The sequence below is a fragment of the Pseudocitrobacter sp. 2023LY-00077 genome (genome assembly GCF_055796175.1).
The window spans coordinates 1-94225 of record NZ_JBSPEI010000019.1 but is presented as its reverse complement, the minus strand read 5'-3'; the positions used below and the strand labels follow the sequence as shown (position 1 = coordinate 94225).

Below are 94225 nucleotides of genomic sequence, written 5' to 3'. Positions count from 1 at the left end.
AACATATTTGTAATCGTGTCTGAATAAGGTGCTGTTGGCAGCGTGGAACCTAGCCCAAAATCCCCCACCGATAGGATATAGCCGGAAGCGCTTAAGACATCTCTTGTAGCACTACTTCCTAAACCGACGTTTTATAGGTTGCCGATTTGGAGCATGATCGATACCGTCGCAAGATTTTTGGAAGAAAAAAAGCGGTGAAAAAACATGCAAATTGGCTATGTCAGGGTGTCAACAAATGACCAAAACACAGACCTTCAAAGAAATGCTTTAGAACGAGCAGGATGTGAGCAGATATTTGAAGAAAAAATGAGCGGAACGGTCGCTAACCGACCTGCACTGAAAAAGCTACTCCGAACCCTCAGTGAGGGTGATACCCTGGTGGTGTGGAAACTTGACCGCCTGGGGCGGAGCATGCGGAACCTGGTACTGCTGGTAGACGAGCTACGCAAGCGCGGGATTCACTTTAAGAGCCTAACAGACAGCATTGATACTTCTAGCCCGATGGGGAGGTTTATCTTCCACATAATGTCTGCGCTGGCTGAAATGGAACGTGAATTAATTGTCGAGCGTACCCGGGCAGGCTTAGCTGCTGCGAGAGCGAAAGGGCGTATTGGTGGGCGGCGTCCAAAGTTAACCCCAGAACAATGGGCCCAAGCCGGACGTTTGATTGAAAATGGTGTTGACCGTAAACAGGTAGCGATTATCTATGACGTTGCTGTTTGTACACTTTATAAAAAGTTTCCAGTGGGGAACCCGATGAACTTTACAAATGAAGGGGTGTCTTCATAGGTCTACCTTTTGTTAAACGTTGGATCGCTTGCTGACGACTGAAGCACTACAGTGTAATATGCACGCCAATGCACGGACAGGTAGGTTTTCCAATGTGTCCACCGATGTGTCCATTAAATAAATAACGAGACGCAATAGGGTTAAAAAATCCTTTAATATGAAGAATATACGTAACTTTTCGATCATTGCACATATCGACCACGGTAAGTCGACGCTGTCTGACCGTATCATCCAGATTTGCGGTGGCCTTTCTGATCGTGAAATGGAAGCCCAGGTTCTCGACTCGATGGATCTGGAACGCGAACGCGGCATTACCATTAAAGCGCAGAGCGTCACCCTGGACTTTAAATCAGCTGATGGCGAAACCTATCAACTGAACTTTATCGACACCCCTGGTCACGTCGACTTCTCCTACGAAGTTTCCCGTTCTCTGGCGGCCTGTGAAGGCGCACTGCTGGTGGTTGACGCCGGGCAGGGCGTAGAGGCGCAAACCCTGGCGAACTGCTACACCGCCATGGAAATGGACCTGGAAGTGGTTCCGGTTCTGAACAAAATCGACCTCCCGGCAGCCGATCCTGAGCGCGTGGCGGAAGAAATTGAAGATATCGTCGGTATCGACGCGGCGGACGCTGTACGTTGCTCAGCGAAAACCGGCGTGGGCGTAACCGAAGTTCTGGAACGTCTGGTGCGCGATATTCCGCCGCCGGAAGGCGATCCGGAAGGACCGTTGCAGGCGCTGATCATCGACTCCTGGTTCGATAACTACCTGGGCGTGGTCTCGCTGGTGCGTATTAAAAACGGCACCATGCGTAAAGGCGATAAAATCAAAGTGATGAGCACCGGCCAGGTCTATAACGCCGACCGTCTGGGCATCTTCACCCCGAAACAGGTTGACCGTACCGAGCTGAAATGCGGCGAGGTGGGTTGGCTGGTGTGCGCCATTAAAGACATTCTGGGCGCTCCGGTTGGCGATACGCTGACCCAGGCGCGTAACCCGGCTGACAAAGCGCTGCCAGGCTTTAAAAAAGTCAAACCGCAGGTTTATGCGGGCCTGTTCCCGGTAAGCTCTGACGATTACGAAAACTTCCGCGATGCGCTGGGCAAACTGAGCCTGAACGACGCCTCCCTGTTCTACGAGCCGGAAAGCTCTACCGCGCTGGGCTTCGGCTTCCGCTGTGGCTTCCTCGGTCTGCTGCACATGGAGATCATTCAGGAACGTCTGGAACGTGAATACGATCTGGATCTCATCACCACCGCGCCGACCGTAGTCTACGAAGTCGAGACCACTAACAAAGAGGTCATCTACGTCGACAGCCCGTCCAAGCTGCCGCCGCTGAATAACATCGCGGAGCTGCGTGAGCCGATTGCCGAGTGTCATATGCTGCTGCCGCAAGAGTTTCTGGGCAACGTTATCACCCTGTGTATCGAAAAACGCGGTGTGCAGACCAACATGGTTTACCACGGTAAACAGGTTGCGCTGACCTACGAAATCCCGATGGCGGAAGTGGTGCTCGACTTCTTCGACCGGCTGAAGTCAACATCTCGCGGCTATGCGTCGCTGGATTACAACTTCAAACGCTTCCAGGCGTCTAACATGGTGCGTGTTGATGTTCTTATCAACAGCGATCGCGTCGATGCGCTGGCGCTGATCACCCACAACGACAATGCGCCGTACCGTGGTCGTGAGCTGGTTGAGAAGATGAAAGAGCTGATCCCGCGTCAGCAGTTTGATATCGCGATTCAGGCGGCCATTGGCAACCACATTATCGCGCGTTCTACGGTGAAACAGTTGCGTAAAAACGTGCTGGCGAAATGCTACGGCGGTGACGTCAGCCGTAAGAAAAAACTGCTGCAAAAACAGAAAGACGGTAAAAAACGCATGAAGCAGGTCGGTAACGTTGAACTGCCGCAGGAAGCGTTCCTCGCCATTCTGCACGTCGGTAAAGACGGTAAATAATTCTTAAGGAGTTGGCATGGCGAATATGTTTGCCCTGATTCTGGTGATTGCCACACTGGTTACGGGCCTTTTGTGGTGCGTTGATAAATTTATCTTCGCGCCCAAACGTCGGGAACGTCAGGCTGCGGCGCAGGTCGCAACCGGAGATGCGCTGGACAAAAAAACGCTGAAAAAAGTGGGCCCGAAACCGGGCTGGCTGGAAACTGGCGCGTCCGTATTTCCGGTGCTGGCGATTGTGCTCATCGTGCGTTCTTTTATTTATGAGCCGTTCCAGATCCCATCCGGTTCAATGATGCCGACGCTGTTAATTGGTGATTTTATCCTCGTGGAAAAATTCGCCTATGGCATCAAAGATCCTATTTACCAGAAAACGATTATCGAAACAGGTCACCCGAAACGTGGCGACATCGTGGTCTTTAAATATCCGGAAGATCCGCGCCTTGATTACATCAAACGCGCGGTAGGTCTGCCGGGTGATAAAGTGAGCTACGATCCGATCAGCAAAGAAGTCACTATTCAACCAAACTGCAGTTCAGGTCAGGCTTGCGGTAACGCGCTGCCGGTCACCTACTCGAACGTTGAACCGAGCGATTTCGTGCAGACCTTTGCCCGTCGTAACGGCGGTGAAGCGACCAGCGGTTTCTTTGAATTGCCGAAAGGCGAAACCAAAGAAAATGGCATTCGCCTGACCGAACGTCAGGAGACGCTGGGCGAGGTAAATCACCGTATTCTGACCGTGCCAATCGCACAGGATCAGGTCGGCATGTACTATCGCCAGTCTGGTTTACAGCCGGCTACGTGGATTGTGCCGCCGGGTCATTACTTCATGATGGGTGATAACCGCGACAACAGCGCCGACAGCCGTTACTGGGGCTTCGTGCCGGAAGCGAACCTGGTCGGGAAGGCGACGGCCATCTGGATGAGCTTCGAAAAACAGGAAGGTGAATGGCCGACCGGCGTACGTTTAAGCCGTATTGGTGGTATCCACTAATCCTTGTCAGACCTATGCGGGGGCATTAGTGCCTCCGCATAAATTATTTAGCAGTTAAATCTCTCCAAACTAACGACATCCCTTGTCGTTGCGTATAGAATATCCCCCCGAAGTTACACATGTCTTTCTTAATAGACACGGCACACGAAACCGTATTGGTGCTTTCAGATCTGTTTCGTGTGCTGAATTTTTGACGCATTCATTTATTGGTATCGCATGAACCCCATCGTAATTAATCGGCTTCAACGGAAGCTGGGCTACACTTTTGTTCATCAGGAGTTGTTGCAACAGGCATTAACCCATCGCAGTGCCAGCAGCAAACATAACGAGCGCTTAGAATTTCTGGGCGATTCCATTTTAAGCTACGTGATCGCTAACGCCCTTTATCACCGTTTCCCGCGTGTGGATGAAGGCGATATGAGCCGTATGCGTGCGACGCTGGTTCGTGGAAATACACTGGCAGAAATTGCCCGTGAATTTGAACTGGGCGAATGCTTGCGTTTAGGGCCGGGCGAGCTGAAAAGTGGCGGCTTCCGTCGCGAATCTATCCTCGCGGATACGGTTGAAGCGTTGATTGGCGGGGTGTTCCTCGACAGCGATATTCAGAATGTCGAGAAGTTAATCCTCTCCTGGTATCAAACGCGTCTGGACGAAATCAGCCCAGGCGATAAACAGAAAGATCCAAAAACACGCTTGCAGGAGTATCTGCAAGGCCGCCATCTGCCGCTGCCATCTTATCTGGTAGTGCAGGTGCGTGGGGAAGCACACGATCAGGAATTTACTATCCACTGCCAGGTTAGCGGCCTGAGTGAACCGGTGGTTGGCACAGGTTCCAGCCGTCGCAAGGCGGAGCAGGCTGCCGCCGAACAGGCGTTGAAAAAACTGGAGCTGGAATGAACGAAGACAAAACTTACTGCGGATTTATCGCCATCGTCGGTCGCCCGAACGTAGGCAAATCTACCCTGCTGAACAATCTGCTTGGGCAGAAAATTTCCATTACCTCGCGCAAAGCGCAGACCACCCGTCACCGCATCGTCGGTATTCATACGGAAGGCGCGTATCAGGCAATCTATGTTGATACCCCGGGCCTGCATATGGAAGAAAAACGCGCCATCAACCGCCTGATGAACAAAGCGGCGAGCAGCTCCATCGGTGACGTTGAGCTGGTTATTTTTGTTGTCGAAGGCACCCGCTGGACGCCGGACGACGAAATGGTGCTTAACAAACTGCGCGAAGGCAAAGCGCCGGTGATTCTGGCCGTAAACAAAGTCGATAACGTGCAGGAAAAAGCAGATCTTCTGCCGCACCTGCAGTTCCTCGGCAGCCAGATGAACTTCCTCGACATCGTACCGATGTCTGCGGAAACCGGGCTGAACGTCGACACCATCGCCGGGATCGTACGTAAACATCTGCCGGAAGCGATTCATCACTTCCCGGAAGATTACATCACCGACCGTTCTCAGCGTTTTATGGCGTCTGAAATCATCCGTGAAAAGCTGATGCGTTTCCTGGGCGAAGAACTGCCGTATTCTGTTACCGTGGAAATCGAACGGTTCGTGACTAACGAGCGCGGCGGTTACGACATCAACGGCCTGATCCTCGTTGAGCGTGACGGGCAGAAGAAGATGGTGATTGGTAACAAAGGTTCCAAAATCAAAACCATCGGTATCGAAGCCCGTAAAGACATGCAGGAAATGTTCGAAGCCCCGGTTCACCTGGAACTGTGGGTGAAAGTGAAATCCGGCTGGGCTGATGACGAGCGCGCGCTGCGTAGTCTTGGTTACGGCGACGATCTCTAAGAGCACACTCGGTGGAAGGCTGGCAGCGCGCATTCGTCCTGCATAGTCGCCCCTGGAGCGAAACCAGCCTGATGCTGGACGTCTTCACGGAAGAGTCGGGTCGCGTGCGCCTTGTTGCCAAAGGCGCACGTTCCAAACGTTCCAATCTGAAAGGCGCACTTCAGCCTTTTACCCCCCTGTTAGTTCGCTTTGGCGGGCGCGGTGAAGTCAAAACCCTGCGCAGCGCGGAAGCCGTGTCGCTGGCGCTCCCCCTGAGCGGCATTACGCTTTACAGCGGCCTTTACGTTAACGAACTCATTTCCCGCGTGCTGGAGCACGAAACTCGTTTCTCTGAACTCTTCTTCGATTACCTGCACTGCATTCAGGCGTTGGCGGGCACCTCCGGTTCGCCCGAACCCGCGCTACGTCGTTTTGAGCTGGCGCTGCTGGGGCATCTGGGATACGGCGTCGATTTCCTGCACTGCGCGGGAAGCGGCGAGGAAGTGGATGACACGATGACCTATCGCTATCGTGAAGAAAAAGGCTTTATTGCCAGCGTGGTGATTGATAACTACACCTTTACCGGCCATCACCTTAAAGCGCTGGCCAGCCGCGAGTTTCCGGATGTGGATTCGCTGCGTGCCGCAAAACGCTTTACCCGTATGGCGCTGAAGCCGTATCTTGGTGGCAAACCGCTAAAAAGCCGGGAATTATTCAGGCAGTTTTTGCCGAAAAAATAAACGTTCACTTTCACGATGAGAGTGAAAAAACGAGCATCGATTTAAAACCGAGGATTGTCATGGCTGAATTACTGTTAGGCGTCAATATTGACCACATTGCCACCCTGCGTAACGCGCGCGGCACAGCGTATCCGGACCCGGTTCAGGCGGCATTCATCGCCGAACAGGCGGGCGCGGACGGCATCACCGTTCATCTGCGTGAAGACCGTCGTCACATCACCGACCGCGACGTGCGTATTCTGCGTCAGACGCTCGACACGCGCATGAATCTGGAGATGGCGGTTACCGAAGAGATGCTGAACATTGCCGTCGACACCAAACCACATTTCTGCTGCCTGGTGCCGGAAAAGCGTCAGGAAGTGACCACCGAAGGCGGTCTCGACGTTGCTGGTCAGCGTGACAAAATGCGCGATGCCTGCAAACGCCTCGCCGACGCAGGTATTCTGGTATCCCTGTTTATCGATGCTGATAACGAGCAGATTAAAGCCGCGGCAGAAGTGGGCGCGCCTTATATCGAAATTCACACGGGTTGCTATGCCGATGCTCAAACCGACGCAGAGCAGGCTAAAGAACTGGAGCGTATCGCTCACGCCGCAACTTATGCCGCAAGCCTGGGGCTGAAAGTCAATGCCGGGCATGGCCTGACTTATCACAACGTGAAAGCTATCGCGGCGCTGCCAGAAATGCACGAACTGAATATCGGCCACGCCATTATTGGCCGCGCGGTGATGACCGGTCTGAAAGATGCCGTTGCCGAAATGAAACGCCTGATGCTGGAAGCGCGCAAATAATGGCGATTCTTGGGCTCGGAACAGACATTGTCGAAATTACGCGTATCGAAGAGGTGATAGCCCGCAGCGGCGATCGCCTCGCCCGACGCGTACTCACTGACAATGAGTGGGCTATCTGGGAAACGCATCAGCAGCCGGTGCGTTTTCTGGCCAAGCGTTTCGCGGTGAAGGAAGCAGCGGCAAAAGCCTTCGGCACCGGCATCCGTAATGGCCTGGCGTTTAACCAGTTTGAAGTGTACAACGACGAAATGGGTAAACCGAAACTGCGTCTGTGGGGCGAAGCGCAGAAGCTGGCGGAAAAACTGGGCGTGGCGCACATGCACGTCACCCTGGCGGATGAACGTCGCTACGCCTGCGCGACGGTCATTCTGGAAAGCTAGATTTTGTCGGCGTGATGCATCGTCACGAATTTATCCCACAGCTGTTCTTCGCTCTCAACGTGTGCCGGATCTTTTAGAATCGTATTCGGGATCGGGCACACTTTCTGACAGGTTGGCGTCTCGTAATGGCCGATGCACTCGGTGCAGCGATCGCTATTGATCTCATAGATGCTATCACCCATCGAAATGGCTTCGTTCGGACACTCCGGTTCGCACATATCGCAGTTGATGCATTTTTTGGTGATTAACAACGCCATCAGGAAACTCTCAGAAACAACCTATTCGGGCCGCGCATTATACGCGCATTTTCTGCGCAGACCATACTTTTTCCGGGGTAATCCGCTACACCAGCTTCTTCACCAGCGCTTCACTATGACGAATGCGATCCGGCGCGTTTTCCAGATCCTGCTGCACCAGCCCCATAAACAGCACATCCGCCAGCATCATCTGTGCGCTGGTTGAGGAAATCGCTGCGCTGCGCGTGGCCTGTTCTTCCGCAATGGTATAAAGGCAGTGCGTGGCGCGCTGCTGGAGCGCATTGGGTGAAAATCCGGTGATGGCGAGAATTTTGCCACCCGCGCGCAGGGTTTCATCCGCCGCCAGGTTTATCTCGCGGCGCTCGCCGGAGTAGGAGATAGCTAACAGCAGGTCGCCTTCGCTTAGCGCCTGAACGCTGGCGAGCAGGGCGTGCATATCCAGCTCCGCGACGGCGTTAAGGCCAATCTTCATCAGTTTCCAGCTAAAGTTGCGCGCCACCAGGCCCGAGGCACCAATCCCGGTCAGCACGATGCGCCGTGCGCCGCGCAGCATATTCACCGCCTCCAGCAGTTTCTCTTCGTCGTTAACGTCGAGTGAGGCATGCATCGCGGCAACGTTGTCTTTGATGAGCTTTTCACCCACCAGACGCAGCGGATCGTCACCGCGAATCTGGTTGTGTACCGGAATAGAGTGCGGATTCGGATTGCTGGCCAGCGCTTCGCTTAGCGCCAGTTTCAGGGCCGGAAAACCTTTAAAGCCCAGCTTTTGCGCGAACTTCACCACGCTGGACTGGCTGACACCCGACTGGCTCGCCAGCTGCTGTGAGCTGAGATGACGCGCCAGGTCAGGCTGCGCCAGGATAAAATCGGCCAGTTTTTTATCACTTTGCGCCAGATGCGGATATCGCTGGCGAATACGGATTAAACAATTCATACGCTCCTCAAGGGCAAAATTACGCTACCTCTCCCGACAACAATTCTGCTCGCCTGAAAGAATTATTATTCGATTATAACGGAATAACCTGAATTAAATATTCCACCTGGCGCAAAATATTGAACACTTTTTGCATCTCGCCGTTGAGGTGATGTTTCCAGAAATCACCCGCGCTATCTGTTACGCTTGTAATGAGTTAACGGAAATTCATCGCTTAAAGGAGTCTGGTTTGGCAAACGACCCCCGTCGAGTTATTTTTTTCGACCTGGATGGCACGCTGCATCAGCAGGATATGTTCGGCACGTTTCTGCGCTATCTGCTGCGGAGACTGCCGCTTAATGCGTTGCTGGTGCTGCCTCTGCTGCCGATTATTGGTATCGCGCTGCTGGTAAAAGGGCGCGCTGCGCGCTGGCCAATGAGTTTGCTGCTGTGGGGTTGTACCTTTGGACACAGCGAAGCCAAACTGCGCGCGCTGGAAGCGGATTTTGCCACGTGGTTTCGCGCAAATGTGGTGACTTTCCCGGTGGTGCACAAGCGCCTGACCGAATACCTCATCAGCACCGATGCGGATGTATGGCTGATTACCGGCTCGCCGCAGTCGCTGGTGGAGAAAGTCTATTTTGATACGCCCTGGCTGCCGCGCGTGAATCTCATCGCCAGTCAGATAACGCGGGCTCATGGCGGCTGGGTGCTGTCGCTGCGCTGCCTGGGGCATGAAAAAGTGGTGCAACTGGAACGCAAAATCGGTACGCCGCTGCGTCTGTTTAGCGGTTACAGCGACAGCAAACAGGATAACCCGCTGCTCTATTTTTGCCAGCATCGCTGGCGGGTAACGCCGCGCGGTGAACTTCAGCGGCTGGAATAGTGGGTAATCTTATTCTCTCTATGTATAATGCGCCCCGATTTATCATCTGGAGTGCCCACTTTGTCCGACAATGAATTCAACCATGAATACTGGATGCGCCATGCGCTTACGCTTGCGCAGCGCGCCTGGGATGAAGGAGAAGTGCCGGTTGGCGCGGTGCTGGTGCTCGATAATCAGGTGATTGGCGAAGGCTGGAATCGCCCGATTGGTCGTCACGATCCGACGGCTCACGCCGAAATTATGGCGCTGCGTCAGGGCGGCATGGTGCTGCAAAACTACCGCCTGATTAACGCCACGCTGTACGTTACGCTGGAACCGTGTGTGATGTGTGCAGGCGCAATGGTGCATAGCCGCATTGGACACGTCGTGTTTGGCGCGCGCGACGCCAAAACTGGCGCTGCCGGGTCGTTAATGGATGTCCTGCATCATCCGGGAATGAATCACCGTGTCGAGGTCACCGAAGGTGTATTGCGCGAACAATGCGCCGGTATGCTGAGTGATTTTTTCCGCGAACGCCGCGAACAAATCAAGGCACTGCGCAAAGCGCAGAAAGCTGAAAATCAATGATGAGTATGTGCGGCGTCGACCAGTTCGCTTGACGTCGATCCCTGCACGCTGTGCAGATAATCGCGTGGCGACAGGGAAATAAACGGTAAGAAGTCAGCATTGTTGCGGTTCAGTTCGTCCATCGTTACCGCCGGATAATCGGCGGCAATCGCCATCTCCTGGGCCACTTTCTTCTCTTTCTCCGCCAGATACCCCACCAGGCTAATTTGATACTTACGGATGTTTTCGACATAGGCGTAGGCCTCATGTCCACGCGCATATCCGTAAGTGAGCTTGCTGTAATAAGGTTTCTGGCTCAGCAGCGGCAGACGCTGTTTTACATCCGTCCAGCTGTCCGGGTTGCCTTTCTGCTTCACCGTTAATGCACGGGCATCAAGCATATGCGCGTAACCCATATTATAAGCGGCGAGGGCAAACCAGATTTTCTCATCCTGTGGCACCGTATCCGGCACTTTCTCCATCATATCCAGCAGATATCGCATGCCGCCGCCAATGCTTTGTTCCGCATCGGTACGATCCGTCAGACCCAGACTTTGGGCCGTATTCTTGGTGAGCATCATCAGGCCGCGCACGCCGGTGGGGGAGGTTGCCAGCGCGTCCCAGTGCGACTCCTGATACGAGATAGCCGCCAGCAGTCGCCAGTCTATCTCTTTTGCGTGTTTCTCAAACAGCGGCTGAAGGTCAGGCAACACGCTATCGACGGCGCGCAGGAAGGAGCGCGTATCGACATAATCGAAATCGCCACCGTGCCCCAGATATTTCTCTTCCAGGCGGGCGAGGGTGCCGTCTTCATTTATGCTGTTGAAATAGTCGAGCATCGCGGCGGAAAGCGTGTCGTCTTCGTCGTTAACGCTAAACCAGGTTACCGGCTGCTCGTCGGTGATATCAAGCGCCACGGCCAGTTCAGGATGCACGCGCTGGAACAGACTGATCGCCACCGAGTCTGCGATGGTGTAACTCAGGCGGCCCGCCAGCACTTCTTCCATTAAGGCTTCGCTGCTGCGCTTTTCATCCACTTGCCAGCTGATATCGGGATACTTCGTCTCTTTCAGTGACTGAAGGTCGTTGATCACCGCATGTCCTGGCGCAATGGAAAGATTCTCGGCGTTCAGTTCTCCCAATGAGCGCGGGCGATAGCTGCCGACGCGATACACCACCTGCTGAGAAACGGAATAGTAGGCCGGGCCTGCGTGGTAGTTTTTGACGCGCTCGCTGTTATAAACCAGGCCCGCGGCCAGCAGGTCTGCTTTGCCGTTGTCGAGATCGTCAAACAGTTCGCTGATGTTCTGCCGCACGGTCACCTTCAGTTTTACGCCAAGGTAATCGGCAAACTGTTCAGCAAGGGCGTAGTCGAGCCCGTACTCTTTATTATCAACGCGAGAGTAGGTTAAAGGTGACACGATGGTACTGACGCGAAGTTCCCCCCGCGCCTGAATGGCGGCAATGCGATTGGCCGGTTGGTTGATCCATGTAATGGAGGGCCAAAGGGCTGCTGCTAACAGCAGTGCGACGATGCCGATCAGCAGATAATTAATCTTTAATTTTTTCAAATAGTTAATTCTCTGCGCTAACAAAATCACTGTGTGCAGTGACCATAAGAAGACTATGGTTTGGAACAGAATGAGCGGCATTTTGCTTAAGATTGCGCCAGTTGGCAACTAATTCGAGAGATACGTCACATCTATTGGTAAAAGCAGGAAGTGATTTTATTTCTACGCAAACGGTTTCGTCAGGGCGCAGGATTATCTATAATAGCGCCCGTTTTCCCCCCTTGCGCACACTGAAAGCTTAGAAGACGAGAGACTTATGATGGAAATTCTGCGTGGTTCGCCTGCACTGTCTGCATTTCGTATTAACAAACTGCTGACGCGTTTTCAGGCAGCCAACCTCCCGGTAAGCAATATTTACGCTGAGTATGTCCATTTTGCCGATCTGGATGCTCCGCTTCACGACGAAGAGCGCGCCAGACTTGAACGTCTGTTAAAGTATGGCCCGAGTCTCAGCAGCCATACGCCATCCGGTAAATTACTGCTCGTGACTCCCCGCCCTGGCACCATCTCCCCCTGGTCTTCAAAAGCAACCGACATCGCCCACAACTGCGGCCTGACTCAGGTTCTGCGCCTGGAACGCGGTGTGGCCTGGTATGTGGAAGCCTCTACGCTTACGGCGGAGCAGTGGCGTGAAGTGGCGGCGACGCTGCACGATCGCATGATGGAAAGCGTATTTGACTCGCTGCAGGATGCGGAAAAACTATTTGCTCATCATCAACCTGCACCGGTATCCAGCGTGGATCTGTTGGGCGAGGGGCGTCAGGCGCTCATTGACGCTAACCTGCGTCTGGGGCTGGCGCTGGCGGATGATGAAATCGACTATCTGCAGGATGCCTTCACTAAGCTTGGGCGTAACCCGAACGATATCGAACTCTATATGTTTGCGCAGGCTAACTCTGAGCACTGCCGACACAAAATTTTCAACGCCGACTGGATTATCGACGGTGAGCAGCAGCCGAAATCGCTGTTCAGGATGATCAAAAACACCTTTGAAACCACGCCGGATCACGTGCTGTCTGCTTATAAAGATAACGCAGCCGTCATGGAAGGGTCTGAAGTGGGGCGCTATTTTGCCGACCACGAAACAGGTCGCTATGATTTCCACCAGGAGCCTGCGCACATCCTGATGAAAGTCGAAACCCACAACCACCCAACGGCGATTTCTCCGTGGCCGGGCGCGGCAACCGGTTCCGGCGGTGAAATTCGTGATGAAGGCGCCACCGGGCGCGGCGCAAAACCGAAGGCGGGTCTGGTCGGTTTTTCCGTTTCTAACCTGCGTATTCCGGGCTTTGAACAGCCGTGGGAAGAAGATTTCGGCAAGCCGGAGCGCATTGTCACCGCGCTGGATATCATGACCGATGGCCCACTGGGCGGCGCGGCGTTTAACAACGAATTTGGTCGCCCGGCCCTGAACGGCTACTTCCGTACCTATGAAGAGAAAGTAAACAGCCACAACGGTGAAGAGCTGCGCGGTTATCACAAACCGATCATGCTGGCAGGCGGGATCGGCAACATCCGCGCCGATCACGTGCAGAAAGGCGAGATCACCGTGGGCGCGAAGCTGGTCGTCCTCGGTGGCCCGGCGATGAATATCGGCCTTGGCGGCGGCGCAGCCTCTTCCATGGCATCCGGCCAGTCTGACGCGGATCTCGATTTCGCCTCCGTCCAGCGCGATAACCCGGAAATGGAACGTCGTTGCCAGGAAGTGATCGACCGCTGCTGGCAGCTTGGCGACGCGAACCCGATCCTGTTTATCCACGACGTCGGCGCGGGCGGCCTTTCTAACGCGATGCCAGAGCTGGTGAGCGACGGTGGGCGCGGTGGTAAATTCGAACTGCGTGACATCCTGAGCGACGAGCCGGGTATGAGCCCGCTGGAAATCTGGTGTAACGAATCGCAGGAACGTTACGTGCTGGCAGTTGCGCCTGAGCAGATGCCGCTGTTCGATGAACTTTGCAAGCGTGAACGCGCGCCGTATGCGGTCATTGGCGAAGCGACTGAAGAACTGCACCTCAGCCTGAATGACAAACACTTCGACAATCAGCCTATCGACCTGCCGCTGGACGTGTTGCTGGGCAAAACGCCGAAGATGACCCGCGACGTCACCACCCTGAAAGCGAAGGGCGACGCGCTGGTTCGCGAAGGCATTACGATTGCCGATGCGGTTAACCGCATTCTGCACCTGCCGTCCGTGGCGGAAAAAACTTTCCTCGTCACCATCGGCGACCGTACCGTCACCGGCATGGTGGCTCGCGATCAGATGGTTGGCCCGTGGCAGATCCCGGTGGCTAACTGTGCGGTGACTACCGCCAGCCTCGACAGCTACTACGGTGAAGCGATGGCGATTGGTGAACGTTCTCCGGTTGCGTTGCTCGACTTCGCGGCGTCTGCCCGTCTGGCAGTCGGTGAAGCGCTGACCAACATTGCGGCAACGCAAATTGGCAATATCAAACACATCAAACTGTCGGCGAACTGGATGTCTGCTGCCGGTCATCCTGGCGAAGACGCTGGTCTGTACGAAGCGGTGAAAGCGGTTGGTGAAGAACTTTGCCCGGCGCTGGGCCTGACGATTCCGGTCGGTAAAGACTCCATGTCGATGAAAACCCGCTGGCAGGAAGGCAACGAACAGCGTGAAATGACCTCGCCGTTGTCGCTGGTGATTTCCGCGTTTGCTCGCGTGGAAGATGTGCGTCATACCATTACGCCGCAGCTTTCTACGGAAGATAACGCCCTGCTGCTGATTGACCTTGGGAAAGGCCATAACGCGCTGGGCGCCACCGCGCTGGCGCAGGTTTACCGTCAACTGGGCGACAAACCTGCCGATGTGCGTGACGTCGCGCAGTTGAAAGGCTTCTATGACGCCATTCAGGCGCTGGTGGCAGAACGTAAACTGCTGGCTTATCACGACCGTTCTGATGGCGGTCTGCTGGTGACGCTGGCGGAAATGGCCTTTGCCGGTCATTGCGGCGTTGAGGCGGATATCGCCGCGCTGGGCGATGACCGTCTGGCTGCACTGTTCAACGAAGAGCTGGGGGCGGTGATTCAGGTTCGCGCGGCTGACCGTGAGGCGGTTGAAGCGCTGCTGGCGAAACACGGCCTCGGTGATTGCGTGAACTATCTGGGCAATGCCGTAGCGGGTGACCGCTTCGTGCTGACCGCTAACGGCCAGCCGGTCTTTAGCGAAAGCCGCACCACGTTGCGTATGTGGTGGGCAGAAACTACCTGGCAGATGCAGCGTCTGCGCGATAACCCGGAAAGCGCCGATCAGGAGCATCACGCGAAAGCCAACGATAACGATCCTGGCCTGAACGTGAAGCTGACCTTTGATATCAACGACGATATCGCCGCGCCGTACATTGCGAAAGGCGCGCGTCCTCAGGTAGCGGTACTGCGTGAGCAGGGCGTCAACTCGCATGTTGAAATGGCGGCGGCGTTCCAGCGTGCGGGCTTCGATGCTATCGACGTACACATGAGCGACCTGCTGGCCGGTCGCACCGGGCTGGCGCGTTTTGATGCGCTGGTCGCCTGTGGCGGTTTCTCTTACGGGGACGTGCTGGGCGCGGGTGAGGGCTGGGCGAAGTCCATCCTGTTCAACAATCGCGTGCGCGATGAGTTCGAAACCTTCTTCCATCGTCCGCAAACGCTGGCGCTGGGCGTGTGCAACGGTTGCCAGATGATGTCTAATCTGCGCGAACTGATCCCGGGCAGCGACCTGTGGCCGCGCTTTGTGCGTAACAACTCTGACCGTTTTGAAGCGCGTTTCAGCCTGGTCGAAGTGACGCAAAGCCCATCGCTGCTGCTGCAGGGCATGGTCGGTTCGCAGATGCCGATTGCCGTTTCCCACGGTGAAGGGCGCGTGGAAGTTCGCGATGCGGCGCATCTGGCCGCGCTTGAGAGCAAGGGGCTGGTGGCGCTGCGCTACGTTGATAACTTCGGCAAGGTGACGGAAACCTATCCGGCGAACCCGAACGGTTCTCCGAACGGGATCACCGCAGTGACCAACGAAAGTGGTCGCGTCACCATTATGATGCCGCACCCGGAACGCGTCTTCCGTACCGTGGCAAACTCCTGGCACCCGGAAAACTGGGGCGAGGACGGGCCGTGGATGCGCATCTTCCGCAATGCGCGTAAGCAGTTAGGTTAAGAGACAGGGCCGCGAAAGCGGCCCTTTTTGTTGGATGACTGCAATCATTCGCATCGACGTGTAGGCCGGATAAGGCGCAGCCGCCATCCGGCGTTTGCAAGTGTCGTGAATGACAGACAATCCTTATTATAGGTGTCTCTAAATGGCGACATCTAACTCATTGATTAAAATCTATTTTATTTAACGATGCATAAAGTGTTGCTAATCAGCGACGCAAAGAACAAAAAGTAATCATTTTCTCAAAGATTGATAAAATCAATATTATCTTTAATTATCATTAAGTTAACATTTTATTTTCCATGTTGGCACACATCCTGCATTAATATACTCAGTGGCTCATTCACCCTCTTATGTCAGCCCCTTCGGGACGTGCTACATAAACTTCGAATGACGCACAACAAGGTGCCTGCCGTCCAGCTTCTGATATCTTTGCATATCAACCATCGGGCGAAACGTTGAGTTAGGCACCGCCTTATTCCAGAACAAAGCCGGGTTTCGACCCGGCTTTGTTATTTCTGCCTTTCCCCGCGTCACTTCCTCAGTTAGCATCCCTACAGGCTGATTTTTTGGGAATTCCTTGTGAAACGCGTCTCTCTTTCTCCCCGTTCGCTGCGACAGCTGGTTATGCTGGCGTTTCTGTTGATCCTCTTGCCGTTGTTGGTGCTGGCCTGGCAGGCATGGCAGAGCCTGAATGCGCTTAGCGCACAGGCGGAAAAAACTAACCGAACCACCCTGATTGACGCGCGCCGCAGCGAAGCAATGACCAACATTGCGCTGGAAATGGAGCGTAGTTATCGCCAGTACTGCGTGCTCGATGACCCGACGCTGGCGCGTGTTTACCAGAGCCAGCGTAAGCGCTACAGCGATATGCTCGACGCGCATGCGGGCGTGCTGCCCGATGAAAAACTGTATCAGGCGCTCAGGCAGGATCTTAACGATCTGGCCAAGCTACAGTGTCTCAATAGTGGCCCGGAAAAGCTGGCGGCGGCCAGGCTGGAAGCCTTTGCCAATGCCAATACCGAAATGGTTCAGGCGACGCGTACGGTAGTCTTCTCGCGCGGCCAGCAGTTGCAGCAGGAAATCGCCGAGCGCGGCCAGTTCTTTGGCTGGCAGGCGCTGGTGCTGTTCCTGGTGAGCCTGGCGATGGTGTTGCTGTTTACCCGCATGATTATCGGCCCGGTCAAAGGCATTGAGAGTATGATTAATCGCCTGGGCGAGGGGGAAACCCTCAAAGAGGGCGTCACGTTCCGTGGCCCGCGCGAACTGCGATCCGTCGGCCAACGTATCGTCTGGTTGAGCGAGCGGCTCTCCTGGCTGGAATCGCAGCGCCACCAGTTTCTGCGCCATCTCTCCCACGAACTCAAAACGCCGCTCGCCAGCATGCGTGAAGGGACTGAATTGCTGGCGGACCAGGTTGTCGGCCCACTCACGCCGGAGCAAAAAGAAGTGGTGGATATCCTTGATGATAGCAGCCGCAATTTGCAAAAGCTGATTGAACAACTGCTGGATTACAACCGCAAACTGAGCGATGGCGCGGTGCCCATGAGCCGCGTCGAGCTGGCCCCAATGGTGGAAGCCGTTGTTTCTGCGCACAGTTTGCCGGCGCGAGCTAAAATGATGCATACCCGGGTTTCTCTGGAAGCCCCGGCATGCCTGGCCGAATCGACGTTATTGATGAGTGCGCTGGATAATCTCTACTCCAATGCGGTGCACTATGGTACTGAATCCGGTAACATTTATATTCGTAGCCACGTCTCCAGCGAGCGAATCGCTATTGATGTGGCCAATACAGGGACGCCGATCCCGGATGCCGAAAAAGCAATGATTTTTGAGCCCTTTTTCCAGGGCAGTCGCCAGCGAAAAGGGGCCGTGAAGGGCAGTGGTCTGGGGTTGAGTATTGCCCGCGATTGCGTGCGCAAGATGCACGGCGAGCTTCATCTTATTGACGATAGCGCGGGCGATATCTGTTTTCGCATTGAACTCCCTGTCCCCGGGCCGGATAAAACAAACACATGACTACATATCGGGTGCATATGTCCCACTTTTTAAGTACGCGCGTCGTACAGGGCGCCCGCCGCTTCTGGCTGTCGGGCTTATCCTGTCTGGCGCTCGTTGGCTGTAGCTCTGGCCTGACGCCACATATTGGCGTCAGCGAAGAGAAAGTTCCCCACGAACAGGTGGCGGATTACCTTTCAACCACCTGTGACGAACTCTGGACGCTTGACGGAACCGTGGCGGAGAACAATCCGCTGTACTGGCTGCGCGGCATGGATTGCGCCGAACGTCTCACTCCCACGCAGGCGCGGGCGCAGGCTAACCAATTAGGCGATGAAAGCTGGTCAGATGCTTTCAAGCGTGGTGTGCTGCTGGCTAATGCGAAAATCACGCCATCCGAACGTCAACTGATCGTTTCACGCCTTGATGCCAAAAGCGCACAAATTCCAACGCGCATCCGTCCACTGTACCAGGTGTGGCGAGATAATCAGATGCTGCAACTGAAGCTGTCTGACCAGCGCACGCGTTACAGCAAGCTTCAGGAAACGAGCGATGCCGCGCTGGATGAACTGCGTCAGCAGCAGCAGGCGCTGAAGGGCGAACTTGATCTGACGACCCGTAAGCTGCAAAACCTGACCGACATTGAACGCCAGCTCTCCAGCCGTAAACCCTCGTCCGGCTTTAACCCGGACAGTACACACGGCACGGATACACCCGCTGACACAGAGGATAAGCAATGACACCACGGAAAACGGCTCGTCTGCTGCTGGTGGATGATGACCCAGGGCTGCTGAAGCTGCTGGGTATGCGTTTGACCAGCGAAGGTTATCAGGTGGATACCGCAGAAAGCGGGCAGCAGGGGCTGCGCGTGCTGGCAAAAGAGCGTATCGACCTTGTGATCAGCGATCTGCGAATGGATGAAATGGACGGTTTGCAGCTGTTCAGCGAAATTCAGAAAGTGCAGCCGGGTATGCCGGTAATTATCCTCACCGCCCACGGCTCGATTCCTGACGCGGTCGCCGCGACACAACAGGGCGTCTTTAGTTTCCTGACCAAACCGGTCGACAAAGACGCGCTGTATAAAGCTATCGATGAAGCGCTGGCGCGGACCGCTCCGGCGGTAGATGAGCGCTGGCGGGAATCGATTGTGACCCGTAGCCCAATTATGTTGCGGCTGCTGGAGCAGGCGCAGATGGTGGCGCAGTCTGACGTTAGCGTGCTGATTAATGGCCAGAGCGGCACCGGGAAAGAGATTCTGGCGCAGGCGATTCACAACGCCAGCCCGCGCAACAGCAAGCCATTTGTGGCGATAAACTGTGGCGCGCTGCCGGAACAGTTGCTGGAATCCGAACTCTTCGGCCACGCGCGCGGGGCGTTTACCGGCGCGGTAAGCAATCGGGAAGGGCTGTTTCAGGCGGCGGAAGGCGGCACGCTGTTCCTCGATGAAATTGGCGATATGCCCGCGCCGCTGCAGGTCAAACTGCTGCGTGTGTTACAGGAGCGCAAAGTCCGCCCGCTGGGCAGCAACCGCGACCTCGACATTAACGTACGGATTATCTCCGCGACTCACCGCGACCTGCCAAAAGCGATGGCGCGCGGTGAGTTTCGTGAAGATCTCTTCTATCGCCTTAACGTGGTCAACCTGAAAATTCCTACGCTTGCCGAGCGTACGGAAGACATTCCGCTGCTGGCAAACCACTTGCTGCGCCAGTCCGCCGATCGACACAAGCCGTTCGTGCGCGCGTTTTCTACCGATGCCATGAAGCGCCTGATGGCAGCCAACTGGCCAGGCAACGTGCGCCAACTGGTGAACGTGATTGAACAGTGCGTGGCGCTGACGTCGTCGCCTGTAATCAGCGATGCGCTGGTCGAACAGGCGCTGGAAGGTGAAAACACCGCGCTGCCAACCTTTGTCGAAGCGCGTAATCAGTTTGAACTCAACTACCTGCGCAAGCTGCTGCAAATCACCAAAGGGAATGTGACCCACGCCGCGAGAATGGCGGGGCGTAACCGTACGGAGTTTTACAAGCTGCTCTCGCGCCACGAACTGGACGCAAATGATTTTAAAGAGTAGCACCGTACTTTTGCGTGATTTATGATACGGTGAGCAACCGGTTACGCGACTGAAAAACAGGAACACCATGAAAAAAATTGATGCGATTATTAAACCCTTCAAACTGGATGATGTACGTGAAGCACTGGCGGAAGTCGGTATTACCGGGATGACGGTAACGGAAGTGAAAGGCTTTGGTCGTCAGAAAGGCCACACCGAGCTCTATCGCGGTGCGGAATACATGGTGGACTTCCTGCCGAAAGTCAAAATTGAAATCGTGGTCAGCGACGATATCGTCGATACCTGCGTGGATACTATTATCCGCACGGCGCAAACGGGCAAAATCGGCGACGGCAAAATCTTCGTCTTTGACGTGGCGCGCGTGATCCGTATTCGTACGGGTGAAGAGGACGACGCGGCGATTTAACGCCGTATGCCCCTCACCCTAACCCTCTCCCGCAGGGAGAGGGAATGGTTTGTGCTGGCGTCAATTCTTGCGCTGGTTTTCTCCCTCTCCCTGTGGGAGAGGGCGGGGTGAGGGCAAAAATTACAGCACCTTATGCGGCCCAAAGCACTCGTAATGAATGCTTTCCGGCTTCACGCCCAGCTCAACCAACTGCTTCGCGGCAAACTGCATAAAGCCGACCGGGCCACAGAGATAAAACTGCATTGCCGGGTCGCTGAACGCACCTTCCATCGCGCTTAAATCCATCAATCCTTCGCTGTCAAACGCGGCTGCCTGACGATCTGCCTCGGTCGGTTGGCGATACCAGGTGTGCGCGATAAAGCGCGGCAGGCTGGAACCCAGGGTTTTCACTTCGTCGGCAAAGGCATGCACATCGCCATTTTCCGCCGCGTGGAACCAGTTCACCTGCGCGGTATGGCTGGATTTCGCCAGTGTATCAAGCATTGCCAGCATTGGCGTCTGACCGACACCGGCGGAAATCAGCGTCACCGGGGTGTTGTTTTCCACGGACATAAAGAAATCGCCCGCAGGTGCCGCCAGATGCACCACATCACCGACATTCGCGGAGTTGTGCAGCCAGCTTGATACCTGGCCACCGTCTTCGCGTTTCACCGCAATACGGTAGCCTTTGCCGTCCGCTTTACGGGTTAGAGAATACTGACGAATCTCCTGATGCGGGAAGCCTTCCGGTTTCAGCCAGACCGCCAGATACTGGCCCGGCTGATAATCGGCAACCGCACCGCCGTCCACTGGTTCAAATTCAAAGCTGGTGATGAGGGCGCTACGCGGCGTTTTCGCCACGATGCGGAACGGGCGTGTGCCTTCCCAGCCGCCGGTTTTGTTGGCGTTCTGCTGGTAGATTTCTGCTTCACGGTTGATAAATACTCCCGCCAGCACGCCGTAGGCTTTCCCCCATGCGTCCAACACGTCCTGACCCGGGCTAAACATTTCGTCCAGCGTCGCTAACAGGTGCTCACCCACGATGTTGTACTGCTCAGGTTTAATCTGGAAGCTGGTGTGTTTCTGCGCGATTTTCTCGACCGCAGGCAGCAGGGCCGGCAGGTTTTCAATATTGCTGGCGTAGGCTGCAATGGCATTGAACAGCGCTTCACGCTGGTCGCCGTTGCGCTGGTTGCTCATATTGAAAATCTCTTTCAGTTCCGGGTTGTGGGTAAACATCCGGTCATAAAAGTGGGCGGTGAGTTTGGGGCCGGTTTCAACCAGCAGGGGAATAGTGGCTTTGACGGTAGCAATGGTTTGAGCATCAAGCATGGCAGGCTTCCTTTTTACAATTATCTATTGTTGCATATTGAATGCATCTTATAAAAATACCCCTGCTTTGTAAATGGTTCTTTGTAACAATGCATCATGTTGGTTACAACGTGAAGAATTTGCATCACAAACCTGAAAAGATATCCGTTGAAATTTGGCGAGCCTTTATTCCTCAAGCCCTTGTGCGGCGTGAAGGAAAACGTTTGCGTAAAATCCTTTGTCAAGACCTGTTATCGCAGAACTAATCAGTTATACTGTTGGCCGTTGTCCATCAGGGCTTAAAAAATTTACTGTTAGCTGAGTCAGGAGATGCGGATGTTAAAGCGTGAAATGAACATTGCCGATTATGATGCCGAACTGTGGCAGGCTATGGAGCAGGAAAAAGTACGTCAGGAAGAGCACATCGAACTGATCGCCTCCGAAAACTACACCAGCCCGCGCGTTATGCAGGCACAGGGTTCTCAGCTGACCAACAAATACGCTGAAGGTTATCCGGGCAAACGCTACTACGGCGGTTGCGAGTATGTGGATATCGTTGAGCAACTGGCTATCGACCGTGCGAAAGAGCTGTTTGGCGCAGACTACGCTAACGTTCAGCCGCACTCCGGTTCACAGGCTAACTTCGCGGTCTACACCGCACTGCTGCAGCCGGGCGATACCGTTCTGGGTATGAACCTGGCGCAGGGCGGTCACCTGACTCACGGCTCCCCGGTAAACTTCTCCGGTAAACTGTACAACATCATCCCTTACGGTATTGATGAGTCCGGTAAAATTGACTACGAAGACATGGCGAAGCAGGCTAAAGAGCATAAACCGAAGATGATCATCGGTGGTTTCTCTGCTTACTCCGGTATCGTTGACTGGGCAAAAATGCGTGAAATCGCTGACAGCATCGGCGCATATCTGTTCGTCGATATGGCCCACGTTGCGGGTCTGATTGCCGCGGGCGTTTATCCGAACCCGGTTCCGCACGCGCACGTTGTGACCACCACCACCCATAAAACCCTGGCGGGTCCGCGTGGCGGCCTGATCCTGGCGAAAGGCGGTGACGAAGAGCTGTACAAAAAACTGAACTCCGCTGTCTTCCCAAATGCGCAGGGCGGCCCGCTGATGCACGTGATTGCCGGTAAAGCGGTAGCACTGAAAGAAGCGATGGAACCTGAGTTCAAAGTTTACCAGCAGCAGGTTGCGAAAAACGCCAAAGCGATGGTTGAAGTGTTCCTGAACCGTGGCTACAAAGTGGTTTCCGGCGGTACTGAAAACCACCTGTTCCTGCTGGACCTGGTTGACAAAAACCTGACCGGTAAAGAAGCTGACGCCGCCCTGGGCCGCGCCAACATCACCGTCAACAAAAACAGCGTGCCGAACGATCCGAAGAGCCCGTTTGTGACCTCCGGTATCCGTATCGGTTCTCCGGCAATCACCCGCCGTGGCTTCAAAGAAGCGGAAGCGAAGGAACTGGCTGGCTGGATGTGTGACGTTCTGGACAACATCAATGATGAAGCGGTTATCGAGCGCATCAAAGGTAAAGTTCTGGATATCTGCGCACGCTTCCCGGTTTACGCATAATTCTGTTTTGCAGAATAAGAAAAGGCCGCGCAAGCGGCCTTTTTTGTGTCCATTATTTTGCCGGATGGCGGCGTAAACGCCTTATCCAGCCTACAAATTTGTTTACCGGCGATCCAGCGAAATCGCGCCCGGCCCGGTAATTGCCAGCAGCAGGAAACCGCCCGCGATACTGACGTTTTTCCAGAAGTTAATCATATTTGGCACCACCGCATCACCGGTCATATCCCAGTAATGGTGACCAATCACCGCCGTACCCAGCGTATAGAAAATAAAGATAACCGCCAGCGGGCGCGTGAAGAAGCCCAGTACAATCAGAATGGCGACTGGTACTTCCATAATGATGGCGATAATCGCCGACAGCGTTGGCACTGGCGCGCCCGAGGACGCCATATACTGAACCGTGCCCTCAAAGCCCAGCATTTTCGGATAACCGAAAAGGATAAACAGCAGAACGAGAGCGATGCGCGCGATAAGCAACATCAGCGAACGCGATGTGCCAAAGTCAAAATAACGTAGTGTGTTCATAGTCTTCCATTGTGTTAAGACGTGTTCTTAAAACGTAATACACAATGTGACACTCTGCCACGCGACGCGCCGTTATGTTTACTGACTTACAGCGACTTAAGCACCATGCTTTCATCGGTCAGCGCATCGACCGCAAGCTTTTTGCCCGACTGAATCAGCTTGCGCAGTACGCGTACTTCGCGCCCCTGATTAAGCGCCACAGCCCCAACCAGCGCCCCATCGCGCAGCTGAAACCAAATAGCTTTTCGCTCATCCGGGTTACCGCGACAGATCCAGTTTTCGCCCTGCATCTCACCCACGAATTGCAGATTATCGCTGAATTGATCGGTCCAGAACCAGCCCGGCGTGGCGACGGGAAGCGGCTGCTCCAGCATCGCTGCCGCAGCGGTTTGCGCCTGAAAGTTGGTATTTTCCCAGCTTTCAATGCGATGCAGGGAGCCGTCCGGTTGACGCGTTATCGCCACATCACCGGCGGCAAAAATTGCCGGGTCGGCAGTACTACAGCGGATATCCACTACGATACCGTTGGCCGTTTCCAGCCCGGCATCGCGGGCAAGGGTGTCATTCGCCACAATACCGATGCCGTAAATTACCGCGTCGGCCTGAAGCGGTTCGCCGCTTTGCAATGTCAGCGTTAGCATTTCGCCCACATCAACGTGCTCGATTGCGCTGTTGAGCAGCAAACGTACACCCGCCTGCTGATGGCGATGAATCAGATAATCGCGTACCGGCGGCGGGGCGTTTCGGCCCATCACGGTAGGCGCAAGCTCGACGACCGTAACCTGACAACCGCGCTGGGTGGCGCTGGCCGCCAGCTCAAGGCCAATGGTTCCCGCGCCGACAATCACCAGTGATTTACCGGCGTCCAGCACCGGGCGCAGGCGTTCAGCATCCCCGGCATGACGCAGCGTAAAGCAGCGTTCGCCCAGCGCATCCAGCATCGGCAGAGGACGCGCCGCCGCCCCGGTGGCTATCAGTAATTTCGTCCAGGGGTAGCGTTGACCGTCCGCCAGCACCACCGTTTTGGCCTGGCGGTCGAGCTGGCGGATTGTCACGCCCAGATGCAACTGCACATTATTTGCCAGCCACCAGTCGGCGGCGAGGACCGGCTGCAACTGCGGGTTATCGTCAAGCAGCATGGCTTTCGACAGCGGTGGACGTTCATAGGGCAGTTGCGGTTCATCGGAGAAAAGGTGTATTTCGCCGCCAAAACCCAGCTGGCGCAGCGAGGCAGCCGCCATTGCCGCTGCCTGACCACCACCGATAATGGCAATAATTTCGTTATTCATGGCGGCTCCTTAGAGATCGAGTCCGGCGGCAACGTGGCGAATGCCGCGAATGCCCAGGCCCGCGTCGGCGTTAATCATCACGCCACTCAATGCCCGATTATTACGCCGTGACGCCAGCATCACATACGGCCCGGTGAAGTCTGCCGGGTCGGGGAAGAATTGCAGCGGCAGAATGGCGGCGATTTTTTCCGGCGTCAGCGACTGCATAATCGAGGTATCGCTTTGCCCCAGCGCCTGCGGGCCGCGTAAATCGCTCGCCATCCCGCAAGGACCGACGCCATTGACGCGCACTTTTGGCGCGAGTTCATAGGCCAACTGGCGAATTAACCCCGTCGCCGCGTGTTTGCTGGCGGTGTACAGCGGGCCGCCGCCGCCGGGATACCAGGCAGCGTTGGAGAGCGTGAAAATAATGCTGCCTTCGCTGGCAATCAGTGCCGGGGCGCAGGCTTTCGCACCCAGCAGATAACCGAGCACGTTCACGTTAAACAACTCGTAGAAGCCGCTCTCCAGCGCGTCGGCAGGCGTGTTCACCAGCGAGGCGTTGTGATCCCAGATGCCCGCATTGCCGATAAAACAGTCCAGCTTGCCAAACTGCGTCAGCGTCTGGTCAACCGCGCGCTGGTAATCCGCGTAACAGGTGACGTTACCCTCAACCGCCAGCACATGTTCGCCAAAACGCTGGCGCAGGCTGGCAACTTTGGCGCCCGACAGTTCGAGTGTGGCAACCTTCGCCCCCTCTTCAATAAAGCGCTCGACCAGCGCCAGCCCCAGGCCGGAGCCGCCGCCGGTGATGAAAACCACCTCATCTTTTAAATCACTCATGATGCCTCCTGCGGAATATCAACAAACACTTCGTCGCCTTCCACATACACCGGATAGGTGGCAATAGCATCGGTTGCGGGCAGGCACAGCGCTTTACCGGTTTTCAGGCAGAAGCTGGCGGCATGCAACGGGCATTCCACGGTGGCATCGTCTTCCAAATACCCTTCAGACATTGACGCGTTGCCGTGGCTGCAACGGTCGTTGATGGCAAAGAATTCCCCGCCGACGTGAAACAGGGCGATAACGGGGGTCGTTTCCAGCCGGAGCGCTTCGCCCTCCGGCAGCTCCGCAGTGGAGCAGGCAAATACACGGCTCATCAGAACAATACACTCAGGTTGTGGGAGGTGATCACCGCCTGATCGAGCACGATTTCACGTGCCAGCAGACGCCACTGTTCGCCATCCAGGCGGCGCACTTTGTCAAAGCGCGTTCCGATGTAAAAGGTTTCATCACGCTCTTTTTGCGCGCGATAAAGCAAATAATTCACGCGAACGGCAAACACATCCGGCTGCTCTGTTTCGCTCACCTGGATATTGCTGATCATATGGCGCGTGCGTGACGGTGGCTCCTCGGCCCAGGCCATGCCAGTTTCCAGACGGGCGATCCGGCGCTCAAGCTGATCTTTGTTGTCGTTGAAGATCCAGGTCGTCGGCGGTTGTTTGCCTTTACGGCGATCGCGGGTTTGCGCGTTTACCGTGGTGCGCATGGTGTAGACGATCTCTTCATCAAGCTGATCCAGCCAGTCGCGGAAACGCCAGTCGTCGAGCAGGGACGCTTCCAGATAGAGAAACTGGGCGATGCGATGATGCAGTTCTAAAGAGACGGGATTGCTCATTTCATCACCTCCTGCTGGTAGGCGGCGGTTTTCTCATCCACTTCCTGCCAGGTTTCACTGGCGAGGAGATCGGCCCAGCGCTGATACATCCCGCGTGCGGCGGTTTCTGAGAAGATGTAGTTGGTAATGCCCGGAATGCCGTCTTCGCGACGTTTTTCCTGGCCCAACCCCATTTGCAGGCAGAGCTGGCTGTTACGCGCTTTGTTGCCTTTCAGCAGCTTCTGGATTTCACACCAGTTTTCCGAGTCATCTTGCTCCAGAAAGCCCGCCGGGCCGAAGGCGCGGGTGGCGCTGTTTTCAAAGGCCGCTTTCACCTCATCAGAGGCGGCTTTATCGGTGATACAGAAGGCCCATACTTCCACCTGATCCGGCCCTCGGGGGTGCCAGACGCGCAGTGTGGCGGTGCCGTTCAGCCATGAGAGGGTCGGGAAAATATTGTTATGACCAGCCAGGCGCAGGGCGCGCACTTTGCCCAGTCGTTGTTCGGCTTCGTCGTACGTTTCGCGGTAATAGCTGGAGACTGCGCCGTCCACCCATACGTTGGCGTCTGGTTTTTCGGTGAAGAAGAAGCCGCTACCGTGCCCGTCCTGGCCGAACTGTAAGGCATCTTTCGCCGTTTCCCACACCGGGCGGGCGGTCTGGCCATCGCCAAGATGTTTATCGCTGCCGTCATCTTTCGCGCCCAGCACCTGTACGGCGGAGGCGTGGCTGAAGAGAGCGTGATACTGGTCGCTGGCGAACTGCTCTGCCGGGAATTTCCAGTTGCAGTTGATCACCCATTTTTGCACGCCGCCGACGATTTCGGTACCGCCTTCCCGGCGATCCAGCATGCCGTCGAGGTACCACTTCATGTCGCCCAGATAATCCAGCAGTGGCGGGGCGGAGGTATCCCAGTTGGCAAAAATGAGCCCCTTGTAGCTTTCTACGCAGGGTACTTCGTTTAATCCCCAATGGGATTTACACAAACCCTGCGGATAGGCGCGAGGCTCCAGCGGTACATCAATCAGCTCGCCGTTAATGCCGTAAGACCAGCCGTGGTAGGGGCAGGTGAACGCTTTGGTATTGCCGCAATCGGCATAGCTCACGCGCATGGCGCGGTGACGGCACTGGTTCAAAAAGGCTTTGATGCTGCCGTCTTTCTGGCGCACGACAACGACCGCGTCTTCGCCCATATAGGTATTAAAAAAGTCGCCCGCTTTCGGGATCTGGCTTTCGTGCGCCAGAAACAGCCAGCAGCGGCCAAAAATGCGTTCAAGCTCCAGTTGATAGATGTCAGGATCGGTGTAAATGCGCGGGGTGACGCTCCCGTTGTGGGTGTCGATCAGAGAGTAGATGTCTACAGGTGTTTTCGTGGTCATATCGTTATCTCGTGGGTAAGAGGTATTGACCTTCTGGTTTTTGTGTCTTTACTATGTTGCTAATTGGTTGTTGTTATGTGAAATACTTAATTTCTACCAGCTGATACGTTTTATCTATGACAGGAAGAAGGGCATGGAACTGAGACACCTTCGCTACTTTGTGGCCGTTGCGCAGGAGCTAAACTTCACGCGCGCGGCGGAAAAACTGCATACCTCGCAGCCATCGCTCAGTAGCCAAATTCGCGACCTGGAACAGTGCGTGGGCGTCTCGCTGCTGGAAAGAGATAAACGCAAAGTCACGCTGACCACGGCGGGCGAATGCTTTCTTACCGATGCGCTGGCGATCCTTGACCAGGCGGAGCAGGCGAAAGCCCGCGCGCGCAACGCCGCGCTTCTGGGGAATCATCTGGTGATTGGTTTTGTGCCCTCGGCGGAAGTCAATTTGTTGCCGAAGGTGATGCCGCTGCTGCGCTTGCGCCAACCGGAAACGCAAATTGAACTGGTGAGCCTGATAACCACTCAGCAGGAAGAAAAATTGCGCAGCGGCGAGCTGGATGTCGGCCTGATGCGCCATCCCATCTACAACCCGGAAATTGATTATCTGGAGCTGTTCCATGAACCGCTGGCGGTGGTGATGCCCGCCACGCATCCGCTGGCGCGTGAGCGCAAAATCAGCGCGGCACAGCTGAACGGCGTCGAATTTATCAGCACCGATCCCGCTTATTCCGGCGCGTTGGCGTCGATCGTCGATAAATGGCTTACCGATCAGCAGTGTCAGCCGAAGATTGTGCAGATGGCGACCAATATTCTGGTCACCATGAATCTGGTGGGCATGGGGCTCGGCGTGTCGCTGATCCCCGGTTATATGCAGAGTTTCAACACCGGGCAGGTGGTGTTTCGTCCGCTGGCTGGCGATGCGCCGACCATTGCCCTGCTGATGGCGTGGAAAAAGGGCGAGCTGAAACCGGCGCTGCGCGATTTTATAGATATTGTGAAGACGCGGTGTGAGCTAGCCTGAACGTCGCCACGAAAGTGTGTTGAGCTGGTCTTCGGCATACAGATAGCCAATTCCTAACAGTTGCTGGGCTCGCGAAAGCGTGCCAAAACCGATATGCGTGGCCCTTGCCTGCGATGTTTCTCCTCGATCGAATGGGTTGAAGCCGGTCTGACGAATAATGGTATTCAGCCACTGTTCACCAAAGTCGCAACTGCGTCCATAAAAAATGATTTGATTAATATTCATTATATTCAGGAAGTTATAAATACTTAACCCTATTGCGTTGGCGGCAGTTTCTACCCACGCCTGAATCTGTATATTTCCTTGTTGCCACGAAGCGATAAGTGCCGCTGTCGTTAATGACTCCGGACTATGGTGAGTATCGGGCTGAAGTTTCAGCCACTGGCGAGCCTGCTTTTTGAGGGCGTTCAATGAGGCCACTGTTTCGAGACAACCGTAACGACCACAGGTACACGCGATGCCATCAGGATCCACAATAGTGTGGCCGATTTGCCCGCTGCCGTAGAGACTGCCGCGCCAGATTTGGCCGTTTATAACGAATGAGGAACCAATCCCGTAATCGACGTTAATAACGCAAAAATCATCGCGTAGTGAAGGATTTTGCCACTTTTCAGCCAGAGCCAGCATCACGCAGTCGTTATCCATGCGTACCTTAATATTGAGTTTTTCTTCAAGAAGATACTTAATTTCTATCGACTCTTTCCAGGGCGCTTGCGGCATCGTCTGTGATACCCCAGTAACGGGATCCACCTGTCCATGAATGGCCAGGGCGAGATTGATTTTTTTGGCCGGATAACGCTGATGATAACGTCGCCAGCAGGATTCTATAGCTGCCAGAAGAGCCTGCGGCGTAGGGGCGGCAATAGTCTGATACGAGACGTCTTCCTGCGGCGTTAAGCAGGCATCAGCGAGTAACGTTTCAATGCTGGTGGGGGTGATATTCATACACAGTGTCCAGTCGCCATCGACGGGAAGATGATAACTGCCACTGCTGAGCCCTCGCTGACTCAGGCTTTCAACTGAATGTGCGATTCGCCCTTCCTGAAGCAATTCATCAAGAATGTTGCTCACCGCCGGAATAGACAGCCCGGTCATTTGAGAAAGCTGAGATTTACTCAAGATTTTCTCTCGCCAGAAGCAGGCAAGAAAAACCCGCTTATTTTCCTGCCTCACTCGAGCATTATTAAAGCCTGAAAGTTGCATACACTAAACACCCTTAACTGTATTGCGTGAGCATTGCGCAATTTAACGCCGTTTTAGTCGTACAGAATAAACATGTCGCTTATTTAACTTCAATTTATTTAGTGGAGAGCACATGTTCGGTTCAGTTAAGGTGTGGAAAGAGACCCTCTCAATGCCAACGTGGACGGTGGGTGAGGAAGATCCTAACCCGATGTTCCTTGAAAAGCGGGTCTATCAAGGTTCCTCTGGCGCTGTTTACCCTTATGGCGTCATTGATACGCTGACCGGCAAGCGCGAGATGCGCGATTATCAGGCGGTGTGGATGGAGAACGACTTCATTCGCATTATGCTGTTGCCTGAACTGGGCGGACGTATTCATCGCGCCTGGGATAAAGTGCAGCAGCGTGATTTTGTCTATTACAACGAAGTGGTGAAGCCTGCGCTGGTGGGGCTATTAGGTCCGTGGATTTCCGGCGGTATCGAATTTAACTGGCCTCAGCACCATCGTCCCACCACTTTTATGCCCGTGGATTTTACCATTCAGCCCGGTGAGAACGGCGAGCAAACCGTTTGGATGGGTGAGGTTGAACCGATGCGCGGCTTGCAGGTTATGACCGGATTTACGCTCTATCCGGACCGCGCGCTGATTGAAATCACCGGCAAAGTGTTTAACGGTAACGCCACACCGCGCCATTTCCTGTGGTGGGCCAACCCAGCCGTGAAAGGCGGCGACGATCACCAGAGCGTTTTCCCCCCGGATGTGACGGCGGTTTTCGATCACGGCAAGCGCGATGTTTCCGCGTTCCCGATCGCTACCGGTACTTACTATAAGGTGGATTACTCCGCAGGCGTCGACATTTCTCGTTATAAAAATGTGCCGGTGCCGACCTCCTACATGGCGGAGAAATCAGATTACGACTTCGTTGGTGCCTGGCATCATGGTGAGCGTGGTGGCCTTCTCCATGTTGCGGATCATCATATCTCGCCTGGCAAAAAACAGTGGACCTGGGGCTATGACGATTTTGGTACCGCCTGGGATCGTAATCTGACAGACGAAAATGGCCCCTATATTGAGCTGATGACCGGTGTCTTCACCGATAACCAGCCCGATTTTACCTGGCTTGCTCCCTACGAAGAAAAAGTCTTTGTGCAGAACTTCCTGCCCTACAGCGAACTGGGAATGATACAGAATGCCAGCACGCAACTTGCCATGAAACTACTGCGTGAAAACGGGCAACTGGCTATTGGCGTATACGCGATTGCTCCGCTGGATGCGGTGCAGGTAACGGTAACTGAGAATGGTAAACCGCTGTATGAACAACGCGTTACGTTAAAACCCGGTGAAAGCTGGCAGACCACTCTGACGGATTGTGATTATCAACGTCTGACGATGCGTGTGATTGATGAGTCTGGCAGAGAATTACTGAATTACGAGGAGCATATTCCACAGGAAACACCGCTTCCGGCTGCCGCGACAGCACCTGCCCGACCAGATGAGTTAAGCAATAGCGACGATCTTTACTTTATTGGTCAGCATCTTGAACAGTACAACCACGCCAGCCGATATGCTGAAGAGTACTATCAGCGGGCACTGGATATCGACCCTGACGATTATCGCAATAATGTTGCACTGGGGACGCTGGCATTAAATCGCGCCGACTGGGCGAAAGCAAAATTCTGCGCAGAGGCCGCGTTGAAACGGGCGCATCGCTGGAACAAAAATCCGCGTAATGGTGAGGCCAGTATGTTGCTGGCGGCAGCGCTTGAAAGAATGGGTGATGACGCTACTGCCTGGGATCACTACTACAAAGCGAGCTGGAGCGGCGACTGCCGTGATGCGGCGTACTGGTCGCTGGCTCGCCTGGCAATGAAGCGCAGCGATGCGGCATTGGCTTTGGAGAAAGTCGAACGCAGCTTGAGCTTTAACGCCAGTAATAACCTGGCAATGGGGCTCAAAGCACTGGCGCTGGCTGAGCTGGGGCGCGAGGCTCAGGCGCTGTCATTTATCACGGCGCGGTTGAAGGATTATCCGCTGAGCTATGTGCTTCACTACGCGCGCTGGGCGATAGAAAAAACGGCTGAATCGGCAGATGCATTGATAGCCGTCACAGGGAGACGGGGGACCAACGCCTGTGAGCTTGCTGGCTGGCTGATGTCGATGGGGCTGAAAGAACAGGCCCGGTCGCTTTTGAACCTGCTTGATAGCCAGGAGACGTTGCCACTGATGTGGCAAGCCTCACTGAGCGACGATCCTACGCCGCTTATCGAACGCGCCCGTGCATCTCTCGGCCATCGTGTCCGTTTTCCAAACACTCTGGATGAAGTCCAGATGCTGCAAACATTGCAGGCGTTTGCCTTCGCTCGTTATATGCTGGGGTGCTTCTGGTACAGCAAACGTCGCTACGACGATGCAGTAAGTTGCTGGAGCAGTACGCTTGAGCAGGAGCCGAATAACGCTGCTGTGCATCGCTTGCTGGGAATATATGCATGGAACAAACATCATGATGGACAGGCGTCGTATGCGCATTTGCAACAGGCCGTAACGCTGGCGCCTGAGAATGCCCGCTTCCTGTTTGAACTCGATTACCTCAAAAAATTAACGTCCACGTCGGCAGCGGCGCGTTTGCAAGCGCTTGAGGACAACGTTCAGGTTGCACTGAAACGCGACGATTTGACCGCTGAGTTGCTCAGTCTCTGGCATGCGCAAGGTAACTATTCCGCGGCGGCAAATGTTCTGCGTGAACGCATCTTCCATCCCTGGGAGGGTGGTGAAGGCAAAGTGACCGGACAGTATTTGCTCAATCAAATGCATCGTGCACTGGAGAGCCTCTGCGCCAACGCGTTGACGTCAGCCACCGAACTGCTGCGTCAGGCACTGCAATACCCAGAGAACCTTGGTGAAGGACGTCTTCCGGGTCAAACGGACAACGATATTTGGTATCTGCTGGGATGCTGTGCAGTACGTCAGCATGACAGACAACAGGCTACACAATGCTTCCAGCGTGCGACGCTGGGCGGCAATACCCTTGATGCCGGACGTTACTACAACGATCAGCCGGTTGACTATCTCTTCTGGCAGGGGATGGCGTTGCGTGCATTAGGTGACAATGCGCAGGCCGATAAACACTTCCAAAGCTTCCTTGCATGGGTAGAAAACCAGTCTGAAACGCCGCCGGAAGCTGATTTCTTTGCGGTATCGCTGCCGGACCTGGTTGTGCTCGACACGCCTGCTGATGCCAAACATCGCCAACATTGCCTGTTTATCACCGCCTTAGGGCAATTGGGGCTGGGCGAGACGCGTGCCTGTGAGGCGAGTCTCGATGCGCTGCTGGGGCAGAATCCTTCCCACGATAAAGCACATCTGCTTCGCCATGTTCTGCAAAGCCGAATTTTTGACTGATGTACTCCCGGCGACGGCTTTGTCGCCGGAAACCTCTTGTTCCCTGCGTTTCCCTTAAAGAGGAATCAATATGAATAACGCGCAGAAAAATTTGAAAATGGGTTATGTCTGGATGATATGTCTGGTGGCCGCCTGTGGTGGATTGCTTTTTGGTTATGACTGGGTGGTCATCGGCGGGGCGAAACCGTTCTATGAGGCCTGGTTTTCCATCTCCGATCCAGCGCTCTCTGGTTGGGCGATGAGTTCAGCGCTTGTGGGCTGTATTTTTGGTGCGCTGGTATCGGGCTGGTGTGCGGATAAATTTGGCCGCAAGCTGCCGCTTATTCTGGCGGCGATTCTGTTCAGCGCCTCTGCCTGGGGCACGGCAGCGGCAAGCAACTTCGACATGTTTGTGATTTACCGTATTGTCGGCGGGGTTGGTATTGGCCTCGCTTCCGCCATTAGTCCTCTCTATATCGCAGAAGTTAGCCCGGCGGAAAAACGCGGGCGATTTGTGGCTATAAACCAACTAACGATCGTGATCGGTGTGTTAGGTGCGCAGTTGATCAACCTGATGATTGCTAAACCTGTTGAGCCGGGCGTCACCATGGAAGCGATCGCTCAGAGCTGGAACGGCCAGACTGGCTGGCGCTGGATGTTTGGTGCTGAACTGGTGCCTGCGCTGGCGTTCCTGGTACTGATGTTTTTTGTCCCGGAATCTCCACGCTGGCTCATGAAAGCCGGAAAGCGAGAGAAGGCGCGACAAATGCTGGAACGTATTGGTTCACGCGACTATGCAGAGCAGACACTGGCCGACATTGAACATACCCTTGCAAAAGACAACCATAAAGTCGCGTGGTCGACGCTGCTTCAACCGCAAATCAAACCTATTGTGATTATTGGCATGGTGTTGGCTATCTTTCAGCAGTGGTGCGGTATTAATGTTATTTTCAACTATGCCCAGGAGATCTTTGCTTCCGCCGGGTTCGATATTAACGGCACTCTGAAATCCATTGTGGCAACGGGCCTAATCAACCTTGTTTTCACTGTCGCCGCGCTACCGCTGGTTGATAAACTGGGGCGTCGTAAACTGATGCTGCTTGGCGCGTCAGGACTGACAATTATCTACGTGTTAATTGCTGGTGCTTATGCTGCGGGGATTATGGGCTGGCCGGTATTGGTACTGGTTCTGGCGGCTATCGCAATATATGCGCTGACGCTTGCGCCTGTAACCTGGGTTTTACTGTCAGAGATATTCCCTAATCGCGTGCGCGGCCTGGCAATGTCACTCGGTACGCTTGCGCTTTGGGTTGCCTGTTTCCTGCTGACCTATACTTTCCCGCTCCTCAACGCCGGTCTGGGTGCGGCGGGAAGTTTCCTGCTGTATGGTGTGATTTGCGCATTCGGATACCTTTATATCTTGCGTCATGTCCCTGAAACAAAAGGCGTTACACTAGAGGCACTGGAAGAACAGCTCGCGGCGAAGCACGGTAAATCCCCGACAGTCGCCAATACGCATCAGGCCCACTAATGGAAAGCCTGCTGCTGGAAAACGCGCATTTACGGATGCGCATATCGCCGCAAGGTGGATCGTTGCTGGGCCTGGAATCGTTACGTTTTCAACGGCCTGTATTACAAGCACCGGCAGGGGAGGTTGCGCTTTTTCCGATGCTGCCTCTGGCTAACCGTGTTGCGGGCAATCGCTTCAGGTTCAATGAACGTGAAATTGTGTTACCGAACCACGAGTCAGATGACACTTTTTTTCTGCATGGTGATGGCTGGTTAAATAAATGGCGGGTGATGGCGGTGGCCCCGGAGCGCTGTACGCTGCAACTATATAGCCAGTTGCGGTGTGGTTACGACTACGAGGCGACGCTTGAGTACAAACTTACAGATGGCACGCTGAATGCGGAGTTAACCGTTATGCATCGAGGCGCGCAGCCAATGCTTTATGGTTGCGGGTTTCATCCATGGTTCTATTTTACACGTCAGTGCCGTGCGCAGTTCTATGCTAGCGGCTGCTGGCCAGAGGGAGAATCGCATTTGCCACTGGCCTGGCAGTCGTCTATTCCGAATGCGGCGGATTTTTCCATCGCACAGCATGGTGAAGATGCCTGGTTCAATATGGGATATTCGGGCTGGAATGGGTGTGCGGTCATCGAAAATGATGTGATGAGGGTCACGCTTCTCGCGCAAACCCCCTACCTCATGGTGTTCAGAATGTCGGGTGGCGCGTTTCTTTGTCTTGAACCGCAAACCCATCCTGTTAACGCACATAACCTGCCTGGGCAGCCGGGTTTACAGGTTTTAGGTCAGGGCGATCGGTTGCATTTTTCTCTAAAGATTGTGGTGGAAAAGGGATAATAACAGCGATTTTTTAGCGGTTGCGCCAGCCCGTTTTTACCGCCAGACTGTCGCCTCCATTCTGGAGGAAATCATGGTCTTGCACTCAACGCGTTGGCTGGCGCTCAGTTACTTCACCTACTTTTTCAGCTACGGTATTTTTCTGCCCTTCTGGAGCGTCTGGCTCAAGGGGGCGGGGCTCACGCCTGAAACCATCGGCGTTCTGCTTGGCGCGGGCCTGGTAGCACGTTTTCTTGGTAGCCTGCTGATTGCACCGCGCGTTAGCGATCCCTCCCGATTAATCAGCGTGCTACGCATTCTGGCGCTGCTGACGCTACTGTTTGCGATGGCTTTCTGGGCCGGTAGCCACGTTGCCTGGCTGATGGCGGTAATGATTGGCTTTAACCTCTTTTTCTCGCCGCTGGTACCGCTGACCGATGCGCTTGCTAACACCTGGCAAAAGCAAATCACCATGGATTATGGCCGGGTGCGCCTGTGGGGCTCGATCGCCTTTGTGATTGGTTCAGCGCTGACGGGCAAACTGGTTAGCCTGTTTGATTATCACGCCATTCTTCTGCTATTGAGCCTGGGGATTGCTTCAATGCTGCTTGGCATGTTGCTGCGGCCTTCAGTCATGCCGCAAGGGGAATCGCGTCATCAGGAAGCGGCGGGGTGGCCAGCATGGCGTACGCTGGTGGTGCAGAGCTGGCGCTTCCTCGCCTGCGTGTGCCTGTTGCAGGGCGCGCATGCGGCCTACTATGGTTTCAGCGCCATCTACTGGCAGGGCGCGGGCTATTCGGCGTCGGCGGTAGGGTATCTCTGGTCGCTTGGTGTGGTGGCAGAAGTGGTGATTTTTGCCCTGAGCAAGAAAGTTTTCCGCCGCTTTAGTGCGCGCGACCTGCTGCTGCTATCCGCCGTATGTGGTGTGATCCGCTGGGGAATCATGGGCTGGACCACGGAGTTGCCGTGGCTGATTGTCGCGCAGATCCTGCACTGCGGCACCTTCACCGTTTGCCACCTGGCGGCGATGCGCTATATCGCCGCGCGTCAGGGGAGCGAAGTGATTCGCCTGCAGGCGGTGTACTCTGCGGTGGCGATGGGCGGCAGTATTGCGGTGATGACCGTGTTTGCCGGTTTCCTGTACCAGCATTTGCATCAGGGTGTGTTCTGGGTGATGGCGCTGGTTGCGTTGCCAGCGTTGATCCTGCGTCCGAAAGCGGTAACCGCTTAAGCGTCGAGGATCTTGCTGATATGCTGCCGCTGATGATCGCTTAATGGCCGATCGGCATGGATCAGCGGCGGTGAAAACAATGGCAGGGCGATCGCATAGGGCGACACCACCAGGCTGACGCTTTTCGGCGCACCCTCTTTCTGGAAGGTTCGCGCCGCCAGATATTTTACATTGAGCGGCAGCAGGGTGAGTTCCCGTAGCTGCTGCTCTATCTCCTGCTCCAGCGTCGGGTTATCGCCCGTCAGTAATACCACTTCTTTCTCATGTAACTCGCTCTCCTGCATGAGCCCCGCGCCAAAAATAATGGCAATCAGCGCCGCCTCTTCATGGCTGAATTGCAGGGTATAACGCGTCTCGAAATCGGCCAGCGCCTCACGCGTGGTGCGCATTAAGCGCGGGTATAGCCGATGAATCTCTTCGGTGAGTTGGCTATCAATACCGATGCCGAAAATACAGCGATTCAGCGCCTGCGCCAGGTGAATATAGAGCTGATCGCGCAGGCTTTGTTCATCACCCAACTGACGCCCGGCCAGTTGCTGAAAGCGATCGATAAGCTGGTCAATCGCCAGGTGTAACTGACGGTCCTGCGCATGGCCATCGTAAACGGGGTTTGGCGTGCGCATCAGCATAAACAGCAGTGCCAGAAATTGTTGTTCGCTACAGTGAGGCTGCCGGTGAATGCGACGCTGCCAGTGGCGCACAATCTCGGCGGCCACCTGAAACTCCTGGGTGGTACGGGTCCAGGTACTTTGCAGCGAATTGAAGGTGGGGCTCTCTCCCTGATGATGCTGAAGCAGACAGTATTGCAGGTAGAGGCGCAAAAACTGCGTATCGCGACACTCGAACTGGCGTTGCAGGTTGCGCCCGCAGCGGTTTACCAGCGCCTGCAGATTGGTATCGTCATACAGCGTGCGGGCAATGCCCTGCTGTTTAAGCTGCGTTTTAAGCGCTGGGGTAAAATGATGGCTGACAAAATGCGGACATAAACGGAAGGCACGCCGCAGCCAGTGCAGCAAGCACAGGCGTAAATCAAGCGTGGTGCCTTCAATCCGATAGCTGCCGTCCGCTCCGCTGGCAATCGCCAGACGATGGTAACGCTGGATCTCCTCTCCGGTCTCGGCTATATCTTGCCGGGCAGTATTTGCATCGACACCATTCACTTCGCCAATGAATTCGGGCGTAATGGTGTGGCCGGGTAGGTAGAACATCAGCAGCACCTGGCAGCGGCGCTGTGGACTGGAAAGCACAGATGGAGGTTCCATGAGCGTCATCATCTGAAAGATTCCAGTTTGCGTTTTTGATAAGAATAGCTAAAGGATAGTCTTTCGTACGCGTGCTCAGCCTGTTTACGTAAGGAATATCGGCGTCGGTCACAGAATTTTTCACTGAGGAACGGATGAAGAGAGTGAAACAAAGCGTAAGTCTGGTATTTTTCGCGGTTTTATCGCTTAGCGTCCAGGCGCACCCGCATAGTTTTATCACCCTGACGACGGACGTTGTGGCGCAGGATGGGCAGATGAGCGGGCTGAAAATGCGCTGGGTAATGGATGAATTAACATCAGCAGATCTGTTGTATGACGCCGGGAAGGCTAAACCGGGCGATGAAGTGTGGAAAAAACTGGCGGCGGAAGTGATGGCCAACGTGCTGGGACAGCACTACTTCACGGAATTCTGGCACAACGGTAAAAAGGTGAAATTTGACAATCTGCCCACTGACTATGGCCTTGCGCGGGAGGGGCATCAGGCGGTGCTGACGTTCACGCTGCCGCTGGCAAATCCCCAGACGCTAGCCGGGCAGACCTATACCTTCTCGACGTTTGACCCGACCTATTACGTCGATATGCGCTATGAGAACGACGGTGATGTTTCGTTACCGGCGAGTTTGAAATCGACCTGCAAACTGGCGGTGCATACGCCGCAGCCCAGTGACGAAATGATGTCTTATGCGTTGTCGCTTGATAAAGAAGACGCGCCGGATGAAGACATGGAGCTGGGTAAGCAATTTGCCCAGAAGGTGACGTTAACATGTCAGTGAACGCTCTTGTAAAACGCCCGTCGCACCGCTGGCTGGCGCTCTGGCCGTTAGCCATTTTTCTGCTACTGAGCGTGCTGGCGGGTTTCTGGCTATGGCAGGCATGGCCGCAAATCATGATAAAAAGCATCATCTGGCAGCGCGAAGTGAATCAGCAGATGAGCGGCCTGCTCAAAGCGGTAGCGGAAAACCCGACCCAGGCAGGCGGTTCGTTGCTGCTGTTTAGCTTTATCTACGGCGTGCTGCATGCGCTGGGGCCGGGGCACGGCAAAGTAGTGATAGCCACCTGGCAGGCTACGCATCCCTCGAAGCTCAAATCAAGTATTGGCCTAACGCTGGCTTCGTCACTGTTACAGGGGCTGGTGGCGATTGCGCTGGTCGTGGTGGTGTTAACGCTGCTGCAATTACCCGCGCGACAGCTTCACGTGAGCGGGTTCTGGCTGGAGAAAGCCAGCTATGCGCTGGTGGGCGTGTTGGGGCTGATGCTGTGCTGGCGAGCATTGAAAACGCTACGACGGCTGCTGCGTAAACCCACTTTCACCGCGTTTAAACCGGTTCACATCCATGATGAACACTGCGGATGCGGGCATAAACATCTGCCCGACCCGGAGCAAATTCGCAGCGGCGATGACTGGCGCGCGCGCCTGATGGTGGTGCTGTCGATGGGCATGCGCCCGTGCTCTGGCGCAATTATGGTGCTGTTGTTCAGTAAAGTGATTGGCGTATTTGCCTGGGGAATGGCATCGGCGCTGGCGATGGCGGCGGGAACGTCACTGACTATTTCGTCACTTGCGCTATTGGTGCACAGTTTCCGCCAGTTGGCTGTGCGGCTAAGTGGAAATCGAGCGCCGGTATTATGGCGTCAGGTGGGCTGGACAACGCTGGCCCTGGCCGGTGGCGCGCTGTTGATCGCAGCGGCGGTGGTGATGTGGCTGAGTGCGGTACCTGTTGGGCGGGGAATGCGGCCGTTTTAAAAGCTATTTCGGCTTTTTCAGGGCGTTAAGAATAAAACGCTCAGCCTCATCGCGATAACGATCGCCATAGCGGGTAGAGAATGCGTCGATATGCTGCCCGCCTGGGATCAGTTCGAGCGTTTTGGGTTCTTTCGCCAGCGCATAAAGTGTCTGGCTGTGTTCTGACGGGATAACGTGGTCGCCCGTACCATGCAGTATTAGCAGTGGAATAGGGCTGATATCGGCAATGTTACGATCGGCGCTGTAGCTATCGTCAAGTAACAGGCCGCTGCCGGGGATCATGTGATTGGCTATCGCCGAATAGGACGAAAAGGTGGAATCCAGAATAACGGCGCGGATGCCTGAGCGATCGCCATGCGTAATGGCGGCGACAATATTGTTTCCACCCAAACTTTGCCCCAGAAGTACCAGACGCTGCGGATCAATATCCGGTCTGTGGCGGACGTAGTCGATGGCGCTGAGGGTGTCATCCTGCAAACCCGCCTGAGATGGCGTGCCCTGCGACTCACCAAAACCCCGGTAATCAAACATAAATACGTTGAGGTTTCTCTCCGGCAGCCAGTTTACCAACGGCCAGTGAGCGGACATATTGCCCGCGTTGCCATGGGCGTGAATAACCGTGGCGATGGCGTGTTCGCTCGGCCCCTTTGCGGAAGGGATAAACCAGCCGTGGAGTGTTGTGCCGTCTTTCGCGGTAAAAACGACGGGCTCTACGCTGTAGGGTTCCGGCCCGTAGACTTTGTTATCGGGGTAATAGAAGGCGTTAATCGCAATACGCGGCAGCAGATAAATACAGACACCGATAATACAGAGAACGAAAAAACACTCTATGCCGAATTTCCCACGTAAAAAGCGCATCGCAATTTCCCTTTGGCTGCTTTGGGATGGTGTGAACAGCGCACGATCGTCATAAAAGGGGGTGGCAATGTAAAGAGGGGACAACCAGTTTAGGAAAAGCGCTCGGGGGATCGGTGAAGAAAGAAGGACGGGGAAGTGCTTCCCCGACCTGGAACTTAGCGCTTCAGCGCTCAGTTTGCTGACAACGCGCGCTTTGTTCTTGCCGGATGCGGCGTAATCGCCTTATCCGGCCTACAAAATAGTGCTAATTCAATATATTGCAGCAATATTGTAGGCCCGGTAAGCGCTAGCGCCACCGGGCACAACAATCGCTTAGCGCTTCAGCGCTTCGCTCAACTGGTCACGCATGTTCGCCAGCATCGATTTCACGACGCGTGCGTTACCTGCAACCACGTTGCCGGTCATCATGTAGTTGTGACCACCTGTGAAGTCGCACACCAGGGCGCCAGCTTCACGCGCCAGCAGTTCACCTGCGGCGAAATCCCACGGCTTCAGGCCGATTTCGAAGAAACCGTCTACGCGGCCAGCGGCTACGTAAGCCAGATCCAGCGCTGCGGAACCGGTGCGACGGAAGTCAGCACATTCGGTATACAGGTTGCCGAGAATGTTCATGTACGCCGGGGCGTGTTGTTTTGCTTTGAACGGGAAACCGGTCGCCAGGATGGTGCCGTCGAGGTCACGCGCGGTGCTGCAACGCAGACGGTAGCCGTTCAGCTGTGCGCCCTGGCCACGGGTCGCGGTGAAGAGTTCGTTACGCATTGGATCGTAAACCACCGCAACTTCGGTACGGCCTTTGATGCGTACCGCGATGGAGACCGCGAAGTGCGGCAGACGTTTAACGAAGTTGGTGGTGCCATCCAGTGGATCGATAACCCATTGAACATCCAGATCGTCGCCAACATGTTCACCGCTTTCTTCGGTGATAATGGTGTGTTGCGGGTAAGATTTGCGAATGGTTTCGATGATAATGGCTTCAGCCGCTTTATCAACGTTGGTCACGAAATCGTTGCTGCCTTTCTGGCTGGTTTCAACAGAATCTGGCGTTTCGTAATGTTTGGCAATCAGGTTACCCGCCTTGCGCGCTGCGCGCACGGCGATGTTCAGCATCGGATGCATCAGGTTACTCTCACTGGATGTTAAAGAACGGGGAAAAACGGCGCACATCATAACAGCGAATTCAGACTCTGTCTTCGGTTTATGGTAATATGGTCGAATAATCTTTAGACGAAGAAAGACAATGCTGCAAAATATTCGAATTGTGCTGGTTGAAACCTCTCACACCGGCAATATGGGCTCTGTGGCCCGCGCGATGAAAACCATGGGCTTAACCAATCTTTGGCTGGTGAATCCATTGGTAAAACCTGACTCCCAGGCCATCGCCCTGGCCGCCGGGGCCAGCGATGTCATCGGTAGCGCCAATATCGTCGATACGCTCGATGAAGCGCTGGCGGGTTGTAGCCTGGTGGTGGGCACCAGCGCGCGTTCGCGCACGCTGCCGTGGCCGATGCTCGACCCGCGCGAATGCGGTCTGAAAAGCGTTGCTGAAGCTGAACATGCGCCGGTGGCGCTGGTGTTTGGCCGTGAGCGCGTTGGCCTGACTAACGAAGAGCTGCAAAAGTGCCATTATCACGTCGCAATTGCCGCTAACCCGGAATACAGTTCGCTGAACCTGGCGATGGCGGTGCAGGTTATCTCTTATGAGGTCCGCATGGCGTGGCTGGCGGCGCAGGAAAACGGCGAAGCAAAAGTTGAGCACGACGAAACGCCGTATCCGCTGGTTGATGACCTGGAGCGTTTCTATGGTCACCTGGAACAAACGCTGCTGAGTACCGGTTTTATCCGCGAAAACCATCCGGGGCAGGTGATGAACAAACTGCGTCGTTTGTTTACCCGCGCGCGTCCGGAAAGCCAGGAGTTGAACATCCTGCGCGGGATTCTGGCGTCGATTGAGCAGCAGAATAAGAAGTCATAAGGGCCACCCTCACCCTAACCCTCTCCCTGAGGGAGAGGGGACAGACTGTGCATTGTGTTCTCCCTCTCCCTGTGGGAGAGGGCCGGGGTGAGGGCATCAGACCGCACTGAATGTTAAATACCTGACTAAATTACTCAAGTAAATAGTTGACCATTTTACTCGGGAATGTCAGACTTGGTCCTGCTATGCAATACCCACACATATATTATTAAAAACCCCGGGCAGGGGCGAGTTTGAGGTTAAGTAAGACATGAGACTGACATCTAAAGGGCGTTACGCCGTGACCGCGATGCTGGACGTTGCACTCAACTCCGAAGCGGGCCCGGTGCCGTTGGCCGATATTTCAGAACGACAGGGAATTTCACTTTCCTACCTGGAGCAGCTGTTCTCCCGTCTGCGTAAAAATGGTCTGGTATCCAGCGTTCGCGGTCCTGGCGGCGGCTATCTGCTGGGTAAAGAAGCTAACCACATCGCGGTTGGCGAAGTTATCAGCGCAGTTGACGAATCCGTTGACGCGACCCGTTGCCAGGGTAAAGGCGGCTGTCAGGGGGGCGATAAATGCCTGACTCACGCGCTGTGGCGCGACCTGAGCGATCGCCTGACCGGCTTCCTGAACAACATTACGCTGGGCGAGCTGGTGAATAACCAGGAAGTACTGGATGTGTCTGGTCGCCAGCACACCCATGAAACAACGCGCAGCACCCGTGCGCAAGACGCAATCGACGTCAAACTGCGCGCGTAATATAAATATCCGCGCGACGGATAATAAAGAGATTTCAGAATCAGGCCGGAGCGTACCGCGCTCCGTCTCCTCGGTCGTACATCCAGCCGATAGCCTGATTCCTTGCATTGAAGCGATGTACGGAGTTTAAGAGCAATGAAATTACCGATTTATCTCGATTACTCCGCAACCACGCCGGTGGACCCGCGTGTTGCCGAGAAAATGATGCAGTTTTTAACCCTGGACGGAACCTTTGGTAACCCGGCCTCCCGTTCTCACCGTTTTGGCTGGCAGGCTGAAGAAGCGGTAGATATCGCCCGTAATCAGATTGCCGATCTGGTCGGTGCGGATCCGCGCGAAATCGTCTTCACCTCCGGTGCAACCGAATCTGACAACCTGGCAATTAAAGGTGCAGCCAACTTTTATCAGAAAAAAGGCAAGCACATTATTACCAGCAAAACCGAACACAAAGCCGTGCTGGACACCTGTCGTCAGCTTGAGCGTGAAGGTTTTGAAGTCACCTACCTTGCCCCTCAGCGCAACGGTATCATTGACCTGAAAGAACTCGAAGCGGCGATGCGTGATGACACCATCCTCGTTTCTATCATGCACGTGAACAACGAAATCGGTGTGGTACAGGACATCGCGACCATCGGCGAAATGTGCCGTGCGCGCGGTATTGTTTACCACGTTGATGCGACCCAGAGCGTGGGCAAACTGCCTATCGACCTGAGCCAGCTGAAAGTTGACCTGATGTCCTTCTCCGGCCACAAAATCTATGGCCCGAAAGGGATTGGCGCGCTGTATGTGCGTCGTAAACCGCGTATCCGCATCGAAGCGCAGATGCACGGCGGCGGTCACGAGCGCGGCATGCGTTCCGGTACTCTGCCTGTTCACCAGATCGTCGGCATGGGCGAAGCTTACCGTATCGCGAAAGAAGAGATGGAAACCGAAATGGCCCGTCTGCGCGGTCTGCGTAACCGTCTGTGGAACGGCGTGAAGGATATGGAAGAAGTTTACCTGAACGGTGACCTCGAGCAGGGCGCACCGAACATTCTTAACGTCAGCTTCAACTTTGTTGAAGGTGAATCGCTGATTATGGCCCTGAAAGACCTGGCCGTTTCTTCCGGTTCCGCCTGTACGTCTGCAAGCCTCGAGCCATCCTACGTGCTGCGTGCGCTGGGCATGACCGACGAGCTGGCACACAGCTCTATCCGTTTCTCTTTAGGTCGTTTTACTACCGAAGAAGAGATTGACTACACCATTCAACTGGTTCGTAACTCCATTGGCCGTCTGCGCGACCTTTCTCCGCTGTGGGAAATGTTCAAACAGGGCGTGGATCTGAACAGCATCGAATGGTCACATCACTAATCGGTAGATAAGAGGAATTCAATCATGGCATACAGCGAAAAAGTTATTGATCATTACGAGAACCCGCGCAACGTTGGCTCCTTCGACAACAGCGATGAGAGCGTTGGTAGCGGCATGGTTGGCGCGCCAGCGTGTGGCGACGTGATGAAGTTGCAGATCAAAGTCAACAATGAAGGTATCATTGAAGACGCGCGTTTCAAGACCTACGGCTGCGGTTCCGCCATCGCGTCCAGCTCGCTGGTTACCGAATGGGTAAAAGGCAAGTCTCTGGACGAAGCGCAGGCGATTAAAAACACCGACATCGCAGACGAACTTGAACTGCCGCCAGTGAAAATTCACTGCTCTATCCTGGCAGAAGACGCGATTAAAGCCGCCATTGCGGATTACAAAAGCAAACGTGAAGCAAAATAAGAATTGAGGTTTTGTTATGTCGATTACATTGAGCGACAGTGCAGCAGCGCGAGTCAATACCTTCCTGGCCAACCGCGGTAAAGGGTTTGGTCTGCGTCTGGGCGTGAGAACTTCCGGCTGCTCGGGTATGGCGTATGTACTGGAATTTGTTGATGAACCTGCGGCAGAAGATACCGTGTTCGAAGACAAAGGCGTGAAGGTGGTGATCGACGGTAAAAGCCTGCAATTCCTCGACGGTACTCAGCTGGACTTCGTCAAAGAAGGCCTGAACGAAGGGTTTAAATTCACTAACCCGAACGTCAAAGATGAGTGCGGTTGCGGCGAAAGCTTTAACGTGTAACTGAACGTCACCAACCCCACCGCAGGCCACCTGTGGGTGGGGTTTTGTTTTATTTACCCTGAGATTGTTATGGATTACTTCAGCCTCTTCGGGTTACCCGCCCACTATCACGTCGATACTCAGGCCCTTGCGACCCGTTTTCAGGATCTGCAACGTCAGAACCATCCCGACAAATTCGCCAGCGCCAGCGCGGCCGAACAACTCGCTGCGGTGCAACGTTCCGCAACCATCAATCAGGCCTGGCAAACGCTGCGTCATCCGCTGCCGCGCGCGGAATATCTCCTGTCGCTGCACGGTTTTGATTTAGCCAGCGAGCAGCACACGGTGCGCGATACCGCCTTTCTGATGGAACAACTGGAACTGCGCGAAGAGCTGGATGAGATTGAACAGGCGAAGGATGAAGCGCGTCTGGAAGGGTTTATTAAACGCGTCAAAGCGATGTTCGACACCCGCCATCAGCAGATGGTGAAAGAATTAGACGATGAAGCGTGGGAGACGGCGGCGGATACCGTGCGTAAACTGCGTTTTCTCGATAAACTGCGCAGCAGTGCTGAACAACTCGAAGAAAAACTGCTCGACTATTAATTTCGGAAGCTCAATATGGCCTTATTACAAATTAGTGAGCCTGGTCTGAGTGCCGCGCCGCATCAGCGTCGTCTGGCGGTTGGCATCGATTTAGGCACCACCAATTCTCTGGTTGCGACGGTCCGTAGCGGTCAGGCGGAAACACTGGCTGACAGCCAGGGTCGCCACCTGCTGCCCTCTGTTGTCCATTACCAGGCGCAGGGCCACGTCGTGGGTTATGACGCGCGCGCCAATGCCGCGCAGGACCCTGCTAACACCATCAGTTCCGTCAAACGCCTGATGGGCCGCTCGCTGGCCGACATTCAGGCGCGTTACCCGCATCTGCCGTACCAGTTTGAGGCGAGCGAAAATGGCCTGCCGATGCTGGTTACTGAGGCCGGTGTGCTGAACCCGATTCGCGTCTCGGCCGATATCCTCAAAGCGCTGGCGGCGCGGGCGACTGAATCGCTCGCCGGTGAACTCGACGGCGTAGTGATCACCGTTCCGGCTTACTTTGACGATGCACAGCGTCAGGGCACCAAAGACGCCGCGCGTCTGGCGGGCCTGCATGTGCTGCGTCTGCTTAACGAACCGACCGCTGCGGCAATTGCCTATGGCCTGGATTCCGGTCAGGAAGGCGTGATTGCCGTGTATGACCTGGGCGGCGGCACGTTTGATATTTCTATTCTGCGCTTAAGCCGCGGTGTGTTTGAAGTGCTGGCGACGGGCGGCGATTCTGCGCTCGGCGGCGATGACTTCGACCACCTGTTGGCCGATCATATTCGTGAACTGGCGGGCATTGCCGATCGTAGCGATAACCGCGTGCAGCGCGAACTGCTGGATGCCGCTATTGCCGCTAAAATCGCCCTGAGCGATGCTCAGAGCGTGACGGTTGAGGTTGCAGGCTGGAAAGGCGAGATCACTCGCGAACAGTTTAACGACCTGATTTCCGCACTGGTTAAACGCACCCTGATGGCCTGCCGTCGCGCGCTGAAAGATGCGGGCGTGGAAGCGGATGAGGTGCTGGAAGTGGTGATGGTCGGTGGTTCAACGCGTGTTCCGCTGGTGCGTGAACGCGTGGGTGAATTCTTTGGTCGCACGCCGCTTACCTCTATCGACCCGGATAAAGTTGTCGCCATCGGTGCAGCGATTCAGGCTGATATTCTGGTGGGGAACAAGCCAGACAGTGAAATGCTGCTGCTGGACGTCATCCCGCTGTCGCTCGGTCTGGAAACGATGGGCGGGCTGGTTGAGAAAGTGATCCCGCGTAACACCACTATTCCAGTGGCGCGCGCGCAGGAGTTCACCACCTTTAAAGATGGTCAGACGGCGATGTCTATTCACGTGATGCAGGGCGAGCGCGAACTGGTGCAGGATTGCCGTTCGCTGGCCCGTTTTGCGCTGCGTGGTATTCCGGCGCTGCCGGCGGGTGGGGCGCATATTCGCGTCACCTTCCAGGTGGATGCCGACGGGCTGTTAAGCGTCACCGCGATGGAGAAATCCACCGGGGTTGAATCCTCAATTCAGGTCAAACCGTCCTACGGTCTGACCGATGGTGAAATCGCCACCATGATTCAGGATTCCATGAGCTACGCCGAGCACGATGTCAAAGCCCGTATGCTCGCGGAGCAAAAAGTAGAAGCAGCACGCGTACTGGAGAGTTTGACCGGTGCTCTGGCCGCCGATGCCGCGCTGTTAAGCGCCGCAGAACGTCAGGTGATTGATGAAGCCGCTGCGCATCTGAGCGCGGTAGCTGAAGGCAATGACACTGACGCCATAGAACAAGCCATTAAAAACGTTGATAAACAAACCCAGGAATTCGCCGCTCGCCGTATGGACAAATCTGTCCGTACTGCGCTGAAAGGCCAATCCGTGGACGAGGTTTAATATGCCAAAGATTGTTTTTCTGCCCCACCAGGACCTGTGTCCGGATGGCGTAGTTGTGGAAGCTGAGACCGGTGAAACCATTCTGGATGCTGCGCTGCGTAGCGGTATCGAGATTGAACACGCCTGCGAAAAATCCTGTGCCTGCACCACCTGCCACTGCATCGTGCGTGAAGGTTTTGACTCTCTGCCGGAAAGCACTGAAGACGAGGACGATATGCTGGATAAAGCCTGGGGGCTGGAACCGGATAGCCGTCTGAGCTGTCAGGCGCGCGTCACCGACGAAGATCTGGTGGTCGAAATTCCGCGTTACACTATTAACCACGCACGCGAGCACTAACAGAGGATAGTATGGGACTGAAGTGGACCGACAGCCGTGAAATCGGCGAAGCGCTTTACGACACCTTCCCGGATACCGATCCGAAGACCGTGCGCTTTACTGACCTGCACCAATGGATTTGCGACCTTGAGGATTTTGATGATGACCCTCAGGCATCAAATGAAAAAATCCTTGAGGCAATTCTGCTAGTCTGGTTAGACGAAGCTGAATAAGTCACATATCGGGCTGCCATTCGGCGGCCCGTATTGCTAATACGGCCCGTTTACGAATAAGGATAAATAAAATGACCGAAGCGATGAACATTACGCTTACCACGCAGCCCGCCGATGCGCGCTGGGGCGAAAAAGCGACTTATAGCATTAACGATAATGGAATCTCTGTGCACCTGACCGGTAAGGACGACCTGGGCCTGATTCAGCGCGCGGCGCGTAAAATTGATGGTCTGGGCATTAAACACGTAGCGTTGACCGGCGAAGGCTGGAGCGCCGACAGCGCTTGGGCTTTCTGGGCCGGTTATAAAGGGCCGAAAGGCACTCGTAAAGTGGAATGGCCAGAGCTGGATGACGCGCAACGTCAGGAACTCGATAACCGCCTGACTATCATCGACTGGGTGCGCGATACCATCAACGCCCCGGCGGAAGAGGTTGGCCCGTCACAGCTGGCGCAGCGTGCGGTTGATCTGCTGTGCAGCGTCGCCTGCGATCAGGTTTCTTACCGCATCACCAAAGGCGAAGATCTGCGCGAGCAGAACTATATGGGGATTCACACCGTAGGCCGTGGCTCTGAGCGCGCACCGGTGCTGCTGGCGCTGGACTATAACCCAACCGGCGATAAAGAAGCGCCGGTCTACGCCTGTCTGGTCGGGAAAGGCATCACCTTCGATTCCGGCGGTTACAGCCTGAAACAAAGCGCGTTCATGGACTCGATGAAGTCCGACATGGGCGGCGCGGCTATGGTCACTGGCGCGCTGGCGTTTGCGATCACCCGTGGTCTGAACAAACGTGTGAAACTTTACCTGTGCTGCGCCGACAACATGGTGAGCGGCAACGCCTTCAAACTGGGCGATATCATTCACTATCGCAACGGTAAAAATGTCGAAGTGATGAACACCGATGCGGAAGGTCGTCTGGTGCTGGCCGATGGTTTGATCGACGCCTCTGCGCAGAAACCGGAGCTGATTATTGATGCAGCGACCCTCACCGGCGCGGCGAAAACGGCGCTGGGTAACGATTATCACGCGCTGTTTAGCTTCGACGATGGCCTGGTCAATCGTATGATGGCGAGCGCGGCGGCGGAAAACGAACCGTTCTGGCGCCTGCCGCTGGCGGAGTTCCACCGTAATCAGTTACCGTCCAACTTTGCCGAGCTGAACAACACCGCGAACGCCACCTATCCGGCGGGTGCAAGCACCGCAGCGGGCTTCCTGTCTCACTTCGTTGAAAACTATCACCAGGGCTGGCTGCACATCGACTGCTCCGCTACCTATCGTAAAGGCGCGGTAGAGCAGTGGGCTGCCGGGGCGACCGGGCTGGGCGTGCGCACGATTGCGAATCTGTTGACAGCGTAAGCCGGATAAGCGCAGCGCCATCCGGCAAATAACGGCGGGGGCGCTTCGCTTGCCCGCCCTACATGTTTTTTTATCTGTGGTTCTTATGTCCGAAACCAAAAACGAATTAGAAACTCTGCTTGAACAGGCGGCGACCGAACCGGCGCATCGCCCTGCGTTCTTCCGCACGCTGCTGGAATCCACCGTTTGGGTGCCCGGCACAGCGGCGGAAGGCGAGCAAATTGTGGAAGACAGCGCGCTCGATTTACAGCACTGGGAAAAAGATGACGGAACGTCCGTCATTCCGTTTTTCACCTCGCTGGAAGCCTTGCAGCAGGCTGTGGAAGAGGAACAGGCGTTCGTGGTAATGCCCGTTCGCACGCTGTTTGAAATGACTCTCGGCGAAACGTTGTTCCTCAACGCCAAACTGCCGACCGGGAAAGAGTTCACCCCGCGCGAAATCAGCCATCTGATTGGTGAAGAGGGAAACCCGCTCAGTACCCAGGAAATTCTGGAAGGCGGCGAATCGCTGATTCTCTCCGAAGTGGCGGAGCCGCCCGCGCAGATGGTGGATTCGCTCACCACGCTGTTTAAAACCATTAAACCGGTGAAACGCGCGTTTATCTGTTCAATCAAAGAGAGCGCAGAAGGCGAGGCGAACCTGCTGATTGGTATTGAAGCCGACGGGGATATTGAAGAGATTATTCACGCCGCAGGCAGCGTGGCAACGGATACGCTACCGGGTGATGAACCGATTGATATCTGTCAGGTGGTAAAAGGGGAGAAGGGTATCAGCCACTTTATTACCGAACATATCACCCCGTTCTACGAACGCCGCTGGGGCGGATTCCTGCGTGATTTTAAACAGAATCGGATTATCTAAGTTTGAGGAAGGCCGCTCCGAAGGGCGGCATCCTGGCTTACCTGCCCATTACATTGATTGCGTTGCGAAAAGCGTAGCCTGAAAGATCCCAGTCTTCGTTAACGTGAGCAAACAGCGTGCTGGTTACAATAAGCACGATACAAACGTATCGTTTCATTGCGCGGTCCATGCAAAGACCGCATCACGGCAGCACCACTGGCGATAATGACGCGATAGCAAGTACCGGATAGTACCTGCGCTTACGGCCACGGAACATCCTCTCCAGAAGCCAGTGCCCGTTTGCGAGACGGCGGAAAGGGCCGTTTAAATAATACCCTCTTTTTGCAAGGTTAATCCATAAGTGGACTTGACTTCAGCGCTCTGAAAACGGATTATTTCGTTACCGGGTAGTACCTGCGTTGCTTTCGCAACACAACCCGCTGGAAAGGCCGCGAACCAGACCAGCAATAAAAAAAACCGCCTTTTTATGGGCGGTTTTTTTATTGCTGCAATGCGGGTTATATCACCGGCTCAACCGGCAAGTCATCGCGTGCGCCCCATTCGCTCCAGGCGCCGTCATACAGCGTCACATCATCGGCTTCCAGCGTCGCCAGCGCCAGTACAACCACTGCCGCCGTTACGCCGGAACCACAGCTGGCGACGATTGGGCGGTTGAGGTCAACACCTGCGCGGTCAAAAATCGCGGTCAATTCATCAACGGTTTTCAGCTCACCGTTGAAGACTAAATCGCCCCACGGCACGTTACGCGCCCCGGGAATGTGCCCACGACGTAAGCCCGGGCGAGGTTCGTCAACTTCGGCGTTAAAGCGTGGTGCCGGGCGGGCATCGACGATTTGCGCAGTGCCTTCGTGGCTAATTAGCAGCACGTCGGTCAGGCGCTTAATTTTCTGTGCGTCGAATTTCACCTCGAAGTCGCCTTCGACCATATCGACACTACCCTGCTCAAGCAGGTAATCATCGCGTTGCCAGCCCGCTAATCCGCCAGCCAGAATTGAGACTTTTTCAGCGCCAAATGTACGCAGCATCCACCAGGCGCGCGGTGCGGAGAAGAGATTACCTTCATCGTACACCACCAGATGTTTATCGCTGCTGACGCCCAGTTCACGCATAGCAACCGCGAAGGCTTCCGGGCGCGGCATCATATGCGGTAGCGGGGTGGTGTGGTCTGAAAGCGCTTCAATATCAAAGAAAAGAGCATCAGGGAGATGACCGTCGCGGTATTCTGCGGCCATATCACGATGTTCCTGCCCCGGCGGCGCCATGCGCGCATCGATAATCTGAACTTCCGGGTCGTTAATGTGTTCTGCCAGCCAGTCGGCGGCGACAAAGAAAGAGGTGCTCATATGGGCCTCCATTTATCAGTTGTAAAAGAATTGTCGGCGTTTTGCCGGGCAGTGACAAGTTAATGACTCCAGGTATGTGATAACACCGAATAAGTTACTGAATAAATAATTCGGAAAAAGACCGCAATTTAAACGTCCGGAGAGGTGGTAAAACGCTGTTCACGCGTAATACTATTGAGCATTCATGACAAACAGGCTCCAGAGCCAGAGGTTCTAAGGATGAAACCCTTCCGTTTGGCGGCACTTGCGCTGCTTGCCGCGTCGACGCTTGCCGGCTGTGATAATAACGATAAAGAGAAAACCGTTGCGCCTGCACCTGCAGCCACAACGTCTACCCCGGCGACGCCTGCTCCCGCAAAACCTGATAGCGCGATGTTAGCCAAACTGGCTCAACAGAGCGAAGGAAAGGCCTTAACTCTGCTGGATGCCTCGGAAGTGCAGCTTGAAGGCGCGTCGGCGCTGGTGCTCACGTTCTCAGTGCCGCTCGATCCCAATCAGGATTTCGCCAAAACCGTGCATGCCGTCGATAAAAAGAACGGCAAAATTGACGGTGCCTGGGAGCTTGCCCCGAATCTGAAAGAATTGCGTCTGCGGCATCTGGAGCCAAAACGCGAACTGATTGTGACCATTGATCCTGAACTGGTTGCGGTGAATAAAGAGACGCTGGGCAAAGGCGTCGAAAAAACAATATCTACCCGCGATATTGCGCCAACGGTCGGTTTTGCCAGCCGTGGTTCGCTGCTGCCGGGCAAAGTGGTGGAAGGGTTGCCAGTGATGGCGCTCAACGTTAACAACGTCGATGTCAACTTCTACCGCGTGAAGCCGGAGTCGCTGGCGTCGTTTGTCAGTTCGTGGGAATACCGTAACTCGCTGAGCAACTGGGAATCTGACGAACTGCTGAAAATGGCGGATTTAGTCTACACCGGGCGCTTCGATCTCAACCCGGAGCGTAACACCCGCGAGAAACTGCTGCTGCCGCTGAAAGATATCAAACCGCTGCAACAGTCTGGTGTATACATCGCGGTGATGAATCAGGCCGGGCACTATAACTACAGTAATGCCGCCACGCTCTTTACCCTGAGCGATATCGGCCTTTCCGCGCACCGCTATCACAATCGTCTGGACGTCTTTACCCAAAGTCTGGAAAACGGCGCGGCGCAGTCGGCGGTCGATGTACAACTGCTGAATGAAAAAGGGCAAACTCTGGCGCAGGCGAACAGCGATGCGCAGGGGCACGCCACGCTGCAAACCGATAAAGAAGCGGCGCTGGTGCTGGCGCGCAAAGATGGCCAAACCACGCTTCTCGATCTCAAACTCCCGGCGCTCGATCTTGCTGAATTCGCCATTGCCGGCGCGCCTGGCTACAGCAAACAGTTCTTCATGTTTGGCCCGCGCGATCTCTATCGTCCTGGTGAAACCGTCATCCTGAACGGCCTGCTACGCGATGGCGATGGCAAACCGCTGGCGGAACAACCGGTCAAAATCGACGTGGTGAAACCCGACGGCCAGGTGGTGCGCAGCGTGGTCAGCAAACCGGTGAACGGTCTGTATCAGTTGAACTATCCGCTCGATAGCGGCGCGGCGACCGGGATGTGGCATATTCGCGCCAACACCGGTGATAACCAGCGCCAGGAGTGGGATTTCCACGTTGAAGATTTCATGCCGGAACGTCTGGCGCTTAACCTGAGTGCCGAGAAAACCCCGCTGGCACCAGAAGATGATGTGAAGTTTGGCGTTGTCGGTTACTACCTCTATGGCGCACCGGCCAATGGCAACACCTTACAGGGCAAACTGTTCCTGCGTCCGCTTCGTGATGCCGTTGCCGCGCTGCCGGGTTTCCAGTTTGGCGATATTGCGGAACAAAATCTCTCGCGCAGTCTGGATGAAGCCAGCCTGACGCTGGATGAAAAAGGGCGCGGGGAAGTGACTACCTCCAGCCAGTGGCAGGAAGCACATTCCCCGTTGCAGGTCATTTTACAGGCCAGCCTGCTGGAATCCGGCGGCCGCCCGGTGACGCGTCGCGCCGAACAGGCTATCTGGCCGGCGCCGGAACTGCCGGGTATTCGCCCACAGTTCGCCAGCAAAGCGGTGTATGACTATCGCACCGACACCACCGTGAATCAGCCGATTGTCGACGAAGACAGCCAGGCCGCATTTGATATCGTTTATGCCAACGCGCAGGGCGAGCGCAAAGCGGTTGAAGGCTTACAGGTTCGCCTTATCCGTGAGCGTCGTGACTACTACTGGAACTGGTCAGAAGACGAGGGCTGGAAATCCCAGTTTGACCAGAAAGACCTGGTGGAAGGCGAAGAGAGCCTTAATCTGAAAGCCGATGAAACTGGCAAGGTCAGTTTCCCGGTTGAGTGGGGCGCCTATCGTCTGGAAGTGAAAGGGCCGAACGATACCCTGAGCAGCGTACGTTTCTGGGCCGGATACAGCTGGCAGGATAACAGCGATGGCAGCGGCGCGGCGCGCCCGGATCGCGTGACCATGAAGCTGGATAAACCGTCCTATAAACCGGGCGATACCATCAAGCTGCACGTAGCCGCTCCGGCGGCGGGCAAAGGTTATGCGATGGTGGAATCGAGCGAAGGCCCGTTGTGGTGGCAGGAAATCACCGTTCCGGCGGAAGGGCTGGATCTCACCATTCCGGTGGATAAAAGCTGGAATCGTCATGACCTCTATTTGAGCACGCTGGTGGTGCGTCCGGGTGACAAATCCCGTTCCGCCACGCCAAAACGCGCGGTCGGCGTACTGCATCTGCCGCTCGGCGATGAGAACCGTCGTCTGAATATCGCTCTTGATGCGCCTGCGAAAATGCGCCCGAATCAGCCGTTGACGGTGAAAGTGAAAGTTGACCGTAAAGAGGGCGCAGCGCCGAAACAAGTGAACGTGCTGCTTTCGGCGGTGGACAGCGGCGTGCTGAACATTACTGATTACACCACGCCCGATCCGTGGCAGGGCTTCTTTGGCCAGAAACGCTACGGCGCGGATATTTATGATATCTACGGCCAGGTGATTGAAGGGCAGGGTCGTCTGGCGAGCCTGCGCTTTGGTGGTGATGGCGACGAACTGAAACGCGGCGGTAAACCGCCGGTTAACCACGTCACCATTATCGCGCAACAGGCCCAGCCGGTAACGCTCGATGAAAACGGCGAAGGCACCGTCACGCTGCCGATTGGCGATTTCAACGGCGAGCTGCGCGTGATGGCGCAGGCGTGGACCGATGAAGATTTTGGCAGCAGCGAAGATAAAGTGGTGGTTGCCGCGCCGGTGATTGCTGAACTGAACATGCCGCGCTTCCTGGCGGGCGGCGATACCGCGCGTCTGACGCTGGATATCACTAACCTCACGGATAAACCGCAAACGCTGAACGTACAGCTGGCGGCGAGCGGGTTGATTCAGCTGGAAGGCGCGCAGCCTGCGCCGATTACGTTACAGCCGGGCGTGCGCAATATTCAGTTTGTGCCGGTAAGCGCGAAAGAGGGTTTTGGCGACGGTCAGGTGGATATCACGGTAAGTGGTCTGGCATTACCGGGGGAAACGTTGCCGCCGGTCAGTAAATCCTGGAAGCTGGGCGTACGCCCGGCCTTCCCGGCGCAGACGGTGAACGTGGGGGCTGCATTGCAACCCGGCGAAAGCTGGAATGTACCGCCGGACTCTCTGGCGAATTTCTCTCCGGCAACGGTTCAGGGGCAGCTGCTGCTGAGCGGTAAGCCGCCGCTGAACCTGGCGCGCTATATCCGCGAGTTGAAAGCGTATCCGTATGGTTGTCTGGAGCAGACCGCCAGCGGTCTTTTCCCATCGCTATACACCAATGCGGCGCAGCTCAAAACGCTCGGTATTACCGGCGACAGCGATGAGAAACGTCGCGCGGCGGTAGATGTGGGAATTTCACGGATGCTGCAAATGCAGCGTCAGGATGGCGGTTTCGCCCTGTGGGATAAAGAAGGCCCGGAAGAGTACTGGCTGACCGCCTACGCGATGGACTTCCTGGTGCGCGCGGGCGAGCAGGGTTACAGCGTACCGGCAGACGCCATCAACAAAGGCAATAACCGTCTGCTGCGTTATCTACAGGAGCCGGGGCTGATGACCCTTCGCTACAGCGATGACGTTGCCGCCAGCCGCTTTGCCGTTCAGGCTTATGCCGCGCAGGTGCTGGCGCGTCAGCAGAAAGCGCCGCTCGGCGCGCTGCGCGAAATCTGGGAACGTCACGCGCAGGCGAAATCGGGCCTGTCGCTGATGCAACTGGGCGTGGCATTGAAAGCGATGGGCGATGCGCCGCGTAGTGAAGAAGCCATTCAACTGGCGCTGAAAACGCCGCGTGCCGACACGCCGCGCTGGATTGGTGATTACGGCAGCGCGCTGCGGGATAACGCGCTGATGCTGGCGTTGATGGAAGAGAACAAACTGCTGCCGGATGCGCAAAACACGCTGCTGCAAACGCTCTCTGAGCAGGCGTTCGGAGAGCGTTGGTTATCCACGCAGGAGAGCAATTCGCTGTTCCTGGCGGGTCGCGGTCTTGCTGATTTACCGGGCAACTGGCAGGCGCAAACGTCGCTGGATGCCGCGCCGTTGCAGAGCGATAAAGCACAAACCCGCAATCTGGATGCGGACCAGTTAGGCGCTTTGCAGGTGACTAATAGCGGCGCGCAGCCGCTGTGGTTGCGCCTCGATGCCACCGGGTACCCGGAATATTCGCCAGAGCCGGTCAGTAACGTATTGCAGATTGAACGCCAGATCCTTGGTACTGACGGAAGGCCGAAAGCCATCTCGTCACTGCGCAGCGGTGACCTGGTGCTGGTGCGCCTTGAGATCAACGCCAGCCAGAACGTACCGGACGCGCTGGTCGTTGATATGCTGCCTGCCGGGCTGGAGCTGGAAAATCAAAACCTGGCGAACAGCAGCGCCAGCCTTGCGGATAACGCAGGCGAAGCGCAGAACCTGATCAACCAGATGCAACAGGCGGATATTCAGCATATGGAATTCCGCGACGATCGCTTTGTGGCGGCCGTTGCCGTCAATGAGAACCAGCCGGTCACGCTGGTTTATCTGGCGCGTGCAGTGATGCCGGGTACCTATCAGTTGCCACAGCCGCAGGTGGAATCGATGTATGTGCCGCAGTGGCGCGCGACCGGCCAGGCGGATGGCCCGCTGATCGTCACGCCGTAAGATGCGGTTGTGGTCTGCGTTTAAACGCCGCTGGCTCTGGCTGGCGGCGAGCGCGGTAGTGGTGTGGCTGGCGGTGCTGGGGGCCGATCGTCTCTGGCCGTTGCCGTTACATGAAGTGACGCCCGCCCGCGTGGTGGTCGCTCAGGATGGCACACCGCTGTGGCGTTTTGCTGACGCTGAAGGGATCTGGCGTTATCCGGTCACCATTGAAGAGGTGTCGCCGCGCTATCTTGATGCGCTGATTCAGTATGAAGATCGCTGGTTCTGGGATCATCCCGGCGTTAACCCGTTGTCGATCCTGCGCGCGGCCTGGCAGGATCTTACGTCCGGGCGCGTGGTCTCCGGCGGCAGTACGCTAACCATGCAGGTGGCTCGCCTGCTGGACCCTCATCCTCGTACTTTCGGCGGTAAATTCCGTCAGCTCTGGCGCGCGTTTCAGCTGGAGTGGCACCTTTCAAAACGCGATATTCTTACCCTCTATCTCAATCGCGCCCCTTTCGGCGGCACGTTGCAGGGAGTGGGCGCGGCAAGCTGGGCCTATCTGGGTAAACCGCCCGCACAATTGAGCTATGCCGATGCAGCGTTGCTGGCCGTGCTGCCGCAGGCGCCGAGTCGTTTACGCCCGGATCGCTGGCCGGAACGCGCGCAGGCGGCACGCAACAAAGTGCTGGCCCGCATGCAAACCCAGCAGGTGTGGCCCGCAAAGGTGGTGAAAGAAGCCAGCGAAGAGCCTGTCTGGTTGTTCCCACGGCAGATGCCGCAGCTGGCGCCGCTCTTCTCGCGCAAAGTGCTGGCGATGAGCAAAGCAGAAAAAATCACCACCACGCTGGATGCCGGGCTACAACGCCAGCTTGAAGAGATGGCGCTCAACTGGAAATCGCGCCTGCCGCCGCGCAGTTCGCTGGCGATGATCGTTGTGGATAACAGTACGATGCAGGTGCGCGGCTGGGTGGGGTCGGCGGACATCGCTGACGACAGTCGATTTGGGCATATCGATATGGTGTCGGCGATCCGATCGCCGGGATCGGTATTAAAACCGTTTGTATATGGTATGGCGATGGATGAAGGATTGATCCATTCTGCTTCGCTGCTCCAGGACGTGCCGCGCCGGGTGGGGGATTACCGACCCGGAAACTTTGATAGCGGCTTCCACGGCCCGGTGAGCATGAGCGAGGCGCTGGTGCGATCGTTGAATCTTCCAGCTGTGCAGGTTCTGGAAGCCTACGGCCCGAAACAGTTTGCCGCGCGCCTGCGTAACGCCGGTTTACCGTTGATACTGCCTGCAGGCGCGGAGCCTAATTTATCGTTGATCCTCGGCGGGGCGGGCGCGAGGCTGGCAGATATCACTGCCGCCTATAGCGCTTTTGCACGTCATGGTAAAGCAGGGCGCTTACGTTTGCTTGCCGACGATCCACTGGTGGAACGCCCGCTCTTGTCGCCGGGATCGGCGTGGATCATTCGCCGTATTCTGGCGGGAGAAGATCAGCCGATGGCCGATGATTCTCTGCCACAGGTGGTGCCGCTGGCATGGAAAACCGGGACCAGCTACGGCTATCGCGACGCGTGGGCAATTGGCCTGAATGCGCGTTACAGCATCGGCATCTGGACCGGCAGGCCAGACGGTACGCCCGTCGCGGGGCAGTTTGGTTTTGCCAGCGCGGTGCCGCTACTGAATCAGGTGAGCAATCTGTTACTTTCCCACGCCAGTGCAGGGAAAAACGGATTACCCACCGATCCACGTCCAGCTTCGGTGAGCGGTGGGACGATATGCTGGCCTGGCGGGCAGTCGCTGCCGGAGGGCGATGCGAACTGCCGCCGCCGTCTCGCGACCTGGCTTTTGGACAGCAGCCAGCCACCGACTTTGCTGTTGCCCGGTCAGGAAGGCATTCGCGGAATTCGCTTCCCGGTCTGGCTGGATGCGCAGGGCAAACGCGTTGCAGCAGATTGCCCGGATGCGAAGCAAACTACCCTGGATGTGTGGCCGCTGCCGCTTGAACCCTGGCTTCCCGCCAGTGAGCGACGCGCTGCCAGACTTCCTGCCGCCTCAACCGTTTGCCCGCCACAAATAACGCAGGACGCGCCGCCGTTAGTGCTTTCTGGCGTGCGAGAAGGCGCGGTGATCCAACGTGCCCCCGGTGAATCTCTGGCTACGATTGCGCTGCAAACCAGCGGCGGAGAAGGGCGACGCTGGTGGTTCCTGAATGGTGAGCCGCAGGAAAGCGCGGGAAAAAATCTGACGCTTACGTTACAAAAAGCGGCAGAATATCAACTGGTGGTGATAGATGACGGTGGGCAGATAGCGACGGTGAATTTTACCTTTCAATAAGATTTTTGCGCCAGCTAGCGTAAGAATGTTGCTAAAGCTAATTTTATTTTAAAAAAATGTTACCTTCGTCCATAGGCAAGGCGAGCTTGTCTCATTATAATCCGCGCCAGGTCATACGACGTATGCATAACAACAGAACACATTTCAGAGGTAATCATGGCTATTGAACGTACTTTTTCCATCATCAAGCCAAACGCGGTGGCAAAAAACGTTATTGGAAGCATCTTTGCTCGTTTTGAAGCGGCAGGGTTCAAAATCGTCGGCACCAAAATGCTGCATCTGACCGTTGAGCAAGCGCGTGGGTTCTACGCTGAGCATGATGGCAAACCGTTCTTCGACGGTCTGGTTGAATTCATGACCTCTGGCCCGATCGTGGTTTCCGTTCTGGAAAGCGAGAACGCGGTACAGCGTCACCGCGATCTGCTGGGTGCGACCAACCCGGCTAACGCCCTGGCGGGTACCCTGCGTGCAGATTACGCTGACAGCTTCACCGAAAACGGCACCCACGGTTCCGATTCTGTTGAATCTGCACAGCGCGAAATCGCTTACTTCTTCGGTGAAGGCGAAGTCTGCCCGCGCACTCGCTAATTGATCAGCCTGTAGGCCGGGTAAGGCGTCAGCCGCCACCCGGCAAAGCACCCGCACAATGCCTGATGGCGCTTCGCTTATCAGGCCTACGGTTGAGACAGGTATGATTATTTTTACGAATGTCACGTGCAGACGTGGCGTCCGTGCGCCAGAATTTGTACAATGCAACGCCCCCGGACGAGCAGACCGCTCTCCCGGGGCGTTTCTTTTTATTAACCCTCCAGGGGCCATAACGTGTAACAACGAGGCCGGTAAAGATTATGTCTGAACAAATTGTCACGCCTGAGAGCGCCATCCCGGCGGTTCCCAATAAAGATGGAAAAATTAACCTGCTGGATCTCAACCGTCAGCAGATGCGCGAGTTTTTTAAAGACTTAGGCGAGAAACCCTTCCGTGCCGATCAGGTCATGAAGTGGATGTATCACTACTGCAGCGATAACTTTGATGATATGACCGATATCAACAAGGTGCTGCGTAATAAGCTGAAAGAAGTCGCTGAAATTCGTGCGCCGGAAGTGGTTGAAGAGCAACGTTCTTCCGATGGCACCATCAAATGGGCGATTGCGGTTGGCGATCAGCGCGTTGAAACGGTTTATATCCCGGAAGACGATCGCGCAACCCTGTGTGTTTCTTCACAGGTTGGCTGTGCGTTAGAGTGTAAATTCTGTTCTACGGCGCAGCAGGGCTTTAACCGTAACCTGCGCGTTTCGGAAATTATTGGCCAGGTCTGGCGTGCGGCGAAAATTGTTGGCGCGGCCAAAATCACCGGTCAGCGTCCTATCACCAACGTGGTGATGATGGGCATGGGCGAGCCGTTGCTGAACCTCACTAACGTGGTTCCGGCAATGGAAATCATGCTTGATGATTTCGGTTTTGGTCTGTCCAAACGTCGTGTCACCTTGTCCACCTCTGGCGTCGTTCCGGCACTGGATAAACTCGGCGATATGATTGACGTTGCGCTGGCGATCTCCCTGCACGCGCCAAACGACGAAATTCGTGATGAAATTGTACCGATCAACAAAAAGTACAATATCGAAACCTTCCTGGCGGCGGTTCGCCGTTATCTGGAAAAATCTAACGCCAATCAGGGCCGTGTGACCATCGAGTACGTGATGCTCGACCACGTCAACGACGGTACTGAACACGCGCATCAGCTGGCTGAATTGCTGAAAGATACGCCGTGCAAAATCAACCTGATTCCGTGGAACCCGTTCCCGGGCGCGCCGTATGGCCGTAGCTCTAACAGCCGTATCGACCGTTTCTCGAAAGTACTGATGGAATACGGTTTTACCACTATTGTGCGTAAAACTCGTGGTGATGACATCGATGCTGCATGCGGCCAGCTGGCCGGTGATGTTATCGACCGTACCAAACGTACCCTTCGTAAGCGTATGCAGGGCGAGGCTATCGACGTAAAAGCCGTGTAATCATGCCTTCGCGCACGGCAGAAATGGCGTGCGCGACGTTAAATGGGCAAGGATTAGGCGAAACGTACTGATCTGGTTAATAATTACGGTGCGTTTCCGCCAGTATTGAGGCAGTATGTAGCGCAGGAATGACAGTGCCGCTACCGTCTCTGGTGCTGTTTTGAGGTCGCTAACCGGGCAGCTTATACTGTCTGTTCGAAGTCAACGATCGGATGTTTCGCGGTGTAGGCGTAGTCTGCATCAGAGTCTTAATTTCACGAACCAGCAGTTGTAGCGAATGAATACTGAAACCAACCCTGATCAACAAGAAGCACGTACCACGGGCTCCCGTTTACGCAATGCCCGTGAACAACTCGGACTCAGCCAGCAGGCGGTTGCTGAACGGTTATGCCTGAAGGTTTCCACCGTTCGCGATATTGAAGAAGATAAAGCGCCCGCTGAACTCGCTTCAACATTCCTGCGTGGTTATATCCGTTCTTACGCTCGCCTCGTTCATATTCCTGAAGAAGAACTGCTGCCGATGATGGAAAAGCAGGCACCGGTTCGCGCAGCGAAAGTCGCGCCGATGCAGAGCTTCTCGCTGGGTAAACGTCGTAAAAAACGTGACGGCTGGCTGATGAGCTTCACCTGGCTGGTGCTGTTCGTGGTCGTCGGTCTTACGGTGGCGTGGTGGTGGCAAAACCACAAAGCGCAGCAGGAAGAGATCACCACCATGGCGGATCAATCCTCCGTGGAACTCAATAACAGCAGCAATACCGGTTCTCAGGATGTGCCATTAGATACCGGCGCAACCAGTGCGCCTGCTACAGCGGATAACACCGCGCCAGCAACGACGCCAGCAGATACCGCAGCGACGCAAACGCCAGCCCCGACAGCGACGCCTGCGCCAGCAACCGACGCGCAAAATAACGCGGTAGTTGCGCCGTCCCAGGCGAATGTAGACCCGGCAGCGACCGCGCAGACGACTGCACCGGTAGCCACTGGCCTGCCAACTGACCCGGCTCAGCCTGTTACGCCAGCGGCTGACCCGAATGCGCTGGTGATGAACTTTACCGCGGATTGCTGGCTGGAAGTCACCGATGCGACCGGTAAAAAACTGTTCAGCGGTATGCAGCGTAAAGATGGTAACTTGAATCTCGTGGGCCAGGCGCCGTACAAACTGAAAATTGGCGCGCCGGCTGCAGTACAGATCCAGTATCAGGGTAAACCTGTCGATCTGAGCCGTTTTATCAGAACTAACCAGGTTGCGCGTCTGACCGTGAATGCCGAACAATCACCGGCACAGTAACAGACGGGCAACGCGGGAGATTTTTCATGCACAACCAGGCTCCAATTCAACGTAGAAAATCGAAACGCATTTACGTTGGGAACGTGCCGATTGGCGATGGGGCTCCCATCGCCGTACAGTCGATGACCAACACGCGTACCACCGATGTGGAAGCAACGGTTAATCAGATTAAAGCGTTAGAACGCGTCGGGGCGGATATCGTTCGTGTTTCCGTGCCGACGATGGACGCGGCAGAAGCGTTCAAACTCATCAAACAGCAGGTCAGCGTGCCGCTGGTGGCTGATATTCACTTCGACTACCGTATTGCGCTAAAAGTCGCGGAATACGGCGTCGACTGTCTGCGTATCAACCCCGGCAACATCGGAAACGAAGAACGTATCCGGATGGTGGTGGATTGCGCGCGCGACAAAAATATTCCTATCCGTATTGGCGTTAACGCCGGTTCTCTGGAGAAAGATCTCCAGGAGAAATATGGCGAACCGACGCCGCAGGCGCTTCTGGAATCCGCGATGCGCCATGTCGATCACCTCGATCGTCTGAACTTTGATCAGTTCAAAGTCAGCGTGAAAGCCTCTGATGTTTTCCTCGCCGTTGAGTCGTATCGTCTGCTGGCCAAGCAGATCGATCAGCCACTGCACCTGGGGATCACCGAAGCAGGCGGCGCACGCAGCGGCGCGGTGAAATCGGCGATCGGCTTAGGGTTGCTGCTCTCGGAAGGGATCGGCGACACGCTGCGTGTCTCGCTGGCGGCCGATCCGGTTGAAGAGATCAAAGTCGGTTTCGACATTCTGAAATCCCTGCGTATTCGTGCGCGCGGCATCAACTTCATTGCCTGCCCGACCTGTTCACGTCAGGAATTTGACGTTATCGGTACGGTCAACGCACTGGAACAGCGCCTGGAAGATATCATCACGCCGATGGACGTTTCCATTATCGGTTGCGTGGTGAATGGCCCAGGTGAAGCGCTGGTATCAACGCTGGGCGTGACGGGCGGTAATAAGAAAAGCGGCCTGTACGAAGATGGCGTGCGTAAAGACCGTCTGGATAACGATGATATGATCGACCAGCTTGAAGCCCGCATTCGTGCAAAGGCGACGATTCTGGATGAAGCCAATCGTATCGATGTTCAGCAGGTCGAAAAATAACAAGATGGGAAGTTAGTGTTCTCGAAGTATGACGACCCGAACTTCCCGTGTATGATTGAACCCCTGCGGGAAATCCGCTGAGGGTTCATTTTTATATTTATAAAGAGAATAAACGTGGCAAAAAACATTCAAGCCATCCGCGGCATGAACGATTATCTGCCTGGCGAGACCGCCATCTGGCAGCGCATTGAAGGCACACTCAAAAACGTGCTCGGCAGCTACGGTTACAGTGAAATCCGTTTGCCGATTGTAGAGCAGACCCCGTTATTCAAACGCGCGATTGGTGAAGTGACCGACGTGGTTGAAAAAGAGATGTATACCTTTGAGGACCGCAATGGCGATAGCCTGACCCTGCGTCCGGAAGGTACTGCGGGCTGCGTACGCGCCGGCATCGAGCATGGTCTTCTGTACAATCAGGAGCAGCGTCTGTGGTATATCGGGCCGATGTTCCGTCACGAACGTCCGCAGAAAGGCCGCTACCGCCAGTTCCATCAGCTGGGTTGCGAAGTGTTTGGTCTGCAAGGGCCGGATATCGACGCCGAGCTGATTATGCTTACCGCTCGCTGGTGGCGCGCGCTGGGCATTTCTGAACATGTCGCGCTGGAGCTGAACTCTATTGGTTCCCTGGAAGCGCGTGCGAACTATCGTGATGCGCTGATTGCCTTCCTCGAACAGCATAAAGAGAAGCTGGACGAAGACTGCAAACGTCGTATGTACAGCAACCCGCTGCGCGTACTGGATTCAAAAAATCCGGACGTTCAGGCGCTGCTGAACGACGCGCCTGCGCTGGGCGACTATCTTGACGATGAGTCTCGCGAACATTTTGCCGGTCTGTGCGCTCAGCTGGATGCGGCAGGCATTGCCTACACCGTCAACCAGCGTCTGGTGCGCGGTCTGGACTACTACAACCGCACCGTGTTTGAGTGGGTGACCAACAGCCTGGGCTCGCAGGGTACCGTTTGCGCCGGTGGGCGTTATGACGGTCTGGTTGAGCAATTGGGCGGTCGCGCCACCCCGGCGGTGGGCTTCGCGATGGGTCTCGAACGACTTGTTTTGTTAGTTCAGGCAGTTAATCCGGAATTTAAAGCCGATCCTGTTGTCGATATATACCTGGTAGCCTCAGGTGCTGATACTCAGTCCGCCGCAATGCGTCTGGCTGAAGAGGTACGTGATGCAATTCCGGGTGTGAAACTGATGACTAACCACGGCGGCGGCAACTTCAAGAAACAGTTTGCCCGTGCGGACAAATGGGGTGCGCGCGTTGCTCTGGTGTTAGGTGAGTCTGAAGTCGCACAAGCGAATGTGGTCGTGAAGGATTTACGTTCTGGCGAGCAGACAACCGTAACGCAGGACGGCGTTGCCGCGCATTTGCGCACTATTCTGGGTTAATCTCCCGGACATTTTTATCAGGAGAAGGACTGCGTGGAAATGTACAATAACGATAACGACCAGGTTGACGCGCTTAAGCGTTTCTTTGCCGAAAACGGTAAAGCGCTGGCCGTTGGGGTCATTTTAGGGATTGGTGCGCTGGTTGGCTGGCGTTACTGGACGTCCCATCAGCTGAATACGGCGCGTGAATCTTCACAGGCCTATGAAAATGCCGTTTCTTCTCTTAGTTCAGGGAAACCGGAAGCGCTGGCCGGAGCAGAGAAATTCGCTGCCGAATCGAAAAACACCTACGGTGCTTTCGCGTCGCTGGAACTGGCTCAGCAATACGTAGACAAAAATGAACTGGATAAAGCGGAAAAACAGCTTAACCAGGGCTTAGCTGCGGCTTCTGATGAGAATCTGAAATCGGTTATCAGCATGCGTCTGGCACGCGTTCAGCTGCAAATGAAGCAGCCGGATGCGGCGCTGAAGACCATTGAAAGCATTAAAGGCGAAGGCTGGACGGCTATCGTCGCCGATTTGCGCGGGGAAATTCTGCTCAGCAAAGGTGACAAACAAGGCGCTCGCGCGGCCTGGGAAGCAGGGGCGAAAAGCGATGCTTCTCCTGCGCTCAGCGAAATGATGCGCATGAAAATTAATAATTTGTCCATCTGAGAGGGACCCGATGCAATTGCGTAAATTACTTTTGCCAGGACTGCTTTCTGTCACTCTGTTGAGTGGTTGTTCCTGGTTTAGCGGCGAAGAAGATATCGTAAAAATGTCCCCGCTGCCGACGGTTGAAAACCAGTTCACACCTTCTACCGCATGGGATGTGTCGGTGGGTAACGGAATTGGCAACTTCTATTCCAACCTGCATCCGGCCTATGCAGACAGCGTGGTTTATGCGGCAGATCGTCGTGGTACCGTTAAAGCGCTGAACGCGGATGACGGCAAAGAAGTCTGGTCTATCGACCTGGCGGAAAAAGATGGCTGGCTGTCACGTAAACCGGCGCTGCTTTCCGGCGGCCTGACCGTTTCTGGCGGCCATGTTTATGTCGGCAGTGAAAAAGCAAAAGTGTATTCCCTGGATGCAGGCGATGGTTCCATCACCTGGCAGACGGCTATGGCGGGTGAAGTTCTGTCTCGTCCAGTGGTCAGCGACGGCCTGGTACTGGTTCATACCAGCAACGGTCAGCTGCAGGCGCTGAACGAAGCTGACGGTGCGATCAAGTGGACCGTCAACCTGGATATGCCAGCGTTGTCACTGCGCGGTGAATCCGCTCCGGCTGTTGCTTACGGCGCAGCGATTGTGGGTGGTGATAACGGACGCGTCAGCGCCGTGCTGATGCAGCAGGGCCAGCTGATTTGGCAGCAACGTATTTCTCAGGCAACGGGTAACACCGAAATTGACCGTCTGAGCGATGTCGATACCACGCCGGTTATCGCCAATGGCGTCGTTTACGCGCTGGCATACAACGGTAACCTGACCGCACTGGACCTGCGCAGCGGCCAGATCCTGTGGAAACGCGAGCTGGGTTCGGTGAATGATTTCATCGTCGATGGCAACCGTATCTATATGGTCGATCAGAACGACCGCCTTCTGGCGCTCACCACTGATGGCGGCGTAACGCTGTGGACGCAAAGCGATCTGCTGCACCGCCTGCTGACGGCGCCTGCGCTGTATAACGGCAGTCTGGTGGTTGGCGATAGCGAAGGTTACATGCACTGGATTAACACCGAAGATGGCCGCTTTGTTGCACAGCAAAAAGTGGACAGCTCTGGCTTCCTGACTGAGCCGGTTGTTGCCGATGGCAAACTGCTGATTCAGGCAAAAGACGGTACGCTGTACGCTATTACGCGTTAAAATAGTGCGGTGATTCAGTGAATAACGGCTCCTGTTAAATCAGGGGCCGTTTGCTATTTTTATTATTATTGTTTTTGTGCCCGATGGTGCAACGTTTATGAGGCTACATTTTCTGTAGGCCGGGTAAGCGCAGCGCCACCCGGCAAACCAAATATTGAGTTAATGAGGCTTTAACATGATTCCTGTGGTCGCGCTTGTCGGGCGCCCTAACGTTGGAAAATCCACGCTATTTAACCGCCTGACGCGCACTCGTGATGCGCTGGTCGCGGATTTCCCGGGTCTGACTCGTGACCGTAAATACGGTCGTGCTGAAGTGGAAGGCCGTGAGTTCATCTGTATCGATACTGGCGGTATCGACGGTACAGAAGAGGGCGTAGAAACCCGTATGGCGGAACAGTCGCTGCTGGCGATTGAAGAGGCCGACGTGGTGCTGTTTATGGTCGATGCGCGCGCCGGGCTGATGCCTGCGGATAAAGCGATCGCCAAACATTTGCGTTCTCGTGAAAAACCGACTTTCCTGGTAGCGAACAAAACGGACGGCGTTGATGCCGATCAGGCCATCGCTGATTTCTGGTCGCTCGGTCTGGGGGATATCTACCCGATCGCCGCCTCCCACGGTCGCGGCGTGACCAGCCTGCTGGAACACGTGCTGCTGCCGTTTGTTGATGACGTTAACCCGCCGGAAGAAGTAGACGAAGACGCGGAGTACTGGGCGAAATTTGAAGCTGAGCAGAACGGTGAACCGCTGGAAGAGCCGGAAGATGATTTCGACCCGACAACGCTGCCTATCAAGCTGGCGATTGTCGGTCGTCCGAACGTAGGTAAGTCTACACTTACTAACCGTATTCTCGGCGAAGACCGCGTAGTGGTCTATGACATGCCGGGTACGACGCGTGACAGTATCTATATCCCGATGCAACGCGATGAGCGTGAATACGTGCTCATCGACACCGCCGGTGTGCGTAAGCGCGGAAAAATTACCGATGTGGTCGAGAAATTCTCCGTTATCAAGACGTTACAGGCGATTGAAGACGCTAACGTGGTGCTGCTGGTTATTGATGCCCGTGAAGGCATCTCCGATCAGGACCTGTCCCTGCTGGGCTTCATCCTGAATAGTGGGCGCTCACTTGTTATTGTGGTCAACAAATGGGATGGCCTGAGTAACGAAGTCAGAGAGCAGGTGAAAGAGACGCTGGACTACCGTCTGGGCTTTATCGACTTCGCGCGCGTGCACTTTATCTCTGCGCTGCACGGCAGCGGCGTGGGCAACCTGTTCGAATCCGTGCGTGAAGCCTATGATAGCTCCACCCGCCGCGTGGGTACGGCGATGCTGACCCGTATCATGACGATGGCCGTGGAAGATCACCAGCCGCCGCTGGTGCGTGGCCGTCGCGTGAAGCTGAAATATGCGCACGCCGGGGGTTATAACCCGCCAATCGTGGTAATTCACGGCAACCAGGTGAAAGACCTGCCGGATTCCTACAAACGTTATCTGATGAACTACTTCCGCAAGTCGCTGGATGTGATGGGGACGCCGATTCGTATTCAGTTCAAGGAAGGGGAAAACCCGTATGCGAATAAGCGCAATACGCTGACCCCAACCCAGATGCGTAAGCGTAAACGTCTGATTCAGCACATTAAGAAAAGTAAGTAATCACTAATCAATGGCCTCTTTAAGAGGCCATTGTCATTAAGGAGCCACTATGGAACTGCTTTGCCCAAAATGTCAGCACCTGCTGGAGCAGGATGGCGCACATGCGCATTGTCCATCCTGCGGTAATGATGTCGAACTGCTGGCCTGCTGCCCGGATTGCCATCAGCCGTTACAGGTTCTGAAAGCCTGCGGCGCGGTCGATTATTTCTGCCAGAATGGGCACGGGTTGATTTCCCGCAAACGTGTCGAATTTATTCTTCCTGCCTGAATGAATATTATTCCCGGCTTAATTGTCGGGGATATTCATTTAATGAATGTTATGTTTGTTTATATTATTTATTAAAATAAATTATTCCAATACATGATGTGCGATTAATCAAGAAAAACTAATTTTCAGAATTTATTTAGAGGGGCGTCGCTGTTTTTTTCTTTTTTGTCGACATAAAATTAGTCGGTCAAAATTTTATTGTCAGGATTTTTTATCGTGCAGTGGATGCGCCTGCTATTACTTCTGTTTATTTCAGGGACGGTATACGCCGAGCCCGATACTGCTACGCCTGATAATAAACATCCGCCGGAATCTACACTGCCCGATCTAGGCAGTGAGCAAGCGCAGCGAGAAGAGCAGGAATCTAAAGGGCAATCGCTGAAAGAGCAGGGCGCGGAGTATTTCATGGGCTCTGCGACCCAGGGCTTTGAGAACCTGACGCCTGAGGCGCTGGAGTCGCAGGCGCGTAGCTACCTTCAAGGGCAGGTCACCTCGGGCGCGCAGTCTTTAATCGAGGGGGCAATGTCGCCATTTGGTAAAGTTCGTTCAAACCTTTCTATTGGACAAGGCGGCGATCTTGATGGAAGTTCCTTAGATTATTTTGTTCCCTTATATGATAACCAACAAACTGTTTTATTTAGCCAATTATCTGCTCAGCGAAAAGATGACCGTACAATAGGGAATATCGGTTTTGGGGTGAGACATAATTTAGATAAATGGTTATTGGGTGGAAATATATTTTACGATTATGATTTTACCCGAGGCCATCGTCGATTAGGCTTAGGAACAGAAGCCTGGACCGATTATTTAAAATTCTCCGGTAACTATTATCATCCGCTTTCAGACTGGAAAGATTCTGAAGACTTCGATTTCTATGAAGAACGTCCGGCGCGCGGCTGGGATGTTCGCGCAGAAGCCTGGCTACCCGCATACCCGCAACTGGGCGGAAAACTGGTTTTTGAACAATATTATGGCGATGAAGTTGCGCTTTTCGGCACGGATAACTTAGAGAAAGATCCCTTTGCTGTGACCGTTGGCGTGAACTATCAGCCGGTACCTCTTCTCACCGTTGGCGCTGATTACAAAGCGGGGACCGGCGATAATACTGATGTCAGCATTAATGCCACCTTCAATTACCAGTTTGGCGTCCCGCTGAAGGATCAGCTCAACGGCGATAATGTCGCGGCAGCCCACACGCTGATGGGCAGTCGGCATGATTTCGTCGAACGTAATAACTTTATCGTGCTGGAATACAAAGAAAAAGACCCGCTTGACGTCACCTTGTGGCTCAAAGCGGACGCCACCAATGAGCATCCGGAATGCGTGATTAAAGATACGCCAGAGGAAGCGGTTGGCCTGGAAAAATGTAAATGGACCATCAACGCGCTGATCAACCACCACTACAAAATTGTCGCCGCCTCGTGGCAGGCGAAAAACAACGCAGCCCGCACGCTGGTCATGCCTGTTGTTAAAGCAAATACCATCACTGAAGGGAACAACAACCACTGGAATCTGGTGCTGCCTGCCTGGCAGTACAGTTCCGATAAAGCTGAGCAGGAAAAGCTGAACACCTGGCGGGTACGGCTGGCGCTGGAGGATGAAAAGGGTAATCGGCAGAATTCCGGTGTGGTGGAAATCACCGTTCAGCAAGACCGTAAAATTGAGCTGATCGTCAATAACATCGCAGATGTGCCGGATGAGAACAATCACAGCCATGAAGCCAGCGCCCAGGCAGATGGCGTCGATGGCGTGGTGATGGATCTCGACGTTACCGATAGCTTTGGAGACGGTACCGATCGCAACGGCGAGGCGCTGCCGGAAGATAACCTTGCGCCGCAACTTTATGACGCGAACGATACAAAAGTGGCATTGGGCGACAAGCCTTGCACCACGGAATCCCCCTGCGTGTTTATCGCCGAGCGCAATAAAGAAAAAGGTACCGTAACGCTCTCCAGCACGCTGCCCGGCACCTTCCGCTGGAAGGCGAAAGCGGCCCCCTATGACGACAGTAACTATGTTGACGTGACGTTCCTTGGTGGGGATATCGGTGGGCTAAACGCCTTTATTTACCGCACTGGCGCAGATAAACCCGTCAACCTGATCGCCAATGACAAAGAGCACCCGCCCGTCGATGCCACCTACCGTTTTGTGTTGTGGCGTGATGCGAACAAAGACGGCGTGTTCCAGCAGTCAGAAAAACTCAGCGATGAAGAAATGGCGCAGTACGACTATCGCTGGGAGTTTACCGGCCAGAGCGCCCATGGCGAAACGGGCGCGCAGACCCATACCGCCAATGAGGACATTGTGATTCCCGCCACCAACCTGGAAGCGGTGAAGAAGTTTGGCGCGCAGGCGGGGGATGGCGTGCAGGGATACGGTTTACGTGTGGTGTACAGCAAAAAGTAATATCAGCGCAATGGCTATCCGGCCAGTCGCTGGAATTTAATCAAGGAGAGTATTGATGAGATATCAAATGAAACAGCGACTGACTAAAGTCGCGCTGGCGGTGGCCGGATGCTGTTTAGTTCCGGCGGCGCTGGCGTGGACGGAATCAGGAACGACCGATGCCATTCAGGGGACGATCCCCTGGATCTTCCGTAGCGCCTCGGAAAAGACCGATAGCGATAAAGGGCATGTGACCGTAGCGGTTGATCGTGGCTCGCGTACTGCCACTACCGATCAGGAAAAAATGTTCCATGTAGGCGATAAGGTCACGCTCAGTTGGGTTATTGGCGATACCGAAGGCGACCTTGACAGCGGTACTAAAGGCGACAACGGCGCGACGAAAGAAACGATGCAGTGGACGAGCTACAAAGATGCCAGCGGCACCGATCCGAAGCCAATTGGTACGGCAGGCAGCGACAGCTACACGATCACCGACGCGGATCGCGGCCGTTACATTGGCGTAACGCTAACGCCAACGACGCAGACCGGTATACCGATAGCCGGTGACAAACTGTATCTGTTTGATTTATCAACGGATGCCGGCGGCGGCGATAACGACGACGATGTTCCGTCAGGCCCGGTAGTCAACGACAACCTGAAAGTTTCGATCTACGAAGACAATACCACGACTAACCTTATCGGCTCGTCGACGAAACTGAAAACCGCCACAACCTATAAAGTCCTGCTGTGGTCGGATGAAAACGGCAACGATCGGTACGATACTGGTGAAGACGTCACCGCAAACTACAACTACCGCTGGAAATTCACCGGCACCAGCCTGCAACTGGGTACGGCGGGCGGTATTGTCGCTGAATCCTGGAATAACCAGCCTCTTGTTATTCCGGTTACCAACGCGGAAGCGAAAGCGGCCTTCGACAACTCGGGCGGTGGTCTGGTTATCGGCAACGACGGTGTTCAGGGTTACGGCCTGTCCATCGAGTACGAACACAAATAATGTTCATCGCACGCCACTCCCGCAAGGGGGTGGCGTTTCCGCGTTTTTTGCTTAACGCGGCGTTAAGCAAAGCACGTTGAAGGGTAAATGATAACAATGGGTAACGGCATGGGCGGGTTGCAGAAACTAAAAAAGGCGCTGGTTTTTTTGGCGCTGGCGTTGGGGTGTTCGTCTGCGCAAGCTGGGCAATGGATCCCGCTGGATGCATCGACTGACGCGATTAATGGTACGTCGCCGCTGGCGGATAGCGCCAGCGTGCCTGTCTACCAGGGTAGCGTGCAGCTTGATCCGACCAAAACCTACGACATTGCATCTGGCGCCAAACCCGGCGAATTTAGCGTTGATGATACCGCCGTAAAATTAATATTGGCGAACCCGCGGGATACCGAAGGCGATCTGTTTAACACTCCGCCAATGCTACGCTGGGAAAACCAGACGCCGCCCGCCGTATCACTGGTGTGGGCCGATGCCGCTACACCGGAGACTCCGCTCGTTCCGCAACCCGCCGCCAGCCGCTCATTTTGTGCGCAGAACCTGGCTGGGCGTTCGCTGGTGGCCTGGCCGCAAATTAACCAGGAGCAAACCGTGCCGGCGCTGTATTTATTCACCATGACCGGCGTGCCGAATCAGGGAACCGTGGCGTTGAGCGATCAGAAAATCACGCTGAACATTGCGCCTGCACAGGGCGACCTGGTGAGCGTCAGCGCGAACGGCTATGACGACACGTTAAAAGCGGCTAAAACCACCGTTGGCGGCACAATTACCTTAACGGTCACGACCAAAGATTGCCAGGGCAATGTCGCAGGCAATATCCCCTTTATTATCAAACGTAAAGATGCACAAAACCGCCAGGGCGCGGTGAATAACACTGGCCCGGTCAGGCTGGGAAGTACCGAACTCACCACCACGGCGACGGAGTATCGCGGCACGACGGATGCCAACGGTACCGCCACGGTCGCGGTGACGCAGCCAGCGGGGCCGGGCGTGAAAACGCCGCTCGTTGTCAGCCTGGCGGGTATTAGCCAAACCAGCGAAACGGCGGTGATTTTTACCGTACTCACCAGCCCCGACGTGCCGCAGGCGAACATGTGGGGCCATATGGCGGATACCATTCAGGCCCAGCAATACACCTTCACCCGCCCGAAACTGGCGGCGGAGGTGAGCAATGAAGACGGTACGGTTGACGACCACAACGAAACCTGGTCAACCTTTATCTGGAGTGGGGCGGATCAGCACTGCGATATTCTGCCGGGGATGCGCCAGTTCGGCGCGCTGGCAACGGTGGTTCCGACCTCAATTCAGGAAGTTGCGGGCTGGCCGATGCAGAAGGACTACTACTGGTCGTCGCTGGCGGGGAGCGCCGGGCAGCACCACGCGGCAGACGTCTCTAACCGTAGTGAAGCGCAAAAGCCGGACAGTACAAAGTTCATCGTGAGCTGCGTAGATAAAGAAGCGCCCGACGTCGAGCCGGAACTGGTGTTGACGCCAGCAAATTACGATGACACGTTACAGGCGGTAAAAGTACAGGTCGGCGAGCAGACCACCATGCGTCTGACCATCACCGACAAGAAAAATAACAACCAGCCGCTGGCGTATTACTACTTCTCGCTGCATCTGGACGACGGCGTCAACCGTAAAGGTGAAACCGATACCGCATGGGAAGCCCATCCGGTACAGATTGCAGAAAATGAAAATCTGCAGAAGGTTGATGACCACACTTATCAAGGCATTACCGATGCTAACGGCCTGGCGACGCTGATCCTGACCCAGCCTGGTGGCGCAGGGGTGAAAACCCATATCACGGCGAAAATGCGCAGCGACTTTAGCGCTGAAGATGCCAAAGACGTGATTTTCACCGTGATCACAAGCCCGGACGTTTCCCAGGCCCGGATGTGGGGGCATATGCGCGGCCTTATTGCGGCGGGCAGCATTTTTAAACGTCCACTGCTGGCGGATGAAGCCTCCCATGAACTGGGTTCGATGCGCGAAAACAACGAAGACTGGGCGCTGTTTGACCAGGACACCAGTATGCAGGCGGAATGCGGCGTCGGCCATATCCCGCGCCAGAGTTCGCTGGAAAGTCTGTATGCGGCCTATCCCGGTAACGCCATTGGTACCGATTATGGTTGGCCGACGGCGAAACAGGCATATCTGACGGCGGCGGAACAGGCCTCCCATTCCTCTGTTAACCTCGGCAGCGGCGATATCGACAGCTATACGGGCTTTAAGCAAAACTACCTTAGCTGCTCCGGTAATGAAATGGTGACGCACATTGAGGTGACAACCGACCACGATGTTACCGTCGGCAGCAAAGCGCAGGCTAAGGTGGGCGAGAAAATCACCATGACGGTGCATACTCTCAACGCGCTCAATAGTGCGCCGGTGGCGAATGCGGCGTTCACGATAACCAAGGATATTGGCCTGAATCAGCGGGGGCGGGCGGATGGGTTCGACGATCCCACTAACGGCGATCTGGAGATGAATGGGACGTTTTACGGCACTTCGCAGCCATCGATGGTCTATTCTGGTACCACGGATGTTCAGGGTAATGCTACCGTCGTAATAGAACAGCCGCAGGGCGTGGGTTTAAGGACGCCGCTTATCATCACACCCGCTAATTCAGAGATCCCCAATACCGTTAATTACTCTGTAATCTTCACCGTTGCTACCAGTCCTAACGTACCCGGTCCACAGGGCGCGCAAATGTGGGGACATATGGATGACACCATCACCGTTGATTCCATGACCTTTACTCGCCCGAAATTATTTTCGGAAGTTAGCGGCGGGCGTACTTCGCTCACTGAAAATAACGAAACCTGGGTGCGCGTTGCACAAACGGATGTTGAAAATACCTCCGCTGGCGGCTGCGAGGCGAATAAAGTGCCGCGCAGAACGCAGTTGGACGCCTTGTACGATGCCAACAGCAACAACGCCATTCAGACCGTTCACGGCTGGCCGACCCAGCGCGAAGAGTACTGGAGCAGCACGCCTGCCGATAAAGTGCCGCATCTCTACGCTGCCTGGCTAAATAACGGCTCGCTGGTGAATAACAACGAGCAGCCCATTTATATGAGCTGTTTGACTGCCGCGAACCCGGCGGCGAACAGCATCACCCTGGAAGTGGTAGATCAGGCGCAGTGGAATAGCTCGCTGAGCGCCGCGAAGCTGAAAAAGGGCGAATCGCTACAGGTGAAGGTCACGGTAAAAGATTCGGCGGGCAACCCGATGCCGGACATGCCGTTTACCCTTAATCGCGGCGACGGTTATACCCGTTCAGGCGAGCGCCATGTAGCGGGCAGCGGCGATGGCATTGTCGCGCCGGTGGTTATTGATGGCGGTCAGCCTGATGAGATAACGCTGAACGATGTCGCCACCGCGTATGCAGGAATGACCGGCAGCGACGGCAGCAAAATTCTCACCATTACCCGCCCGGATACCCACGGCACCAAAACGGCGCTGACCGCTGCGTTGTATTCCGACCCGACCAAAAAAGCCAGCATGGACACCATTTTCACCGTACCCACCAGCCCGGATACGGATAAAGCCAAAATGTGGGGCCATATGCCGGAAACGCTGGAGGCCGGAGGGCTAACCTTCAAACGCCCGCTGCTGTTCGCCGAGTTAACCGGCAACCCTGCGGCAAAACGGAAATCGCCCGAGGAGGATAACGAAGCCTGGGCAATGTTTACCGAAGCGCAGGCGGGAAAGACCAATAATAACGGCTGTGGCGTTGACTATATTCCCACCCAGACCGCGCTGGAGACTCTCGCCAGCGGCTGGCATGGGCATGCGGTTGACGGCTGGCCGATCCAGAAAAATTACGATTCCAGCACGCCGGATGAAAAGAGTAACAGCGATCGTAAATATAAAAACGTGAAGCTGAGCGACGGCACCAGCAGTAGCCTGGCGGCAGCCGATATGGGCTATCTGACCTGCCAGACGACGGCCAATTTAAAGGCGAGCGCCATCGAACTGAGTTCAGCCCAGACGGCGAAATATGATAATTTTGATGCGGTAAAAGTCAGAACCAACTACACAAAGACGGGCGATTTTATCACCATGACGGTGACAACGCGCGATGCCCAGGGAAATCCTAAAGGTTATGTGCCGATTACCCTGAATCATGCCGCCACGGAACCCCGCATAGCGAATGCGACCAATTACAGTAAGATCACCAATCAGGGATCGCTGATTTACATCCACGACAGTTACAACAACCCCAGCATCTATCTCGACAACGGTGAGAAATTTTACAGCATGACCGACGGCGACGGCACGCTCACCCTGACTTTCTGGCAGCAGTATCAAGGTCAGGGAACGCGCATCCCGCTGACGGCGGAAATCGATGATGGCAGTGGAACAACGTCGAACACCCTGAGTGCGATTTTCACCACCGTGACCAGCCCGGATACGCCAAAAGCGAACTTCTGGGGGCATATGCCGGAAACCTTAACGGCGAAAAACGGTAAGGTGTTTGAACGTCCGCAACTGAAAATAGAAGCCGGGTCTTCCGTTTCCTTAGATATTAATAATGAGAGCTGGCAGCGGCTCACCATCAGCGATGCGCTAAGCGGCGCACAGAGCGGATGTAAAGATAAACTGCCTGCTATCAATGATTTGCAATCGTTGTATGAGGCATATCCCTCCGGAACGATAGAGTCTGAACAGGGCTGGCCGCTGGACAAATCCGCGTGGTCGAAACCGTTCTATTGGTCGCGGACGGTCTCCTCAAGTACAGGCTCGCTCAATCCTTCCTATAACTATATCGATCTCAGGGCAGGGAGCGTTGGGCTGATGGCCTACACCTCCGCTGAGACGTATTCTCAGACCTGCCTGAAAAACGCGGAATCGGTGGGTAATATTACCCTGACCGTTGCCCCGGAAAACTGGGACAGTGCGGAGTCTGTCGGGAAGGCGCATAAAGGCGCGCCGCTTCCACTGACGGTCAAGGTCACGCTCACCGACGGTTCGCCTGCAGCGTATGAGTCGGTGGGAATTTTGCGCGGCGTCAGTAAAAACCGCCAGGGGGCGGAAGCCTCCAGTGGCGCCAACACCGATGACCTCGTATTGGATACCTTCACCCCGGCGCAATCCATACAGAATGCCACGATGGACGGGCAGAGTAATGATAATTATGTGTTTATTCAGACCGATGCACAGGGGCAGGCAACACTGAATCTCCGCCAGGACAACTCGAACGGGTTGAAAACGCCGATAAGCGCAACGGCAATGGGCGGCAGTGCAAGACCAACCGCCGCGGTTGACGTGATTTTCAGCGTTATCACCAGCCCGGATACTCCCAAGGCAAACATGTGGGGCCATATGCCGGAAACGGTGAGCAGCGCAGACGGTACAGAGTTTGAGCGGCCAAAACTGTGGGCTGAATTAGGCGCAACCACTGGCGGAGGTATGAATGTCAATGCGGTGAAATATAATAATGAAGACTGGCCTGCGCTCTATTCGATAGGACAAAGAAGTAACCCCGATGTTGACCCGTGTGAAGATGCGCGCCATCCGTCGCTGGATGAACTTGAATCGTTATACGATCGCTATCCGAATGGCAGCATCGTGGACGCGATTGGCTGGCCGGTGAAACAGGGTGGCTATGCGTGGTGGACCAACGCCACCTGTCCTCCGAAGCCCGGTACGAATGCTTGCGAGTCAATTGATCTGTATACGGAGCAATTGCCTACGAATAAATCTCGCGCCTTCCAGGCGTGCCTGGTGCATCCGCACGTTTCCGTATCGAACGTGACGCTCACCTCGACGGCGTTTGATGCCGGTTATCAGGCGGCGGTCGTGAAAAAAGGCGAGGCGATGCCGTTGACCGTGACGGTCAAAGACGGCGCCGGGAAACCGGTGCCGAACGTGGCCTTTACCCTGAAACGCGGCGATGCCTCACCGCGTAACAGCGGCGCCACGCTGTATGGTGATGTGACGGAGATGGACGATATTATCATCCAGCCATCATCGGGTGCTGCCACGACGTTGACCGACAGCGGGAATGCGATAAGCGGCGTTACCGGCGCAGACGGTACGGCCAGCTTTACGATCCGCCAGGATAAGACGCCGGGTTATAAAACGCCAATGACGGTGACGTTGGATGATTACGCTACGATAACAACGACGCTGGACACCATTTTCACCGTCCCCACCAGCCCGAATGTCGCATCGGCCTATTTCTGGGGGCATATGGCAGATACAACATCGGTGAACGGCAAGACGCTGCATCGCCCGCTGCTGAAATCGGAAATACCTTCAAATGCGGTAGCGGCAGCTGCGCCGGATGTCAATAACGAAACCTGGGCGCTGGGGCACATGGTTGATTCAGGTAAATGGGATATTAAAGCGCAATGCGGCAGTTCGAGTAATGCGCCTGATGATGATGATCTGGTGACGCTGCATGCCAACTTTAGCGCATTGGGCTGGCCGGCTTCGCCGAGTTTCCCTTATTTATCTTCTCAGCGATGCGGGGTGTACCAAGACAGTGGGGCCCAGGATTGCGCTGTTTTCCCTGGCAGCACCGCAGGATTTGTGACCTGCTTCCAGTAACCGGTCAGCCGGATAAGGCGCTTACGTCGCATCCGGCGCTGACTGGCGTAAATTGCTGGATGGCGGCTGCGTCTTAACCGGCCTATGGATTTACCGTTTTCTTGCGCGGCTTACGTGTTTTGGTTATGGCGCTCACTTCGCTGACCACCACGCCATCGCCAAGTTGGGTAGTTAGCGTATCACCCGCTTTCACCTGTTTAACCTGCTTCAGCACCGTACCATCAGCAGCGCTGGTTACGCTATAGCCGCGTGCCAGCGTCGAAAGTGGGCTTACCGCTTCAAGGTGGGTTATCGCATTACCAAAGCGTTCACGTGTGATACTCAGTTGGGCACGAAGTGTTTCAGTCAGGCGATATTCCAGTTGTTGAATGCGGCGTTGCCCGCGATGGATCTGCGGCTGCGGATTTTGCTGGTTTAGCCGGTGCGTCAGTCGCTGTTGCTGTTGGTTCACGCGTTTAAGCTGATTTTCCAGCGCAAAGCTCATCCGCTTTTGCAGCCGTTCGAGCGTGGTTTGTTGTCGCGCCAGCCTTAATTGTGGATGCTGCTGCTGTAACCGATGATGAATTTGCGTAAAGCGGCGCATGCGATTAGCGAGATAATAATCCATCGCCATCTCCAGTCGCTGTTGAGCAGATTGTACCTGGCGCAACAATTCTTGTTGATTGCGACTCACCATTTCGGCGGCAGCAGACGGTGTTGGCGCACGCAGGTCAGCAACGAAATCGGCAATCGTCACGTCTGTTTCATGGCCGACGGCGCTGACCACCGGAATGGCACTGGTAAAAATCGCCCGCGCCACCCGCTCGTCGTTAAAACTCCATAGATCTTCCAGCGAACCGCCGCCGCGCCCGACGATTAACACGTCGCACTCATTGCGCTGATTCGCCATTTCAATGGCGCGAACAATTTGCCCCGGCGCATCATCGCCCTGAACGGCGGTGGGATAGATGATCACTGGTAGAGACGGATCGCGTCGTTTTAACACATGCAGAATATCGTGCAGCGCCGCGCCGGTTTTTGACGTAATCACCCCAACGCAGTGCGCAGGTGAGGGAAGCGGTTTTTTTAATTGCTGATCGAACAATCCTTCTGTCTGTAATTTCTCTTTTAGCTGTTCGTACTTCTGTTGCAGCAAGCCTTCACCGGCAGGCTGCATGCTTTCGACGATAATCTGGTAGTCGCCGCGTGGCTCATACAACGTAATATTGGCACGCACCAGCACCTGCTGCCCGTGTTGCGGACGGAACGTCACCCGGCGATTGCTGTTGCGGAACATCGCGCAGCGTACCTGGGCGGTATCGTCTTTGAGGGTAAAGTACCAGTGCCCGGAAGAGGGCTGGCTAAAGTTAGAGATTTCGCCGCTGATCCACACTTGCCCCATCTCCTGCTCAAGCAGCAAACGGACGGTCTGATTCAGGCGACTAACCGTAAAAATTGCGGGGGATTGAGATGGTAACATGTGAGCGAGATCAAATTCTAAATCAGCAGGTTATTCAATCGATAGTAACGTGCTGACCGGGGAGCGCAAGCATTATTTGCAAAAAAAGGTGGATGCAACCGATTACGCTCTGTATAATGCCACGGCAATATTTATTAACCACTCTGGTCGAGATATTGCCCATGCTACGTATCGCTAAAGAAGCTCTGACGTTTGACGACGTCCTCCTTGTTCCCGCTCATTCCACCGTTCTGCCGAATACTGCTGACCTCAGCACCCAACTGACGAAAACTATTCGCCTGAATATTCCTATGCTCTCTGCGGCAATGGACACCGTGACTGAAGCTCGCCTGGCTATCGCGCTGGCGCAGGAAGGCGGCATCGGCTTTATCCACAAAAACATGTCTATCGAGCGCCAGGCTGAAGAAGTGAAGCGCGTGAAGAAACATGAGTCCGGTATTGTCACCGACCCGCAGACCGTTCTGCCGACCACTACGCTTCGCGAAGTGAAAGAACTGACTGAGCGTAACGGCTTCGCAGGCTACCCGGTTGTCACCGAAGATTACGAGCTGGTGGGTATCATTACCGGTCGTGACGTGCGTTTCGTTACCGACCTCAGCCAGCCGGTCAGCGTATACATGACGCCGAAAGAGCGTCTGGTTACCGTGCGTGAAGGCGAAACCCGCGAAGTGGTTCTGGCAAAAATGCACGAAAAACGCGTTGAAAAAGCGCTGGTTGTTGACGACAGCTTCCATCTGCGCGGCATGATCACCGTTAAAGATTTCCAGAAAGCAGAACGTAAACCGAATGCCTGTAAAGACGAGCATGGCCGTCTGCGCGTAGGCGCGGCAGTAGGCGCGGGTGCGGGCAACGAAGAGCGTGTTGATGCGCTGGTTGCCGCGGGCGTTGACGTCCTGCTGATTGACTCCTCACATGGCCACTCCGAAGGCGTTCTGCAACGTATTCGTGAAACCCGTGCTAAATATCCTGATCTGCAAATTATTGGCGGTAACGTCGCAACGGGCGCAGGCGCTCGCGCGCTGGCGGAAGCCGGTTGCAGCGCAGTTAAGGTAGGTATTGGTCCTGGCTCCATCTGTACTACCCGCATCGTTACCGGCGTAGGTGTTCCGCAGATCACCGCTGTTTCCGACGCAGTTGAAGCGCTGGAAGGTATGGGCATTCCGGTTATCGCCGACGGCGGTATTCGTTTCTCAGGCGATATTGCGAAAGCCATCGCCGCTGGTGCAAGCGCGGTAATGGTGGGTTCCATGCTGGCGGGTACTGAAGAATCCCCGGGTGAAATCGAACTCTACCAGGGCCGTTCTTACAAATCTTACCGTGGTATGGGTTCCCTGGGCGCGATGTCTAAAGGGTCTTCTGACCGTTACTTCCAGAGCGATAACGCAGCCGACAAACTGGTACCGGAAGGTATCGAAGGCCGCGTCGCTTACAAGGGTCGCCTGAAAGAGATCATTCACCAGCAGATGGGCGGCCTGCGCTCCTGTATGGGCCTGACCGGTTGTGGTACGATTGACCTGCTGCGTACTAAAGCTGAATTCGTACGCATCAGCGGTGCGGGCATTCAGGAAAGCCACGTTCACGACGTGACCATCACCAAAGAATCCCCGAACTACCGTCTGGGTTCCTGATTTTCTTCGCCCGACTCCGCGTCGGGCGATTTATTTACCCTGTTTCACTTGCCTCGGAACAATCGTCAAATGACAGACAATATTCATAAGCATCGCATTCTTATTCTCGATTTCGGATCGCAGTACACCCAACTGGTTGCACGTCGCGTACGTGAGCTGGGCGTCTACTGTGAACTGTGGGCGTGGGATGTTACTGAAGCACAAATCCGTGAGTTTAATCCAAGCGGCATCATCCTTTCCGGTGGCCCGGAAAGCACCACTGAAGAAAACAGCCCGCGCGCGCCGCAATATGTCTTCGAAGCTGGCGTCCCGGTATTTGGCGTGTGCTATGGCATGCAAACCATGGCCATGCAACTTGGCGGTCACGTGGAAGGCTCCTCTGAGCGTGAATTCGGCTATGCACAGGTTGAAGTCCTGACCGACAGCGCGCTGGTTCGCGGTATCGAAGACTCCCTGACGCCGGAAGGCAAACCGCTGCTGGACGTCTGGATGAGCCACGGCGACAAAGTCACCGCGATCCCGGCTGACTTCGTTACCGTTGCCAGCACTGAGACCTGCCCGTTCGCGATTATGGCGAACGAAGAAAAACGCTTCTACGGCGTGCAGTTCCATCCGGAAGTGACCCACACCCGTCAGGGTATGCGCATGCTGGAGCGTTTTGTTCTGGATATCTGCCAGTGCGAAGCCCTGTGGACTCCTGCAAAAATTATCGACGACGCTGTAGCCCGTATTCGCGAACAGGTTGGCGATGACAAAGTGATCCTTGGCCTCTCCGGCGGCGTGGACTCGTCTGTAACCGCGATGCTGCTGCACCGCGCTATCGGCAAAAACCTGACCTGTGTCTTCGTGGATAACGGCCTGCTGCGTCTGAATGAAGCTCAGCAGGTGATGGATATGTTTGGCGATCACTTCGGTCTGAACATTATTCACGTGGAAGGTGAAAAACGCTTCCTCGATGCGCTGGCGGGTGAGAATGACCCGGAAGCGAAACGTAAAATCATCGGTCGCGTGTTTGTTGAAGTGTTCGACGAAGAAGCGTTGAAACTGGAAGATGTGAAATGGCTGGCACAGGGCACTATCTATCCGGACGTTATCGAATCTGCGGCTTCCGCCACCGGTAAAGCGCACGTCATCAAATCTCACCACAACGTGGGCGGCCTGCCGAAAGAGATGAAGATGGGCCTGGTTGAACCGCTGCGTGAACTGTTTAAAGATGAAGTGCGTAAAATTGGCCTGGAACTTGGCCTGCCGTACGACATGCTCTACCGTCACCCGTTCCCGGGCCCAGGCCTCGGCGTTCGCGTACTGGGCGAAGTGAAGAAAGAGTACTGCGACCTGCTGCGTCGTGCGGATGCTATCTTCATCGAAGAACTGCATAAAGCGGATCTGTACAACAAAGTGAGCCAGGCGTTCACCGTGTTCCTGCCGGTACGTTCCGTTGGCGTAATGGGCGATGGCCGTAAGTACGATTGGGTTGTTTCCCTGCGTGCTGTCGAAACCATCGACTTTATGACCGCACACTGGGCACACCTGCCGTACGACTTCCTGGGCCGTGTGTCCAACCGCATCATCAACGAAGTGAACGGCATTTCCCGCGTGGTGTATGACATCAGCGGTAAACCGCCAGCAACGATTGAGTGGGAATGATTAACAGCTAGCTCATAGCTAATCATACCTATTCAAATACATCATCAACCCTCTGTTTTTACAGAGGGTTTTTGTTTTTATGTATTCATATCTATTCACGCTACCTCACTTTTTTCGTCGGTACAGGTGACGGTATTACCCTTAAGGTATACTCTCATACCGTCATAATCATGGATGCTATACGGGTGAAAAGTGCTTACCGATACCAAACTAAAAAACCTCAAGCCACAAGACAAACTCTACAAAGTTACTGACCGTGACGGGCTCTATGTTGCCGTCCTCACGTCAGGTTCTGTCTCGTTCCGGTACGACTATCGCATTAATGGCCGCCGGGAAACGCTGGTGATCGGACAGTATGGGCGTGACGGTATCAGCCTGGCAGAAGCGCGCGAAGAACTCATTGCCGCCAAAAAGCTGCTGAAAGCAGGCCAGTCGCCTGCTGCGGCGAAACGTGACGGTATCAGGAAGATACAGGGGGCTGAGACATTCGCGGTACATACCGACAGTTATATGAAGCACGTAGTGCTGGCGGACAGTACCAGAGATATGAAACAGGCCGTAATTGATCGCGATATTATGCCGGTACTCGGCAACAAGGTTATGTCGGAAATCACAACGTCCATGGTGCGTGACCTGTGCGACCGTATCGTTGAGCGTGGCGGGCGGGCGACTGCGGTTCAGGCCAGGGAGATAATCAGCAGTGTATACCGGCATGCAAACGATCGTGGCCATGGCCTGTTTAATCCCGCAGCAGACATCAAACCATCATCCATTGCCATGTTTAAGCCCCGCGAGAGGACGCTCTCTCCTGATGAGATCTGCATTTTCTTCCGTGCGCTGGAAGACATCGGCGCAATGGGTACGATGAAGATGGCGCTCAAGTTGGTGCTGCTGACGCTGGTCCGTAAGAACGAATTCATCCAGGCCACATGGCCGGAGATTGATTTTAAGAAATGGACGTGGACGATACCGTCAGACAGGATGAAAGGAAGCCGGTCACATGTTATCTATTTGCCAAAACAGGCGCAGGACCTGCTGGTGGGTTTGCAGATGTGCGCTGGTGGAAGTGAATACATTGTTCCAGGCCGCTACAACTTCCGCAAGCCGCTATCGAACGCCGCGCTGAATTCACTTATAGACCGTACCGTGGAAGACATAAACAAAGATGGCGAGAAGATACAGGACTTCACCGTGCATGATCTTCGCCGCACGGCCAGTACGCTGCTGCATGAAGCAGGATACCCATCAGACTGGATTGAAAAGGCGCTGGCGCATGAGCAGAAGGGCGTCCGTGCGGTATATAACAAAGCGGAGTATGCCAGGCAGCGCGCGTACATGTTGCAACAGTGGGCTGATATGGTTGATGCATGGATTAACGGGGAGCACACCGATCTGGTGCCGTTCTCCCCATCGAAATTTGAAAAGTGGCTGGAAGGAAATGATTAAGCCGCCTCTCGGCTCGCTAATCTTGCAATACCAAACTCAATTAGAGCATCACGCTCAACGGTAGTGAAATCGCATTGTGTGCGTGGGTACGGCCTCCAGATGAGCAGCATTGAACCCTTATTGTTTCCGCTTACTGGCTTTCCGGTAACCGGGTTAATAAATGCCAGCCGTCCGGCGGTGATGAAGCGAACCTCACTGGCGGTCTGGATTGCCTCCTTGAACCAGCCTACAGATGTATCGGACGGTACCAGCATAACAGTGCCAATCTGGTTTTTGCTTTCGGCGGCAGCTTTCTTCACGAAAGGCATAATGTCACTGTACGGCGGGTTTATCCAGACGTGGCCAGGGATGGACATGTAATCAGCCCACGGCGTTACCAGTGTATTCTGCTCTTCGGTTATAAACCTGCGGCAAAGTGCATTATGCGGCGCTGCGGCGGCATCCAGTTGGAAGCAGAACTCAGCATCAAGCGCGGAAAATATCGCCGGTGGCGTACGCCATAAATCGCGCTTATCTGCAGGCGTATTACTTCCGGTGAAATCAGTCATACACCACCCCACGACAACAGATTCCGCTGTAATCGCCCCGACGAAGGCCGTTACCTTTCGTGATGCATTGATCCCGGCGCGCAGCGATTCGCGCACGTTCAACTTCACCGCTGGCAGCATCCATGCATTCCAGCCAAAGGCGGTAAGCTATCCGATAATGACCACTTTTCTCTCGCTCAATAGCCCGTTTTTCGATCTCTACTGCCTCAGGCGTCACAGCAAGAACCTTCTCCACGCGCTTCATTGAAACGTAGTCAGCGTGGTATTTCTGGAGTTTTGTCATTTTTTTCATCGTATCCAGCCCTCTCGAAATATAACCGCCAGCAGCCAAAGCCAGGCGGCGATAGAGGTCAGGAACCAGTACCATCCTGACCACTTATTCCAGTGCCTGCTTAACGCTTTCATGCTGCACTGCTGACCGGTCGATAAATTCTCTGATCAACCGGTGGCTTTTTTCCGCCATACTCTGCCGGGCTTTCTGCTTTGCGCTTATCGAGCCAGGCTTCAACTTCTTCCTGAGTCCAGGCGCAGCGCTTATCGGTGATGTACCAGCGCTTCGGAAATTCACCATCTCGCTCCAGTCTGTCGATAGTGCTCCATGACAGTGGCACCACCGCCAGGAGCTCCTTCTTACCTAATGCACCTTTCATAAATACCTCTCTTGATTGAAGGTGTGGCGCCGCAGCGCCACGGTGGTGATTACATAGGGACTTCGTTCAGCTCATCGCGGCGGATGGTGTAAACGTCAGTGGCTTTAGCCAGGCGGTCATCATCATTAGCGAGCTTACTGGCGACGTATTTGTATGCCTTATCCAGATCCTTTAGCGTGTTGTAGTTCATCGCTGCATCAGTGAAAGCGCACAGGATTTCATCTGGATCGCGGTCATCACTGCTCTTTAGTTTCTCTTCTTGGTGCTGCTCAGGCTTCGCGTTGATCAGCTTGTTCATGCCTGAGGCTGTTGCTGGCGTCGGGGTGATATCGCGTTCAACGCGCGGCGCCGCCTCCTGCAATTCGTCTGGGGTGTAGACGCCCATTATTACGTCAGGGCAGTGCAGGCGTGACCAGCGCTTGGTTGCCAGGTATGCAAGTTGTTGTTTAGGATCGCTAGCCCAAAGAGTGGAGTTTCTTACCTGTGCCTGAGACAGCATTAACTCAAGCACTCGAGGGTGTTCTTCTCCCTTCATGGTCGCCCATACGCGGACACCGCAACCTGCTTCATCTTTCAATGTCCATGCTGGCGCAATGTAGGAATTTCCCTTCTGGGATGTTTTCTCTACAAACTTGCCGATCACGTTTTCCCATGGTCCAAACCACTCGTAGTTAATGCGATCTTTCGTTGGTGACATCGTGGTGATGACCGCGTTTACCAGTTGAGCCTCATAACCAAGAGTGCCGCTGACAACATGAGTTTTCTGCGCGACGGCGAAAGGGTTCATGCCCCACTGCGCAGCCTGCATCGCTACCGCCATGCAATCAGCTGGCTTTCCGGCGAGGTGAGCCGGGACGGTTACACGGCTTTGAGACATGACCTCGGCAAACTTCATCAACTGGTTCAACCCTTCAGGGCTAAAAATGGTTGCCGCGGTGCCAGCGATAGCGGTATCTACTGGCGCGTTCATGTTTGCGATTTCATTGCTCATACGTACATATCCTGTTTGCGTGCCCACTCAGGGCGTTTAATAATTTCAAATCCACCCCAGTCGCCTGATTCACGGCACTGGTGATAGGTATTCAGATCCCGGCGGTAAAGTGCGTGCCCGGCGTCAACATCCTGAGAGTCGAGTTCGAACACGCGTACCGGGTAACGACCGCAGTCGATGGTTTCGCTCACTGCCAGGAAGAAGAATCCGTGCGGTTCACCGGTTGTATGCTGTGCCCCTTCTCGGTACATCGCGTCCTGAACGTGATAACGGAACTCCTCGATGTGGCGAGCGAATCGCTCCATATCAGCTACCTTTTTCACGTCCAGAATTACCGGGTGATTCTTCAGGCGTTTGTCCGGGCGAATGCGGCACAACTCGCCAGTCTCCGGATCCGTCCAGTAATGCGATGCCTCGCAGAATCCCTCAGCTTCAAGCAGCCAGCGCGCCGCAGGGTGTGCCATCGCGCTATCACGCATCAGTTGCAGTTTGCGTCCCTGCTCTGCATCCATTACCGTCATTCCCATACCGTCAACATCACGAAGGAAAGCGGCCTCATCCTCTTTTCCGGCGGTAGTGCGGCGGTTGAACTGCGGCGCCACGATGAAACGTTTGTCGAATTCTTCCGGCTCAAGAAGCAGACAGTGCAGTGCTGTACCCATGTCCAGCGCCTTCAACTTTTCGGTATCGACAGGTGCTGACTTCTGCCACTGCAACAGTGCCGGGCTCATTGCCACCATATCCAGTTGCGATTTACTCACGCCGTCCCCGGCGTGGTAGTCCTCGTTGCTGATGTCGAAATAGATGCCTTGTTTCATGCCGCTGCCCTCGTGCTGTCGATTTTGTCTGCCAGATCTAGGCGAGCGATAATTCCGGTCAACTCACGCTTTAATGACGACATCAATTCTTCGAACTCGCAGCTTTCACGCGCCGCTTCCAGGATTTCAGGGCGAACACCGGCACGCAGCAGGGAGCGGTCGAATGAATCATCAAGTTCAGATCCGCTTGTTGCGTCGATTAGCTCAACGTGACGGTCATACAGGTCAGATGACAACTGATAATCTGACTCAAAGAGCGCGACGATTTTTTTCAGGTTGTTGAATTGACGAATATTCATGACCACCTCAATATTTGATGGATATTGCAGATATCTTTCCGCTGGCGATGGCAATCAGCGCTTTTTCTGCCATTTCCTGAGAAAGCCCGCTTTCAATCAGGTCTGCGATAGCCTGACGATTGATAGTGCGGCGATGCTCTTTGTCAGCCGCACGTCGAGATTCTTCGTCAGCAATGCGTTTAGCTTCGGCCTGGCGTTTTTCTTCCGCTTCAGCATGTGTGCGGCGCTCTGCTTCGATAGCGTCTTTCTTTTCCTGTTCCGCTTTTTCAGCGGCAACCTTTGCTTCACGCTCTGACTTCTGCTGGGCTTCAATTTTTTCGCGCTCTGCACGTTCAACTGCTGCTTTGGCTTCAGCTTCGCGGCGCGCAGATGCATCGATTTCAGCTTGTGCTTTTGCTTCTGCATCACGCTTGGCCTGCTCCGCAGCTTCCCGGCGGATAGCATCTTCACGCTCAACGCGTGCTTTTTCTTCAGCTTCTTTACGTAAGCGTTCAAGTTCAGCAGCTTCGTGCTCACGCTTTTTCGCCACCGCAAGAGAGGCTTCGAGTTGCTGAATTGTTGAGTCTTTAGCAACACCAGCCTCTGCTGCTCGCTCTTGCCAGCTGTCATCCAGAACCACAGATTTAGCCTCCTGAATGCGATCCTGAATATCAGTGGATGGCAGATAATTTCCAGCAGCGTCGATCACTTCAGCCAGCGAGCGCAAATACACAAGACGCTGTTGCAGTGCTTCGGTGCGCTCCTTTTCGGCGTCTTCCCATTCAGTAAGCGGGCGGCGTACTTCGTCGCGCAGGTTGTCGCACTCGGTTACGAAACGACGTAACTCTGCTTCCACCACCTTTGGCTGCTCTTTCAGGCGCTTCAGGTAGTCACGGCCAGGCTTCTCAACCGCTGTTTTACTGCGTGAAACCTGCGCTGCCAGTGAAGCAACGCGGGCACGTCCTTTGGCAGTTGTCAGGTCAGGAACTTCTTTAACGCCTTCGCGGATCTGCTCGAGAAACTTTTCCAGCCCGTTTTCGACATAAATACCTAGTGCCAGATCCGGCCCGATTTCGATAATTGCTAATTCTGTCATTTCCCGTTCCCCCACATTTCGTTTGCAACTTCGTTAGAAACCTTATTCACGAATGCCCACTGCATTCCTTCTTTCAGCGTGCGGAATTTCCAGCTCATGAGCCCGCAGGCTGTAACGCAGTACCATCCGTTAATAATCTGCCACTGCATAACTGTTACCTCTTCGTGTTACCGTTGGGGTAATAATTATCCGTAAGTGATTTGGTGTCAATAGATATGAGCATAAAAAATTACCCGAAAGGTAATATTTAAGGCATAAAAAAAGCCGCTCTATGGCGGCTTATGTGCTGATAATGAAGGGTTTTATGGCTGCTGCTTGTCGTTTTTTACCATGACAAAATCGATGAAGTTTTTGATGTTGTCTTTTTCCGCTTCAGGTAACAATGCATAGCGAGAGCGGTCATAGTTGATAGTGGCCGGGTCGTTCGGCGGGATCAGTAATTCGTATCCACGGCGCCCGAATGCTGCCGCTATCGCGTCGAGGTTTGCGATAGTGATGCTTACCTCATTACGCAGCATGCGATTGATAGAGGCCTGGCTGATGCCGGAAGCTTCCGCCAGCTTCTGCTGTGATGACAGCTCACGGTTGCTGCCCATCCAGGCTTTAAGATTATGAGCTGCGACTTCACCAATCTGCCCGGCGTCCATCTGGGCAACGTCGTCCTGCATAGCGAAGTAGTGATCAACATCGAGCCAGTTGGTAGGCTTGTTCCCGGCCTTCTCAATCTTACGCGCTACTGTATCGCCTATCTTCTTCTTGTTATTTGACCAGCGGCTTACCAGGTTAGGCTCAATCTCCATGCGTTCCGCCAGGCGAGACTGTACGCCGTTGAACTCACGGTCGATTAGGTCTTTCAGGTTGTCGCGGCGAATATCATGGATGCTTTTCATTGGCTGGTATTTTTTCTCTTTTGTGAATCAGTTTAGTGATTCAATTAAAAGAGATTTTACCCTACAGGTAAATGAACCTCTAGGGTAACAATCCTTGATTTTTATTACCTTTTGGGTGAATATTGATTATCTGAAATGAATATCAGGCAATAGTTATGAGCGAGAACACTCCGTTTGATTTTAAGAAGTGCTGGCTTGCACTCACGCCGGATGAGCGCGACGCCTTTGCAGAAGCGGCCGGAACGACAAGTCACTATATCCATACGCACTTAACAGGGAAGCGGAAAACGCCGGGTAAGCGACTGATGAATGGGCTTTTCCTTGCTGCAAAAAACCTCGGATGGGTAAGAACTAAACCAGAATTCGCTGTCTTTTTCTACTGATTCCCCTGCTGTAAATCCTCCAAAAGCCGCCGTCTGGCGGCCTTTTCATATCTATTCACACCTCAAAGGTAATAATAATCCATTTGTGGTTGATCTTTTTTCCTGCACAGCACAAAATTACCGATATCAATAACACAATAGAGGTCATCCACTGTGAAGATAGTCACCAGACTGGAGGCAGCTAAGGCCGGGCTTAACCGGTTTTACACTGGCAAGCCATGCCGAAACGGTCACCTGTCAGAACGATATGTGCTTAACGGTACATGCGTGCAGTGCGCGTTCGAAAGCACTGGCCGCCACAGGAGTGTATTTGCCAAAGCATTGAGAGAAGCGCGGGAGGCAACATGATTTCGGCAGCCTACTACAACGAAATCGACCCATTTGCAGCGCAGTGGCTGCGTAACCTGATCGCCGGCGGTCACATTGCGCCTGGTGAAGTTGATGAAAGGAGTATTGAAGATGTCACACCTGACGACCTGCGAGGGTTTACGCAGTGCCATTTCTTCGCCGGTATCGGCGTCTGGTCTCATTCCCTGCGCATCGCAGGATGGCCAGACGATAAACCCGTCTGGACAGGGTCATGTCCGTGCCAACCTTTCAGCGCGGCAGGCAAAGGAGATGGGTTTGATGACGAGCGGCACTTATGGCCAGCCTTCTTCCACCTCATCAGCGAGCGCAGACCTCAGCATGTCTTTGGCGAACAGGTTGCAGCAGGAAACGCAAACGCATGGTTCGACCTTGTACAAGCAGACCTGGAAGGAATGGGCTACGCCTTCGGGCTTGTGCCGTTTACGTCAGCGGGCGTCGGTGCGCCGCACATCAGAGAGCGGGCCTACTGGGTGGCCAACGCCAGTAGCAAATACGAATCCGCAGCCGGAGACGAAACGGGGTCTGCAACATGTCTCCGGAGCAGCCCGTTTGACGGGGTGGCAGACGCCTGTTGCGAACGACTCAACCGGATCGACTCATTGCTACAACGGGAAGAATTCAGACGGAACACCGAAGGTTTGCCTGAAGCTACCGGGCTCGGTTCTGCTTGCGGGGTGGGTGACGCCAACAACTCGCGACTGGAAAGACACTTCTGGAATGACGGCGCAACGGGATGGGAAGGAGCGACTGGATCAGTTGCCGAGACAGGCTTACACGGCAGGCCCCTTGAGGTTAACGGTTTTTGGCGAGATGCGGACTGGCTCTTTTGTCGAGATGGGCAATGGCGTCCAGTTGAACCCGGCACATTCCCGCTGGTTGCAAGGTTTGCCAAAAGCCTGGGACACGGCAAGTCCTCATTACGAGCAATGGCAGGCCGCAACCGCACAGGCAGACTTAAGGGTTACGGTAACGCTATAAACGCACAGGCGGCGGCAGAGTTCATTCGCGCTTACATGGGGGTCAACTATGGCCGGTGACTGGATAAAAATGCGTGCCGACCTGCACACGCACCCGAAAGTTGTCCGCATGGCGTCCGCATTGAAAGCGGACAGATTGCGGATAGTTGGCGGACTACATTCCGCATGGTGTCTTTTTGATGTCCATTCTGTTGACGGTTTCCTTGACGGATACAGTGCGGAGACGCTCGATGACCTGATCGGATTCCCCGGCTTCGCCAGGGCGATGATGGCTGTCGGATGGCTTGAAGAAAATGGAGAAAGCCTAGTAATTCCGCGCTTTGAAGCCCATAACGGGCAGTCTGCCAAGCGTCGCGCACAGGACGCTGACAGGAAAAGATCCAAGAGAAATGTCGTCAAAACGTCCGCACCAGAAGCGGACAAAAAGCGGACCAGAGAAGAGAAGAGAAGAGAAGATCTAAAAGATAAAACCCCACACACAGGCGACGGCGAAAACGAGCCTGTGGATAACTCTGAGGTTGGCGAACCTGACCCGGCAGCTAACAACGTGGTCATGGATGGATACGCGCCACCTGGCGGAATGGGTGAGTTTGGTAAATTCCAGATGCGTGAAGACTGGCGACCTGATGATGACCTAGTTAGGCGAGCTTCCCTGTGGGGTATCGCATTGCAGGCGCCGGCCACCGATTTCGAACTGGCAGAGTTCATTACGTACTGGAAAGCGGAGGGCAAGGCTTTCCATCATGACCAGTGGTTGCAGAAGCTGGCGCGCAGCGTGCAGGCATCACGGGCTAAGCCGGTGCCACAACAGCGCAGGGACGTGAACGCAATGTCTGAACCTGATACCTCCATACCACCTGGATTCAGGGGATAGCTGGCAGCAGGGCGCAGTGGCGCATTTTTTTACGCCACAGTTATTACCTATAAGGTAAAAAATAATGCGCATATCTATTGATATTAATCCGTAAGTGGATTTAAATTACCTAAAGGGTAAGCCATGAGAAAGCAGATACAGGCACTTGGCAGACTCAAAACCGGGCAGATGAACAAGACCGAATCGGCGTACTGCCAGCTACTTGAGCTGCGCAAGCGCGCCGGAGAGGTGGCCTGGTACCGGTTTGAAGGCATCAAGTTACGTCTGGCTGATAACACGTTCTACACGCCGGATTTCGCAGTGATGCTCGCCAGCGGTGAGATGGAGTTGCACGAATGCAAAGGATTCTGGACCGACGACGCCAGGGTGAAAACCAAGGTTGCCGCAGACCAGTATCCGTTCCGCATCATCGCGGTGACACCGAAGACGAAGAAAGCGGGGGGTGGCTGGAAGGTCGAAGAGTTCTGAAACGACGATCCTTTTAGTTATCAAACTAATCAATAACTTAAGCGGGTAAGTGGGGGTAAGTATGAGCACTAATAACGAATTGCTGATTAGGCTTGCGAGAGCAGCAGTGAAGACAATGTCACTACCTGATGCGGACATTGTTACCAAGTTATGCACTCAACTGGATTGTGCACTAGCTGCGGCTCGTACTGCATGCGGTGAGCGTACAGCAGCACACTCAACGATTGAGAAAGCGCGTGAAGTGACGAACTGTCCGCAGGGTGTGGAGTTGCAGGAGCATTTGAGGGCTTTGGTTGCTGAGAATGTGGCGCTGAAAAATGCAGCTGAGTTTT

At 54.8% G+C, this 94225-nt stretch carries 81 protein-coding genes; 56 read left to right on the top strand and 25 right to left on the bottom strand.

What is annotated here, in order from left to right:
* Positions 1 to 204 precede the first annotated feature (204 nt).
* The 8 genes from ACWWFX_RS20960 to acpS all read left to right on the top strand — a co-directional run bounded on the left by ACWWFX_RS20960 (position 205) and on the right by acpS (position 7426).
* Complete coding sequence (locus ACWWFX_RS20960; protein WP_473224694.1) at positions 205 to 789, top strand: recombinase family protein; 585 nt, start codon at positions 205 to 207, stop codon at positions 787 to 789.
* 157 nt (positions 790 to 946) lie between these two features.
* Positions 947 to 2746 carry a translation elongation factor 4 gene (gene lepA, locus ACWWFX_RS20955; RefSeq protein WP_276223680.1) on the top strand — a complete coding sequence of 600 codons (1800 nt, stop codon included), beginning with the start codon at positions 947 to 949 and terminating at the stop codon, positions 2744 to 2746.
* Positions 2747 to 2762: 16 nt separating this feature from the next.
* Positions 2763 to 3737, top strand: coding sequence for a signal peptidase I (lepB, locus tag ACWWFX_RS20950; protein WP_456146218.1), 975 nt, complete (start codon positions 2763 to 2765; stop codon positions 3735 to 3737).
* A 216-nt stretch (positions 3738 to 3953) separates the two neighbouring features.
* Positions 3954 to 4634 carry a ribonuclease III gene (rnc, locus tag ACWWFX_RS20945; protein WP_015963393.1) on the top strand — a complete coding sequence of 227 codons (681 nt, stop codon included), beginning with the start codon at positions 3954 to 3956 and terminating at the stop codon, positions 4632 to 4634.
* Positions 4631 to 5536 carry a GTPase Era gene (gene era, locus ACWWFX_RS20940; RefSeq protein ID WP_276223675.1) on the top strand — a complete coding sequence of 302 codons (906 nt, stop codon included), beginning with the start codon at positions 4631 to 4633 and terminating at the stop codon, positions 5534 to 5536. The genes rnc and era overlap by 4 nt, the downstream gene beginning before the upstream one ends.
* Before the next feature lie 11 nt (positions 5537 to 5547).
* The gene (gene recO / locus ACWWFX_RS20935) at positions 5548 to 6255 is read left to right on the top strand and encodes a DNA repair protein RecO (RefSeq protein WP_456146216.1); all 708 of its coding nucleotides are present in this window, start codon (positions 5548 to 5550) and stop codon (positions 6253 to 6255) included.
* Positions 6256 to 6314: 59 nt separating this feature from the next.
* Positions 6315 to 7046 carry a pyridoxine 5'-phosphate synthase gene (gene pdxJ, locus ACWWFX_RS20930; protein ID WP_276223672.1) on the top strand — a complete coding sequence of 244 codons (732 nt, stop codon included), beginning with the start codon at positions 6315 to 6317 and terminating at the stop codon, positions 7044 to 7046.
* On the top strand, positions 7046 to 7426 hold the full coding sequence (gene acpS / locus ACWWFX_RS20925) for a holo-ACP synthase (protein WP_015963397.1): 381 nt from the start codon (positions 7046 to 7048) through the stop codon (positions 7424 to 7426). Before pdxJ ends, acpS begins: the two co-directional genes overlap by 1 nt.
* Here acpS and ACWWFX_RS20920 read toward each other — a convergent pair.
* Positions 7423 to 7683 (bottom strand): YfhL family 4Fe-4S dicluster ferredoxin, encoded by a 261-nt coding sequence (locus tag ACWWFX_RS20920; protein ID WP_327621903.1) that lies wholly within the window; start codon positions 7681 to 7683, stop codon positions 7423 to 7425. The two genes, acpS and ACWWFX_RS20920, sit on opposite strands and share 4 nt — an antisense overlap.
* A gap of 85 nt (positions 7684 to 7768) precedes the next feature.
* Positions 7769 to 8617 (bottom strand): MurR/RpiR family transcriptional regulator, encoded by an 849-nt coding sequence (locus tag ACWWFX_RS20915; protein WP_015963399.1) that lies wholly within the window; start codon positions 8615 to 8617, stop codon positions 7769 to 7771.
* A gap of 229 nt (positions 8618 to 8846) precedes the next feature.
* On the opposite strand from ACWWFX_RS20915, the gene yfhb reads away from it, so the two are divergent.
* The gene (yfhb, locus tag ACWWFX_RS20910; RefSeq protein WP_456146211.1) at positions 8847 to 9482 is read left to right on the top strand and encodes a phosphatidylglycerophosphatase C; all 636 of its coding nucleotides are present in this window, start codon (positions 8847 to 8849) and stop codon (positions 9480 to 9482) included.
* 27 nt (positions 9483 to 9509) lie between these two features.
* On the top strand, positions 9510 to 10049 hold the full coding sequence (gene tadA / locus ACWWFX_RS20905; RefSeq protein ID WP_071843480.1) for a tRNA adenosine(34) deaminase TadA: 540 nt from the start codon (positions 9510 to 9512) through the stop codon (positions 10047 to 10049).
* Here tadA and mltF read toward each other — a convergent pair.
* Positions 10043 to 11599: a membrane-bound lytic murein transglycosylase MltF gene (mltF, locus tag ACWWFX_RS20900; RefSeq protein ID WP_473224693.1), complete on the bottom strand. Its 1557-nt coding sequence runs from the start codon at positions 11597 to 11599 to the stop codon at positions 10043 to 10045. The two genes, tadA and mltF, sit on opposite strands and share 7 nt — an antisense overlap.
* Before the next feature lie 256 nt (positions 11600 to 11855).
* Here mltF and purL point away from each other — a divergent pair, with 256 nt between their 5' ends.
* From purL to glnB, 5 genes are all read left to right on the top strand, one after another.
* Entirely contained in the window at positions 11856 to 15743 is a 3888-nt protein-coding gene (gene purL / locus ACWWFX_RS20895) for a phosphoribosylformylglycinamidine synthase (RefSeq protein WP_473224692.1), read from the top strand.
* A 624-nt stretch (positions 15744 to 16367) separates the two neighbouring features.
* Complete coding sequence (gene qseE / locus ACWWFX_RS20890; protein ID WP_473224698.1) at positions 16368 to 17759, top strand: two component system sensor histidine kinase QseE/GlrK; 1392 nt, start codon at positions 16368 to 16370, stop codon at positions 17757 to 17759.
* On the top strand, positions 17756 to 18478 hold the full coding sequence (gene qseG / locus ACWWFX_RS20885) for a two-component system QseEF-associated lipoprotein QseG (RefSeq protein ID WP_473224691.1): 723 nt from the start codon (positions 17756 to 17758) through the stop codon (positions 18476 to 18478). The genes qseE and qseG overlap by 4 nt, the downstream gene beginning before the upstream one ends.
* A complete protein-coding gene (glrR, locus tag ACWWFX_RS20880) occupies positions 18475 to 19812 on the top strand; it encodes a two-component system response regulator GlrR (RefSeq protein WP_149464817.1) in 1338 nt (445 codons plus the stop codon). Before qseG ends, glrR begins: the two co-directional genes overlap by 4 nt.
* Before the next feature lie 67 nt (positions 19813 to 19879).
* Complete coding sequence (glnB, locus tag ACWWFX_RS20875) at positions 19880 to 20218, top strand: nitrogen regulatory protein P-II (RefSeq protein WP_003860685.1); 339 nt, start codon at positions 19880 to 19882, stop codon at positions 20216 to 20218.
* Positions 20219 to 20338: 120 nt separating this feature from the next.
* Here the strand turns inward: glnB and hmpA are convergent, their stop codons facing one another.
* Entirely contained in the window at positions 20339 to 21529 is a 1191-nt protein-coding gene (gene hmpA, locus ACWWFX_RS20870; protein ID WP_473224690.1) for an NO-inducible flavohemoprotein, read from the bottom strand.
* A 315-nt stretch (positions 21530 to 21844) separates the two neighbouring features.
* Between hmpA and glyA the strand changes: the two genes are divergently transcribed.
* Positions 21845 to 23098, top strand: a complete 1254-nt coding sequence (gene glyA / locus ACWWFX_RS20865; RefSeq protein WP_015963408.1) for a serine hydroxymethyltransferase — start codon at positions 21845 to 21847, stop codon at positions 23096 to 23098.
* Between the two features lie 102 nt (positions 23099 to 23200).
* Here glyA and ACWWFX_RS20860 read toward each other — a convergent pair whose 3' ends face one another.
* The 6 genes from ACWWFX_RS20860 to hcaE form a co-directional block, all read right to left on the bottom strand.
* Positions 23201 to 23623 carry a DoxX family protein gene (locus tag ACWWFX_RS20860; protein WP_276219364.1) on the bottom strand — a complete coding sequence of 141 codons (423 nt, stop codon included), beginning with the start codon at positions 23621 to 23623 and terminating at the stop codon, positions 23201 to 23203.
* A gap of 86 nt (positions 23624 to 23709) precedes the next feature.
* Positions 23710 to 24912, bottom strand: coding sequence for a phenylpropionate dioxygenase ferredoxin reductase subunit (gene hcaD / locus ACWWFX_RS20855; RefSeq protein WP_473224689.1), 1203 nt, complete (start codon positions 24910 to 24912; stop codon positions 23710 to 23712).
* A gap of 9 nt (positions 24913 to 24921) precedes the next feature.
* Entirely contained in the window at positions 24922 to 25734 is an 813-nt protein-coding gene (hcaB, locus tag ACWWFX_RS20850) for a 3-phenylpropionate-dihydrodiol/cinnamic acid-dihydrodiol dehydrogenase (protein ID WP_473224688.1), read from the bottom strand.
* Entirely contained in the window at positions 25731 to 26051 is a 321-nt protein-coding gene (gene hcaC / locus ACWWFX_RS20845) for a 3-phenylpropionate/cinnamic acid dioxygenase ferredoxin subunit (protein WP_276219370.1), read from the bottom strand. The genes hcaB and hcaC overlap by 4 nt, the downstream gene beginning before the upstream one ends.
* Positions 26051 to 26569, bottom strand: a complete 519-nt coding sequence (gene hcaF, locus ACWWFX_RS20840; RefSeq protein ID WP_456146206.1) for a 3-phenylpropionate/cinnamic acid dioxygenase subunit beta — start codon at positions 26567 to 26569, stop codon at positions 26051 to 26053. Before hcaF ends, hcaC begins: the two co-directional genes overlap by 1 nt.
* A complete protein-coding gene (hcaE, locus tag ACWWFX_RS20835) occupies positions 26566 to 27927 on the bottom strand; it encodes a 3-phenylpropionate/cinnamic acid dioxygenase subunit alpha (RefSeq protein WP_231826503.1) in 1362 nt (453 codons plus the stop codon). Before hcaE ends, hcaF begins: the two co-directional genes overlap by 4 nt.
* Positions 27928 to 28060: 133 nt before the next feature.
* On the opposite strand from hcaE, the gene hcaR reads away from it, so the two are divergent.
* The gene (gene hcaR, locus ACWWFX_RS20830; RefSeq protein WP_473224687.1) at positions 28061 to 28945 is read left to right on the top strand and encodes a DNA-binding transcriptional regulator HcaR; all 885 of its coding nucleotides are present in this window, start codon (positions 28061 to 28063) and stop codon (positions 28943 to 28945) included.
* Here the strand turns inward: hcaR and ACWWFX_RS20825 are convergent.
* Positions 28937 to 30148 (bottom strand): ROK family protein, encoded by a 1212-nt coding sequence (locus ACWWFX_RS20825; RefSeq protein ID WP_473224686.1) that lies wholly within the window; start codon positions 30146 to 30148, stop codon positions 28937 to 28939. The genes hcaR and ACWWFX_RS20825 overlap by 9 nt on opposite strands.
* A 112-nt stretch (positions 30149 to 30260) precedes the next feature.
* Here ACWWFX_RS20825 and ACWWFX_RS20820 point away from each other — a divergent pair, with 112 nt between their 5' ends.
* The 4 genes from ACWWFX_RS20820 to ACWWFX_RS20805 all read left to right on the top strand — a co-directional run bounded on the left by ACWWFX_RS20820 (position 30261) and on the right by ACWWFX_RS20805 (position 37080).
* Positions 30261 to 33527, top strand: a complete 3267-nt coding sequence (locus ACWWFX_RS20820) for a DUF5107 domain-containing protein (protein WP_473224685.1) — start codon at positions 30261 to 30263, stop codon at positions 33525 to 33527.
* A gap of 70 nt (positions 33528 to 33597) precedes the next feature.
* Positions 33598 to 35037, top strand: a complete 1440-nt coding sequence (locus ACWWFX_RS20815) for a sugar porter family MFS transporter (RefSeq protein ID WP_473224684.1) — start codon at positions 33598 to 33600, stop codon at positions 35035 to 35037.
* On the top strand, positions 35037 to 35870 hold the full coding sequence (locus ACWWFX_RS20810; RefSeq protein WP_473224683.1) for an aldose 1-epimerase: 834 nt from the start codon (positions 35037 to 35039) through the stop codon (positions 35868 to 35870). The genes ACWWFX_RS20815 and ACWWFX_RS20810 overlap by 1 nt, the downstream gene beginning before the upstream one ends.
* 73 nt (positions 35871 to 35943) lie before the next feature.
* Complete coding sequence (locus ACWWFX_RS20805; protein WP_473224682.1) at positions 35944 to 37080, top strand: 3-phenylpropionate MFS transporter; 1137 nt, start codon at positions 35944 to 35946, stop codon at positions 37078 to 37080.
* Here the strand turns inward: ACWWFX_RS20805 and csiE are convergent.
* Positions 37077 to 38354, bottom strand: coding sequence for a stationary phase inducible protein CsiE (csiE, locus tag ACWWFX_RS20800; protein WP_276219377.1), 1278 nt, complete (start codon positions 38352 to 38354; stop codon positions 37077 to 37079). The genes ACWWFX_RS20805 and csiE overlap by 4 nt on opposite strands.
* Before the next feature lie 122 nt (positions 38355 to 38476).
* Here csiE and ACWWFX_RS20795 point away from each other — a divergent pair, with 122 nt between their 5' ends.
* Positions 38477 to 39115, top strand: coding sequence for a DUF1007 family protein (locus ACWWFX_RS20795; protein WP_231826506.1), 639 nt, complete (start codon positions 38477 to 38479; stop codon positions 39113 to 39115).
* Positions 39106 to 40086 (top strand): nickel/cobalt transporter, encoded by a 981-nt coding sequence (locus ACWWFX_RS20790; protein ID WP_473224681.1) that lies wholly within the window; start codon positions 39106 to 39108, stop codon positions 40084 to 40086. The genes ACWWFX_RS20795 and ACWWFX_RS20790 overlap by 10 nt, the downstream gene beginning before the upstream one ends.
* A gap of 3 nt (positions 40087 to 40089) precedes the next feature.
* On the opposite strand, the gene ACWWFX_RS20785 is transcribed toward ACWWFX_RS20790, so the two are convergent.
* Both ACWWFX_RS20785 and suhB read right to left on the bottom strand, forming a co-directional pair.
* On the bottom strand, positions 40090 to 40944 hold the full coding sequence (locus tag ACWWFX_RS20785; RefSeq protein ID WP_473224680.1) for an alpha/beta hydrolase: 855 nt from the start codon (positions 40942 to 40944) through the stop codon (positions 40090 to 40092).
* Positions 40945 to 41256: 312 nt separating this feature from the next.
* Positions 41257 to 42060 carry an inositol-1-monophosphatase gene (gene suhB, locus ACWWFX_RS20780; protein ID WP_276219383.1) on the bottom strand — a complete coding sequence of 268 codons (804 nt, stop codon included), beginning with the start codon at positions 42058 to 42060 and terminating at the stop codon, positions 41257 to 41259.
* A gap of 121 nt (positions 42061 to 42181) precedes the next feature.
* Here suhB and trmJ point away from each other — a divergent pair, with 121 nt between their 5' ends.
* From trmJ to sseB, 11 genes are all read left to right on the top strand, one after another.
* Positions 42182 to 42916 (top strand): tRNA (cytosine(32)/uridine(32)-2'-O)-methyltransferase TrmJ, encoded by a 735-nt coding sequence (trmJ, locus tag ACWWFX_RS20775; RefSeq protein WP_473224679.1) that lies wholly within the window; start codon positions 42182 to 42184, stop codon positions 42914 to 42916.
* A gap of 250 nt (positions 42917 to 43166) precedes the next feature.
* On the top strand, positions 43167 to 43658 hold the full coding sequence (iscR, locus tag ACWWFX_RS20770) for a Fe-S cluster assembly transcriptional regulator IscR (protein ID WP_015963423.1): 492 nt from the start codon (positions 43167 to 43169) through the stop codon (positions 43656 to 43658).
* 135 nt (positions 43659 to 43793) lie between these two features.
* The gene (iscS, locus tag ACWWFX_RS20765; RefSeq protein WP_015963424.1) at positions 43794 to 45008 is read left to right on the top strand and encodes a cysteine desulfurase; all 1215 of its coding nucleotides are present in this window, start codon (positions 43794 to 43796) and stop codon (positions 45006 to 45008) included.
* Positions 45009 to 45032: 24 nt separating this feature from the next.
* On the top strand, positions 45033 to 45419 hold the full coding sequence (iscU, locus tag ACWWFX_RS20760) for a Fe-S cluster assembly scaffold IscU (protein ID WP_005120408.1): 387 nt from the start codon (positions 45033 to 45035) through the stop codon (positions 45417 to 45419).
* Positions 45420 to 45435: 16 nt separating this feature from the next.
* Positions 45436 to 45759, top strand: a complete 324-nt coding sequence (iscA, locus tag ACWWFX_RS20755) for an iron-sulfur cluster assembly protein IscA (RefSeq protein WP_004104506.1) — start codon at positions 45436 to 45438, stop codon at positions 45757 to 45759.
* 69 nt (positions 45760 to 45828) lie between these two features.
* Positions 45829 to 46344 carry a co-chaperone HscB gene (gene hscB / locus ACWWFX_RS20750; RefSeq protein ID WP_456146201.1) on the top strand — a complete coding sequence of 172 codons (516 nt, stop codon included), beginning with the start codon at positions 45829 to 45831 and terminating at the stop codon, positions 46342 to 46344.
* 15 nt (positions 46345 to 46359) lie between these two features.
* Positions 46360 to 48210, top strand: coding sequence for a Fe-S protein assembly chaperone HscA (gene hscA, locus ACWWFX_RS20745; protein WP_473224678.1), 1851 nt, complete (start codon positions 46360 to 46362; stop codon positions 48208 to 48210).
* A gap of 1 nt (position 48211) precedes the next feature.
* Positions 48212 to 48547 (top strand): ISC system 2Fe-2S type ferredoxin, encoded by a 336-nt coding sequence (gene fdx, locus ACWWFX_RS20740; RefSeq protein ID WP_015963427.1) that lies wholly within the window; start codon positions 48212 to 48214, stop codon positions 48545 to 48547.
* An 11-nt stretch (positions 48548 to 48558) separates the two neighbouring features.
* A complete protein-coding gene (gene iscX / locus ACWWFX_RS20735; protein ID WP_015963428.1) occupies positions 48559 to 48759 on the top strand; it encodes a Fe-S cluster assembly protein IscX in 201 nt (66 codons plus the stop codon).
* A 71-nt stretch (positions 48760 to 48830) separates the two neighbouring features.
* Positions 48831 to 50114: an aminopeptidase PepB gene (gene pepB, locus ACWWFX_RS20730; RefSeq protein WP_473224677.1), complete on the top strand. Its 1284-nt coding sequence runs from the start codon at positions 48831 to 48833 to the stop codon at positions 50112 to 50114.
* Between the two features lie 85 nt (positions 50115 to 50199).
* Entirely contained in the window at positions 50200 to 50976 is a 777-nt protein-coding gene (sseB, locus tag ACWWFX_RS20725) for an enhanced serine sensitivity protein SseB (protein WP_276219398.1), read from the top strand.
* 497 nt (positions 50977 to 51473) lie between these two features.
* On the opposite strand, the gene sseA is transcribed toward sseB, so the two are convergent.
* Positions 51474 to 52319: a 3-mercaptopyruvate sulfurtransferase gene (sseA, locus tag ACWWFX_RS20720; RefSeq protein ID WP_473224676.1), complete on the bottom strand. Its 846-nt coding sequence runs from the start codon at positions 52317 to 52319 to the stop codon at positions 51474 to 51476.
* Positions 52320 to 52538: 219 nt separating this feature from the next.
* On the opposite strand from sseA, the gene ACWWFX_RS20715 reads away from it, so the two are divergent.
* The 14 genes from ACWWFX_RS20715 (at position 52539) to ACWWFX_RS20650 (ending at position 79371) form a co-directional block, all read left to right on the top strand.
* Positions 52539 to 57491 carry an alpha-2-macroglobulin family protein gene (locus ACWWFX_RS20715; RefSeq protein WP_473224675.1) on the top strand — a complete coding sequence of 1651 codons (4953 nt, stop codon included), beginning with the start codon at positions 52539 to 52541 and terminating at the stop codon, positions 57489 to 57491.
* Between the two features lies 1 nt (position 57492).
* The gene (gene pbpC / locus ACWWFX_RS20710; RefSeq protein ID WP_473224674.1) at positions 57493 to 59817 is read left to right on the top strand and encodes a peptidoglycan glycosyltransferase PbpC; all 2325 of its coding nucleotides are present in this window, start codon (positions 57493 to 57495) and stop codon (positions 59815 to 59817) included.
* 156 nt (positions 59818 to 59973) lie between these two features.
* Positions 59974 to 60405 carry a nucleoside-diphosphate kinase gene (gene ndk, locus ACWWFX_RS20705; protein WP_015963434.1) on the top strand — a complete coding sequence of 144 codons (432 nt, stop codon included), beginning with the start codon at positions 59974 to 59976 and terminating at the stop codon, positions 60403 to 60405.
* Positions 60406 to 60665: 260 nt separating this feature from the next.
* Positions 60666 to 61832, top strand: a complete 1167-nt coding sequence (gene rlmN / locus ACWWFX_RS20700) for a dual-specificity RNA methyltransferase RlmN (protein WP_015963435.1) — start codon at positions 60666 to 60668, stop codon at positions 61830 to 61832.
* A 277-nt stretch (positions 61833 to 62109) separates the two neighbouring features.
* Positions 62110 to 63120, top strand: coding sequence for a cytoskeleton protein RodZ (gene rodZ, locus ACWWFX_RS20695; RefSeq protein ID WP_276219407.1), 1011 nt, complete (start codon positions 62110 to 62112; stop codon positions 63118 to 63120).
* Between the two features lie 26 nt (positions 63121 to 63146).
* Positions 63147 to 64265 carry a flavodoxin-dependent (E)-4-hydroxy-3-methylbut-2-enyl-diphosphate synthase gene (ispG, locus tag ACWWFX_RS20690; RefSeq protein WP_473224673.1) on the top strand — a complete coding sequence of 373 codons (1119 nt, stop codon included), beginning with the start codon at positions 63147 to 63149 and terminating at the stop codon, positions 64263 to 64265.
* 114 nt (positions 64266 to 64379) lie between these two features.
* Positions 64380 to 65654: a histidine--tRNA ligase gene (gene hisS / locus ACWWFX_RS20685; protein WP_231826519.1), complete on the top strand. Its 1275-nt coding sequence runs from the start codon at positions 64380 to 64382 to the stop codon at positions 65652 to 65654.
* Between the two features lie 33 nt (positions 65655 to 65687).
* A complete protein-coding gene (locus ACWWFX_RS20680; RefSeq protein ID WP_149464790.1) occupies positions 65688 to 66308 on the top strand; it encodes a YfgM family protein in 621 nt (206 codons plus the stop codon).
* 10 nt (positions 66309 to 66318) lie between these two features.
* Positions 66319 to 67497, top strand: coding sequence for an outer membrane protein assembly factor BamB (bamB, locus tag ACWWFX_RS20675; protein WP_015963440.1), 1179 nt, complete (start codon positions 66319 to 66321; stop codon positions 67495 to 67497).
* A gap of 175 nt (positions 67498 to 67672) precedes the next feature.
* Positions 67673 to 69151 (top strand): ribosome biogenesis GTPase Der, encoded by a 1479-nt coding sequence (gene der, locus ACWWFX_RS20670; RefSeq protein ID WP_015963441.1) that lies wholly within the window; start codon positions 67673 to 67675, stop codon positions 69149 to 69151.
* Between the two features lie 49 nt (positions 69152 to 69200).
* Positions 69201 to 69419 (top strand): zinc ribbon domain-containing protein, encoded by a 219-nt coding sequence (locus tag ACWWFX_RS20665; RefSeq protein WP_473224672.1) that lies wholly within the window; start codon positions 69201 to 69203, stop codon positions 69417 to 69419.
* 225 nt (positions 69420 to 69644) lie between these two features.
* Positions 69645 to 71825 carry an intimin-like inverse autotransporter SinH gene (gene sinH / locus ACWWFX_RS20660; RefSeq protein ID WP_473224697.1) on the top strand — a complete coding sequence of 727 codons (2181 nt, stop codon included), beginning with the start codon at positions 69645 to 69647 and terminating at the stop codon, positions 71823 to 71825.
* A 55-nt stretch (positions 71826 to 71880) separates the two neighbouring features.
* Positions 71881 to 72819: a SinI family autotransporter-associated protein gene (locus tag ACWWFX_RS20655; RefSeq protein WP_473224671.1), complete on the top strand. Its 939-nt coding sequence runs from the start codon at positions 71881 to 71883 to the stop codon at positions 72817 to 72819.
* Between the two features lie 108 nt (positions 72820 to 72927).
* On the top strand, positions 72928 to 79371 hold the full coding sequence (locus ACWWFX_RS20650; RefSeq protein WP_473224696.1) for an adhesion domain-containing protein: 6444 nt from the start codon (positions 72928 to 72930) through the stop codon (positions 79369 to 79371).
* Between the two features lie 82 nt (positions 79372 to 79453).
* Here ACWWFX_RS20650 and xseA read toward each other — a convergent pair whose 3' ends face one another.
* Positions 79454 to 80830: an exodeoxyribonuclease VII large subunit gene (gene xseA, locus ACWWFX_RS20645; RefSeq protein WP_276219422.1), complete on the bottom strand. Its 1377-nt coding sequence runs from the start codon at positions 80828 to 80830 to the stop codon at positions 79454 to 79456.
* A 161-nt stretch (positions 80831 to 80991) separates the two neighbouring features.
* On the opposite strand from xseA, the gene guaB reads away from it, so the two are divergent.
* The 3 genes from guaB to ACWWFX_RS20630 all read left to right on the top strand — a co-directional run bounded on the left by guaB (position 80992) and on the right by ACWWFX_RS20630 (position 85551).
* Entirely contained in the window at positions 80992 to 82458 is a 1467-nt protein-coding gene (gene guaB, locus ACWWFX_RS20640) for an IMP dehydrogenase (RefSeq protein ID WP_149464784.1), read from the top strand.
* Between the two features lie 69 nt (positions 82459 to 82527).
* A complete protein-coding gene (gene guaA, locus ACWWFX_RS20635; RefSeq protein WP_276219424.1) occupies positions 82528 to 84105 on the top strand; it encodes a glutamine-hydrolyzing GMP synthase in 1578 nt (525 codons plus the stop codon).
* 192 nt (positions 84106 to 84297) lie between these two features.
* On the top strand, positions 84298 to 85551 hold the full coding sequence (locus ACWWFX_RS20630; protein ID WP_473224670.1) for a tyrosine-type recombinase/integrase: 1254 nt from the start codon (positions 84298 to 84300) through the stop codon (positions 85549 to 85551).
* Here the strand turns inward: ACWWFX_RS20630 and ACWWFX_RS20625 are convergent.
* The 9 genes from ACWWFX_RS20625 to ACWWFX_RS20585 all read right to left on the bottom strand — a co-directional run bounded on the left by ACWWFX_RS20625 (position 85548) and on the right by ACWWFX_RS20585 (position 90822).
* A complete protein-coding gene (locus tag ACWWFX_RS20625) occupies positions 85548 to 86099 on the bottom strand; it encodes a phage N-6-adenine-methyltransferase (RefSeq protein WP_473224669.1) in 552 nt (183 codons plus the stop codon). The two genes, ACWWFX_RS20630 and ACWWFX_RS20625, sit on opposite strands and share 4 nt — an antisense overlap.
* Positions 86092 to 86391, bottom strand: a complete 300-nt coding sequence (locus ACWWFX_RS20620; protein WP_473224695.1) for a PerC family transcriptional regulator — start codon at positions 86389 to 86391, stop codon at positions 86092 to 86094. The genes ACWWFX_RS20625 and ACWWFX_RS20620 overlap by 8 nt, the downstream gene beginning before the upstream one ends.
* Before the next feature lie 109 nt (positions 86392 to 86500).
* Positions 86501 to 86749 carry a helix-turn-helix transcriptional regulator gene (locus ACWWFX_RS20615; RefSeq protein WP_473224668.1) on the bottom strand — a complete coding sequence of 83 codons (249 nt, stop codon included), beginning with the start codon at positions 86747 to 86749 and terminating at the stop codon, positions 86501 to 86503.
* Positions 86750 to 86798: 49 nt separating this feature from the next.
* Positions 86799 to 87740, bottom strand: coding sequence for a RecT family recombinase (locus tag ACWWFX_RS20610; protein ID WP_473224667.1), 942 nt, complete (start codon positions 87738 to 87740; stop codon positions 86799 to 86801).
* Complete coding sequence (locus ACWWFX_RS20605) at positions 87737 to 88558, bottom strand: PD-(D/E)XK nuclease-like domain-containing protein (protein ID WP_473224666.1); 822 nt, start codon at positions 88556 to 88558, stop codon at positions 87737 to 87739. The genes ACWWFX_RS20610 and ACWWFX_RS20605 overlap by 4 nt, the downstream gene beginning before the upstream one ends.
* Positions 88555 to 88857: a hypothetical protein gene (locus ACWWFX_RS20600; RefSeq protein ID WP_473224665.1), complete on the bottom strand. Its 303-nt coding sequence runs from the start codon at positions 88855 to 88857 to the stop codon at positions 88555 to 88557. Before ACWWFX_RS20600 ends, ACWWFX_RS20605 begins: the two co-directional genes overlap by 4 nt.
* A 7-nt stretch (positions 88858 to 88864) precedes the next feature.
* On the bottom strand, positions 88865 to 89932 hold the full coding sequence (locus tag ACWWFX_RS20595) for a hypothetical protein (RefSeq protein ID WP_473224664.1): 1068 nt from the start codon (positions 89930 to 89932) through the stop codon (positions 88865 to 88867).
* Positions 89929 to 90081: a hypothetical protein gene (locus ACWWFX_RS20590; RefSeq protein WP_167405884.1), complete on the bottom strand. Its 153-nt coding sequence runs from the start codon at positions 90079 to 90081 to the stop codon at positions 89929 to 89931. The genes ACWWFX_RS20595 and ACWWFX_RS20590 overlap by 4 nt, the downstream gene beginning before the upstream one ends.
* Before the next feature lie 153 nt (positions 90082 to 90234).
* A complete protein-coding gene (locus ACWWFX_RS20585; protein WP_414137724.1) occupies positions 90235 to 90822 on the bottom strand; it encodes a helix-turn-helix domain-containing protein in 588 nt (195 codons plus the stop codon).
* Between the two features lie 155 nt (positions 90823 to 90977).
* Between ACWWFX_RS20585 and ACWWFX_RS20580 the strand changes: the two genes are divergently transcribed.
* The 5 genes from ACWWFX_RS20580 to ACWWFX_RS20560 form a co-directional block, all read left to right on the top strand.
* A complete protein-coding gene (locus ACWWFX_RS20580; protein WP_473224663.1) occupies positions 90978 to 91205 on the top strand; it encodes a hypothetical protein in 228 nt (75 codons plus the stop codon).
* Between the two features lie 344 nt (positions 91206 to 91549).
* Positions 91550 to 92611, top strand: a complete 1062-nt coding sequence (locus tag ACWWFX_RS20575) for a DNA cytosine methyltransferase (RefSeq protein WP_473224662.1) — start codon at positions 91550 to 91552, stop codon at positions 92609 to 92611.
* Positions 92601 to 93425, top strand: coding sequence for a DnaT-like ssDNA-binding domain-containing protein (locus ACWWFX_RS20570; protein WP_473224661.1), 825 nt, complete (start codon positions 92601 to 92603; stop codon positions 93423 to 93425). Before ACWWFX_RS20575 ends, ACWWFX_RS20570 begins: the two co-directional genes overlap by 11 nt.
* 123 nt (positions 93426 to 93548) lie before the next feature.
* Positions 93549 to 93893 carry a DUF1064 domain-containing protein gene (locus ACWWFX_RS20565; protein WP_414137720.1) on the top strand — a complete coding sequence of 115 codons (345 nt, stop codon included), beginning with the start codon at positions 93549 to 93551 and terminating at the stop codon, positions 93891 to 93893.
* Between the two features lie 61 nt (positions 93894 to 93954).
* The coding region (locus tag ACWWFX_RS20560; RefSeq protein WP_473224660.1) for a hypothetical protein at positions 93955 to 94225 on the top strand (271 nt) is incomplete at its 3' end.

Coding starts and splice junctions, on each gene's coding strand:
- qseE (WP_473224698.1), top strand. CDS start 16,368: ATGCTGGCGTTTCTGTTGATCCTCTTGCCGTTGTTGGTGCTGGCCTGG.
- hmpA (WP_473224690.1), bottom strand. CDS start 21,529: ATGCTTGATGCTCAAACCATTGCTACCGTCAAAGCCACTATTCCCCTG.
- ACWWFX_RS20825 (WP_473224686.1), bottom strand. CDS start 30,148: ATGCAACTTTCAGGCTTTAATAATGCTCGAGTGAGGCAGGAAAATAAG.
- iscR (WP_015963423.1), top strand. CDS start 43,167: ATGAGACTGACATCTAAAGGGCGTTACGCCGTGACCGCGATGCTGGAC.
- csiE (WP_276219377.1), bottom strand. CDS start 38,354: ATGATGACGCTCATGGAACCTCCATCTGTGCTTTCCAGTCCACAGCGC.
- ACWWFX_RS20665 (WP_473224672.1), top strand. CDS start 69,201: ATGGAACTGCTTTGCCCAAAATGTCAGCACCTGCTGGAGCAGGATGGC.
- iscU (WP_005120408.1), top strand. CDS start 45,033: ATGGCATACAGCGAAAAAGTTATTGATCATTACGAGAACCCGCGCAAC.
- tadA (WP_071843480.1), top strand. CDS start 9,510: ATGCGCCCCGATTTATCATCTGGAGTGCCCACTTTGTCCGACAATGAA.
- pepB (WP_473224677.1), top strand. CDS start 48,831: ATGACCGAAGCGATGAACATTACGCTTACCACGCAGCCCGCCGATGCG.
- ACWWFX_RS20615 (WP_473224668.1), bottom strand. CDS start 86,749: ATGAAAGGTGCATTAGGTAAGAAGGAGCTCCTGGCGGTGGTGCCACTG.
- pdxJ (WP_276223672.1), top strand. CDS start 6,315: ATGGCTGAATTACTGTTAGGCGTCAATATTGACCACATTGCCACCCTG.
- trmJ (WP_473224679.1), top strand. CDS start 42,182: ATGCTGCAAAATATTCGAATTGTGCTGGTTGAAACCTCTCACACCGGC.
- ACWWFX_RS20620 (WP_473224695.1), bottom strand. CDS start 86,391: ATGAAAAAAATGACAAAACTCCAGAAATACCACGCTGACTACGTTTCA.
- ispG (WP_473224673.1), top strand. CDS start 63,147: ATGCACAACCAGGCTCCAATTCAACGTAGAAAATCGAAACGCATTTAC.
- era (WP_276223675.1), top strand. CDS start 4,631: ATGAACGAAGACAAAACTTACTGCGGATTTATCGCCATCGTCGGTCGC.
- ACWWFX_RS20790 (WP_473224681.1), top strand. CDS start 39,106: ATGTCAGTGAACGCTCTTGTAAAACGCCCGTCGCACCGCTGGCTGGCG.
- qseG (WP_473224691.1), top strand. CDS start 17,756: ATGACTACATATCGGGTGCATATGTCCCACTTTTTAAGTACGCGCGTC.
- ACWWFX_RS20960 (WP_473224694.1), top strand. CDS start 205: ATGCAAATTGGCTATGTCAGGGTGTCAACAAATGACCAAAACACAGAC.
- ACWWFX_RS20715 (WP_473224675.1), top strand. CDS start 52,539: ATGAAACCCTTCCGTTTGGCGGCACTTGCGCTGCTTGCCGCGTCGACG.
- rnc (WP_015963393.1), top strand. CDS start 3,954: ATGAACCCCATCGTAATTAATCGGCTTCAACGGAAGCTGGGCTACACT.
- ACWWFX_RS20595 (WP_473224664.1), bottom strand. CDS start 89,932: ATGACAGAATTAGCAATTATCGAAATCGGGCCGGATCTGGCACTAGGT.
- pbpC (WP_473224674.1), top strand. CDS start 57,493: ATGCGGTTGTGGTCTGCGTTTAAACGCCGCTGGCTCTGGCTGGCGGCG.
- hcaR (WP_473224687.1), top strand. CDS start 28,061: ATGGAACTGAGACACCTTCGCTACTTTGTGGCCGTTGCGCAGGAGCTA.
- ACWWFX_RS20610 (WP_473224667.1), bottom strand. CDS start 87,740: ATGAGCAATGAAATCGCAAACATGAACGCGCCAGTAGATACCGCTATC.
- ACWWFX_RS20860 (WP_276219364.1), bottom strand. CDS start 23,623: ATGAACACACTACGTTATTTTGACTTTGGCACATCGCGTTCGCTGATG.
- lepB (WP_456146218.1), top strand. CDS start 2,763: ATGGCGAATATGTTTGCCCTGATTCTGGTGATTGCCACACTGGTTACG.
- sinH (WP_473224697.1), top strand. CDS start 69,645: ATGCGCCTGCTATTACTTCTGTTTATTTCAGGGACGGTATACGCCGAG.
- hcaD (WP_473224689.1), bottom strand. CDS start 24,912: ATGAATAACGAAATTATTGCCATTATCGGTGGTGGTCAGGCAGCGGCA.
- ACWWFX_RS20600 (WP_473224665.1), bottom strand. CDS start 88,857: ATGAATATTCGTCAATTCAACAACCTGAAAAAAATCGTCGCGCTCTTT.
- ACWWFX_RS20805 (WP_473224682.1), top strand. CDS start 35,944: ATGGTCTTGCACTCAACGCGTTGGCTGGCGCTCAGTTACTTCACCTAC.
- iscX (WP_015963428.1), top strand. CDS start 48,559: ATGGGACTGAAGTGGACCGACAGCCGTGAAATCGGCGAAGCGCTTTAC.
- ACWWFX_RS20915 (WP_015963399.1), bottom strand. CDS start 8,617: ATGAATTGTTTAATCCGTATTCGCCAGCGATATCCGCATCTGGCGCAA.
- purL (WP_473224692.1), top strand. CDS start 11,856: ATGATGGAAATTCTGCGTGGTTCGCCTGCACTGTCTGCATTTCGTATT.
- ACWWFX_RS20590 (WP_167405884.1), bottom strand. CDS start 90,081: ATGCAGTGGCAGATTATTAACGGATGGTACTGCGTTACAGCCTGCGGG.
- ACWWFX_RS20785 (WP_473224680.1), bottom strand. CDS start 40,944: ATGCGCTTTTTACGTGGGAAATTCGGCATAGAGTGTTTTTTCGTTCTC.
- ACWWFX_RS20810 (WP_473224683.1), top strand. CDS start 35,037: ATGGAAAGCCTGCTGCTGGAAAACGCGCATTTACGGATGCGCATATCG.
- guaA (WP_276219424.1), top strand. CDS start 82,528: ATGACAGACAATATTCATAAGCATCGCATTCTTATTCTCGATTTCGGA.
- lepA (WP_276223680.1), top strand. CDS start 947: ATGAAGAATATACGTAACTTTTCGATCATTGCACATATCGACCACGGT.
- ACWWFX_RS20920 (WP_327621903.1), bottom strand. CDS start 7,683: ATGGCGTTGTTAATCACCAAAAAATGCATCAACTGCGATATGTGCGAA.
- ACWWFX_RS20585 (WP_414137724.1), bottom strand. CDS start 90,822: ATGAAAAGCATCCATGATATTCGCCGCGACAACCTGAAAGACCTAATC.
- ACWWFX_RS20795 (WP_231826506.1), top strand. CDS start 38,477: ATGAAGAGAGTGAAACAAAGCGTAAGTCTGGTATTTTTCGCGGTTTTA.
- iscS (WP_015963424.1), top strand. CDS start 43,794: ATGAAATTACCGATTTATCTCGATTACTCCGCAACCACGCCGGTGGAC.
- rlmN (WP_015963435.1), top strand. CDS start 60,666: ATGTCTGAACAAATTGTCACGCCTGAGAGCGCCATCCCGGCGGTTCCC.
- ACWWFX_RS20815 (WP_473224684.1), top strand. CDS start 33,598: ATGAATAACGCGCAGAAAAATTTGAAAATGGGTTATGTCTGGATGATA.
- glyA (WP_015963408.1), top strand. CDS start 21,845: ATGTTAAAGCGTGAAATGAACATTGCCGATTATGATGCCGAACTGTGG.
- ACWWFX_RS20655 (WP_473224671.1), top strand. CDS start 71,881: ATGAGATATCAAATGAAACAGCGACTGACTAAAGTCGCGCTGGCGGTG.
- ACWWFX_RS20650 (WP_473224696.1), top strand. CDS start 72,928: ATGGGCGGGTTGCAGAAACTAAAAAAGGCGCTGGTTTTTTTGGCGCTG.
- guaB (WP_149464784.1), top strand. CDS start 80,992: ATGCTACGTATCGCTAAAGAAGCTCTGACGTTTGACGACGTCCTCCTT.
- ACWWFX_RS20575 (WP_473224662.1), top strand. CDS start 91,550: ATGATTTCGGCAGCCTACTACAACGAAATCGACCCATTTGCAGCGCAG.
- hcaF (WP_456146206.1), bottom strand. CDS start 26,569: ATGAGCAATCCCGTCTCTTTAGAACTGCATCATCGCATCGCCCAGTTT.
- ACWWFX_RS20565 (WP_414137720.1), top strand. CDS start 93,549: ATGAGAAAGCAGATACAGGCACTTGGCAGACTCAAAACCGGGCAGATG.
- suhB (WP_276219383.1), bottom strand. CDS start 42,060: ATGCATCCGATGCTGAACATCGCCGTGCGCGCAGCGCGCAAGGCGGGT.
- ndk (WP_015963434.1), top strand. CDS start 59,974: ATGGCTATTGAACGTACTTTTTCCATCATCAAGCCAAACGCGGTGGCA.
- ACWWFX_RS20605 (WP_473224666.1), bottom strand. CDS start 88,558: ATGAAACAAGGCATCTATTTCGACATCAGCAACGAGGACTACCACGCC.
- fdx (WP_015963427.1), top strand. CDS start 48,212: ATGCCAAAGATTGTTTTTCTGCCCCACCAGGACCTGTGTCCGGATGGC.
- ACWWFX_RS20820 (WP_473224685.1), top strand. CDS start 30,261: ATGTTCGGTTCAGTTAAGGTGTGGAAAGAGACCCTCTCAATGCCAACG.
- xseA (WP_276219422.1), bottom strand. CDS start 80,830: ATGTTACCATCTCAATCCCCCGCAATTTTTACGGTTAGTCGCCTGAAT.
- rodZ (WP_276219407.1), top strand. CDS start 62,110: ATGAATACTGAAACCAACCCTGATCAACAAGAAGCACGTACCACGGGC.
- bamB (WP_015963440.1), top strand. CDS start 66,319: ATGCAATTGCGTAAATTACTTTTGCCAGGACTGCTTTCTGTCACTCTG.
- ACWWFX_RS20625 (WP_473224669.1), bottom strand. CDS start 86,099: ATGACTGATTTCACCGGAAGTAATACGCCTGCAGATAAGCGCGATTTA.
- iscA (WP_004104506.1), top strand. CDS start 45,436: ATGTCGATTACATTGAGCGACAGTGCAGCAGCGCGAGTCAATACCTTC.
- hcaC (WP_276219370.1), bottom strand. CDS start 26,051: ATGAGCCGTGTATTTGCCTGCTCCACTGCGGAGCTGCCGGAGGGCGAA.
- ACWWFX_RS20570 (WP_473224661.1), top strand. CDS start 92,601: ATGGCCGGTGACTGGATAAAAATGCGTGCCGACCTGCACACGCACCCG.
- der (WP_015963441.1), top strand. CDS start 67,673: ATGATTCCTGTGGTCGCGCTTGTCGGGCGCCCTAACGTTGGAAAATCC.
- hcaB (WP_473224688.1), bottom strand. CDS start 25,734: ATGAGTGATTTAAAAGATGAGGTGGTTTTCATCACCGGCGGCGGCTCC.
- hscA (WP_473224678.1), top strand. CDS start 46,360: ATGGCCTTATTACAAATTAGTGAGCCTGGTCTGAGTGCCGCGCCGCAT.
- glnB (WP_003860685.1), top strand. CDS start 19,880: ATGAAAAAAATTGATGCGATTATTAAACCCTTCAAACTGGATGATGTA.
- glrR (WP_149464817.1), top strand. CDS start 18,475: ATGACACCACGGAAAACGGCTCGTCTGCTGCTGGTGGATGATGACCCA.
- sseA (WP_473224676.1), bottom strand. CDS start 52,319: ATGAGCACCTCTTTCTTTGTCGCCGCCGACTGGCTGGCAGAACACATT.
- hcaE (WP_231826503.1), bottom strand. CDS start 27,927: ATGACCACGAAAACACCTGTAGACATCTACTCTCTGATCGACACCCAC.
- acpS (WP_015963397.1), top strand. CDS start 7,046: ATGGCGATTCTTGGGCTCGGAACAGACATTGTCGAAATTACGCGTATC.
- sseB (WP_276219398.1), top strand. CDS start 50,200: ATGTCCGAAACCAAAAACGAATTAGAAACTCTGCTTGAACAGGCGGCG.
- ACWWFX_RS20580 (WP_473224663.1), top strand. CDS start 90,978: ATGAGCGAGAACACTCCGTTTGATTTTAAGAAGTGCTGGCTTGCACTC.
- hscB (WP_456146201.1), top strand. CDS start 45,829: ATGGATTACTTCAGCCTCTTCGGGTTACCCGCCCACTATCACGTCGAT.